Origin of the sequence: Sulfitobacter maritimus (assembly GCF_013346665.1) — a bacterium.
GTDB lineage: Bacteria > Pseudomonadota > Alphaproteobacteria > Rhodobacterales > Rhodobacteraceae > Sulfitobacter > Sulfitobacter maritimus.
In genome coordinates this window covers 1-110,580 of record NZ_JABVBB010000022.1, presented here as the reverse complement: position 1 = coordinate 110,580, position 110,580 = coordinate 1, and the positions used below count along the sequence as shown (strand labels likewise).

General features: G+C 60.4%; 118 protein-coding genes and 1 pseudogene (1 of these 119 only partly in view). 59 read left to right on the top strand and 60 right to left on the bottom strand.

The genetic code is table 11. The features are described from left to right. The 5 genes from HTT03_RS06755 to argH all read right to left on the bottom strand — a co-directional run. Positions 1 to 1,086, bottom strand: the start of a protein-coding gene (locus tag HTT03_RS06755; RefSeq protein ID WP_174859116.1) for a DUF4175 domain-containing protein. It extends 1,461 nt beyond the left edge of the window; only the first 1,086 of its 2,547 coding nucleotides appear in the window; its start codon is at positions 1,084 to 1,086; its stop codon lies beyond the left edge, outside the window. 35 nt (positions 1,087 to 1,121) lie between these two features. Then, complete coding sequence (lysA, locus tag HTT03_RS06750) at positions 1,122 to 2,387, bottom strand: diaminopimelate decarboxylase (protein WP_174859115.1); 1,266 nt, start codon at positions 2,385 to 2,387, stop codon at positions 1,122 to 1,124. A 28-nt stretch (positions 2,388 to 2,415) separates the two neighbouring features. Then, positions 2,416 to 2,733 carry a DUF2834 domain-containing protein gene (locus tag HTT03_RS06745; protein WP_174859114.1) on the bottom strand — a complete coding sequence of 106 codons (318 nt, stop codon included), beginning with the start codon at positions 2,731 to 2,733 and terminating at the stop codon, positions 2,416 to 2,418. Positions 2,734 to 2,874: 141 nt separating this feature from the next. Beyond that, positions 2,875 to 3,054, bottom strand: coding sequence for a hypothetical protein (locus HTT03_RS06740; RefSeq protein ID WP_174859113.1), 180 nt, complete (start codon positions 3,052 to 3,054; stop codon positions 2,875 to 2,877). Continuing rightward, positions 3,051 to 4,442, bottom strand: coding sequence for an argininosuccinate lyase (argH, locus tag HTT03_RS06735; protein WP_174859112.1), 1,392 nt, complete (start codon positions 4,440 to 4,442; stop codon positions 3,051 to 3,053). Before argH ends, HTT03_RS06740 begins: the two co-directional genes overlap by 4 nt. A 23-nt stretch (positions 4,443 to 4,465) precedes the next feature. Here argH and HTT03_RS06730 point away from each other — a divergent pair, with 23 nt between their 5' ends. After that, positions 4,466 to 5,035, top strand: coding sequence for a TlpA disulfide reductase family protein (locus HTT03_RS06730; RefSeq protein WP_174859111.1), 570 nt, complete (start codon positions 4,466 to 4,468; stop codon positions 5,033 to 5,035). Positions 5,036 to 5,159: 124 nt separating this feature from the next. On the opposite strand, the gene HTT03_RS06725 is transcribed toward HTT03_RS06730, so the two are convergent. Further along, positions 5,160 to 6,239, bottom strand: coding sequence for a Hint domain-containing protein (locus HTT03_RS06725; RefSeq protein WP_174859110.1), 1,080 nt, complete (start codon positions 6,237 to 6,239; stop codon positions 5,160 to 5,162). 207 nt (positions 6,240 to 6,446) lie between these two features. Between HTT03_RS06725 and HTT03_RS06720 the strand changes: the two genes are divergently transcribed. Continuing rightward, the gene (locus tag HTT03_RS06720) at positions 6,447 to 6,974 is read left to right on the top strand and encodes a winged helix DNA-binding protein (RefSeq protein ID WP_174859109.1); all 528 of its coding nucleotides are present in this window, start codon (positions 6,447 to 6,449) and stop codon (positions 6,972 to 6,974) included. Positions 6,975 to 7,054: 80 nt separating this feature from the next. On the opposite strand, the gene gap is transcribed toward HTT03_RS06720, so the two are convergent. Continuing rightward, positions 7,055 to 8,056 (bottom strand): type I glyceraldehyde-3-phosphate dehydrogenase, encoded by a 1,002-nt coding sequence (gene gap / locus HTT03_RS06715; protein ID WP_174859108.1) that lies wholly within the window; start codon positions 8,054 to 8,056, stop codon positions 7,055 to 7,057. A 222-nt stretch (positions 8,057 to 8,278) separates the two neighbouring features. Here gap and HTT03_RS06710 point away from each other — a divergent pair, with 222 nt between their 5' ends. Next, entirely contained in the window at positions 8,279 to 9,613 is a 1,335-nt protein-coding gene (locus tag HTT03_RS06710) for an aspartate aminotransferase family protein (protein WP_174859107.1), read from the top strand. Positions 9,614 to 9,621: 8 nt separating this feature from the next. Here HTT03_RS06710 and tolA read toward each other — a convergent pair whose 3' ends face one another. From tolA to HTT03_RS06685, 5 genes are read right to left on the bottom strand one after another with little or no spacing between them, the layout of a single operon-like run. After that, on the bottom strand, positions 9,622 to 10,590 hold the full coding sequence (gene tolA, locus HTT03_RS06705) for a cell envelope integrity protein TolA (protein ID WP_174859106.1): 969 nt from the start codon (positions 10,588 to 10,590) through the stop codon (positions 9,622 to 9,624). Next, the gene (locus tag HTT03_RS06700) at positions 10,587 to 10,976 is read right to left on the bottom strand and encodes an ExbD/TolR family protein (protein ID WP_174859105.1); all 390 of its coding nucleotides are present in this window, start codon (positions 10,974 to 10,976) and stop codon (positions 10,587 to 10,589) included. Before HTT03_RS06700 ends, tolA begins: the two co-directional genes overlap by 4 nt. A 2-nt stretch (positions 10,977 to 10,978) precedes the next feature. Then, positions 10,979 to 11,356, bottom strand: a complete 378-nt coding sequence (locus tag HTT03_RS06695) for a biopolymer transporter ExbD (RefSeq protein ID WP_174859104.1) — start codon at positions 11,354 to 11,356, stop codon at positions 10,979 to 10,981. Then, positions 11,349 to 12,002, bottom strand: coding sequence for a MotA/TolQ/ExbB proton channel family protein (locus tag HTT03_RS06690; protein WP_174859103.1), 654 nt, complete (start codon positions 12,000 to 12,002; stop codon positions 11,349 to 11,351). Before HTT03_RS06690 ends, HTT03_RS06695 begins: the two co-directional genes overlap by 8 nt. Beyond that, a complete protein-coding gene (locus tag HTT03_RS06685) occupies positions 12,002 to 12,445 on the bottom strand; it encodes a hypothetical protein (RefSeq protein WP_174859102.1) in 444 nt (147 codons plus the stop codon). The genes HTT03_RS06690 and HTT03_RS06685 overlap by 1 nt, the downstream gene beginning before the upstream one ends. 204 nt (positions 12,446 to 12,649) lie before the next feature. Here HTT03_RS06685 and HTT03_RS06680 point away from each other — a divergent pair, with 204 nt between their 5' ends. Continuing rightward, entirely contained in the window at positions 12,650 to 14,041 is a 1,392-nt protein-coding gene (locus tag HTT03_RS06680) for an MBL fold metallo-hydrolase (protein WP_174859101.1), read from the top strand. Positions 14,042 to 14,044: 3 nt separating this feature from the next. Next, positions 14,045 to 14,509: a protein tyrosine phosphatase family protein gene (locus tag HTT03_RS06675; RefSeq protein ID WP_174859100.1), complete on the top strand. Its 465-nt coding sequence runs from the start codon at positions 14,045 to 14,047 to the stop codon at positions 14,507 to 14,509. Between the two features lie 56 nt (positions 14,510 to 14,565). Here HTT03_RS06675 and HTT03_RS06670 read toward each other — a convergent pair whose 3' ends face one another. Further along, positions 14,566 to 14,871, bottom strand: a complete 306-nt coding sequence (locus HTT03_RS06670) for an ArsR/SmtB family transcription factor (protein ID WP_174859099.1) — start codon at positions 14,869 to 14,871, stop codon at positions 14,566 to 14,568. Between the two features lie 101 nt (positions 14,872 to 14,972). Here HTT03_RS06670 and HTT03_RS06665 point away from each other — a divergent pair, with 101 nt between their 5' ends. The 6 genes from HTT03_RS06665 (at position 14,973) to HTT03_RS06640 (ending at position 20,315) form a co-directional block, all read left to right on the top strand. Further along, a complete protein-coding gene (locus tag HTT03_RS06665) occupies positions 14,973 to 15,407 on the top strand; it encodes a YeeE/YedE family protein (protein WP_174859098.1) in 435 nt (144 codons plus the stop codon). Position 15,408: 1 nt separating this feature from the next. Next, positions 15,409 to 15,849, top strand: a complete 441-nt coding sequence (locus HTT03_RS06660; RefSeq protein WP_174859097.1) for a YeeE/YedE family protein — start codon at positions 15,409 to 15,411, stop codon at positions 15,847 to 15,849. Further along, on the top strand, positions 15,846 to 16,763 hold the full coding sequence (locus HTT03_RS06655) for an MBL fold metallo-hydrolase (protein WP_174859096.1): 918 nt from the start codon (positions 15,846 to 15,848) through the stop codon (positions 16,761 to 16,763). Before HTT03_RS06660 ends, HTT03_RS06655 begins: the two co-directional genes overlap by 4 nt. Before the next feature lie 53 nt (positions 16,764 to 16,816). Next, positions 16,817 to 18,592 carry a SulP family inorganic anion transporter gene (locus tag HTT03_RS06650; RefSeq protein WP_174859095.1) on the top strand — a complete coding sequence of 592 codons (1,776 nt, stop codon included), beginning with the start codon at positions 16,817 to 16,819 and terminating at the stop codon, positions 18,590 to 18,592. Between the two features lie 12 nt (positions 18,593 to 18,604). After that, positions 18,605 to 19,060 carry a CreA family protein gene (locus tag HTT03_RS06645; RefSeq protein WP_174859094.1) on the top strand — a complete coding sequence of 152 codons (456 nt, stop codon included), beginning with the start codon at positions 18,605 to 18,607 and terminating at the stop codon, positions 19,058 to 19,060. A 106-nt stretch (positions 19,061 to 19,166) separates the two neighbouring features. Continuing rightward, the gene (locus HTT03_RS06640) at positions 19,167 to 20,315 is read left to right on the top strand and encodes a lytic murein transglycosylase (RefSeq protein ID WP_174859093.1); all 1,149 of its coding nucleotides are present in this window, start codon (positions 19,167 to 19,169) and stop codon (positions 20,313 to 20,315) included. A 6-nt stretch (positions 20,316 to 20,321) separates the two neighbouring features. On the opposite strand, the gene HTT03_RS06635 is transcribed toward HTT03_RS06640, so the two are convergent. Then, a complete protein-coding gene (locus tag HTT03_RS06635) occupies positions 20,322 to 21,662 on the bottom strand; it encodes a FliI/YscN family ATPase (protein WP_174859092.1) in 1,341 nt (446 codons plus the stop codon). Positions 21,663 to 21,732: 70 nt separating this feature from the next. Between HTT03_RS06635 and flgB the strand changes: the two genes are divergently transcribed. Genes flgB through flhB form a run of 8 tightly spaced genes read left to right on the top strand, consistent with a single transcriptional unit; the run spans position 21,733 to position 27,961 of the window. After that, the gene (flgB, locus tag HTT03_RS06630) at positions 21,733 to 22,137 is read left to right on the top strand and encodes a flagellar basal body rod protein FlgB (RefSeq protein ID WP_174859091.1); all 405 of its coding nucleotides are present in this window, start codon (positions 21,733 to 21,735) and stop codon (positions 22,135 to 22,137) included. Positions 22,138 to 22,146: 9 nt separating this feature from the next. Next, a complete protein-coding gene (gene flgC / locus HTT03_RS06625) occupies positions 22,147 to 22,557 on the top strand; it encodes a flagellar basal body rod protein FlgC (protein WP_174859090.1) in 411 nt (136 codons plus the stop codon). Between the two features lie 7 nt (positions 22,558 to 22,564). Beyond that, positions 22,565 to 22,897 carry a flagellar hook-basal body complex protein FliE gene (gene fliE / locus HTT03_RS06620; protein WP_174859089.1) on the top strand — a complete coding sequence of 111 codons (333 nt, stop codon included), beginning with the start codon at positions 22,565 to 22,567 and terminating at the stop codon, positions 22,895 to 22,897. A 3-nt stretch (positions 22,898 to 22,900) separates the two neighbouring features. Next, positions 22,901 to 23,170 (top strand): flagellar biosynthesis protein FliQ, encoded by a 270-nt coding sequence (fliQ, locus tag HTT03_RS06615; protein ID WP_174859088.1) that lies wholly within the window; start codon positions 22,901 to 22,903, stop codon positions 23,168 to 23,170. Next, positions 23,167 to 24,000, top strand: a complete 834-nt coding sequence (locus HTT03_RS06610) for a transglycosylase SLT domain-containing protein (protein WP_174859087.1) — start codon at positions 23,167 to 23,169, stop codon at positions 23,998 to 24,000. Before fliQ ends, HTT03_RS06610 begins: the two co-directional genes overlap by 4 nt. Further along, positions 23,997 to 26,081, top strand: coding sequence for a flagellar biosynthesis protein FlhA (flhA, locus tag HTT03_RS06605; protein WP_246253377.1), 2,085 nt, complete (start codon positions 23,997 to 23,999; stop codon positions 26,079 to 26,081). Before HTT03_RS06610 ends, flhA begins: the two co-directional genes overlap by 4 nt. Positions 26,082 to 26,083: 2 nt before the next feature. Continuing rightward, complete coding sequence (locus HTT03_RS06600) at positions 26,084 to 26,839, top strand: flagellar biosynthetic protein FliR (RefSeq protein ID WP_174859086.1); 756 nt, start codon at positions 26,084 to 26,086, stop codon at positions 26,837 to 26,839. Positions 26,840 to 26,842: 3 nt separating this feature from the next. Next, positions 26,843 to 27,961, top strand: coding sequence for a flagellar biosynthesis protein FlhB (gene flhB / locus HTT03_RS06595; protein WP_174859085.1), 1,119 nt, complete (start codon positions 26,843 to 26,845; stop codon positions 27,959 to 27,961). Positions 27,962 to 27,971: 10 nt separating this feature from the next. Here flhB and HTT03_RS06590 read toward each other — a convergent pair whose 3' ends face one another. The 4 genes from HTT03_RS06590 to HTT03_RS06575 are packed head-to-tail and all read right to left on the bottom strand — an operon-like array spanning position 27,972 to position 30,466. Beyond that, positions 27,972 to 28,601, bottom strand: a complete 630-nt coding sequence (locus tag HTT03_RS06590; RefSeq protein ID WP_174859084.1) for a MotE family protein — start codon at positions 28,599 to 28,601, stop codon at positions 27,972 to 27,974. Next, a complete protein-coding gene (locus tag HTT03_RS06585) occupies positions 28,598 to 28,999 on the bottom strand; it encodes a flagellar motor switch protein (RefSeq protein ID WP_174859083.1) in 402 nt (133 codons plus the stop codon). Before HTT03_RS06585 ends, HTT03_RS06590 begins: the two co-directional genes overlap by 4 nt. Continuing rightward, entirely contained in the window at positions 28,980 to 29,933 is a 954-nt protein-coding gene (locus HTT03_RS06580; RefSeq protein ID WP_174859082.1) for a flagellar motor switch protein FliM, read from the bottom strand. Before HTT03_RS06580 ends, HTT03_RS06585 begins: the two co-directional genes overlap by 20 nt. Next, on the bottom strand, positions 29,930 to 30,466 hold the full coding sequence (locus HTT03_RS06575; protein ID WP_174859081.1) for a flagellar basal body-associated FliL family protein: 537 nt from the start codon (positions 30,464 to 30,466) through the stop codon (positions 29,930 to 29,932). The genes HTT03_RS06580 and HTT03_RS06575 overlap by 4 nt, the downstream gene beginning before the upstream one ends. A gap of 181 nt (positions 30,467 to 30,647) precedes the next feature. On the opposite strand from HTT03_RS06575, the gene fliF reads away from it, so the two are divergent. The 5 genes from fliF to HTT03_RS06550 are packed head-to-tail and all read left to right on the top strand — an operon-like array spanning position 30,648 to position 35,342. Beyond that, positions 30,648 to 32,348: a flagellar basal-body MS-ring/collar protein FliF gene (fliF, locus tag HTT03_RS06570; protein ID WP_174859080.1), complete on the top strand. Its 1,701-nt coding sequence runs from the start codon at positions 30,648 to 30,650 to the stop codon at positions 32,346 to 32,348. Beyond that, positions 32,345 to 33,013: a FliH/SctL family protein gene (locus tag HTT03_RS06565; RefSeq protein ID WP_174859079.1), complete on the top strand. Its 669-nt coding sequence runs from the start codon at positions 32,345 to 32,347 to the stop codon at positions 33,011 to 33,013. Before fliF ends, HTT03_RS06565 begins: the two co-directional genes overlap by 4 nt. Further along, complete coding sequence (locus HTT03_RS06560; protein WP_174859078.1) at positions 33,000 to 33,446, top strand: FliM/FliN family flagellar motor switch protein; 447 nt, start codon at positions 33,000 to 33,002, stop codon at positions 33,444 to 33,446. Before HTT03_RS06565 ends, HTT03_RS06560 begins: the two co-directional genes overlap by 14 nt. Then, entirely contained in the window at positions 33,433 to 34,272 is an 840-nt protein-coding gene (fliP, locus tag HTT03_RS06555) for a flagellar type III secretion system pore protein FliP (RefSeq protein WP_174859077.1), read from the top strand. The genes HTT03_RS06560 and fliP overlap by 14 nt, the downstream gene beginning before the upstream one ends. 23 nt (positions 34,273 to 34,295) lie before the next feature. Beyond that, entirely contained in the window at positions 34,296 to 35,342 is a 1,047-nt protein-coding gene (locus HTT03_RS06550) for a flagellar motor switch protein FliG (RefSeq protein ID WP_174859076.1), read from the top strand. Positions 35,343 to 35,351: 9 nt separating this feature from the next. Here the strand turns inward: HTT03_RS06550 and HTT03_RS06545 are convergent, their stop codons facing one another. From HTT03_RS06545 to HTT03_RS06485, 13 genes are all read right to left on the bottom strand, one after another. Further along, positions 35,352 to 36,179: a DUF1217 domain-containing protein gene (locus tag HTT03_RS06545; RefSeq protein ID WP_174859075.1), complete on the bottom strand. Its 828-nt coding sequence runs from the start codon at positions 36,177 to 36,179 to the stop codon at positions 35,352 to 35,354. Then, a complete protein-coding gene (locus HTT03_RS06540) occupies positions 36,176 to 36,601 on the bottom strand; it encodes a flagellar biosynthesis repressor FlbT (protein ID WP_174859074.1) in 426 nt (141 codons plus the stop codon). The genes HTT03_RS06545 and HTT03_RS06540 overlap by 4 nt, the downstream gene beginning before the upstream one ends. 1 nt (position 36,602) lies before the next feature. Then, complete coding sequence (flaF, locus tag HTT03_RS06535; protein ID WP_174859073.1) at positions 36,603 to 37,007, bottom strand: flagellar biosynthesis regulator FlaF; 405 nt, start codon at positions 37,005 to 37,007, stop codon at positions 36,603 to 36,605. Between the two features lie 107 nt (positions 37,008 to 37,114). Next, entirely contained in the window at positions 37,115 to 38,110 is a 996-nt protein-coding gene (locus tag HTT03_RS06530; RefSeq protein ID WP_174859072.1) for a flagellin, read from the bottom strand. Between the two features lie 119 nt (positions 38,111 to 38,229). Further along, the gene (locus tag HTT03_RS06525; protein ID WP_174859071.1) at positions 38,230 to 39,231 is read right to left on the bottom strand and encodes a flagellin; all 1,002 of its coding nucleotides are present in this window, start codon (positions 39,229 to 39,231) and stop codon (positions 38,230 to 38,232) included. Between the two features lie 120 nt (positions 39,232 to 39,351). Further along, positions 39,352 to 40,293 carry a flagellin N-terminal helical domain-containing protein gene (locus HTT03_RS06520; protein ID WP_174859070.1) on the bottom strand — a complete coding sequence of 314 codons (942 nt, stop codon included), beginning with the start codon at positions 40,291 to 40,293 and terminating at the stop codon, positions 39,352 to 39,354. A gap of 107 nt (positions 40,294 to 40,400) precedes the next feature. Beyond that, positions 40,401 to 40,778: a hypothetical protein gene (locus tag HTT03_RS06515; RefSeq protein WP_174859069.1), complete on the bottom strand. Its 378-nt coding sequence runs from the start codon at positions 40,776 to 40,778 to the stop codon at positions 40,401 to 40,403. Next, positions 40,775 to 41,077, bottom strand: coding sequence for a rod-binding protein (locus tag HTT03_RS18880; protein ID WP_343035718.1), 303 nt, complete (start codon positions 41,075 to 41,077; stop codon positions 40,775 to 40,777). Before HTT03_RS18880 ends, HTT03_RS06515 begins: the two co-directional genes overlap by 4 nt. A gap of 9 nt (positions 41,078 to 41,086) precedes the next feature. Next, complete coding sequence (locus tag HTT03_RS06505) at positions 41,087 to 42,187, bottom strand: flagellar basal body P-ring protein FlgI (protein WP_174859068.1); 1,101 nt, start codon at positions 42,185 to 42,187, stop codon at positions 41,087 to 41,089. Between the two features lie 14 nt (positions 42,188 to 42,201). Further along, the gene (locus tag HTT03_RS06500) at positions 42,202 to 43,263 is read right to left on the bottom strand and encodes a flagellin (RefSeq protein WP_174859067.1); all 1,062 of its coding nucleotides are present in this window, start codon (positions 43,261 to 43,263) and stop codon (positions 42,202 to 42,204) included. Positions 43,264 to 43,270: 7 nt separating this feature from the next. Next, positions 43,271 to 44,686, bottom strand: a complete 1,416-nt coding sequence (flgK, locus tag HTT03_RS06495) for a flagellar hook-associated protein FlgK (RefSeq protein ID WP_174859066.1) — start codon at positions 44,684 to 44,686, stop codon at positions 43,271 to 43,273. A 13-nt stretch (positions 44,687 to 44,699) separates the two neighbouring features. Then, positions 44,700 to 45,977 carry a flagellar hook protein FlgE gene (locus HTT03_RS06490; protein ID WP_174859065.1) on the bottom strand — a complete coding sequence of 426 codons (1,278 nt, stop codon included), beginning with the start codon at positions 45,975 to 45,977 and terminating at the stop codon, positions 44,700 to 44,702. A 98-nt stretch (positions 45,978 to 46,075) separates the two neighbouring features. After that, entirely contained in the window at positions 46,076 to 47,896 is a 1,821-nt protein-coding gene (locus HTT03_RS06485) for a hypothetical protein (protein WP_174859064.1), read from the bottom strand. Positions 47,897 to 47,956: 60 nt separating this feature from the next. On the opposite strand from HTT03_RS06485, the gene flgF reads away from it, so the two are divergent. From flgF to HTT03_RS06460, 5 genes are all read left to right on the top strand, one after another. Beyond that, positions 47,957 to 48,700 (top strand): flagellar basal-body rod protein FlgF, encoded by a 744-nt coding sequence (gene flgF, locus HTT03_RS06480; RefSeq protein ID WP_174859063.1) that lies wholly within the window; start codon positions 47,957 to 47,959, stop codon positions 48,698 to 48,700. A gap of 40 nt (positions 48,701 to 48,740) precedes the next feature. Further along, the gene (flgG, locus tag HTT03_RS06475) at positions 48,741 to 49,526 is read left to right on the top strand and encodes a flagellar basal-body rod protein FlgG (RefSeq protein WP_174859062.1); all 786 of its coding nucleotides are present in this window, start codon (positions 48,741 to 48,743) and stop codon (positions 49,524 to 49,526) included. Beyond that, positions 49,526 to 50,185, top strand: coding sequence for a flagellar basal body P-ring formation chaperone FlgA (flgA, locus tag HTT03_RS06470; protein ID WP_174859061.1), 660 nt, complete (start codon positions 49,526 to 49,528; stop codon positions 50,183 to 50,185). The genes flgG and flgA overlap by 1 nt, the downstream gene beginning before the upstream one ends. Next, entirely contained in the window at positions 50,182 to 50,952 is a 771-nt protein-coding gene (locus tag HTT03_RS06465) for a flagellar basal body L-ring protein FlgH (protein ID WP_174859060.1), read from the top strand. The genes flgA and HTT03_RS06465 overlap by 4 nt, the downstream gene beginning before the upstream one ends. Positions 50,953 to 51,032: 80 nt before the next feature. After that, entirely contained in the window at positions 51,033 to 51,614 is a 582-nt protein-coding gene (locus HTT03_RS06460) for a hypothetical protein (RefSeq protein ID WP_174859059.1), read from the top strand. Between the two features lie 22 nt (positions 51,615 to 51,636). On the opposite strand, the gene HTT03_RS06455 is transcribed toward HTT03_RS06460, so the two are convergent. The 6 genes from HTT03_RS06455 to HTT03_RS06430 all read right to left on the bottom strand — a co-directional run bounded on the left by HTT03_RS06455 (position 51,637) and on the right by HTT03_RS06430 (position 57,314). Next, on the bottom strand, positions 51,637 to 52,308 hold the full coding sequence (locus HTT03_RS06455; RefSeq protein ID WP_174859058.1) for a flagellar hook assembly protein FlgD: 672 nt from the start codon (positions 52,306 to 52,308) through the stop codon (positions 51,637 to 51,639). Between the two features lie 11 nt (positions 52,309 to 52,319). Next, on the bottom strand, positions 52,320 to 53,537 hold the full coding sequence (locus HTT03_RS06450; RefSeq protein WP_174859057.1) for a flagellar hook-length control protein FliK: 1,218 nt from the start codon (positions 53,535 to 53,537) through the stop codon (positions 52,320 to 52,322). Positions 53,538 to 53,683: 146 nt separating this feature from the next. Beyond that, a complete protein-coding gene (locus HTT03_RS06445) occupies positions 53,684 to 54,361 on the bottom strand; it encodes a hypothetical protein (RefSeq protein WP_174859056.1) in 678 nt (225 codons plus the stop codon). A gap of 216 nt (positions 54,362 to 54,577) precedes the next feature. Further along, positions 54,578 to 55,516, bottom strand: a complete 939-nt coding sequence (locus tag HTT03_RS06440) for a flagellar motor protein MotB (protein ID WP_174859055.1) — start codon at positions 55,514 to 55,516, stop codon at positions 54,578 to 54,580. 42 nt (positions 55,517 to 55,558) lie between these two features. Continuing rightward, on the bottom strand, positions 55,559 to 56,017 hold the full coding sequence (locus tag HTT03_RS06435) for a Ros/MucR family transcriptional regulator (RefSeq protein WP_174859054.1): 459 nt from the start codon (positions 56,015 to 56,017) through the stop codon (positions 55,559 to 55,561). Between the two features lie 187 nt (positions 56,018 to 56,204). After that, on the bottom strand, positions 56,205 to 57,314 hold the full coding sequence (locus tag HTT03_RS06430; protein WP_174859053.1) for a hypothetical protein: 1,110 nt from the start codon (positions 57,312 to 57,314) through the stop codon (positions 56,205 to 56,207). A 93-nt stretch (positions 57,315 to 57,407) separates the two neighbouring features. Here HTT03_RS06430 and motA point away from each other — a divergent pair, with 93 nt between their 5' ends. From motA to HTT03_RS06415, 3 genes are read left to right on the top strand one after another with little or no spacing between them, the layout of a single operon-like run. Then, positions 57,408 to 58,274 (top strand): flagellar motor stator protein MotA, encoded by an 867-nt coding sequence (gene motA, locus HTT03_RS06425; protein WP_174859052.1) that lies wholly within the window; start codon positions 57,408 to 57,410, stop codon positions 58,272 to 58,274. Then, the gene (locus tag HTT03_RS06420) at positions 58,274 to 58,528 is read left to right on the top strand and encodes a hypothetical protein (protein ID WP_174859051.1); all 255 of its coding nucleotides are present in this window, start codon (positions 58,274 to 58,276) and stop codon (positions 58,526 to 58,528) included. The genes motA and HTT03_RS06420 overlap by 1 nt, the downstream gene beginning before the upstream one ends. Next, positions 58,525 to 58,950, top strand: a complete 426-nt coding sequence (locus tag HTT03_RS06415) for a hypothetical protein (protein WP_174859050.1) — start codon at positions 58,525 to 58,527, stop codon at positions 58,948 to 58,950. Before HTT03_RS06420 ends, HTT03_RS06415 begins: the two co-directional genes overlap by 4 nt. A 21-nt stretch (positions 58,951 to 58,971) precedes the next feature. Here the strand turns inward: HTT03_RS06415 and HTT03_RS06410 are convergent, their stop codons facing one another. Continuing rightward, positions 58,972 to 59,898 carry an MYG1 family protein gene (locus HTT03_RS06410; protein WP_174859049.1) on the bottom strand — a complete coding sequence of 309 codons (927 nt, stop codon included), beginning with the start codon at positions 59,896 to 59,898 and terminating at the stop codon, positions 58,972 to 58,974. A gap of 609 nt (positions 59,899 to 60,507) precedes the next feature. Between HTT03_RS06410 and HTT03_RS06405 the strand changes: the two genes are divergently transcribed. Further along, on the top strand, positions 60,508 to 61,818 hold the full coding sequence (locus HTT03_RS06405) for an NAD(P)/FAD-dependent oxidoreductase (RefSeq protein ID WP_174859048.1): 1,311 nt from the start codon (positions 60,508 to 60,510) through the stop codon (positions 61,816 to 61,818). Positions 61,819 to 61,860: 42 nt separating this feature from the next. Here HTT03_RS06405 and pobA read toward each other — a convergent pair whose 3' ends face one another. Next, positions 61,861 to 63,030 carry a 4-hydroxybenzoate 3-monooxygenase gene (gene pobA, locus HTT03_RS06400; RefSeq protein ID WP_174859047.1) on the bottom strand — a complete coding sequence of 390 codons (1,170 nt, stop codon included), beginning with the start codon at positions 63,028 to 63,030 and terminating at the stop codon, positions 61,861 to 61,863. 138 nt (positions 63,031 to 63,168) lie between these two features. Then, positions 63,169 to 63,300, bottom strand: a complete 132-nt coding sequence (locus HTT03_RS18815; protein ID WP_281361042.1) for a hypothetical protein — start codon at positions 63,298 to 63,300, stop codon at positions 63,169 to 63,171. Positions 63,301 to 63,528: 228 nt separating this feature from the next. On the opposite strand from HTT03_RS18815, the gene HTT03_RS06395 reads away from it, so the two are divergent. From HTT03_RS06395 to HTT03_RS06385, 3 genes are read left to right on the top strand one after another with little or no spacing between them, the layout of a single operon-like run. After that, positions 63,529 to 64,035: a 2Fe-2S iron-sulfur cluster-binding protein gene (locus tag HTT03_RS06395; protein WP_343035716.1), complete on the top strand. Its 507-nt coding sequence runs from the start codon at positions 63,529 to 63,531 to the stop codon at positions 64,033 to 64,035. Beyond that, positions 64,032 to 65,021, top strand: coding sequence for an FAD binding domain-containing protein (locus HTT03_RS06390; RefSeq protein ID WP_174859045.1), 990 nt, complete (start codon positions 64,032 to 64,034; stop codon positions 65,019 to 65,021). The genes HTT03_RS06395 and HTT03_RS06390 overlap by 4 nt, the downstream gene beginning before the upstream one ends. Next, positions 65,018 to 67,207 carry a xanthine dehydrogenase family protein molybdopterin-binding subunit gene (locus HTT03_RS06385; RefSeq protein ID WP_174859044.1) on the top strand — a complete coding sequence of 730 codons (2,190 nt, stop codon included), beginning with the start codon at positions 65,018 to 65,020 and terminating at the stop codon, positions 67,205 to 67,207. The genes HTT03_RS06390 and HTT03_RS06385 overlap by 4 nt, the downstream gene beginning before the upstream one ends. Before the next feature lie 220 nt (positions 67,208 to 67,427). Here HTT03_RS06385 and lhpI read toward each other — a convergent pair whose 3' ends face one another. From lhpI to HTT03_RS06365, 4 genes are all read right to left on the bottom strand, one after another. Continuing rightward, positions 67,428 to 69,122, bottom strand: coding sequence for a cis-3-hydroxy-L-proline dehydratase (lhpI, locus tag HTT03_RS06380; RefSeq protein WP_174859043.1), 1,695 nt, complete (start codon positions 69,120 to 69,122; stop codon positions 67,428 to 67,430). Between the two features lie 16 nt (positions 69,123 to 69,138). Next, the gene (locus HTT03_RS06375; RefSeq protein WP_174859042.1) at positions 69,139 to 70,140 is read right to left on the bottom strand and encodes a 4-hydroxyproline epimerase; all 1,002 of its coding nucleotides are present in this window, start codon (positions 70,138 to 70,140) and stop codon (positions 69,139 to 69,141) included. Between the two features lie 8 nt (positions 70,141 to 70,148). Further along, positions 70,149 to 71,372: an NAD(P)/FAD-dependent oxidoreductase gene (locus tag HTT03_RS06370; RefSeq protein ID WP_174859041.1), complete on the bottom strand. Its 1,224-nt coding sequence runs from the start codon at positions 71,370 to 71,372 to the stop codon at positions 70,149 to 70,151. Positions 71,373 to 71,595: 223 nt separating this feature from the next. Further along, positions 71,596 to 73,113 (bottom strand): aldehyde dehydrogenase (NADP(+)), encoded by a 1,518-nt coding sequence (locus tag HTT03_RS06365; protein WP_174859040.1) that lies wholly within the window; start codon positions 73,111 to 73,113, stop codon positions 71,596 to 71,598. A gap of 105 nt (positions 73,114 to 73,218) precedes the next feature. Here HTT03_RS06365 and HTT03_RS06360 point away from each other — a divergent pair, with 105 nt between their 5' ends. Further along, on the top strand, positions 73,219 to 74,247 hold the full coding sequence (locus HTT03_RS06360; RefSeq protein ID WP_174859039.1) for an Ldh family oxidoreductase: 1,029 nt from the start codon (positions 73,219 to 73,221) through the stop codon (positions 74,245 to 74,247). A gap of 62 nt (positions 74,248 to 74,309) precedes the next feature. Here the strand turns inward: HTT03_RS06360 and HTT03_RS06355 are convergent, their stop codons facing one another. Both HTT03_RS06355 and HTT03_RS06345 read right to left on the bottom strand, forming a co-directional pair. After that, the gene (locus HTT03_RS06355; RefSeq protein ID WP_174859038.1) at positions 74,310 to 75,272 is read right to left on the bottom strand and encodes a dihydrodipicolinate synthase family protein; all 963 of its coding nucleotides are present in this window, start codon (positions 75,270 to 75,272) and stop codon (positions 74,310 to 74,312) included. 213 nt (positions 75,273 to 75,485) lie between these two features. Further along, positions 75,486 to 76,184, bottom strand: a complete 699-nt coding sequence (locus HTT03_RS06345) for a GntR family transcriptional regulator (protein WP_174859037.1) — start codon at positions 76,182 to 76,184, stop codon at positions 75,486 to 75,488. 137 nt (positions 76,185 to 76,321) lie between these two features. Between HTT03_RS06345 and HTT03_RS06340 the strand changes: the two genes are divergently transcribed. The 6 genes from HTT03_RS06340 (at position 76,322) to HTT03_RS06315 (ending at position 83,154) form a co-directional block, all read left to right on the top strand. Next, the gene (locus HTT03_RS06340) at positions 76,322 to 76,909 is read left to right on the top strand and encodes a TetR/AcrR family transcriptional regulator (protein ID WP_174859036.1); all 588 of its coding nucleotides are present in this window, start codon (positions 76,322 to 76,324) and stop codon (positions 76,907 to 76,909) included. Then, a complete protein-coding gene (locus HTT03_RS06335) occupies positions 76,896 to 78,044 on the top strand; it encodes an efflux RND transporter periplasmic adaptor subunit (RefSeq protein ID WP_174859035.1) in 1,149 nt (382 codons plus the stop codon). Before HTT03_RS06340 ends, HTT03_RS06335 begins: the two co-directional genes overlap by 14 nt. 33 nt (positions 78,045 to 78,077) lie before the next feature. Continuing rightward, a complete protein-coding gene (locus tag HTT03_RS06330) occupies positions 78,078 to 81,119 on the top strand; it encodes an efflux RND transporter permease subunit (RefSeq protein WP_174859034.1) in 3,042 nt (1,013 codons plus the stop codon). Positions 81,120 to 81,512: 393 nt separating this feature from the next. Continuing rightward, positions 81,513 to 81,932, top strand: coding sequence for a hypothetical protein (locus HTT03_RS06325; RefSeq protein WP_174859033.1), 420 nt, complete (start codon positions 81,513 to 81,515; stop codon positions 81,930 to 81,932). Continuing rightward, complete coding sequence (locus HTT03_RS06320; protein ID WP_174859032.1) at positions 81,929 to 82,459, top strand: plastocyanin/azurin family copper-binding protein; 531 nt, start codon at positions 81,929 to 81,931, stop codon at positions 82,457 to 82,459. The genes HTT03_RS06325 and HTT03_RS06320 overlap by 4 nt, the downstream gene beginning before the upstream one ends. Continuing rightward, entirely contained in the window at positions 82,456 to 83,154 is a 699-nt protein-coding gene (locus HTT03_RS06315) for an RNA polymerase sigma factor (protein WP_174859031.1), read from the top strand. Before HTT03_RS06320 ends, HTT03_RS06315 begins: the two co-directional genes overlap by 4 nt. Positions 83,155 to 83,300: 146 nt before the next feature. Here the strand turns inward: HTT03_RS06315 and HTT03_RS06310 are convergent, their stop codons facing one another. The 4 genes from HTT03_RS06310 to HTT03_RS06295 all read right to left on the bottom strand — a co-directional run bounded on the left by HTT03_RS06310 (position 83,301) and on the right by HTT03_RS06295 (position 87,928). Further along, on the bottom strand, positions 83,301 to 84,386 hold the full coding sequence (locus HTT03_RS06310; protein WP_174859030.1) for a mechanosensitive ion channel family protein: 1,086 nt from the start codon (positions 84,384 to 84,386) through the stop codon (positions 83,301 to 83,303). A gap of 3 nt (positions 84,387 to 84,389) precedes the next feature. Then, entirely contained in the window at positions 84,390 to 85,991 is a 1,602-nt protein-coding gene (locus tag HTT03_RS06305) for a sodium:solute symporter (RefSeq protein ID WP_174859029.1), read from the bottom strand. A gap of 60 nt (positions 85,992 to 86,051) precedes the next feature. After that, positions 86,052 to 86,819, bottom strand: a complete 768-nt coding sequence (locus tag HTT03_RS06300; protein WP_174859028.1) for a PRC-barrel domain-containing protein — start codon at positions 86,817 to 86,819, stop codon at positions 86,052 to 86,054. A 92-nt stretch (positions 86,820 to 86,911) separates the two neighbouring features. Continuing rightward, on the bottom strand, positions 86,912 to 87,928 hold the full coding sequence (locus tag HTT03_RS06295) for a sodium:calcium antiporter (RefSeq protein WP_174859027.1): 1,017 nt from the start codon (positions 87,926 to 87,928) through the stop codon (positions 86,912 to 86,914). A gap of 130 nt (positions 87,929 to 88,058) precedes the next feature. Here HTT03_RS06295 and HTT03_RS06290 point away from each other — a divergent pair, with 130 nt between their 5' ends. From HTT03_RS06290 to HTT03_RS06255, 8 genes are read left to right on the top strand one after another with little or no spacing between them, the layout of a single operon-like run. Next, a complete protein-coding gene (locus tag HTT03_RS06290; protein ID WP_174859026.1) occupies positions 88,059 to 88,748 on the top strand; it encodes a gluconate 2-dehydrogenase subunit 3 family protein in 690 nt (229 codons plus the stop codon). After that, positions 88,748 to 90,532 carry a GMC family oxidoreductase gene (locus HTT03_RS06285; RefSeq protein WP_174859199.1) on the top strand — a complete coding sequence of 595 codons (1,785 nt, stop codon included), beginning with the start codon at positions 88,748 to 88,750 and terminating at the stop codon, positions 90,530 to 90,532. The genes HTT03_RS06290 and HTT03_RS06285 overlap by 1 nt, the downstream gene beginning before the upstream one ends. Positions 90,533 to 90,554: 22 nt before the next feature. Beyond that, the gene (locus HTT03_RS06280; RefSeq protein WP_174859025.1) at positions 90,555 to 91,373 is read left to right on the top strand and encodes a c-type cytochrome; all 819 of its coding nucleotides are present in this window, start codon (positions 90,555 to 90,557) and stop codon (positions 91,371 to 91,373) included. Positions 91,374 to 91,382: 9 nt separating this feature from the next. Then, on the top strand, positions 91,383 to 91,883 hold the full coding sequence (locus HTT03_RS06275; protein ID WP_217482752.1) for a c-type cytochrome: 501 nt from the start codon (positions 91,383 to 91,385) through the stop codon (positions 91,881 to 91,883). After that, positions 91,880 to 92,821 (top strand): cytochrome c oxidase subunit II, encoded by a 942-nt coding sequence (coxB, locus tag HTT03_RS06270; RefSeq protein WP_174859024.1) that lies wholly within the window; start codon positions 91,880 to 91,882, stop codon positions 92,819 to 92,821. The genes HTT03_RS06275 and coxB overlap by 4 nt, the downstream gene beginning before the upstream one ends. After that, on the top strand, positions 92,818 to 95,355 hold the full coding sequence (gene ctaD / locus HTT03_RS06265; RefSeq protein ID WP_174859023.1) for a cytochrome c oxidase subunit I: 2,538 nt from the start codon (positions 92,818 to 92,820) through the stop codon (positions 95,353 to 95,355). The genes coxB and ctaD overlap by 4 nt, the downstream gene beginning before the upstream one ends. Then, positions 95,352 to 95,681, top strand: a complete 330-nt coding sequence (locus HTT03_RS06260; protein ID WP_174859022.1) for a hypothetical protein — start codon at positions 95,352 to 95,354, stop codon at positions 95,679 to 95,681. The genes ctaD and HTT03_RS06260 overlap by 4 nt, the downstream gene beginning before the upstream one ends. Before the next feature lie 16 nt (positions 95,682 to 95,697). Beyond that, positions 95,698 to 96,414 (top strand): cytochrome c oxidase assembly protein, encoded by a 717-nt coding sequence (locus HTT03_RS06255; RefSeq protein WP_174859021.1) that lies wholly within the window; start codon positions 95,698 to 95,700, stop codon positions 96,412 to 96,414. Positions 96,415 to 96,419: 5 nt separating this feature from the next. Here the strand turns inward: HTT03_RS06255 and HTT03_RS06250 are convergent, their stop codons facing one another. The 10 genes from HTT03_RS06250 to HTT03_RS06205 form a co-directional block, all read right to left on the bottom strand. After that, positions 96,420 to 97,061, bottom strand: coding sequence for a potassium channel family protein (locus HTT03_RS06250; RefSeq protein ID WP_174859020.1), 642 nt, complete (start codon positions 97,059 to 97,061; stop codon positions 96,420 to 96,422). A 10-nt stretch (positions 97,062 to 97,071) separates the two neighbouring features. After that, complete coding sequence (locus HTT03_RS06245) at positions 97,072 to 98,541, bottom strand: TrkH family potassium uptake protein (RefSeq protein ID WP_174859019.1); 1,470 nt, start codon at positions 98,539 to 98,541, stop codon at positions 97,072 to 97,074. Positions 98,542 to 98,577: 36 nt separating this feature from the next. After that, positions 98,578 to 99,273 carry a c-type cytochrome gene (locus tag HTT03_RS06240; protein WP_174859018.1) on the bottom strand — a complete coding sequence of 232 codons (696 nt, stop codon included), beginning with the start codon at positions 99,271 to 99,273 and terminating at the stop codon, positions 98,578 to 98,580. Positions 99,274 to 99,276: 3 nt separating this feature from the next. Continuing rightward, the gene (locus HTT03_RS06235) at positions 99,277 to 99,711 is read right to left on the bottom strand and encodes a c-type cytochrome (RefSeq protein ID WP_174859017.1); all 435 of its coding nucleotides are present in this window, start codon (positions 99,709 to 99,711) and stop codon (positions 99,277 to 99,279) included. Positions 99,712 to 99,714: 3 nt separating this feature from the next. Beyond that, complete coding sequence (locus tag HTT03_RS06230; RefSeq protein ID WP_174859016.1) at positions 99,715 to 101,319, bottom strand: flavin monoamine oxidase family protein; 1,605 nt, start codon at positions 101,317 to 101,319, stop codon at positions 99,715 to 99,717. 94 nt (positions 101,320 to 101,413) lie between these two features. Next, positions 101,414 to 102,376 carry a Gfo/Idh/MocA family protein gene (locus HTT03_RS06225; RefSeq protein ID WP_174859015.1) on the bottom strand — a complete coding sequence of 321 codons (963 nt, stop codon included), beginning with the start codon at positions 102,374 to 102,376 and terminating at the stop codon, positions 101,414 to 101,416. 29 nt (positions 102,377 to 102,405) lie between these two features. Continuing rightward, positions 102,406 to 103,122 carry a hypothetical protein gene (locus HTT03_RS06220; protein ID WP_174859014.1) on the bottom strand — a complete coding sequence of 239 codons (717 nt, stop codon included), beginning with the start codon at positions 103,120 to 103,122 and terminating at the stop codon, positions 102,406 to 102,408. A gap of 139 nt (positions 103,123 to 103,261) precedes the next feature. After that, positions 103,262 to 103,408, bottom strand: a complete 147-nt coding sequence (locus HTT03_RS06215) for a hypothetical protein (protein ID WP_174859013.1) — start codon at positions 103,406 to 103,408, stop codon at positions 103,262 to 103,264. 23 nt (positions 103,409 to 103,431) lie between these two features. After that, positions 103,432 to 104,619, bottom strand: coding sequence for a zinc-dependent alcohol dehydrogenase (locus HTT03_RS06210; RefSeq protein WP_174859012.1), 1,188 nt, complete (start codon positions 104,617 to 104,619; stop codon positions 103,432 to 103,434). Between the two features lie 10 nt (positions 104,620 to 104,629). Continuing rightward, on the bottom strand, positions 104,630 to 105,325 hold the full coding sequence (locus tag HTT03_RS06205) for an SRPBCC family protein (RefSeq protein ID WP_174859011.1): 696 nt from the start codon (positions 105,323 to 105,325) through the stop codon (positions 104,630 to 104,632). 270 nt (positions 105,326 to 105,595) lie between these two features. Here HTT03_RS06205 and HTT03_RS06200 point away from each other — a divergent pair. From HTT03_RS06200 to HTT03_RS06170, 8 genes and pseudogenes are all read left to right on the top strand, one after another. Then, positions 105,596 to 106,137 (top strand): annotated as a pseudogene (locus tag HTT03_RS06200) (transposase); the annotation flags it as partial. A gap of 63 nt (positions 106,138 to 106,200) precedes the next feature. Further along, a complete protein-coding gene (locus HTT03_RS06195; RefSeq protein WP_174859010.1) occupies positions 106,201 to 106,968 on the top strand; it encodes an IS110 family transposase in 768 nt (255 codons plus the stop codon). A 49-nt stretch (positions 106,969 to 107,017) separates the two neighbouring features. Then, positions 107,018 to 107,596, top strand: a complete 579-nt coding sequence (locus tag HTT03_RS18560) for a restriction endonuclease subunit S (RefSeq protein ID WP_217482751.1) — start codon at positions 107,018 to 107,020, stop codon at positions 107,594 to 107,596. Further along, complete coding sequence (locus tag HTT03_RS18555; RefSeq protein WP_217482750.1) at positions 107,514 to 108,389, top strand: restriction endonuclease subunit S; 876 nt, start codon at positions 107,514 to 107,516, stop codon at positions 108,387 to 108,389. The genes HTT03_RS18560 and HTT03_RS18555 overlap by 83 nt, the downstream gene beginning before the upstream one ends. A gap of 2 nt (positions 108,390 to 108,391) precedes the next feature. Beyond that, positions 108,392 to 108,601, top strand: a complete 210-nt coding sequence (locus tag HTT03_RS06185; protein WP_174859009.1) for a restriction endonuclease subunit S domain-containing protein — start codon at positions 108,392 to 108,394, stop codon at positions 108,599 to 108,601. Beyond that, the gene (locus HTT03_RS06180; protein ID WP_174859008.1) at positions 108,594 to 109,115 is read left to right on the top strand and encodes a DUF6998 domain-containing protein; all 522 of its coding nucleotides are present in this window, start codon (positions 108,594 to 108,596) and stop codon (positions 109,113 to 109,115) included. The genes HTT03_RS06185 and HTT03_RS06180 overlap by 8 nt, the downstream gene beginning before the upstream one ends. Then, positions 109,112 to 109,498, top strand: coding sequence for a hypothetical protein (locus HTT03_RS06175; protein ID WP_174859007.1), 387 nt, complete (start codon positions 109,112 to 109,114; stop codon positions 109,496 to 109,498). The genes HTT03_RS06180 and HTT03_RS06175 overlap by 4 nt, the downstream gene beginning before the upstream one ends. Further along, positions 109,413 to 110,542 (top strand): IS3 family transposase gene (locus HTT03_RS06170; protein ID WP_174858008.1). Its coding sequence is split into 2 segments (ribosomal slippage): positions 109,413 to 109,656 and positions 109,656 to 110,542, totalling 1,131 coding nucleotides; the frame shifts between segments, so codons are not numbered across the junction. Before HTT03_RS06175 ends, HTT03_RS06170 begins: the two co-directional genes overlap by 86 nt. Positions 110,543 to 110,580: the final 38 nt, after the last annotated feature.

Sequence of the window (110,580 nt, the reverse complement as noted above, 5' to 3'; positions counted from 1 at the left end):
GTCGAACTGCTGCCGCCCCCCAGCAATGGGCATCGGCAGCGGCACGACGATCTCGGCCCGCTGCTCGGGATCGACGGTCAAGCCATAGCGCCGGTCCACCGCAGCCAGATCAAGGCTGATCCGCGCTTCTCCGGCCTCGACCCCGTAATCATCCCGCGCCTGAAACGGCAAGCTCATCTCGCCCAAGGCCGTGACCTCTGGCGGTCCCATGCGCGTCACCTGTGGTGCTGCGTCTGGCAGCATCGTCACCTGCCACGCCCGCGCCCCCGGCCCCTCAATCGCAATCCGCCCGCTTTGGCGCAGCGTGAAATCCTGCGCCGGGTCCGACGCGTCTTCCGTTTCACGGCCCGAAACAGTCTCTGCCACCGACAACGCGCCCAATTCGCCATAAAGGCGCAGGGTAATCAGCGTTCCGGCTGGCAGCGACAGCGGTCCCGGCTCAAGGTCATTCAGATAAAGCGTCGGTTTGCCGGTATGGCGCGGCGGTTCTGCCCAGCCTTCCCAGACCGGGCCAGAGGCCAGCGCCGCGCCCGTCCCGCCGGGGGTCAGCGACACCTCCCCCAACCGCCAGACCGAGCCGAAAACCAAGGCCACGACAAAGGCCAACAACGCCACATAGCGCAGCGCATAAGGATCGGCCTTGGCCACCCGCAGATCGCCCTTGACCGGCTGCGCCTGTGCCGCCCGTTCTGCCATGCGCTTTTGATGGGCCTGCCACACGGCGGCAGAGGCCGCGTCGCCCGCGCCAATCGCCTGATCGTCCAGAAGCGCGCGGATCGGCCGCCCCGGCAGGCTGGCGTCCAACCGCGCCAAAGCCACCTGCTGCGATGGCACACGAAAGCGCCGCACCGCAAAGATCACCGTGCCAAGAAACGACAGACCAACCAGCGTCAGCACCGCCCAAAGCGGCGTGCCAGTGAGGCGCTCTTGCACCCCCATCATTAGCAGCGCCAACACCGCCAGACAAAGCGTCAGCATCGGCCAGAACGCCTGCACCAAGGTCTCTGCCAACATCCCCGCCCAGGTCAGCCGCAGCGGCCAACGCAACGCGCGCAGCCCTTCTGTCCTGTCAGTGGATGTCCGCATAGGTCACGCTCCTGCGCTCCAGCGGCGGGGTGCCGTCAGAGCCATTCAGGGATGGTATCGCGGTTTATCATTTCGTCAAAGCTCGGCCTTGGGCGGATAACCGCGAATTGATCGCCATTAACCAAAACTTCAGGGATCAGGGGCCGCGAATTATACTCGCTGCTCATCACCGCGCCATAGGCCCCGGCCGAGCGGAACGCCACCAGATCGCCGGACCCAAGCGCTGGCATCATGCGCTGTTTGGCAAACGTATCGCCCGACTCGCAGACCGGCCCGACAATATCCACCGGGCGCGGCTCGCCCCCCGGTGCAGGCTCATTCAGCGGCACGATGTCATGCCACGCATCATACATCGCGGGCCGGATCAGATCGTTCATCGCGGCATCAAGGATCAGGAAATCACGCCCTTCGCCGGATTTGAGATAGATCACCTCGCTCACCAAAACGCCTGCGTTGCCAGCAATCAGACGCCCCGGCTCAATCTCGACCTCGCAATCCAGATGCCCCAACACGCGTTGGACCATCGCGCCGTAGTCGGTGGGCAGTGGCGGTGCGGTATTGGAGCGTTCATAAGGAATGCCCAGACCGCCGCCCAAGTCCAACCGCCGGATGTTGTGCCCATCGGCGCGTAGCACCTCGGTCAGTTCCGCCACTTTGGTATAGGCCTGCTCAAAGGGGGCAAGATCGGTCAATTGGCTACCGATATGCACGTCGATGCCGACGATTTCCAACCCCGGCAGCTTAGCCGCCATGGCATAGACCTCGCGGGCGCGGGCGATGGGGATGCCGAACTTGTTCTCGCTCTTGCCGGTGGCGATCTTTGCATGGGTCTTGGCGTCCACATCCGGGTTCACACGGATGGTGATTGGTGCGACTTTGCCCAGCTCCCGCGCGACTTGATCGAGCAGGATCATCTCCGGTTCGCTTTCGACATTGAACTGCCGAATGCCCCCCGTCAGTGCCAGTTCCATCTCCGCGCGGGTCTTGCCCACGCCTGAGAAAACGATCTTGTCGCCCGGCACCCCGGCTGCTTTGGCCCGGCGGTATTCCCCGCCCGAGACGACATCCATCCCCGCCCCGGCCTGCGCCAGCGTGCGCAACACGGCTTGGTTAGAATTGGCCTTCATCGCGTAGCAGACCAGATGATCCATCCCCGAAAGCGCGTCATCAAACAGGTGGAAATGCCGCAGCAGCGTGGCCGTGGAATAGACATAGACCGGCGTGCCGACAGCGGCGGCGATCTCGGCCAAGCTTACATCCTCGGCGTGCAAGACACCGTCTTTATAGAGAAAATGATCCATCTGCGCGTCGCCCTATGTCGTCCCGGCTCTATTTGATTGGCGCTGTCCGCAGGAACAGATAGAGCGGCAGGCCACAGCTCACCCCAATACAGAACGTGGCGGGAATGGCAATCAGCGCGCGGAAATTGCGGCGCACGGCGACTTCAGCAATGATCCAAATGGTGAGCGTGACGGCAGCGATGGTCAGATCCCAGACCAGCCCGCTGGCGGCGGCATTGGCATGCCACGCATCGACCATGGTGCTCAGGCTCCAGCCCTCTGCGTTGAACCACGTGACGAAGTAATACATCGGATGGATCGCGCCCCAGAGTGCAAGGGCGAGGTAGAGCATCCGGAGCGGCGACATCTCAGAATGTCTTGGCCACGCCGACGGTGGCGTAGCCCGAAAGGCTAATACCCGGCGCAGGTGCCGGGGGCCTGTCCTGTTGCGGCGCCGGGGGCGTGCAAGCCGCCAGCACCAAAAGGCTCAGAAGGACCGCCGTGCCTCTCAACCGCCTATTCCCAAGGCGACTGAAAAGGGACCGCGTGCCACGCCAAGCGTCGTGCCAACTGCAACGCCAGAAGAGGACATGGTGACGCTCGTGCTGGCGGTGGGCCGCACTGGCTCGCCATCCGCTCCGCAGGCGGCGAGGGTCAGCAGAGAGAGGATCGCGAGGCTGCGTTTCACTTCAGGATTTCCTTCCAACGCGTGACTTGAGCACGCACCTGCGCAGGGGCGGTGCCGCCGTAAGACATGCGCGAGTTTACCGAATTATCGACGCCAAGCACATCGAAAACGTCCTTAGTGATCTCGCCATGGACCGACTGCATCTGCTTCAGCGTGAGGTCGGGCAGATCGCAACCCTGCTTCTCGGCCATGGCAACCAATGTGCCGGTCACGTGATGCGCGTCGCGGAAGGGCAGGTTCGGCACGCGTACCAGCCAATCGGCCAGATCGGTGGCGGTGGAGAAACCGGAGCCTGCCGCAGCGGCGAGGTTCTCACGTTCGGCGGTCATGTCGCCTACCATCCCGGTCATCGCGGCCAGCGCGAGCATCAGGTTGTCGGCAGCGTCAAAGACCTGTTCTTTGTCTTCCTGCATGTCCTTGGAATAGGCCAGCGGCAAGCCCTTCATCACCATCATCAGCGCGGTGTTCGCGCCAAAAATGCGGCCCACTTTGGCGCGGATCAGCTCGGCGGCATCGGGGTTTTTCTTTTGCGGCATGATCGAGGAGCCGGTCGAGAAACGGTCCGACAGCGCCACGAAGCGGAACTGCGCCGACGACCAGATCACCAGTTCTTCGGCGAAGCGCGACAGGTGCATCGCGCAGATGCTGGCCGCCGACATGAATTCCAACGCGAAGTCGCGGTCGCTCACGGCGTCGAGGGAATTCGCGGCGGGGCGGTCAAAGCCGAGCGCCTCTGCCGTCATCTCGCGGTCAATTGGGAAGGAGGTGCCAGCAAGTGCCGCCGCGCCCAGGGGACATTCGTTCATCCGTTTGCGCGCATCGCGGAAGCGCGACAGGTCGCGGCCAAACATCTCGACATAGGCCATCATGTGATGGCCCCATGTCACGGGCTGGGCGGTTTGCAGATGAGTGAACCCGGGCATCACCCAATCGGCTCCCGCTTCAGCCTGAGACAAAAGCGCGCGGATCAGCGCTTGCAGACCCTCATCAGCGGCGTCCAACTGGTCGCGCACCCAGAGTTTGAAATCCGTAGCGACTTGGTCATTGCGGCTTCGACCCGTGTGTAGGCGGCCTGCGGGCTCACCGATCAGCTCTTTCAGCCGCGCTTCGACGTTCATGTGGATGTCTTCCAGCGCAGCGGAGAACTCGAACCGGCCCTCTTCGATCTCTGACAAGATTGTGAGAAGCCCTTCCCGTATGGCTTCAGCATCGCTATCAGTCAGGATGCCTGTGGCTGCCAGCATGGCGGCATGGGCACGCGACCCTTTGATGTCTTGCGCGGCCATCCGTTTGTCGAACCCGATCGAGGCGTTAATCGCCTCCATGATCGCGTCCGGTCCGGCGGCAAAACGGCCACCCCACATCTTGTTCGAGGTCGTGTCGGTCATGTTGAATACCCTTGGAGGGACGTATGAAAAATCTCGTGCTCGGCTTCGTTTATACGCTGCTTGTCGCAGGTGCAAACCCCGCCCTTGCCGGAACGGCTGACATTGCCGGGCTGCGCGACGGGGACATGAAGAAACTCGTGATCCACGATGCACCCCAAGCCACCTCTGATGCGACATTTGAGCGTGAGGACGACAGCACGCCGATGACGCTGGCGGACTTTGAGGGCAAATATGTGCTGGTCAACTTCTGGGCCACGTGGTGCGCGCCCTGCCGCAAGGAAATGCCGCAGTTGAACGCGTTGCAAAAGGAATTTGGCGGCGATGACTTTCAGGTGCTGACCATCGCGACGGGGCGCAACTCGCCCGAGGGGATCAAGCGGTTCTTTGCAGAAGCGGGCGTCGACAGCCTGCCGCGTCACCAAGACCCAAAGCAAAAGCTGGCCAGCCAGATGGGCATCTTTGGCCTGCCCATTACCGTGCTGCTGGACCGGGAAGGCCGCGAGATTGCACGGTTGCAGGGGGATGCGGAATGGGATTCTGAAAGTGCGCGGGCGATTGTGGCTGCACTGATTGGGGATCAGGCCGAAGGGTAAGCTCCCCCCACCTGAATGTCCCGCTTGGCCGAAAGCCGGGCAGCGTCATGCTGTAAGCATGCCTGCGGCGTGGCCCGCTCGCGGGTCTGCGCCGCCGATCGTGGTCGGTAGCGGCGGTGATGACTTATGCGGCGTGCTGCAAAATCGCCGCTTCGGACGCCGACAAGTTCCGCCGCGCAAAGCTGCCATAGCTGTGGGGGTCAATCGCCAGATCGGGATAGGCTCGCAATAGCCGCAGCCGGTCTGGCTCGGCCAGCGCATCCAACGGGGCGGAGGCAGGATGGAAGCTCTCTGTCTCCACCCCATTGGCCCAGATCACCTGATGGCGGTCCATCATGACATGGATATAGGTCATCCCGCGCAAGCCCATATCCACCGTCACCGTGCTGTGGTTGACCAGATCTTTGGCCGATACCAAAACCTCATCCGTGCAGAACAATTCCCGCGCCTTGGCCCCGCCCAGCAGAATGCGATGCTCGGGCGAGACGACAAGACCGCTATCGGGAATCATATGACCCAAGGCCCCCGCCCGGAACCGCACCGGACGCAGGTGCGGCAGGGCATGGAACCGCGCGCCGGACATATGACGACGACCGATCCAATCAATCGGTTGCGCCCCATTGTCTTTGGTCTGGAGGAAATCGCCTTCGCGCAGGTCTTCGATCAGGGCAAGGCCGCGCGGCGTGCGCAGGCGGGTGCCGGGGGTAAAACAGATCACCCCCGCCTCTGCTCCCGGCTGCGCCGCACCAGCCATAGGCCACTGGCCCAGCGTATGGCGTACCACCCAAAGGTCGGTATTGCGCGGCGGCATTTCGTCGATGAACATCAGATACGGCTGACGCCCCTGGCCTGCGTCAATCACTGTCACGGTATAGGAGCAGGCCCCGTCCGTGACGAGAAAGCTGTTCTTCATTAAGGGTATATCATCACGCGCGGCGCGGACCTTGGGGGACAGATGGCCAGCCTCTTCCAAGGTTGCGCCAATCAAGCGATCCACCATACGTGCCGCGCGTTTGCGCAGTTCTGCGGCCTCGTCTGCCTGGTCCAGCCGCAACACGTCGGTCGGGCCATCCACGCGGATGACATCGCCGCGCCACGCCCAAGCTGACCCCACCTCAAGCGCCAAGAGCGGCGCGGCCTCAAGACCGTCGATCTCTGTTTGCGACCAGCTTATGACAAACGTGCCTCGAAAGCCCGTTTTCATTTTTGCTCTGCCTGCCTTACGTTTTTTATTACCATAAACCTAGCAGCGCACAGGGCATCGCGGAAGACAGGCAGAGCGCGTGTTTTCAATCTGTTGCAATTTGATTTTGCTCCCGGATTAAGAGGATTTGCACCGTGCGGACCCGCGACGCTTGTAAAACGCCAGCGTCTTGGTAACGTTGTTGCATCAAACTGCCGGAGGCTGCCCATGTCCGACCCCGACACCCCCCGCCCGTCCCGGCGCATCGTCTCGTCCCGTCACTTGGCCGAGGGCGAAGGATGGGAGGCGTCCGAACTCGAATACGGGATGATCATCGCCTATAACGCTTTTACCCGCTGGATGTCGCGCTGCATGGCGGCGGCGGGGAATGGCGATCTGACGCCGCTGGAAATCTTGGTGTTGCACAACGCCAATCACCGTGGTCGGGAAAAGCGGCTGACCGACATTTGTTTTCTGCTCAACATCGAAGACACGCATACGGTGAACTATGCGCTGCGCAAATTGGTAAAGGCCGAACTGCTGTCGGCTGAAAAGCGCGGCAAGGAGGTGTTCTATCGCACGTCAGAGGCCGGGGCCGAGCTTTGCGACGCCTACCGCGCGATCCGGCAGGCGTGTTTTTTAGACGGGCTGCCGCGCACCGATATCTCAGGCGAGGAACTGCGCCGGATTGCAGCGCAGCTTAGGGCGATGTCGGGGCAGTATGATCAGGCGAGCCGCGCGGCGGCGTCGCTGTAAGGACGACGGTCGGATCGCTTGCGCGATCCGACCGAAGGGGGCGCGGGCCCCGCTCTCTAAAAGGCTGAAGCCAGAGCGGGTTAGAGAAGCGCCGCCATGGCGCGGGCCGTGTCGTTCATTCGGTTTGAGAAGCCCCATTCATTGTCATACCAACTGACCACGCGGATCATTCCGCCATCTGTCACGCGAGTCTGATCGGGCGCAAAGATCGATGAATGAGGATCGTGGTTGAAATCACTGGAAACCAGCGGCGCGGATTCGGTTGCCAACACGCCTTTCAGCGCACCTTGCGCCGCCTTTGCAATCGCACCATTCACCGCTTCGGCTGTCGCAGGTTTGGCGGGCATGATGCACAGATCCACCAGCGAGACATTGGCAGTCGGCACGCGCACGGCAGACCCTTCGAGACGGCCTTTGAGATGCGGAATCACCTGAGAAATCGCAGCAGCAGCACCGGTGGAAGTCGGCACCATGGAAAGTGCCGCAGCCCGGCCCCGGTAAGGGTCGCGGTGGGGGCTGTCATGGGTGGGCTGGTCGCCGGTATAGGCGTGGATCGTGGTCATATAGCCGGTCTCGATCCCGAAGGTATCGTCAAGCACCTTGGCCACCGGCGCGAGGCAGTTGGTGGTGCAGGAGGCATTGGAAACGATCACATCCTCAGCGGTCAGCTCTTGATGGTTAACCCCATAGACCACAGTGCGGTCGACACCCTTGCCGGGGGCGGAAATGAGCACGCGTTTGCTGCCGTTCTCAAGATGTTTGGCCGCCGCATCGCGGGCGGTGAAAAAGCCGGTGCATTCATAGACGATATCAACGTCATCCCAAGGCAGTTTGGCCGGGTCGCGCTCGGCGGTCATACGGATTTTCTGCCCGGCAATGTGCAGCCTGTCGTCTTTTAGCTCGGCGTCCACCGTCAGACGGCCATGGACGGAATCGTATTTCAGAAGATGCAGCAGGTTCTCCGCGTCGGCGAGGTCGTTGATCGCAACGACTTCGAGACCGTCAAAGCCGTTCTCCACCAGAGCGCGTAATACGCAGCGACCGATGCGGCCGAAGCCGTTGATGGCGATTTTCGTGGTCATTGTATCCTCCGACGGCCCGGTCAACGGGCAGCTTGGTTAGCGCTAACATATGGGTGCAACATAGGGTGATTTAATGAGAAATCAACCGCTGATATGGGGGCTATGCGCTAAGTGGGGCTATGGTGGGCGCGGATTGCGCAGTTCTGCTGAACGCTGATGATTACGCTGGCGGTTCGTGTGAAGGGCGGTAAATTGGGACGACTTTAAAGATCGGATTCTTCGATGAGCCATGTACTGCACCGTAACCTGCGCGCCACGCAGCCTGTCATCGTCAAAGGTGAGGGAAATTACCTTATTGATGACAAGGGGATGCGCTATCTTGATGCTTGCGGGGGCGCGGCTGTGTCGAGCCTTGGCCATGACAATGCCGCCGTGCGTCAGGCGATTGCCGCGCAGCTGGACAAGCTTGCCTTTGCACACACGGGCCTGTTCACCAATCCACCTGCCGAGGATTTGGCCGATTATCTGATTGCCCATGCTCCTGAGGGAACAGGCGAAGGCCGGGTCATGTATCTGGGCAGCGGGTCGGAAGCGATGGAGGCGGCGCTGAAGCTGGCGCGGCAGTATCATCTGGAACGGGGCGATGCGGCGCGGGCAAAGATCATCGCGCGCAAGCCGAGCTATCACGGCAATACGCTCGGTGCGCTGGCGGTGGGCGGCCATGCGGGGCGGCGGGCGCCCTTTGCGCCGATGTTGATGGATGTAGAGCATATCGATGCGGCCTATGCGTATCGTCTCCAGCACGCGGGGGAGAGCGAGGCAGATTTTGCGCAGCGATTGGCGGAGCAGTTGGAGGCGCGGATCTTGGCGCTTGGGCCAGAGACTGTCGCGGCCTTTGTGGCAGAGCCGGTTGTCGGTGCGTCGCTCGGCTCGCAACCTGCGCCCGAAGGCTATTTCAAGCGGGTGCGCGAGATCTGTGACCGCCACGGCGTCTTGCTGATCGCGGATGAAGTCATGTGCGGCATGGGCCGGACGGGGAGCCTGTTTGCTCTGGAACAAGAGGGCATCTGTGCAGACATTACCACGATGGCCAAGGGGCTGGGCGCGGGCTATCAGCCGATCGCGGCGGTGATGGCCCGCGAGCGCGTGATTGATGCGATCTTGGCAGGCAGTGGCAGCCTGTGGAACGGCCATACCTATATGTCGCACGCCGTGGCCACGGCGGGAGCGCTCGCGGTTTTGCAAGAGGTTGAGCGGCGGGATCTGCTGGGCGCCGTGCGGGAGCGCGGGGCGCAACTGGAGGCAGCATTGCAGGCACGGTTTGGCCAGCACCCCCATGTCGGTGACATTCGTGGACGCGGGCTCTTTTGGTCGATTGAGTTGGTGGCCGAACGGGACGGGAAGACGCCTTTTGACGTGTCGCGCAATGTTGCAGGCAAGGTTCAGCGGGCGGCTATGCAGGCGGGGATGATCTGCTATCCGTCGCAGGGCTGCGCCGATGGCACGGCAGGGGATCATGTGTTGTTGGCCCCGGCCTTCACCTCAACCCCGCAGGAGATTGACCAGATCGTGCAGATGCTGGGTGACGCGGTCGACAAGGTCATCTCAGAAGGCTGACCCCTGCCCTAGCGCCCCTTGATACGGATCGAAAAAGAGCGCTGCGCCCCGGCGGGCGGGCGCGGGAAAGGTGCGGCTTTGCGGATCAAAGCCAAGGCCGCTTGATCAAGCGCCGAGGAGCCGGAACTGCGGGCCACGCTGGCCCGCGCAAGCTGGCCAGTGTTGCCCACGGAAAAAGCAATGACGGCAGTGCCGCGCGAGCGCACGCGGGGTTTGCCCGCGCGGGCGATGCGGGCCATGACCTGACCGGGGTAGTTGCTGGCCGCTGCATTGCCCGAGGGCGCGGCGGCTTGTTTCCGAGCGCCGGATTGGGTGGCATTGCCCGCCCGCGTGGCGGCTTGCGCGCCTTGGGTGTTGTTGCGCTTGGCGTTGCCACGGGCGGTTTGTTTTGGTTTTGGCTTGGGCGCAGGCTTGGGTTTGGCTTTTTGAGCCGCTTCGGCAGCGCGCACCGGATCGCGACGTTGGGGGCGTTGCGACAGGCGCGGTGCGGGGGTGTCCTCGGGCTCGGCCGTGAGCGTCTCGCTGGGCGGGGCGCTGGCGGTCTCTGTCGGGGCTGGTTGTGGCGTGACGGGGGGCAGGACGGGCGTTTCGCTTGCAGTCACGGCGGGGGGTGCGGCGACGATGGCCTCTGCCTTTGGCGCGGCGGCGATGATCTCTGCCTTTGGCGCGGCGGTTGGCGCGGGCTGCGTGGATTGCAGGGGTTCGACCGGTTGGGCCGGGGCGAGCGGCGCGGGTGCTTCGGCTTTCAGCGCCGTGGTCTCTGCCGGGGGCGTTGGCGTGATCTCCTCCACCGGCTGGGCGGTGAGCGTACCGGCGGACATATCCTCAAACCGGGTGCCAAGCTGTGCGGCGGCAGGCGCGCCCCCGCCTGCGATCTTGGCGCTGTTGTCGGGCTGTAGCCACTGGGACGCGCCCAGAACCACCCCGGCGGCAAGGCCGAGCGAGAGCAGTTTCACAAGGTTCGAGCCGGGGATCATTGCAGCGCCCTTTGCGTGACCAGCAACACCCGCCCTGCCCCGGCAGCACGCAACTCGCGGGTCAGCCGGACGAGCGTCTTCGCAGGCAGCGCCCGGTCCGGCAGCAGGCGCACGGCGGCGCGAGAGTCTTCGTCCAGTGATGCCAAGAAATCGACAGCGCTGGCGATGTCCTGTGCAGCATGAGTCAGACGTCCGTCTGGATGCACGACCAAAGCATCGGGCGGCGCACGGCCTTCGAGGTCTTGGGTCTCGATCAACTTAAGGTCAGGGTCAAGCGGCTGCGCGAGGGTGCCTGCGACCATGAAAAACACGAGCATCAGAAAGACGATGTTGATCAGCGCAATGGTCGGTTCGCGTTGCGCTTTGCGTTTGGCGAGCGGGCGCATCCTTAGCTCTCCAGAACCGTGACGCGCAGCGCAGGGAAAGCGCGCAGGGCGATGAGCAGGTCGGCCAGCCGCTGGCTTTCGACAGCGTCGGCGAGCGAGATCAGCAAGGGGGTGCCGTCTTTGGCTTCGGCCAAGGCGCTGTCGGTCAGATTGGTCAGCGCCAGCGCCTCGCCGTTCAACCGCAGGCTGTTGGCGCCCAACTGCATAAAATAGGGTTTCGTATCCGCTGTCGCGCCCGCACCAGAGGTCGCCGCCGTGAGTTCAATCTCGCTGAACTTGGAGAAGGTCGAGGTCAGCATAAAAAACAACAGCAAAAGGAAAATCACGTCGATTAGTGAGGTCATCGACAGGCGGTTGCGCCGGCGGCGTGGCCTAGCCATGGGCAGCCTCGGCCCGTGGCGCGGCGGGGGTTTGGCCGGGGTGCAGCACGGTCAGGATGGCTTTGTCTGCGATGACCCGTTCGTTTTCCATGCGCTGTTCCAGCCAACTCAGCACCAGCGCGGTGGGCATCGCGACGACCAGCCCCACGGCGGTGGTCAGCAGCGCCACCCAAATGCCGCCCGCAAGGATCGACGGATCGACCTGGGAACCTGCGTCTTGCAGCGCGCGAAAGGCTTCGATCATGCCCAGAACGGTGCCGAAAAGGCCAAGCAGCGGGGCGAGTTGTGCGACGGAATCGAGCAGGCGGAAGCCGCGTTCAAGCTTGGCAAACCGCAATTCGGCCTCGGCTTGCAGACGGGCCTGTCCGGCATCGGGGGTGGTCATCGCCATGCGGACCACTGGAACAAGGTAGCTTTTGGAGCGGCGCAACGCGGCCTCTGCCTGTGGCTTGTCGCCTTGCTCCCATGCGGTGACAGCCTGCGACAGCGCCTTGTGGCGGCCCACGGCGGCGGCGCGGAATTGCCATGTTTTGTAGAGCGCAACCGCAAGGGTCAGGACTGCCACGACCATCAGGATGACGACGACCGGTCCCCCGGTTTGAGCGATATCGCGCAGAGGGGCGAGCAGATCGGTCAGTTGATCCATTAGCCCAGCACCTCAATCTCGGTGCGGGATGTCAGGCTCAAATCGCTTTCGCAGATGCCAGCGTCAACCCCCTCGCCCGCGCAGGTCTGTGCGCCGTTAAAGAGGATGCGGCCCAAGTTCTCACAGGTGGTTTGCGGCACAACGAATTGGCGCACGCGGGGGCGGCCCACAGGGAGCGTGCCGAAATCGAACAGGGTCAGCCGGTCAACAGTGCCGTTTTGGTCGAAAAGCACGGTTTCATAGACTGCCTTTTCCAACGGCGTGTCGAGCGTGTTGGTGATCAGAAAGGTGAGTGTGCAGTTCGCGTCCGTCGTTTCGGCAGCGTTCAACTCGACCTGAAGCCCTGCGGGGGCGGGCGTTTCATCAACCGCAGCTTCGGCAAAAGCGCCTTGGGCAAGCAGGACGGGCAAAGCCACAAGGGCGGCGAGACGAGAATGCGACATTGGTGGCTCCCTGAGCGTTTCGAAAGGCGGGGCGCGGGAATGGTAGGTGCGCTCCGTATGAAATCTATGGCGGGTGCCTAACAAAAGGAAAAGCACTTCGCAATCCCGACCTTATTAGTCAGGTAAAAGAAAATGCGCTTTGCGGCGGCGCAATGCCGGAACTCCCACGCCATCCCTATTGTTTCCCCGGCAAAGGAGGACGACATGACCCTGCGATTTGAACAAATCCTCGCCGATGGCGTGGCCGAATGCTCCTATCTGCTCGGAGACGACGCCACCCATACCTGCGCTGTTGTCGATCCGCGCCCGGATGTGGGCATCTATATCGAAACCGCCCGGCGCTTTGGTATGGCGATCACCCATGTGTTTGAGACCCATATCCACGCTGACTTCTTGAGCGGCGCGCGGGAATTGGTGGACCGTTTGGGTAGTCAGGCTAAACTTTACGTCTCGACCGAGGGCAGGGCGGAGTATGGGTTTGACCACGAAGCCGTGCGCGATGGGGATGAGTTTACCTTTGGCGGGATGCGAATGAAGGCGCGCTTCACCCCCGGTCACACGCCGGAACACATGTCTTATATGCTCTATGACGGCGACAAGGACACGCCCTGGGGTGTTCTGTCGGGCGATGCGTTTTTCGTCGACAGCGTGGGGCGGCCTGATCTGTTGGGCGATGATGAGACCGAAGAGTTGACCGAAAAGTTGTTCCACACCGTGCGTGATGTGTTCATGGCGCTGCCGGATGATGTGATCATTTACCCCTGCCATGGCGCGGGGTCGGCCTGTGGGCCAAATATCGGCGACCGGATGTCTTCAACCATCGGTTATGAACGGCGATTTAACAGCTATGCCAAGATCGAAGACCTCGATGAATTTAAGGACACCATGCTGAACGACGCGCCGCCGGTGCCCTCGCATTACCCGCGTATGAAAAAGGTGAATGCAAAGGGGCCGGAGGTGCTGCGCAACCTGCCACGCATTCCGCCGATGACAGTGGATGCCTTTGCCAAGGTGGCCGAGGACGGCGCGCAATTGTTGGACCTGCGCGATATGATGGGGTTTGGCGGCGGCCATATCAGCGGCAGCCTGAACATCGGCCTGCGGCCCGAATTGTCGGTCTGGGCGGGCTGGTTGTTGGACCCGGAACGGCCCCTCTATCTTGTGACAGAGTCGGACGCAGAGGTAGATGACGCGCTGCGCCTGCTCTGGCGGACGGGGTTCACGAAGTTTGGCGGCTACCTTGCCGGCGGCATCGGCGCTTGGCGTGAGGCCGGGCGCGGTTTGGCGCAGATCCCGCAGATGTCAGTGCATGACCTGAAGGACGCGAAAGACGTCACGCCGCTGGATGTGCGCAAACCGGATGAATGGGAGAGCGGCCATATCCCCGGCGCGACCCATGCGTTTTTGGGCGCGTTGCGCGACGAGCTGGATACCCTCGACAAATCTGCGCCCTACGCCACCTATTGTGCGAGCGGGTTTCGCGCCAGCATCGCGGCGAGCCTTCTGCGGGCCCATGGCTTCACTGACATTCGCAGCGTGCCGGGCAGTTGGAAGGCTTGGACTGCCGCTGGCTATCCCGCCCAAAAAGGAGAGTAACCCATGACAGACGATACGCAAAAGATCGCGACGATTGACCCTAACCACACGGTCGCCCTGTTCACCCCGGATACCGAGGCGCTGAAACAGACAGCCTCAGCGGGGGTGAAATCTGTGGTGAACTTTCAGGCCGAGGGCGAGAAAGGCGCGCTCAGCCCGGACGAAGAACGGCAACAGGCAGAGCGTTTGGGGCTGAACTATCTTCATCACCCGGTGACCGCTGACAGTCTGAACGCAGCTTTGGTTGATGATTTCCGTCGCGCGTTGGACGACCTGCCGCAACCGGTCTTTCTGCACTGTGCCTCGGGCAAACGTGCGGGCGCGATGACGCTGATGGCGCTGGCTGCGGACAAAGGATGGGACGGTGAGACCGCGCTGCAGGAAGGCAAAGCACGCGGCATTGATCTGACACAAGAGAAGATCGGCCAGTTCGTCAAATCCTATGCGGATGACAAGGCGAACGTCTGAAGGAGCGCTGCGAATGGCCCACCTCTGGCGCGTCCGGATATACCGGACGTGCTTTTTCAGGGCCGAGCGCAGTAGAGACCGTGCAGCGTTTCCAGCACAGCGGCGGCCTCATGGCCCTTTATGCTGTAAAAGATCGTCTGTCCGGCGCGGCGGCCTTCGACCATGCCGGCCTCTTTCAGCTTTTTTAACTGCTGCGACATGGTGGATTGCGACACCCCGCAGACTTCGGCCAAGTCCCCTACTGATCTTTCCCCGTCCAACAAACGGCAAAGGATCTGCAAACGCGCTTCTGAGGCCAGCATGGTCATCAATGCGGCAGCGGCTGCGATATCGCCTTCAAGAAAGTCGTCTGCGTTTTTCATATTACGTCCATTGAATATTACGCACCTTGAATATATAGTTTCAGACAGAGGCATACAAGGCCCGCTCGAAACATGCCACGGGCGCATCATGGAGATGAGAAATGGAAACCGAATTTACCCCTTGGCTGTCGCTCGGCGGCGGCATGATGATCGGGGCGTCGGCAGTGTTGCTGATGGCCACCAACGGACGCATCGCGGGCATCAGCGGCCTGACGGCCAAAATCTTTACCCGCAGCAGTGACACTGAGGCACGCGGTGTCTCGGCCCTTTTCGTGCTCGGGTTACTCTTGGCCGCGCCGTTGTGGTTGCTGGTGTCAGGCGGATGGCCAGAGCAATGGGTGCCGTCTAGCCCGGCCTTGATGGCCCTTGCGGGTCTGCTCGTCGGCTTTGGCGCGAGCTATGGCAATGGCTGCACCTCGGGCCATGGGGTCTGCGGGATCAGCCGTGGCTCGGCGCGGTCCATCGTGGCAACTGTGACCTTTATGGTGACGGCCTTTGCCACGGTTTTCGTCATGCGTCATTTGATCGGAGCTTGATATGAAACAGCTTTTTGCACTCCTCTCTGGCCTGATCTTTGGGCTTGGTCTGATTGTCTCAGGCATGGCAAACCCGGCGAAGGTCCTCAACTTTCTTGACGTCTTTGGCACTTGGGATCCAAGTCTTGCCTTTGTCATGGGCGGCGCCATTGCTGTGACTGCGCCCGGCTTTGCGCTGCTGTTCCGCAACCGGCAGACGCCACTTTTTGACAGCAAGTTCCGGGTGCCGACCCGCACCGATCTAGAGCCGAAGCTGCTGACCGGTGCAGCCATCTTTGGCATTGGCTGGGGGTTGGGCGGTTTCTGCCCCGGCCCCGCGCTGACCTCATTGCCTGTTGCGGCGACCGGCACGCTGATCTTCGTCCCTTTCATGCTCATCGGCATGTGGGCCGCGCGTCATACGCCTGACATCACCCCAAACGCGAAAGGAGCCGCATCATGAGCGATCCGCTGAACTCTCCCATTGTCCGTCATTCCCCGTCCACCGGCGCGGGCAGTCCTGATGTCTGGGGCATTTACGAGCCGGACACCGGGTCGATCCAATATGTCTGCGCCGATCCTGCCACCAAGCAGGCTGCGCTGATTGATGTGGTCTGGAACTTTGACCCTAAAAACTACCGCTTCTCGACCGAAAGCATGGATCAGGTGCTGGCTTTGGTGGAGGATAACGGGCTGACTGTGCAATGGGTGCTGGACACACACCCCCACGCGGATCACGTCATGGCCTCGGCCCATCTAAAAGAGCGGACAGGCGCGCCCAATGCGATCGGCGCCTTGGTGCCGCAGATCGCCAAGATTTGGGCCGATCTTTACAATCTGCCCAATGCGTTCGATCCGGATCGGGATTTCGACCACCTGTTTGAAGAAGGCGAGGTCTTTAAGATTGGAGAGTTGGACGTCAAAGTGATGCTGTCGCCCGGCCACACGTTGGGCTCGATTTCCTATGTTTGTGGCGATGCGGCCTTTGTGCATGACACGTTGATGCAACCAGATGCAGGCACGTCGCGCTCGGACTTTCCCGGCGGCAAGACGACGGAGCTTTGGGATTCGATCCAAGACATTCTCGCCCTGCCCGGCAACACGCGCCTTTATATCGGCCACGACTACGGCACCAAAGAGCGCAAAGAGCCGATGTGGGAAGCCACTGTTGATGAGCACAGGGCGAACAACATTCACGTGAAGGATGGCACCCAGCGCGAGGACTTTATCGAGCGCCGCCAGACCCGCGATGCGACGTTATCACTCCCGAACCGAATCCTTGCAGCCTTGCAGATCAACCTGCGCGGCGGGCGCTTGCCTGCGGCAGAGGATGACGGCCATCACTATCTGAAGCTGCCGGTTAACCGGTTCGATTGAGCTTGACCGGGCGGCCCTTCGGGGCTGCCCAATTTGTTAGACGGACACCCCACATGACCCTGCCCCCGCTTGCGCAATACCTGCCGATCCTTGACTGGGGACGGCGCTATGACCGTGGCCAGTTCACTGGCGACATGGTCGCGGCGGTGATCGTGACGATCATGCTGATCCCACAGTCGCTGGCCTATGCGCTGTTGGCAGGGATGCCACCTGAGGCCGGGATTTATGCATCCATCGCGCCCATTGTGCTCTATGCGATTTTTGGCACCAGTCGGGCGCTGGCGGTGGGGCCGGTTGCGGTAGTGTCATTGATGACGGCGGCTGCGGTGGGCAATATCGCCGAGAGCGGCACGGCAGGCTATGTGACGGCGGCGCTGACACTGGCGTTCCTGTCGGGCGCGATGTTGCTGGCTCTGGGGCTCTTCCGGTTGGGGTTCTTGGCGAACTTCCTGTCGCATCCGGTCATTGCAGGCTTCATCACCGCATCCGGTATTCTGATCGCCGCGAGCCAGCTGCGGCACATACTGGGGATCGAGGCGGAGGGGCATACGCTGCCGCAGATCATCGCTAGCCTTTGGGAGCATCTGGGGGAGGTTAATCTGATCACCGTCCTGCTGGGCGTTTCTGCGACAGGCTTTTTGTTTTGGGTGCGGGGTGGGTCGAAACCTTTGTTAAGGCGTATCGGGCTGGGGCCGCGGATGGCGGATATCGGAGCCAAGATGGGGCCGGTGTTGGCGATTGTTGGCACGACGCTGGCAGTCTGGGCCTTCGATCTCGGCGCAAAGGGCGTCGCGATTGTAGGCGAAGTGCCACAAAGCCTGCCGCCGCTGACCCTGCCCTCCTTCTCCCCCGACCTGCTGTCGCAGCTTTTCGTGCCTGCTTTGCTGATCTCGATCATCGGCTTTGTCGAAAGCATCTCGGTCGCGCAGACCTTGGCGGCCAAGAAACGGCAGCGGATTGACCCGGATCAGGAGTTGATCGGGTTGGGCAGCGCCAACCTTGGCGCGGCCTTTACCGGGGGTTTCCCGGTCACCGGGGGGTTTTCACGCTCGGTGGTGAACTTTGATGCGGGCGCAGAGACACCGGCTGCGGGTGCTTTTACCGCTGTGGGGCTGGCGCTTGCTGCGCTGTTTCTGACGCCGCTGATCTACTTCCTGCCCAAGGCAACATTGGCCGCCACGATCATTGTCGCGGTGTTGAGCCTTGTCGATTTCTCCATCCTCAAACGCGCTTGGGCGTTCAGCCATGCGGATTTCGCTGCCGTGAGCGTGACGATCCTCCTCACGCTGATCTTTGGTGTCGAAGCGGGGGTGAGTGCGGGGGTGATTACCTCCATCCTTGTGCATCTTTACAAAACCTCGCGCCCGCATATGGCGGTTGTGGGCCGGGTGCCGGGGACCGAGCATTTCCGCAATGTGCTGCGCCATGAGGTCGAGACCCAGCCACATGTGCTGTCGCTGCGGGTGGATGAGAGCCTCTATTTCCCCAACGCCCGCTTTTTGGAAGATCAGCTGGGCCGTTTCGCTGCCGAAAAACCAGAGCTGACGGATGTCGTGCTGATGTTCCCGGCGGTGAATGAGATCGACCTTTCTGCGCTGGAGTCGCTGGAAGCGATTAATACGCGGCTGAAGGATGCCGACATTCGTCTGCATCTGAGCGAGGTCAAAGGTCCGGTTATGGACCGTCTGCAACGCAGTCATTTCCTTGATGAGCTAACAGGCGAGGTGTTCCTGAGCCAGCACGCGGCGGTTTGCGCTTTGGCGAAGGAGGATGATGCGGCTGGCAATATCGTAAGCAAGACCGGAACCGCCCCGCCCCCGGCGCGTTAGGCTGACATGAAGATGAAACGCACCCTCACCGCCCTCGCCACCAGTCTGATCGCCACCACATCCGCTGCCGAGCAAGTCGGCAACGTCGATGTTGATTGGCTGGGCAATGATATCGTTGTCGAAGCCGTGGCTGATCCCAAGGTTAAGGGCGTGACCTGTCACCTAGCCTATTTCGAGCGCGGATTGATTGATCGGTTCCAAAAGGGCAACTGGTTTGAAGACCCGTCGAACTCCTCTATCTCTTGCCGTCAAACCGGACCGATAGAGATCGGCGATATTGAGATGGACGACGAAGGCGAGAATGTCTTTAGCGAGCGCCGCTCGATCATCTTCAAAACGCTGCGGGTGAAGCGAATTTTCGATCGAAAGAACAATACCTTGATCTATATCAGCCACAGCCAGCGGGTGCAGGACGGTTCGGCGAAAATGTCGATGTCTACCGTGCCGCTTTATACCCCCGGACAATAACGCCCAATCTTCGGCAAAGCCTCGCCATCACTGCAAAGTCGCCTTGCCGGGCGGTGGGCCTGCGATATGCTGCGAAAAACGCAACGACGTAGCACAGGCAGGTTTCATGAGACATTCACGCAGAACATTCGCATTCGGACTTGCAGCGCTCGGGCTGACTTCGGCCTGCTCGACAGGTGGCGGTGTGCTGGGGTCTGCCGCCGCTGCGGGATTGGCAGACGATTTGCGGCCCGTGCCAAACGCGGGCTATGACGCATGGGTTGCGGCGTTTAAATCACGCGCAGCAGCACAGGGCATTTCTGCCAACACGCTTGCGCAAGGTTTTCGCGGAGCCGGGTATTTGCCCGGCGTTGTCAGACGCGACCGAAATCAGACAGAATTCAAACGCTCGCTCGAAGACTATCTTGCCATTGCGGCGTCTGATGAGCGAGTCTCCAAGGGCCGCGCGGCTTTTGCGCGACACCGCAGCACGCTCACCGCGATTGAGGCGCGCTATGGCGTGGCGGCAGAGATCGTCGCGGCGGTCTGGGGGCTTGAAAGTTTCTTTGGCGAGCGGCGTGGGAATGTGCCGGTGGTCTCGGCCACCTCGACACTGGCCTATGACGGGCGGCGCGGGGCGTTCTTTGAAAAGCAGTTAGTTGCGGCGCTGAAGATTTTGCAAAACGGCGATGTGAGCGCGGGCGGCTTGACCGGCTCTTGGGCCGGGGCAATGGGGCATACGCAGTTTATCCCGACGTCTTACCAAGCCTTCGCGGTTGATTTTAACGGTGACGGACGGCGCGACATTTGGTCGGATGATCCGACTGACGCGCTGGCGTCCACAGCCGCCTATCTGGCACGCAATGGCTGGCAGAAGGGGCTGAAATGGGGCGGCGAGTTGGGCGATATGCCGGCCAGTGCGGGGTCGATCCTGCAGCCGCAACCGGGCGGGCCGAAGTTCGTCGTGACCCGCAATTTCAACGCGTTAAAGCGCTACAACAACTCCGACAGCTATGCGATTGGCGTAGGCCATCTGGCGGATCGGATCGCCGGAGGCGGCCCGCTGCGTGGCAGCTTCCCGCCCGATGCCAATGGGCTGACCAAGGACGACCGGATGGAGTTGCAGCGTCGCCTGACCGCGCGCGGTTTTGACACCGACGGCGCCGATGGGGTGATCGGGCCGAATAGCCGTAAGGCAATCAGCGCCTATCAGCAGAGCGTCGGCCTGCCCGCAACGGGTGAGCCTTCGATTGACCTGCTGCGCCGCCTGCGCTGACCGGGCTTAGCCGGGGCTGATCCCGGCGCGGTCCAACATGCCCGCGATCTCTGCAAATGCGGTCGCGGGTGGGGTGTGGTCGGACTTGCGCTGGCCGAGGAACGTCTCGCAGGGGCCAGCAAAGGCGATGGCGCGGTCCAACTCAGGGTTGCTGCCGCTGCGGTAGGCGCCGATCCGGATCAATTCTTCCATGTCGGCATGCGCCGCGAGCGCCTTATGGGCCGCCGTGAGCAGCGTATATTCGACATCACTGTGACAATCCGGCAACGTCCGCGAGACGCTGGCGAGCAGGTCAATCGCCGGGTAGCGCCCCTTTTCTGCGATGCGGCGGTCGAGCACGATGTGTCCGTCGGTGATGCCGCGTACGGCGTCTGCGATGGGGTCGTTCATGTCGTCCCCGTCCACCAGCACCGTGAAGATCGCGGTGATGTCGCCCTTGCCCACCGGGCCGGGCCCCGCGCGTTCCAGCATTTGCGGCAGTTCGGAAAAGACGGTAGGTGGGTAGCCCTTAGCGGTGGGCGGTTCGCGTGACGCAAGGCCGATCTCCCTCTGCGCCATGGCAAAGCGGGTGACGCTGTCCATCAACAGCAGCACATGCTGGCCCTGATCACGGAAATGCTCCGCTACAGCCATGGCCGTCCATGCAGCTTGGCGGCGGGTGAGCGGTGGCTCATCCCCGGTGGCGACGACGAGAACGGCCTTCTCCATGCCTTCGGGGCCGAGGTCTGACGCGATGAAGTCCTGCACCTCGCGGCCCCGTTCACCGACAAGCGCCATAACCACCACATCACACTCTGTATAGCGTGCCAGCATGGCCATCAGCGTGGACTTCCCCACGCCGGAGCCTGCAAAGATGCCGAGGCGCTGGCCTTGGCAGAGCGGGGTGAAAACGTCCAACGCCCGCACATGAGTCGCGAGTTTCGGGCCGATGCGTTTGCGATCGAAAGCGCCCGGGGGACTTGCCCGCAGGGGGCGCGGCTGGGTGCCTTCAGCGAGATGCCCCTTGCCGTCGAGCGGCGCGGCAGAGGCACTGATCACACGGCCCTTCCAGCTTTCGTCGGGGCGGATCACATCACGGCCAATCGCGACCTCAACCCGGTCGCCCGCCGCCACCCCGCGCCATGAGCCGAAAGGGAGCAGTTCGGTGCCTTGCGTCCCGATCCCCACCACCTCGGCATGGACCGGCCCGTCGGAGCCATGCACGATGCACCGCTCGCCGATGCCCAGCACCCGCTCCAGCCCCACGGCGGTCAGCGTGATGCCAGTGATCGCACGCACTTCGCCGGTGATCTCAGCCTCCCCCGCCTCGCGGGCAAAGCTTGTCAGCTCGGAAAAGAGTGTCTGCATGGATAAATTTCCTCTAGGAGCGCCGGGTAATATTTACTATACAAGGATTAAACAGGCTATAGGCAAAAAAATGAACTTGTCTAATCTTTCTATTCTTGGACTCGCTTCGGACCGGATGCAATGGCTCTCGGCCCGGCAAAAGGTGACTTCTGAAAACATCGCCAATGCCGCCACGCCAAACTACAAAGCGCGGGATGTGTCGTCTTTTGAGACCATGCTGAACGGCGAGTTGTCGCGTGGCACGGGGCTTGTCACCACCCATGACAAACACCTCACCGGCGTCGCCAATGTCACCCCCGGTGTGCGCACGATGGATGACCGCACGGCAGCCAATGCCACGCTCGACGGCAATACGGTGAACCTCGAAGAGCAGTCGGTGCGGGCGAGTGAGATCAGCGATCAATACAGATTGGCAGCGCAGCTTTACCGCAAAAGCTATGACATGCTGACCATGGCCGTCACCGGAAACAGGTAAGGACACCGCATGGACACGCTTCAATCTATCGCAAAAATCGCCGCCAGTGGCATGACCGCGCAGACCGCCCGCTTGCGGGTGATCTCGGAAAACGTCGCCAATGCTGAGTCGACCGGCACCACGCCCGGTGCCGACCCCTTCCGCCGTAAGACGATCAGCTTTTCCGAATTGATCGACCGTAACAGCGGCGGGTCGCTGGTCGAAGTGGACAACATTGGCCGCGACCAGTCGCCGTTCCGGCGCGACTATGACCCGGCGCATCCGGCCGCGGATGAGACCGGCTATGTCAAACGGCCCAATGTCGATCCGATCATCGAAATGGCCAATATGCGCGAAGCTTCGCGTAACTATGAGGCCAATATGAACATGTTCGAAGCAGGCCGCCGGATGCGCAGCCAGATGCTCGATCTGCTGAAGTGAGGCTGACATGAGCGATCCTGCATCCTTGATCTCTACCGCCGCCGTCCGAGGGGCTTACCGCACCTCGCAATCTCTGACCGGCCCCAAGACCGAAGGCATCGCTGAAGAGGCCGGGGCGAGCGTCAATAGCTTCACCAGCATGGTGCAGCAGGCGTCTGAAAGCGCACTGGAAACCGTACGCGGCGGCGAGGCCGTGGCTCAGGCCGGGCTGCGGGGTGAGGCGGATACGCAGCAGGTTGTGGAAGCCATGCTGGCGATGGAATCCACCGTGAAAGTGGCCGTGTCGGTGCGCGACAAATTCGTCGAGGCTTATCAGGAAATCTTGCGGATGCCGATCTAGGCCATGACCGAAACCCAGACCTATGACATCATCTCTGCAACCGTCTGGGCCGTGCTTTTGGCCTCGGGGCCGGTGCTGGGGGTGGCGCTGGCGATTGGTCTGGTGATCGCGTTTTTCCAAGCATTGACGCAAATTCAAGAAATGACGCTGACCTTCGTGCCCAAGATCGTGATGATTTTTGTCACCCTGCTGGCCGCGACGCCGTTCATGTATGCCACGTTGAAGAACCTGTCGGACACGGTCTTCGATCTCGTGCAGAGCGGTGGGCTGTGAGGGCGCTTTGGCATATCGCCCGCGCGGCGCTTTTGGGGGCCGTGCTCGCCTCCCCTGCCCTCGCCCAGGGCTGGGGGTCATTCTATGAGCCATCGCAGAAGAATGCGGTGACCAAGACCGCCCGGACGCTCGCAGTCAAGGGCGGGCCGGAGGGGGTCTGCATTCGCGAAATCCTCGCCGCGCAAACGCGTCATGGCATCCCTGACAACCTGCTGCTGGCCATCGGGCTGCAAGAGGCTGGGACGCGCCGAAACGGACATTTCACCGTCTGGCCCTATGCGGTCAATGCGGCGGGCGAAGGACGACTGTTCGATAACCGCAACGCCGCGCTGAATTGGGTCGCCGAGAGGCAGGCAAGTGGCATCCGCTCCATCGATGTGGGCTGTATGCAGATCAACATGCGCTGGCATCCCGATGCCTTTGACAGCGTGACCGAGGGCTTTGACCCGCGTGTGAATGTCGATTACGCGGCACGGTTTCTTAAGCGGCTGCACCGCCGCACAGGCAGTTGGATGCAAGCGGCGGGGTCGTATCATTCCTTTGAGCCTGAGTTCCGCGACACCTACCTCGACCGTCTGCAAAAGAACATCTCGGCCGCCAATGCGCGGCTGCCGGAGTTTCAGGCGTTGGCGAGTGCCAGCCCCGCCGCGCCACGCCCGCGTAAGCCTGCCACGCGGCCCGAAGGCGGCTATGACCGGCTGGCGGCTCGGGCCACATGGGGTGCACAGATTGGCGGGGCGGAGAACGCCCGTCGGTCGCTCTATTCCGCCCATGAGATGCAGCCGGTGCTGCCGCAGTTCACCACCGTCCACGCGGAGGATGCGGGATGAGCACGAAACCGAACTCCATGATGCCGCAATGGAGCATGTTTGGCGCCAATAAGGACGTGAGCTTTGCCGTCGGCATGGCGCTTGTGCTAGCCGTTCTATTTCTGCCGCTGCCGCCGATCTTGCTCGACTTCGGTCTGGCGCTGTCGCTGTCGCTGTCGGTGCTGATCTTTATGGTGGCGCTTTGGATTCCGTCGCCGTTGCAGTTCAACTCTTTCCCGACGTTGCTGCTGGTCACCACCATGCTGCGGCTGTCGCTCAACGTCGCCTCGACCCGGCTGATCCTCAGCGAAGGCCATGCGGGGATGCATGCGGCGGGCGACGTGATTCAAGGCTTCTCCAAGTTCATCGTGGCGGGGAACTTCGTCATCGGTGTGGTGATCTTTGCGATCCTTGTCATCATCAACTTCGTCGTGATTACAAAGGGGTCGACCCGTATCGCCGAGGTTGCCGCGCGTTTCTCGCTGGATGCGATGCCGGGCAAGCAGATGGCGATCGACGCCGACATGGGCGCGGGGCTGATCGACGAGGACGAAGCACGCCGCCGCCGCAAAGAACTGGAAGACGAAAGCGCGTTTTTCGGGGCCATGGACGGTGCCTCGAAATTCGTGCGCGGCGATGCGGTGGCGGGGCTGATCATTACGCTGATCAACGTAATCGGCGGCATCCTCATTGGCGTGGTACAGCGCGGGATGGGCGTGGGCGATGCGTTCGACGTCTTTACCTCGCTCACCATTGGCGACGGGCTCGTCAGCCAGATCCCGGCGCTGGTGGTGTCGCTGGCCGCCGGTCTGATCGTAACCAAGGGCGGCACACGAGGTGCGGCGAATGAGGCGGTCTTTGACCAGTTGTCGAACTTCCCCAAGGCGCTCTACATGGCGGCGATGCTGCTCTTTGGCATCGGCCTGTTGCCGGGCTTCCCGTTCTTCGTCTTCGCTCTATTGGCCGCCGCGATGGTGGGCTTGGGCGTGGTGATCCAACGCGGCGCGGCTGAGGCGGCTGAGGCCAAGGCCCGCGCTGACGCGGCAGAGCAGCAAAAGCAGGACCAGCCCGAGACCGAGAGCAACCCCATGCATCTTGATGAGTTGCGTCTGGTGCTGGGCGAAGGGCTGGTGGCGCTGGCCAACCGCCCCGACGCGGTGCTGCCAAGCAAGATCAAATCCCTGCGCAAACATTTCGCTGAAGAGTTCGGCTTCCCCATGCCCTCGGTGCGGATCAAGGACGATGTCAGCCTGCCGATCAACAGCTATGCCTTCCAAATCCACGGCGTTGACGTGGCCAAGGGCGACATCCGCGCCAATCAGATGATGGTGATCAACCCCGAAGGCGCCCCGCTGCAACTGCCGGGTGAGGCGACGCGCGAGCCGACCTTTGGCCTCGACGCGCTGTGGGTCGACAGCAAGGTCGCCGATCAGGCCGAGGCGCAGGGCTATACGGTGGTCGACCCGGAAAGCGTCATCACCACACATCTGACCGAAGTGGTCAAAGAGAACATGTCCGAACTGCTCACCTATGGTGCGGCGAAAGAGGCGATTGATGGGTTGGACCGGAACTATCAGAAACTGGTAACCGACCTCCCCGTTCCCTCCCCCGCGATCCTTGTGCAGCAGGTCTTGCAGGAGTTGCTGCTGGAGCGTGTGTCGATCCGCAACCTGCCGTTGATCGTTGAGGCGATGGCCGAGGCGACGCGCCAGACCAGCAAGCCCGCACTGGTGCTGGAAAACGTGCGCCGCCGCTTGTCGAGCCAGATTTGCCAAGGGCTGGCCGATGAACAGGGATTCGTGCCTGTCATCACCCTGTCGCCGTCATGGGAGGCGGAATTTATTGAGGCGGTCAAGATCGTGGGCGAAGACCGCACCTTTGTTATGTCACCCAAACGGGTGCAGGAATTCGTTTTGCAAGCCCGCCAGCAAATTCAACGCTTTGCCACTGAGGATTCCTGGCCCGCGTTGATGGTGAACCCCGAAGCGCGGTCCTATGTGCGCTCTATGTTGGAGCGGGTCAGCCCGATGACACCGGTGATCTCCAACGCTGAAATTCACCGCAAGGTGTCCTTGCGGACCGTCGCCACCATTGGCGCTTAGGCATGGACCTTTCCGCCTTCCTAACAGATGCGCTGATGGGGTATTTCGTCGTCTTCGCAAGGATCGGCAGCGCGCTTTTGTTCATGCCGGGCTTTGGCGAAACCTCTGTGCCCATGCGGCATCGGTTGTTCTTTGGCCTGATCCTGAGCGCCGCACTTTATCCGGCAACGGGGCTCGGGCCGGTGTCAGAAGACCGCCCCGGTGCTCTTTTGCTGATCTTTGGTGCAGAGATTACCGTGGGGCTGTGGATCGGGCTGGTCTCGCGCACCTTGCTGTCGGCGCTGCAATTCGCGGGCTATCAGATGGCGCTGATGTCAGGGCTGGCGAATGCGCTGGCACCCAGCATCGGCGCGTTCGAAGGGGCGACCACCATGGCGGCGATGTTGCTGGCGGCTGCCACGGCGTTGATCTTCATCACCGATTTGCACCACCTTATTATCGAGTCCTTGCTGATGTCCTATCAGGTCTTTGTGCCGGGGACGTTTATGCTGTCGGACCTCACCGATCAATTCGCCCGCGCGGCGCAGGTGAGCCTCTATCTTGGCCTGTCGATCGCAGCACCCTTCTATGTTGCCGGGCTAGTGCTCAATGTCGGCATGGGGTTGGCGAACCGGATGATGGCGAGCCTTCAGGTCTTCTTTATCGCGCAGCCCTTGCTGATCGCTGCCGGGCTGGCCTTGATGGTGTTGGCGGTTCCGACCATGATGCGCGGGTTTTTGGAGCCTTTCGCGCAGTGGCTCACCACCTACGGATTCTGAGCCATGTCGGAAGAAGACAAGAGCAGTAAGACCGAAGAGCCGACGGAGAAAAAGCTCCGCGACGCGCGCAAGAAAGGTGACGTGCCTCAATCGCGCGAGACCGGGACCGCGATGGTGGTGTTTTCCCTGCTGATGGTGCTGGTTTTCGTGCTGCCAAGTTCAATTGGCCAGATCGTCGACGCCCTGCAGCGCCCCCTGACAACGGCGGGCTTTACCGCGATTGGCACTGGCAGCACCGGGGTGGTCGAGGCTGGGCAGGTGCTTAAAGGTCTGGGCTTCACCTTGGGGCTGGCCATGTTGCCGGTGGTTGGCATCATGGTACTGGCCGCGCTTTTCGGTGTGTTGATCCAAGGCGAGACTGTGGTGTCCGCCGAGCGGATCAAGCCCAAACCGTCCAAACTCAACCCGCTTTCGGGGTTCAAACGGTTGTTCTCTGCCGAAGCTTTCGTGGAGTTTGGAAAGAACACAGCCAAGGTGCTGATTATCGGCTTCCTTACCGTTTGGGTGGTGCGCGATATCGCGCAATCTTTGGGCCAGACACAGGCCTTCGTGCCAGAGACCCTGCTGCCCGAAGCGCTCGACAAAGTGCGCTGGATTTTTCTGGTCACCACCGTGATCCTCGTCCCCATCGCCATTGCAGACATCATCTGGAAGCGTGCGCAGTGGAAGAAGAAGCAGATGATGAGCCTCAAGGAAATCCGCGATGAGCATAAAGACAGCGAGGGCGATCCGCAGATCAAAGGCCGCCGCGCCGAACTGCGCCGCGCCCGCGCCCGCCAGCGCATCGCACAGGCGATCCCCAACGCCAGCGTGATCCTGACCAACCCGACCCATTACGCCGTGGCGCTGAAATATGAACAGGGGGTGGATGACGTGCCGGTTTGCGTGGCGAAAGGGGCCGATGTCATGGCGCATCGCATCCGCGAATTGGCCAAAGAACATGACATCCCGATGATCGAAAACCGCCCCCTTGCGCGGGCGCTACACGCCGCGGTGGAGGTCGATGAACGCATCCCGATGGAACACTGGCAAGCGGTTGCCGAGATCATCGGCTTCGTTATGGACCTGCGCCGCAACGTGCGCCGCAAACCGCCCGCGGGCTCATCGGTGCGCGAGGACTAACCGCCTTGCCCTAGCGCAGTTTGAGCCCTTCGAGATTGCGGTCGGCGGGGAGTTTGGAACGCTCCAGCAGGATTTTGGTGATCAACCGCGCTCGGACAAGGCTGAACGACCCCATGATCTGCGCGGCATCACGCTCCGGCATCGCTCCGATCACCTGCACGGCGGTCTCAACATCGATCTCATCCATGATGCCCGCCGCGACTTGGGGCTTCATATTGCGGTAAAGCTCGACCAGTTTGGTCATGTCTTGGTTGTTGGCCTCGTCAATGACCTTAAGCTGAGCGCCGATCTCATCGCGGAGCGCTGCCAGCCGGGTCTGCTCAGCTTTCAAACTTTGCTCGGCCAGCGCCAGTTTCGCTTCCCGGTCTGCGATGGTGGCGCGTTGCTCTTTCAGCAAGGCCCGTTCTTCGGCGATGGCTTCGGCGATCAGGTGGCTCGGCTCGCACATCCCGCTTTCGCCCGGCGCGCTCGCGTCATAGCTGGGGGGCGCGGGGGCTGCGGCCAGCTCGACTGGCACCGGCGGCGTTTCCGCCGGGGTTTCGGCAATCGCCGTCATTGGCATGAATTCGACCGTGAGCTTCAACACCCCGGCAACCCCTAACCCCATCAGGGCGAGTTTCGGCAAAGAGATGCGGCTCATTCCTTGCGCTCCTTTGTGATGTCGAAAAAGGTGCGGACCAGTTCGGATTTGCCCTGCACCGCCGTTTGCCCACGCACGGGTGCGCGATTTTTCAATCGCGCCGCGCGTTTCTGGGCGGGGCTTTCGCCATCAATCGTGGGTTCCGGGCCGCGGGCTGTCGGCTGGGCAGGTTGCTTTTGCACGGGCGGCTCAGGACGTCGCACCTGAACACTTAGATCGCGCAGTTCTTCTACCGATTTAGTGGATTGATCAACTGCATTGCTAAAGGCGCCAACCATCGGCTCCATATCCTTGAGCGAAGCCATCAGATTGCGCACCCGGCGGTCAAGGACAAAAGCATAGACCAGCGTACCGATGAGCAGCACGATGATGATGATATCAATCAGGGCTGACGTCATCGGCGATCTCCTCCTCGGTTTCCTGTGGTAACAGGGATTGAATGACCCGCAGCGCCAAGGCGCCGTTGCTACGCTGACCAAAGGCTGCTTGAAACATTGGCTGTGCGTTGACCATGCCGACCACCGGGGTATCGACGGTCATGCCCAGATCGATGACCTGTCCGGGCTGCCATTCCAAGACGTCGCGCAGTGGGATTTTCATTTCTTGCAGGACCCCGGTGATGGTCACCGTGGTGCTGGAAATCTGGGTGTTCATATCCTTGCGGGCGTTGCTGTCGGTCGGGGAGCGCCCGCCGAGGAAGGGCTGCGCGAGCTTAGCGCTTACCTCGTCAAGGTTGCCGTAGGGTAGGATGAAAGTCATATGCCCGCTGCGGTCTTCAAAGGCCATGTGCAGCCGGACCGCGACCGTGGCGGTGCGCGGCGCGGCCAGCATGACAGAGCGCGGGTTGGATTCGAGCGACGCGATGTTGAAGCTCACCGGGCTGACGTCGCTGAGACATTTGCTGAGCCCCTTGAGCGACAGTTCTGCCAGCCGCCGCCCCAGTTTTTGCTCAATCGCGGTCAGGCCGCGCGGTTTCCACTCATTGGGCTGCGCACGGCGACCGCCCAGCATGATCTCCAAGACCGAGAACAACAAATCAGGCTCGACCACGCAGGCAATCTGGCTGTTCCAATTGTCCGCATCGGCAATGGCGAAAAGCGATGGTGCCTGCGTCGCCTCCATCGCGTCCTCATAGGGGAGGTAATCCAGCGACTGCAATTCGATCTCGGGCGCGACGGTGCAATAGGACTTCAGATCGGGCACCATCGCCAGCAACAGCCGGTCAAGAACGATCTCAAGCGTGGGCAAGCGCTGAAAGCTCTCCCGCGCCTGCCGGATCATGGTTTCTTCCAGCTTTACAGCATCACTTTGAAGGGAGGTTGTCGTGCTCATTGCACCACCATATCCGCAATCAATATTTCCCTCGGTGCGTCTGTATGGGCTACCGCGCGGGCGCGGCGCAGCAGTTCGGTTTTCAGCATCGCCAATCCATAGCTGCCGCTTAGATCGTTGACATGTAGCTGACGGAGGAAGTCTTGAAAACTGTCGCGCAGATAGATTTCCCGCGCCACCAAACGGTCCGCCCCTTCGAGGGTATCGTCATAGACCATCAGCATATTCAGCTTAAGAAACCGGCTGGTTTTACCGCCCTGTGGCCCAGTGTCGGTGACGTTCACGATGATTTCAGGGAAGGGCATCACCGGCAGCTTGGCCTTTTTTACCTTATCTCCCTCGCCCGGCGCGTCGGCCTTACCGTCTTTGCCCTTGTCGGCTTCGGCGTATTTTTGAGCGTCCTCGGAGGCCGCATCACCGCCCAAGCCCACCATTTGCATCATCACCGATGGCCCGATGGCCAGCGCAGCACCGCCGATGGCGGCAACGGCGCACAAAAGAGCAATGGCAAGGATAGCGACAGTCTTTTTCATAAATTCAGTCTTACTCAGATCCCGCGTCCTGCGCTAGACACAAGAACAAATACATCCCTATTCAAGCTTTATTGCAACAGAAACCTGTTTATTTCCAACGTCGAGCAAGTATAAATCGATATATACTTGCACAGCCCCCCCGGACGGGGAATGCTGGGTCCAGTCAACCAAGTGAGGCCACGTGAATCAGATCGTCGAAAACCTCAAGGATTTGGGTCCGAAACGTCTGGCAATGTTGGGCGGTATCGGCATCGCGATCATCGCTGCGATCCTGATCGGGGCGCGGACGATCTTTGCGCCGACCTATGTGCCGGTCTACAGCCAGCTTAGCCCCGGCACGGCATCGCAAATGATGCAGACCTTGGAGCAGGCCGGGCTGACGGTGGACCTGTCGCGCAATGGTGATACGATTTCTGTAGCCGAAGAGGACATCGCCCGTGCCCGCATGGCCCTGGCCGATGCGGGTCTGCCGGGCGAAGGCGTGCCGGGTTGGGAGATTTTCGATAATATGTCGGGCATGGGGATGAACTCCTTCATGCAAAAGGTGAACCGGCTGCGCGCGCTTGAGGGCGAATTGGCCCGGTCGATCCAGACCATCAGCGGCATCAAGGCCGCGCGGGTGCATCTGGTCCTGCCCGAACGCGCCGCCTTCTCGCGCAGCCAGCCCGAGGCCAGCGGCTCAGTCATTGTCCGCGCACAGGCCAATGCCAGCATCACCCGTCGTCAGGCGCAGGCGATACAGGCGCTGGTGGCCTCTGCCGTCGCCGATCTTGACGCGCAGAATGTGACCGTGCTGTCAGGCAGCGGCGAGACGATCTTGGCCAAGGACGATGGCGGCAGTTCTGACTATTCACTGCAAGGCCAGCGCAGCATGATCGAAGAGCAACTGGCGCAAAAGGTTGAATCGATCCTTAACGCCCGCGTCGGCCCCGGCAACACCCGCGTGCGGGTCAGCGTCGATCTGACCACCGAGCGCGAAGTTCGCGTCTCGCGCAGCTTTGACCCAGCCCAACAGGTCGCCCGTTCGATCGAAACCCGGACCCGCAATTCGAATGAGACCGACCCCGCCAATGGCACCGTGGATGTGGGCAACAACATCCCCGATGAACTGCGCGATGATGCAGGCGGCGGTGGCGTAGGCCAGTCAACCCGCAGCGAGAACGACGAGATCATCAACTACGAGATCGGCTCGGTCCAAAGCGAGTTGGTGCGAGAGCCCGGCGATATTGAGCGCATTTCTGTGGCCGTGCTGGTCAATGGCAGCTACGGCACCCTGCCCGACGGCTCGGAAGGCTATATCGAACGCAGCGAAGAAGAGATGCAGCGTCTGACGCAATTGGTCAGCACCGCGATTGGCTTTGACGAAAGCCGCGGCGATCAGGTGCAGGTGGACAGCCTGCAATTCCTTGATTTCGATTCCGAGTTCAGCAACCCATCGAGCCGCGGTCTTGGGGCGGTGCTGGCGGATAACGCAATGACGATCCTGCGCTCGCTCTTTGGATTGGCGCTGGTGGCAATCATCATGCTGTTCGGCGCGCGCCCACTGCGCATGGTGTTGGATACCGTCGCGCCGCAGCCCGCCCTTGCTGGCGCGGGGGCCGATGCCGCATTGCTGGATGGGCCGGACAGCCCGCAGACCAAGACGCTTTCGGACCAAAGCAGCCCGCAGCAACAAAACCGCCTGCCCACCCCGGCAGAGCCACAGACGGGCTCCGTCTTGGCCCCGCTGGACGAGGCGCCGCGCGACATGGTGCATTTGGCCTCGGTCGATGGGGAGGTGCAACACAGCCAAATCCGCACCGTCGCCGAACTGGCGCAGAACGACCCCGACGGGGCGTTGCGGGTCTTTGGTGAATGGCTCTCTGAGGAGTACAGCGCATGATTTCCACCCTGAAACTGCGTAACTTCGACGAGGACGCCAACCCCTCTGCCAAGCAGTCCGACCCGGATCAGCCTACCGCCGAAGAGATCGAGGCAAAGATCAAAAAGGCGCATAAGCAAGGCCATATCGAAGGCTACCTTGCCGGGGCCGACGCAGGCCGTGCTGAAATGCACAAACAGATGCAGGGCGAACATGCGCAGATGGCCGAAAAGCTCGCGCAAGAACTGGCCCGACTGGCGACCGCGATGCAGGGGCACACCGATGCGCTTGTCGCGCAGGTCGTGGGCTTTACCCTGCAAACCTGTGAAATCGTGTTGCCCGAGGTGATTGAGCGGCTGTCGACGGAACGGGTGAAGAAAACCGTAACCCAGTCTTTGAAAATGGCCATCGGCTCAAGCCGGATCAAAGTGCGGCTGTCGCCCCAGACCTTGGCGCAGATTGGCCGGGAGCTGCAAAGCCGCGCGGCCTATTACAAATGCGACGATGTGCTTGATGTGCAGGCCGACCCGGCCATTGCTGACGGGGATGCTCGGATGGAATGGGACCACGGCTCACTCGACTACGGATTCAAGAAAATTTGCGACCGCCTGCTTGCCGAACTGCGCGAGACACACAGGCGGGCGGTAGACGCTCAAAAGGAGAAGGACGGACATGGACAAGCCTGATCTGCAATCCCCCAAGGATACGGACGCCAGCATCGATAAGGCTGACAACACCCCGGCTGAACAGCCCCGTGCGGATGCTTTGGGCAATACAGAAGCCCCAGGCGGTGCCGAGGCGGATGTCTTTCCGCAGCTTGATACCGAGGATTCCCGTAACGCGCTGGCGCCGCGAGGCGAAGCTGGCAGCACCGGCATCAATGCCATGCTGAACGTAGGTCTTGATGTGCAGATCGTGCTGGGCCAAGCCCGTATGCCGATCTCGCGCCTGTTGGAACTGACTCGCGGCTCGATCGTGGAGTTGAACCGCAAGATCGGCGCGCCGGTTGACCTAATGGTCTCTGACCGTCTGGTGGCGCGTGGTGATCTGGTCAAGGTGGGCGAAGACCGTTTGGGCGTCTCGCTAACCCAGATCGTTAAGGACTATGCGCCTGACTGACCGCCCCTCCCCGCGCCCTGCTGCGCTTGGCCGACTGAGCCTTACCCTGCTGGTGTTTCTCGCCAGCAGCGGCATGGCTATGGCGCAAGACGGTGGCTTTCTCGGCACGCTGTCGGATGTGATCGGAGACGCGGCACCGGGCAGCGATGATAACGCGAACTTGTCCGGGCGCATCGTCCAGTTCATCGCGCTGATCACGGTGCTGAGCATCGCGCCGGGGTTGTTGGTGGTGATGACCAGCTTCACCCGCTTTGTTATCGTCCTGTCGATGCTGCGCTCGGCGCTTGGGTTGAACCAGACACCGCCCAATATCGTGCTGACCTCACTGGCGTTGTTTATGACCTTTTTCGTCATGCAGCCGGTGTTTGAGGACGCCTATGAGGGCGGGGTCGTGCCGCTCTTGAACAACGCGATTGCCGAAGAGCAGGCGCTGGAGCGCATCGCGACCCCCTTCCGCAGCTTCATGTTTGTTAACACCCGTCCAGAGGACTATGCCCTGTTCCTGCGCGTCACAGCGCCTGAGAGTGAGGATGGCACCGCTCCGGCCATGCCCGCCTCTGCTGAGGAGGCCAGCTTTCGCCATTTGGTCCCGGCCTTTATGATCTCGGAACTGCGCCGTGCCTTTACCATCGGGTTTCTGATCTACCTGCCCTTCGTGGCGATCGACCTGATCATCGCCTCGGTGCTGATGAGCGCCGGCATGATGATGCTGCCCCCGGTGCTGATCTCCCTGCCGTTCAAGGTGATCTTCTTTGTATTGATTGATGGCTGGTACATGCTGGCCGGATCGCTGATCGAAAGCTACGTGCCGCTGGCCGGTGGCTGACCAGCGCGTGAAAGGAATTCGTAATGTCTTTGTCCTCCTCCAAAAGCCGCCGCGCCAAGTTCGATGCGGCTGACCTGACCGGACCGACCAAAGCGGCCATCACCTTTCTCTGCCTGGGTGAGCAGGAAGGCTCGGAGCTTATGAAAAAGCTGGGCCACGACCAGATTGAGCGCATCACCAGCGCCATGAGCCGTCTGGGACCGATCCCCTCTGAGGTGGTGGAGATGGTCTTGGGCGAGTTCACGCAAAAGGTCATCAGTGGCAGCGGGTCGGTTGTTGGATCCTTGTCCGCTGCAGAGTCGATGCTGCGCAAATTCATGCCCGAGGATGAAGTCACCAGCATCCTAGAAGGGCTAAAGACGACCGAGCGCGAAAGCACCATGTGGCGCGGTTTCGCGGCGCTGGACGAGACTGTCATCGCGAATTACCTCAAGGGCGAGCACGAGCAGACCGCAGCGGCGATCTTGAACAATGTGGAAACCTCCGTTGCTGCAAAAGTGCTGCCCCTGCTTGGTCCGGAGCGGATGCGCGATATTGCAGAGCGTATGATCGCGATGGAGCCGGTGCCGCTGCATATGATGCAGCAGATTGAGGAAACGCTGAAGCAAGACATCCTGTCCAACACCATGCACACGAGCTCGGTAGAGACCCATCAGCGTATGGCGGATGTGTTCAACCAGTTGGACGGTCAGGCCTTTGAAGAGCTTTCCTCAGAGCTCGACAAACGCATTCCCGACGCCTTCCAAGCGATCAAACAGCGGATGTTTGTCTTTGATGACCTCTTCCGCCTGCCGATGCAAGATTTGGCGCAGGTGATGCGAGGGCTTGATGGGGCAACGCTGCCGCTGGCGATGCGCGGCGCCAAGAAAGAGCAGCGCGATCATCTGATGGAATGTTTGCCGCAGCGGTCGCGTCAGATGCTGATGGATGAAATGGCGGCCACTGGCCCGGTGCGGGGCCGCGATGTGCGTGCAGCGCAGGCGGCGATGGTGGAATATGCCAAGAGCCTTGCCGACGAAGGCGTCATTGAACTGCCCTCATCGTCAGACGAAGACGAGTTTATTGAATAGTGACGGGTCTCAGCGGTAGGCGCTATAGCCGCCGCCTGAGATCGTGGGGATGTTGATGGTGGCAGTGGCGAAACTGCCCCCCTGCCCGATCGACACAGCGCCCTGCATCAATTGCAGCACCGTGTTGGACTGTGACGCGACGCCTTCCACCGCGTCATGGATCGCGGCGAAGCGCGAGACGAGCTTGTCGACTTCAGCCGGGTCTTTCAGTTTCTCAATGTCGTATTTCTGCTCAAACAGTGCGATCTGACGGTCGAGGTCGACCTGAACCGCTTCGTCAGGTACGCCGAGCGCTCGGCGCATAAACTTTCCCATCTCAGCGTCTTTGAGCACATCCAGCCAACTGTCGATATTCTCGGCTTTGGCCTTGAACTCGAGCGCAATGCCCGCGCCGCTGTTGTCTTCGGCGGCAGAGTTCAACACGACACGTTCCTTGAACCGCTCGACAACTTCGGCCTGCCAATCGGGTTTGTCGAAGTTGTCGCTGCTGCCACCACCGGGATCAAAACCAAGAGCCTGATACAGCTCGCGAATGCGCGGGTCAGATAGGCGGTTCACAAGCGCCGAACTGTCGGTGATGTCGCTTTCGAACACCTTGCGCATCATCGCCTTGCCAAAGATCTGATCTTCCAGATCAAAGGCGCGCATGACGAAGGTGAAAACCTCGGTATCGGCGATCAGCTCCTTGGGGGAGGTGATCGAACCGATCCGTTCTTCAAAGGCTTCGATTTGCCGGGCGTTCAGAGCATTTTTGCCCGCGAGATCAATCTGCTTGTCACGCGTTGCGTCAAACAGCTTGACCGCCACCTGAGTGCTCATGCCGCCCAGCGAGATCATGCGTGCGCGGCCTCTTGCCCCGCGGCGGGCGGAACCGGACGCAGTTGCATCAGTTCGGTCTCGTATTTGAGCACCGCGCGCAGTTCGCTCATCGCTTTGTAGAAATCCGACATGGAGACGAAATTCGCCGCTTCCATGATCCGTGCGCGCATATCTGCGCCAAAGCAACAAGCCAGATCGGCCAAGCCCTGCTGGATCATCGGCAGGATTTGATCGCGTGTATCGGGGCGGATCAGCGCCGTTTGCACCAAGAAATAGACCTTGGAGACAGGCGTAGATTCAGCGTCCGGCTTCAGCAGATCGGATTCGCGCACGATGTCGGCGCGGTTCTCGACCGTCAGCGCTTGGCGGCGGTCGCCGTTGCGGATGACGCAGCCGTTCACGACCACACGTTCACGGGGGCGGAGGGTAAGTTTCAGCATCTTACACCTCCTGCATCTGTGGTGCCGTCTGCCCGGCCAAACCTGCGGCAATGTTGCCATTGATCTCAACGAGACCCGCCAGACGCCCCTCACCTGCCATCAGCGCGGTGCTGTGACGGTCCACCCAAAGCGCGATGGAGATCAGCGACGCTTTCAGCCCATCGGGCATCTTGTTTTCCGGCTCGGACAGGTCAAAGCGCAGGGCCGACCAGAACCGTTGATTTTCGTAGATCGCGTCGCGCAGCCCGGAGGCGAGGATGTTCAACCGCTCGCTCTTATCGTCTGTCGCATCAAAGCCTTGGCCCTTTTCGGCAAGGTCATGTGTGACACGGCTCAGGATGCGGCGCTCGATCTGCCGCGGGGTTTCGCTTTCGCGGATTGTTCGTTTGTATGCTGCCAGCCCCATAGGAATTCTTCCTTGTTTTTCTAAATATTGCTGCCTGCCAACCGCAAGTTCTGAGGCGGTTGGAACGGGGCCAAAGCGTTAGGCTCTGGCCCCAAAAACACTATCCCTTAACGGAACAGGCTCAGGATGTTCTGCGGTGCCTGATTGGCGATCGACAGTGACTGCGATGCCAGCTGTTGTTGAACCTGAAGCGCCTGAAGACGGGCTGCTTCTTCTTCCATGTTCGCGTCAACCATAGCGCCCACACCGGCGTCGAGGTTGTCGGAGAGCTTGGTCAGGAAGTCTTGCTGGTTTTCGATGGATTTTTCCGCCAGGCCGAGACTTGTGGTTGCATTAACGGCATCCGCTACGATCGTGTCAGCCGACGCAAGAGCGCCTTTGAGAAAGGCTGGGCCGGTCGCTAGGGCGGCAGTCGTGCCATCGTCTGCGTCATGATTCCCAACTGCATAGGCGGCAAAATTCGTCGCGAGAGCATCGAATTTCTCGTACATATCGTGAAGATTGACCGAATTTACATCAATGGATGTTGTACTGAAGGACCCCGAACGCGTAACCCCGGTGACAACTTCACGCGATGTTGTAGCGTCATCGGATATTACTCCCGTCCCTGAATAGCTTAGGGCGCCGGTCTGAGTATCCAGTACAACCGTCACATCTGCGGGCGTAGCCGCGTTGTCTTTCTTAGCCGTCCCTGCCGCATTGACCAAATCGTCACCATTAAAAGTAGATTGCGAGATGGTGGTCGCCATTTCGGCCACGAGGTTAGTCAACTCGTCCTGAATTTTGTCGAAACCGCTCTCGCTATTCTGAGCAAATGCGACTTTTTCTCGAAACTCAGTCGCCAACGCGCTGAACTGCTCCGCACCGACGCGCGCCGTAGCTATAGAGTTTTTAGTAAGCGTAAGGCTTTCGTTGACCGCTTTGGTCATGCCGCTATCGCCCTTCATGGTCTCAGAAATCGCGAAATAAGACGCGTTATCTTTGCCGGAAGAGACCTTCAGACCCGTGGAAATGCGGTCCTGTGTCTGATTGAGGCTTGAGTTGACGTTCCGCAAAGTCGACAGCGCGTTCATCGCAGAGGTGTTCGTGTTGATAGAAGACATATTATATCCAATACTATTCTAGCAGTGCTATCTGTCGTCTTTCTGACAACGGCGGAGCTCTCGCCCCGCAGGCTTCAACTGCTACCCGGCGCCGTTCAGCGCCGAGTAGTTATCTAACTTCAGCGGAACAGGCTCAGAATGTTCTGCGGTGCCTGATTGGCGATTGACAGGGACTGCGATGCAAGCTGCTGCTGAACCTGAAGCGCCTGAAGACGGGCGGCTTCTTCTTCCATGTTTGCGTCAACCATGGCGCCCACACCGGCGTCGAGGTTGTCCGCAAGCTTTGTCAGAAAGTTCTGCTGGTTCTCAATCGATTTTTCAGCAAGACCCAACTTCGTCTCTTCGCTGACCAAATGAGCAACGTTCTTATCAGCTGTCGTCAAAGCCGCCTCAAGGAATGCTGCGCCGCCAGTTCCAGCATTTGTGGCAAAAGTCTCGGCGATCGCATCAAATTCCATCATGGCTGAGTAGAGATCCGCGCCATCAACCTTAATAGAAGTCGTGGAAAAGCTCCCTGACGATCGTGACACACCGGTAATCACTTCGCGGGAAACGTTTTCTTTACCGTAAGTTGGAGTTCCGGCGAAAGCGCCGTCAGTCCCAGCACGACCGGTGCCAATTGCTTTCTCATGATATGTAATGGTCCCTGCGTCGTCCATTGCAGCATAGACTTCGTCAGTAGTGGGATCCGCAGCTTGGTAACCTGCACCACCAGCGTTGATAAGATCGTCGCCATTGAACGTCGCTTGGGAAAGCGTGGTTTTCATTTCGGAGACGAGGTTTTTAAGCTCATCCTCGATCTTACCAAAATCGTCTTGGTTGTTTTGAGCGAAAGCAATTTTCTCACGGAAGTCTGTTGCCAGATCACTAAACTGTTCCGCACCGACGCGCGCTGTCGCCACAGAATTTTTGGTGAGAGTGAGGCTTTCGTTGACCGCTTTGGTCATACCGCTATCGCCCTTCATGGTTTCAGAAATCGCGAAATAAGACGCGTTGTCTTTACCAGACGAGACTTTCAGACCAGTGGAAATACGGTCCTGTGTTTGATTGAGGCTTGAGTTGACGTTCCGCAAGGTCGCCAGCGCGTTCATCGCAGATGTGTTTGTGTTGATAGAAGACATAATAAATCCAGTACTATTCTAGCAGTGCTATCTGTCGTCTTTCTGACAACGGCGGGGCTCTTTCCCCCGCAGACTTTAACTGCTACCCGGCACCGTTCAGCACCGAGTAGATATTTAACTTTAGCGGAACAGGCTTAGGATGTTCTGCGGTGCCTGATTGGCGATCGACAGTGACTGCGATGCCAGCTGCTGCTGAACCTGAAGCGCCTGAAGACGGGCGGCTTCTTCTTCCATGTTTGCGTCAACCATGGCGCCCACACCTGCATCAAGGTTATCAGCGAGCTTGGTCAAAAAGCCTTGCTGGTTCTCGATGGATTTTTCTGCGAGGCCGAGGCTGGTTTCCGCGGTAAGAATGTTGCCAACTTCTTTTTCAGCAAGCTTCAGCACGTTTTGGAGATACAAATCACCCTTGGTAGTGCCGGGGGAACCTGTGGAATCCGTCGTCACTGCAGCATTCGTAGCAAAATCAGTCGCGATTTTATCGAAAACGTCGACACGTCCGGTCAAATCCACGGAGTCGAATGAAATCGAGGTAGTTGCGAAACCGCTGCTCCGCGTCACCCCAGTGACAACATCACGCGTTGCGGTTGTCTCAACATCACCAGTCATCACCCCCTCGTCCGTGATTGTGGCATTGGCTGTCGCAGTATCGGCGGCGTTGACCAGGTCGTCGCCGTTGAAGGTCGACTGAGAAACCGTGGTCTTCATGTCGGCGACGAGCTTCGTCAGTTCTTCGGCAACCTTATCGAAATCGTCTTGGTTGTTTTGAGCAAACGCGAGCTTTTCAAGAAATTGGTTCGCAAGTTCACCGACTTGTTCGGTGCCAACACGCGCGGTAGCGATGGAGTTTTTTGTGAGCGTAAGGCTTTCGTTAACAGCCTTCGTCATACCGCTATCACCCTTCATCGTCTCCGAAATGGCAAAGTAAGACGCATTGTCTTTGCCCGAAGAAACTTTAAGGCCCGTCGAAATCCGGTCTTGCGTTTGGTTTAGGTTCGAATTGACATTCCGCAGCGTCGACAACGCATTCATCGCTGATGTGTTTGTGTTGATCGAAGACATACTCTTACTCCAGACTATTCTAGTTCGTTATGTCGTCGTTCTGACAACTGCGGGGCGAACCCGCTTGATTACGTTTTTACGCGAAAAACTGGCAACATTGAGGCAATTCAGAAACTTTTGTCCACCGTTGTCATCACTGTTGCGCGGTTGTCACGTTTAGCACCGCTTCGGCCGTAAATACCTGCAATGCTGTGCTTTTCCCGGATTTGGGAAACTTCTTTAATCATCTCTGCGGTGGCTTGGCGGGCCAGTTGCAGGTGGTGATGATCACGCGCGATCAGGTCTTTTAGATCGCGTAACTTGTCTTTGCTTACCGCTTCGGGGTTCTCGCTAAGCTGGTGTTCAAGCTCGGCGGCGATTCGGGCTTTCTCGCTGGCGAAACCGACCAGTTGATCGAAAGAGCCGCCCTCAACTGCCGCAATCTCGCGGCGCAGCAGATTGCCGAGCGCGTCGACAGTTGCGAGGGCTTTACGCGGATCGCTCATTTCGCAGCTCCCGATTGATAGCGGGCCATGGCGGTTTCAATGCTGCGCGCGATTCCGGTGCTGTTTTGCTCAGCGATGCTTTCGCCAATCGCGTTGGACAGAAAGCTGCGCCATGTTTCTTCTGCATGGCCCCCGCCAAAACTGCCGACATCAACGGTGGAGAGCATTTCATCGACCATCTGACCGAGGAACATCGCCTCAAATTCCTTGGCCGATTCCGCCGTCACCGGGTCGGCTGTGCGCGGTGCGGAAGTGATTTTGGCGACGTTGGCCGGAGTGGGAAGGGATGCAAATTCCACGATCAGCCCTCAGATGATTTCAAGGTCGGCGTGCAAAGCACCCGCGGCCTTGATGGATTGCAGGATCGAAATGGTTTCCGTCGCGCCGACGCCGATGGCGTTAAGCCCATCGACCAGCCGTTGCAGGCTCACCGATCCGTCGATCACGGCGAATTGGGCATCGCGCTCTTCGACCTCGACCGACGTGTTGGGCACGACCACGGTGGTCCCGCCAATCGACAGGGTCTCGGGCTGGCTGACGTTGAAATCATCGCGGACGGTCACGGTCAGGCCACCTTGACTGACAGCGACTTGGTCAATGCGGACATTCGCGCCGATAACGATGGTGCCGGAACGTGCGTCGATCACCACTTTGGCCACCTGATCTGGCTGCACCTGAAGCGGCTCGATCAGGGCCATGGTCTCCATCAGGGACTCTTTGCCGAACGGGGTGACGGAAATAGTGCGCGAGTCCAGTGCAGTGGCGACGGGGCCAACAGCTTGGTTGATGGCACGCTCGACCCGTTGGGCGGTGACGAAATCGGGGTTGCGCAGGGCCAGTTTGATGGTGCTCAGCTCGTTGAACTCGAAGGCGACCTCGCGCTCCACGATGGCGCCATTGTCGATCCGGGCGCCTGTTGGCACGCCTTCGACGATGGAGGCGTTCAGCCCCTGAGCGGCAAATCCAGCGACGGCAATCGGGCCTTGGGCGACGGCGTAGATCTCACCATCCGCGGCGGTCAGCGGGGTCACGATCAAAGTGCCGCCGCGCAGCGAGGAGGCATCGCCGAGCGAGGAGACGACCACGTCAATGGTGCTGCCCATCCGCGCAAAGGGCGGCAAGGAGGCGGTGACCATGACCGCAGCCGTGTTGGCGGTGCGCATCTGATCTTCGGTCAGATTGCCAATGCCAAGCCGCTCCAACATGCCCTCAATCGCGCGTTCGGTAAAAGGCGCGTTGCGCAGGCTGTCGCCGGTACCGTTGAGGCCCACAACAAGCCCGTAGCCCACCAATTGGTTCGCCCGCACGCCCTCAACCGTCACGATGTCCTTGATCCGCACCTGTGCGCTGGCCGGAGCGGCCAAAGCCAATGTGAGGCTGATCAGAAGGAATTTGAACATGGTTTTCATGGTCGGCGGTCCGGTCAGAGGTAATTGAGGAAAGACAGGCGCGACAGACGCGCGGTGACGGCAAAGCTGGAGTCGAGTTGGTTCTGCAATTGGGTCAGCCGGGTGGCGGCGTCATATTGGTCCGCCCCTTCGAGTTTCAGCGTTTCTTGGTCCAGAAACTGCCCGCGGCTTTGCTGCGCTGCGAGCGTGTCTTGCAACTGCGCGCGTTTCAGGCCGGTGACGGTCTCAAGATCAACGAGCCCTTCCAGCCCCGCGCCGATGGCGCTGCGTGCCTCACTGAGCCAAGCCTCACGGGCCTCTGTATCCATGATGTCGCCCGCGTCCACCGCGCTCAGCATCGCCAGCCCGCGCATCAAATCGCGTATCGCCGGGTCGTTGGCCTGCACGCCTTGGGTCAGGGTTTGTGTCTCTGAGGTGCGCGAGGTCAGCGGCGGACTGCCGGAGGGCGCGCCGTTGTAGAACGTCTGCTCGAAATTGTGGCCTGCGAAGCCGGCGTTGTCGTCAAAGCCGGCTTTCAACCTGCTGATCGCGGTCTGCACGTCCGCGATTGTCTGCGGGGTGCCGCCGATCATGTGGTCAACCGACTCTGCAGGGGATTCACCGGTTCTGGGGTTGACCTCATCCCAAGCTTGCAGCGGGTTCACATCACTGCGGGTGCCGGCCATGAGGTAGCCTGAACTGTCCCCCACCGCTGCGCGCTGAATCACCGTATCAAGGGCCGAACGCGCCGCCAGTGTAAGATAGCTTGACGATGGCCCGCCAGAGACCGTCGCCGTCAACGCCTGTTCCATCACCGCCTGCCCCGCATCACGGATCGCGCCGAGCGAAGTTTCCACCGCCAGAAAACGGCGGTCGAGCAGCGTGTTGGAGGTGATAAAACCGTCATTGCGCGCGACCTGCATGCGGATCGCAATCGCGTCAGAGGATTTATGGCCCAGATCATCATAGGGCCGCGCCTTGAGCCCGGTGCTCAACTCCTGAGACACTTGTGTCAGTTCCGAGGTCAACCGGCTGGTGGTTTCACGTTGCCGCAGGCTGTGCAACGCGGTGGAGACGGTACGAGAGATATCGCTCATCTGATCCTCACACGCTGCTTAATAGGGTATCGAGCATATTCGTCAGGCTGTTGAGCACCTGCGAATTTGCCCCGTAGGATTGTTCGATTTCCATCAACTTTTGCAGTTCGGTGTCGATGTTAACCCCTTCGACACCGCTGCGGTTGTCCTCGAAGGTGACAAGTCGGATGCGGGCGGTCTCGGCCTGCGAGTCGGCTGTGACACGGACCATGTTTTGATGGCCCACCATATCGGCCGCGAAATCACCGATTGTTGCATTGGCGTTCAGCCCGCTGGCTGGGGCAAAGGCGAAGCCGGAGTCGAAGACGTCGATGAACGCGTTAATCTGAGTCGAATCGCCGGGCTCTCGGCTCACGGTTGCCGCAGCACCGTCCCGCAGGCGCGACAGCATTCCACCGCGCTCGGGGTCGACGCTGGCGTTCAGCGCAAGACGCCCCGCCAGACCATCGGCCTGCGCCGGGTCAAAGGCAGCGCCCGCATCAGTAAACAGCCCCGCATCGCCCGGGCCGCGCGACATATCGGCGGCTTCAAAACTCTGCACCAACCCGCGGGCCAGTTCATCCAGTTGCAGTTTCATCTGCGGCAAATCGCGGGAGATGATCTGGCTCAGACCCGCCAGCCGCCCGCTGTCCGACCCGCGTGCTCCGGTGGCTCCGGGGGTGATATTGATCGTGCCTGCAAATAGCGCACCGCTATCAGGATCTGCGGTCAGTTGCACAGCATCATCGCCATTGACCAATTCAGTGCCGCCGGTGGTGTGTAGGGTCAACGAACCGTCCGTTTCCCAGCGGCTGGTGAAGTCCATCTGCGCGCCCAAGGCGTCCAGACGGCGGTTCATTTCGTCCTTCAAGCTGTTGACCGCGCCCGCGTCTGGCCCTGCAACGCGGAGCTTTTCGTTCAGCTTGGCGATGTCGGCCAGGGCGCTGTTGGTTTCTTTCACGCTCGTCAGATAGCTCTCACCCGCCTGCACCCGGCTGTCTTCGATTGAATTCGCGGCGTTGTTGAGGCTCTGCACCAAGGTTTTCGCGCGAGAGAGGAGGTCGTTCTGCGCGGCGGGATCTGCGGGATTGTTCGACAACAGGTCCAGCCCAGCCTGAAACTCGGCAAGGCGGGCAGCGGGGGAGATTTCGTCATTGGGGTTGCCCAAGGTGAGCAGATAGCCGCCCAGCACCTCATTTGCGACCTGAGCCTGCCCCATTTCGGCGGCGGCGTTGCGGGTCAATCCCGCGAGCCGTTCGTCCATCTGCCGCACCATGCGCAGTTCAACACCGCTGCCCTGCCCGCCGGTGCTGACCTGAGCGCCATCGCGCCGCGCATAGCCTTCGGTCTGGGCGTGGGCGATGTTGCCCGCGACCAGATTGGCCCGCCCTTCGGTGGCGCTGAGCCCACTGCGGGCGACGTTAAAGGCAGAGGAGATGCTCATTCAGGCACCTGTTTTAGCGTTTGATACGCAGGGTTTCGTCCAGCATCTCATCGCTGGTGGTGATGATCTTCGCGCTTGAAGAATAGGCCCGTTGGGTCTGGATCAGATCGGTCAGTTCCTGCGCGATATCGACATTGGCCCCTTCCAGAGAACCGCTGTTGATACTGCCCAGACCGTTAGACATCGGCCCGCCAAGGCTCACCGCCCCGGAGGCGCGGGTGGCCACATAGGCGTTGCCATCGACCGAGCGCATCTGATCGGGGTTTGCGACATTCGCGAGTGGCACTTGGAACAAGGCGCGGCGCTGGCCATTGTCAAAGACACCAAAGAGCACGCCGGTATCGCTCATCTCTGCCCGCTCAAGACTGCCTGTTTCAGTGCCGTCGTCGGTGAATTGCGGCGGGGTATAGTCGCCCGCAAATTGGGTCATGCCCTGAAAGGTCCCAGGTGCGCCGAAGTTGATTTCCAATGTCTGCGGCGTGGCACCGTTGTTGATCGGCAGGGTGACGATCCCAGTTGCCGGATCGATGGGCAAAGGGTTTGCAATGTCTGGCGTGTAGGAGGCCGGACTGCCCGCGCCGACGCCGCTGTCGGTAAAGTTGACCGTCGCTGTCCCATAGTCGTGGCCACTCGCGTCACGGATGTTCACCGACCATTCATTGGCGGTCGCACTGGGCTGCCACGACAGGGTCACTTGATCCGAACCGCCCAAGGGGTTCACATAGCGCAGCGTCGATTCAAATGGCGCGCCGGGTGTCGCCTGTCCGGTCTCTTGCGAAGGGATATTGCCCGAGACATCGACCCGCGAGCTTGGCGTGCCTTGCACCTGATAGCTGGCGATATTGACCGTGCTCAGATCGGTATAGCTGGTGCTGCTTACACTGCCGGTGGCCCCAGTGGCGTCTGTGGGGTAGCCGCTGAGGTAATAGCCGGCTGAATTGCGCAGGTTGCCGTCTTGGTCAGGCGTGAAAGAGCCTGCGCGGGTCAGGTAGTAATTTGCTTCAACCGGATCATTCGGATTACGCGATACGACAAAGAACCCGTCGCCCTGCACAGCAAAATCAGTCGAACGACCCGTCCCCATGATATTGCCGTTGGCAGAGATATCCGCGCGCACATCGCTGAGCACACCCGCCTGTGTCGAACCGGTGTTCTGAGTCACAAACTCCGAGAACGTCCGCCGATAGCCCACTGTGTTGGCGTTGGCGATGTTGCTCGAAATGTTCTGCACTCGGGAGGAGTTGGCCTGCAACCCGCTGACCCCGATCTGAAGGGCGCCTGTAATGCTCATGACGTGGTCCTGCTCGCTATTATTATTCTTGCGTTATACATGAATAGGGGCAACTTGCATGCATAAATCAAGAATAAAATCTATGTTTGATAATTTTATCACTCGCTTTCCTTTACGTCGGTGACATTGGTCACCGCGTCCAGAATGCGATCTGCACTGCGCATACTCAGGCGCATCATCTCTTGACCTGGTGGCCCTGTCTCTGCTTCCCCGCCTAATGTGGCGGCAATCTCGGTCCAGCCCGGCAGTTCGGTCAGCGTTGGAAAGGCCGAAGCCGCCCGCGCCACGGTTTCCCTGTCGCCCGTTTCATAGGCAGCAAGGGTCAGACGCGTCGCATCGGCAAAGCTGAATTGGTCGGGATGGGTCTGCCACATCTCTAAGAAAGCCAGCCGCGCGGCCACCCATTTGCCAGTTTCATAAAGGGCAACAGCCCGGCTGCGCCGCAGCCCCATGTCTTGCGCCTTGACCCGCAGCGTGGCGAGTTCGTCAGACCGACCGGCCTGCGCCAGGGCGTCGATCAACAGAGCTTCGGCCTCGGCATTGATCCCCTGCGCATTGGCAAAACCGCTGAGCAAATCCACCGCCGCATCCGCCTGCCCCCCGGCCAACAGGGCGCGGGCTTCCTTGGTCCGCAGATCCGCGATCAGGTCCGGGTCTGCCGCTGCCACACCCGAACGCCCGCCCGCTTCGGCAAGCTCCCGCAACGCACGGAACTCCCGCGCGGCAAGCGCTGTCATTCCAGTGTCGAGCAGCCGTTGCGGGACCGCCATGGCATGCGCAGCAAACCCCGCATCAAAGCGCCACCGGTGCGCGATCCGGGCATGGCCCTCAAGAAAAGCCGACAGGTCGATCTCACCAGCCGCACCAGCGCTGTAAAAACTGCCATAGACCGCCTGCGCCCGCGCGCGGAGTGCTTCTGCCTCGTTGTCAGACGCGTCTCGGAGCAGATGCCCCAAGGCCCAAAGCGCGGCTTCAAGGTCTCCGGCTTCTTCGGCGAGTGACGCCAGAAGCATGACACCCTCACGCGCCGCGTCATCCCCGCTCCACAGCCACCGCGCAGATTTGAGCAGCGCCACGGCATCCGCCAGCGGCAGACTGTCCGTCTCGCGCCCCATGCGCACCAGCGCCAGCCGCGCACGGTGGGCATAGACATCACGGCCCTGTGCGGCTTCGGCATAGCCGTCAAAGGCCATCAGATAGTCGCCCGAAAGCTCCGAAGCCCGCGCCAGAAGGTAGCGATAGGCTGGCCCATCGCGCAGGGCCGCATGGCTGGCAAAACGCTCAGCCAACGCCCGCCCGGCCTCCCAGTCCTCCGCCGCTAGCGCAGCTTCCAGCAGGTCTGGCAAAAGCGCGGCTTCGATCGCGGGAGACAGCGCCTTAAGGCTTGCAATAATATCGGGCAGCAAACGCGCGGCCTCATCCGTCGCGCCAAGGCGGGCAAAGGCTGCGGCACGCAGGGCCTGCCCCTGCCCCCAACCAACCGAGCGCGACACGGCCTGTCCGAGCCCGCCCGCAGAGTTCTGTTGATCCAACAGCGCCAACGCAAGGTCCAGCGTCCGGTACCGCCGCTGCGCGGCCGGGGTCAGACTTTCCGGGTCCAGCGCCGCAAGATAGCCGCCGGCCTCCCTGCGCAACATCCATGCGAGGTGCAGTTCGGCCATATCCAATAGGAGGTTTGCGTTCAGTGTCTTACCAGCCTCAGCCTCGTCTGCCGCGCTGAGCTGAATCATCTGTTCAGAAAGGTCCTGCCGCGCGGTGAGGAAATCGCGCTGCCCTTGTTCGACCAGACGCAACGGCGCGAAAATAGGGGTCTCCTGCGCCATCACTGGTGCTGCAATCACTAAGGAAAGACCAAGAACAATGTTGTGCAAATGCGTCATCTCAATGGATAGATGCACTTTATTCTTGTAAAAATCCATTAATTATTTCACAGTGACCTTGAAAAAGTCACTTCATCCTTGCAACCCTTGAGGTGCGCCATGACAGAATCCACTCATATCAGCATGTCGCTGGCGACCTCGTTGCAGCGCCAGTTGGACATCACCGCAAACAACATCGCGAATGCCAGCACTGCCGGTTACAAGGGCGAGCATGTGGTGTTTGAAAGCTTGTTGCAGGACACCAGCATGTCCGCTGACGATCAGTCGGCTTTTGTCAGTGACACCGGTTCATATATCGACACACGCCCCGGCGCTCTGTCCCAGACTGGCAACCCGCTGGACGTGGCGCTGCATGGCGGAGGGTGGTTTAGCTATCAGACGCCAGAGGGCCAGCAGGCCTATGGCCGCGACGGCAGTTTTGTCATTGATACGCAGGGCAATCTGACGCTCCTGTCCGGTGCGAAATTGCTGGACGCCGGCGGTGCGCCGATCCAACTGCCAACCCAAGGATTGGGCGAGATCAACATTTCTGAGGACGGCACGATTTCCGGCAGCGAGACCGGCCCACTGCGCAAAATCGGCGTCTTCGATATCCCTGAAATTCAAAGCTACAAACGCCTTGGTGGGGGCATGTTGATTGCCCCCGAAGGCTCGGCCAAACCCGGCCCGGCTGAAGGCACCGCCGTGCGCCAAGGCGCGCTGGAGCTCAGCAACGTGAACCCGGTGCGCGAGATGACCCGGCTGATCGACGTGCAGCGCGCCTATGAGCGCACCAATTCCCTGATGGGCAATGCGGACGACCTGCGCCGCGACTCGCTTAAACGCATCATGCAGGCAGTCTGACCCCAAAAGGGGGCATCCGTAGAACGGAAGGAACGAACCAATGAAGGCACTCAGCATCGCCGCAACCGGCATGATGGCGCAGCAGACCAATGTCGATGTGATCTCCAACAACATCGCCAACGCCAATACGACGGGCTTCAAGGCCAGCCGCGCCGCCTTTCAGGATTTGATCTACCAATCTATGCAACGTGAAGGGGCGCTGACCTCTGAGGCGGGATCGACACGGCCTGTGGGCATCGACATCGGCATGGGGGTGCAGACCGCTGGGACCGTACGGCTCAACACCCAAGGCGGCATGGTTGCTACCGAGAACCAGTTGAACGTGGCCATTGACGGGCGCGGCTATTTCTCGGTCCTGATGCCCGATGGCAATCAGGCTTTCACCCGCGACGGCTCTTTCCAACTGTCGGCAGAAGGCGAGATCGTCACCATGCAGGGCTACCGCGTCGATCCCGGCCTTGTCGTGCCACCAAACACCACTTCGGTAGAGATCAACGAGCAAGGCGTTGTCATGGCCTATGTTGAGAATGACCCGATCCCGGTGGAACTGGGCCAGTTCAGCCTGACCACCTTTGTCAACGAGCCGGGGATGCGTCCCGTAGGCAATAACTTCTTGCTTGCCACCGAAGCCTCTGGCGAGGCCCAGGTCGTCACCCCCGGCTCCCCGGGCACCGGGCTGTTGCGTCAGGGCTATCTGGAAGCGTCGAACGTGAATGTCATTCAACAGATCACCGATCTGATCTCGGCGCAGCGCGCCTATGAGATGAACTCCAAATCGATCGAAACCGCAGACCAGATGCTGTCGGCGGCGAACCAGATCCGCTAATGAAACGGCTCGGCGCGATCCTTCTTGGCGTGATGCTACTTGCAGAGCCATCTTTGGCGGCCCCTGTCGGCGTGCTTGTCGAAGAACGCGCCCGCTCGGATTACGCCGACAGCCTGCCGCCCGAGGGCGAGTTTGAAGTCACGGTTAAGGACGCGCCGAAGGGCGAGGTCGTCACGCTGGCAGAGTTCTGGATGGATCCGCGCAGTGGCAAGTTTCTGGCCAATGCCGTGCTTGAGACCGGCGACGTGCAGCGCATTGGGGGGCTGGCGCTGATCACCCTGCCGGTGCCTGTGCCGACCCGACGGCTGTTGCCCGATGATATCATCACGGAAGACGATCTGACCGTCATGCGCCTGCCCGTGGGCCGCGTGGGCGCCTATGTCGAGACCGAGATCGATGAGGTCATCGGCAAACAGGTGCGCCGGGTGCTCACGCCGGGGCGCCCCATTCAGACGCAGTCGATCATTCATCCGCTGGTCATCAGCCGGGGCGACCGGGTAGAGATCAGCTTCAGCGATGGTCTGCTCGACTTACGCTCTCCCGGTCGTGCGCTCAGCGACGCGCATGAGGGGCAGGAAGTCCGTATCGTGAACCTTATCAGCAACAAGACGGTCACCGGCATCGCCACCGGCGAAGGGACCGTGGAGATCGTGCAATGACAGCCGTTTTTACCCGCCCCGGTGTTCTGGCCTTGGGAGCGTCCCTTTTCCTCGCAGGCTGTGCCGCCAACCCCCATTTTGACCGCGATCCCCAGCCCTCCCCGCTTGTAGTGGACAGTCAAACGATCCCCGAGGTTGCCCGCGTTCAGGTGCCAATGCCCGCCGCCGCGATGGAGCCGCCCCGCAGCGGCAGTGCGCGGGCCTCACTCTTTTCGGCCAAACATGAGGCGCTGTTTTCCGACCAACGCGCCGATGACATTGGCGATATCGTGACAGTTGTCATTTCCATCGACGACCGCGCCCAATTGCGCAATACCACCGACCGCGAGCGCGAAGGCGCAAGTTCGATCGGTTTCCCGACCTTCTTTGGCTATGGCGCGAAAATTGCCGCAATTCTGCCCGGAATCAGTGCCGCCGACCTGCCCAGTGGCGACGTGGTCGAGATCGGCTCGTCCTCGGAAGCGAGCGGTTCTGGCGCGATTTCACGCAACGAGCGGATCGAGTTAAAAGTCGCTGCACTGGTGATCGACAAGCTGCCCAATGGCACGCTGGTGGTCGCGGGACGTCAAGAAATCATGGTGAATCAAGAGCTGCGCGAGCTGCGCATGGCCGGGATCGTGCGCCCTGCCGACATCCGCGATGACAACACGATTTCCTATGACAAGATCGCAGAGGCCCGCATCGCCTACGGTGGCCGCGGCACGCTTTCGCGCGCTCAGGAGCGCAGCTATGGCGAAGACGCGATGGATGTGATCCTGCCCTATTAATTCGCGACTTGGTCACAATGTGAGACCATTGCCGTCGCAATCGACCGTTAAACCTGACGAAAGCTCAGGAAAGGTCGAACATGAAAAAGGCAGCAATCGCATTCGTAGCACTCCCCCTGCTCTGCATGGGTGCGGGCTATGGGGCTGGTCTGGCTCTGGCCCCTGCCCCAGCACCTGAGGATTTGGCAGAAAAGTCCCCCCCAGAAGCCGATAAGGCGCAATCAGACAAGGCCGCGCATGGTCCCGAGGATGGCGCCGCCAGCAAAGATGCTGTGGCAGAGGAGCACGCCGCCCAAGATGCTCCCCCCGCTGAGTTGGACCGCTACATGCTGGCGCAGGACCGCAAGATCGTCCGCGTGGGCCAGATGACGATCCCGGTCGAAAAGACAAACAGCATCTCTTACGTGGTCGCGGATTTCGCGCTCAAACTTGAATCCTTGGAATTGGCCGAACGCTACCGCCGTGTCGAAGATGCCACCCGGTTGCGCGATTCACTTTTGCAGGCGATGAACCTCGCGGCTGAAAGCGCCGTGCTACGCGGGGTGGCGATCGACAGCGACGCCCTCTCGCAGCTTTTGCGTGATCTCATCAGTCGCGATCATAGCGGCATTGACGACGTGCTGTTTGTGTCGCTCTACAAGCAAGACGTGGCGCGTCTTTAAGCTAAGGCAGCCACTCGGCCCCTTACAGAACCGAGCGAATGGTCTGAGACAGCACCGCTTCGCCGTTATCAAGCACCAGTTCCGCGCCATTCGCGGTAAAGTTCACCCGCCCGACTTCGGCGCGGGTCAGCGGCGTGACGCGGACCTCATTACCAGCCGAATCCGTGGCCGACATCTCCACCCGGAAGGTATCAGGCGGCACCGGTAGCCCCTGCATGTCGCGCCGGTCCCAGTCTACATCAATGACCTCGCCCGAGACAGTTGAGCTGCCGGGCAATTCGCGCAGCAGATTGCCGTCTTGCGAATAGATGCGGATGTTCACATTTTCGGCGCCCGGCGCCACTTCGTAGCTGAGCGGAAATTCGGTCTCCGTCATGCGGACTTGGCTAGACGGCACCAAAACATCCCGCCCGATCAACTGCATATCAGACATCGCCCCAACCGAGGCCAACATCGAACTGATCTGTTCAAGGTTTGAATTGGTCGCGATGCTCTGCTCGACCTGCGTCAACTGGGCAAGCTGTGAGACGAACTGCGTTGAATCGACCGGCTTTAGCGGGTCTTGGTTCGAAATCTGTGCCGTGAGCAGGGTCAGGAAACTGTTGTAGCTTTCTTGCAGCTCGCCCGCCGAGGTGGCCGCCGCACCGGTGTTGCTGCTGGTCGCCAAAGAGTTTGAAATCATTCCATCAATCATGGTCTCGCCTTTCAGGTGAGGATGTCCAACTGGCCGGGGCCGCTGGCGTTGCGTGGGGCCGGAGGGGCGCTGGCGTCGCTGTCAGACAGGTTCTCCGACTGGCCTGCCCCTTCTGCATTGCTATGCGATGCGGCCTGCGGCTCGCGCCCGTCTTGGCGGCCGCGCTCGCCAAAGGTCTGGAAATCCAGATCCGAACTGTCGGCGCTGATGCCGCGGGCATTGAGCGCATCAAGCAGTTGTTCGCGGTCATGGCGCAGCATTTGCAGTACCGATGCGCTTTCGGTGGTCATGGCAATCTGCATACGCCCGCCTTCGCCACGAACGACTTCGATCTCAATGTCGCCCATGCCATAGGGCGACAGAGAAAAGCGCATCCTGTTGTCGGTGGCCTCAAAGCTGCGGATCTGCTGAGCGACATGGTGACGAAGCTGTTCTTCGGGCGCGGCTGTGGGGTTCGGCGCAGACGGTGTTGTCGCAGCCGGAGGCGGCGGCGAGAGCCGAACAGGCTCACCCGCAGGCCCGCTCTGGGACGCTGTCGTGGCCTCGCGCAGCACCGCATCAGCACCGTTGCCCGGAACCGCCGTTTGCAGCACCTTCACCGCCTCGGCGAATTGCTCTGACACGGCGCTGCGGGGGGCCGCACTGTTCAGGATCGCATCTGCTTCCACAGTGGACGATGCGGCCCCGTCGTGGCGGAGACTTACGCTTGCTCCGCCCCCTCCCCCGGACGCGGGCGTTACAGCCGAGCCTGCACCCGTCTGAAGCCCCTGTGGCACAGCGGATTTCGTAGCAGAAAGACCCGCCGCGATAACAATCTGTGCGCCCGGTGTCGGAGCCGTAGAGGCATCGGAGGGTTGCGCGGCAGCGGTCGTCATATTGCGACCCACCATCGGGACCCCGGCTGAGGCAACGCTGAGCTGCCCGGCACCAGACACCACGCGCAACGCGCCGTTGATTTTGTCTTGCACGGCCGCTTCAACCTCGGGGTCCGCTAGTTGCGCCACCGCTGACAGGTCTCCAACCGTCTCGACCGGTCCTTCGCCGAGCGCCTTGGCAAAACTGGCCAATGCGCTTTTCGGGGTCACCGGGGCTGAGCCCTCATGCAATCCGGCTATCGTGTCGTCCAAAAGCGCCATCAAATCTTCAGCAGTCTCAGGCGTGGGGGGCGCGTCGGTCTCGGCTTGCGCGTCCGCTACAGCCTCCGCCTGCGGCGTCAGGCCTTTGGGCATGGCCGGCCCTGCTTCTCCCCCTTGCACGAGGGCGGCAAAGCCTTCTGCCGCGCCGGGTTCGCTCGGGGGTGCCGCTAGCGCTGTCGGGGTCGCTGTACTGGTGGTTGAGATCTGCGCTATCATCTGGCGTCCCCCGCCTGAGCGGCTTAGGAAATTCTGACGTTGCCGCGTTGTCCCTCATGAACGGGTTCGGCAGGGCAGCCGTTGACCAGCGCCTTAAGCGCAAGCGTCCATTGGTTGAGCGTCAGATGTGTTGCACCGCCCGTCAAAGCCTGAAGCGAAGGCTGGGTTACGCCGCAGTCAGAAGAGAATACCGGCATACTGTCCACCGGGCGGCCCCAATATTGCGCCAGAACCGCGTTCAGCCCGGCGCGAAAGGCCGCTGGCTCAAGCCCCAAACGGAGCAGATCATCCGCCTCGGCGGCATGGTAATAGGCCTGCCCAAGGCTGTGCAGCACGCTGTCTTCGTCCATCAGTGGGAACAAGCCACGCCCGATAATGCCGATCAGCACTTCACCGACCAAGGCACCAGCCGCCTGCGAGATGTTCTGGAAATTGTCGCTTTTGCGAATGACGACGAGCGACCCGAAAGGCACATCGGCGTCGAGTTCTTCGGCAAGGATATCGCCGAGACAGATACCGGGGATCGGTTCGATACAATCTGGCATTGCAACCGGATGACCGGTCCAATCCTGCATTTCAAAGACCGAGGCCTGCACCGGGATCAAGGCCCGGATCAGCATGTTAAAGTGACGGCCATCGGCCGATGAATCTTTGTGGCAGGCACCCTTCCAGATGCCACCGATTAGTGAATTTACCTGCATTTCCGCCTCGTTCAGGACATTCTGTCCATGGTTTATCCAGGCTATTTTTAATAGTTTTTGGGTGCCTGGTGCTCGATTATTGCTTTAGGTCTAGATCGCAAGACCTTGACCGTCAACAATTTTACGCGGCGGTACTACTTTTTAACGCACTCGCGGCAAGGTTGTCGCATTTTTCGCACAGGCCAAATCGGCTCTGATCGTCTTGGAAATAAGGGATCAGCCAGCCTGATAAACGAGTCGAATCGAAATGCGGCGATTCTCAGGGGCGAGCGGGTCAATCGTGTTAATTGGTTGCGTGTCGGCCACGCCCGAGACCCGCAGGAACCGCGCCCCGGCGATGCCCGCATCCATTAATGTGCGGCGCGTCGCGTTGGCGCGGTCGGCAGACAACTCCCAGTTGCCATAGCCAGTACTCGCGCCAAAAGCGGCGGCGTCAGTATGACCCACAATCTCCACCGGCTGGTTCTGCTCGGCAATGACATCGCCAATGGCCAAGAGCAATTCGCGGGTCTTCTCAGAGATGTCCGCACTGCCGCGCTCAAAGAGGGACTGCTCGTCTTGATCAAGCACCTGTACCGTCAGCGCCCCGTCGGACTTCTCCAGCCGCACATTACGCGCCAAGTCGCTGAGTTCAGCATCCGACGTGATGCGCTCGGCAATGTCCTCGGCCATGCGGTCGATCTCAGACTGGCGGCGCTCGGCTTCTTGTGCCGCGGCGACAGTGGCGGGGTCTGCCGTCTGGTCGGCTTGGGCTGGGTCGGTGGTATCGGCATATTCAACGACCACCGCAGGCGCTTTGTCTCGCAAGCGGCTGTCGAACACCATCATCGGATTGTCGCGCCCGAACGTCGGCTTTTGCACGTTGCCGGTATTGTCCACTGCTCCAGTCATCACCCCCGCCGCCATCAAAGGCCGCAGGTCTGCCGCGGCATCCGAAGATGAGCCGCCGTCAGATACCGTAGGAGTGAAGTAATTAGCCAGCCCGCGCAGCTTTTCTTCGTCCGAAGCCGCGAGGATCCACAACAGCAGGAAAAACGCCATCATCGCGGTCATAAAGTCGGCATAGGCCACCTTCCAACCGCCACCGTGGTGGGCGTGGCCGCCCTCCGCGTCATAGCGCTTGATGATGATCATCGCGTTCTTTTTATCGGCCATAACAGAGCCTCCCGGCGTGTCGCAATCGGGCGCTGGCCCGGATTAGGAAAGCTCTGCGTTGCGGTCAGACTTGTCGCGGGTGTATTTACCCAGACCGGCGCGTTTGGCGTATTCTGCCTTGCGCTTGGAGTAGCTCGGCGCGACCAGCGGTGCATCGGCAGGCAGGTTGAACATGACGCGGTATTCCGCCTCGGTCAGCCCATGCTCTGCACCAATGTGGCGCTTGAGCATCTTGAACCCTTTGCCGCAGCACAGACAAAAGATTGTATCCTCGGTCATGGTCTGCTCAACCGCCGCTGCGGGGATCGCCCGCGCTTTGGGGGCCACAGCCAAGCCAGGGATCACGGTTTCTGACTGCGTCTGAGCCGGTGCGGTGGCCCGCAGACGGTCAACCAAGGTTAAAATGTCATCAATCGTGACATCGCTTCGACTTGCAAAGCCTGATACGATGGTAGCAATGGCGGTGTCGCTTAAGGTCTGCTTGTGGGTGACATTAGGCATGAAGAAACTTCCTTCGTTAAGTTAATCTTGCCTTCTGCAAGGTCCACAAAAGCCCAGTGAAGGGCTTCAAACTCTATGGTGCAAAGATAGATTTTTCTTTGCTGTTTATTCTTACCACGATTCGAACTGTGTTTGGAACCCGCCCAAGCATTGACAAGCACTTTTTCGCCACTTTCGCAAAAGCAGGTCATGGCTCCATTTGCGCGACAGTTTCAAAAACTGCTGGCGTTGCGGTCACGCGGGGGGCGGGATCATTGCCGGTGGTCTGCGCGATAATCGTGCTGAACAGCCCGGTGATGCCCAGACCCGCGACCGCGATCAGCGGGATATGCAGACTCTTCCACAAGCTCTTGCGCGGTGTCGCGGCCTGCGGCGCCAGCGCCGAGGGGTCAAGCAACTCCGGCTCGGGGCGCTCCGGCACTTCGATTGCAGCGCCAAACTCGACAAAAATACCACGCGGCATGACCGCCACTTTGACGTGACGACGCTGACAACTGTCGCTGAACCCAGCCGGGAACAGTTCCGCAGGAATGTCGATGACCATGTTATCCTTGGGCCGCCAGTCCGACGCAAGCGTATTGCGCGGAATATAGACCGAGGCAAAGTCGTCTCGAAACGCAATATCGCGGGCCAATGTGGGCACCATCGGCAACGGCTGATCGGCATCGCTGGCGATCCGCATCCGCCCACCCGTCAGCCACATTTGCAGGCTTACGTAATAACATTCGCCAGAGGTGACCTCAGCAGACGGCACATAGCCCTCCGGCGGACCTGAGCGCAGCTTGCGGCGCTTCCGCCCATTGCGCGACCCCAGGGGAAAAATCTTGTCGGTGGTAACGCGCGGCCCTTCGTCAAACGCAAAACGCGGGCGCATCAACTCGTCAAAATCCAGCCCCTCTTCCTGCGCGAAGTTATAGTTGATGAGGTAATCTGCGGCAGTTTCTTCGAGAGTCTTGCTGTCTTGGATTGCCTTCAGCAAGGCGTTCTCTTCGGAAAAGAGCAGGCGGCGCGTTGGATGACCTTCGACTTCGGGGCTTACGGCAAAGCTGCCGACGGGGCGGTCAAGAATATCGGCAACCCGATCAAAAACCGCGCTTTCCTCGTCATTGTGAAAGACAACGAACTCGCAAAGCCCCGCTGCATCCATACAAAGCAGCAGGCGCATCTCTTCGGGCCAGCCCTGCACCAACTGCGCAAGCTCAGTCGGATCGACGAAATAGGCGAAGGCATCAGGCTCTGCCGAACCCGGTCCATTTTCGCTCAACTCTTCTTTGACAGAAAAACCACTATTCATCATGAAAACCCAAGTTCTTTCCTACATAATACTTGTCTAACCGCTACCACTCAAGGATAAAGTAAGAATAGTTTTGTTTTGGAGGCGTGTGCATCAATGACACTCTTGCTTGGTCTAGTAATGGTCTTTGGTCTGGTCTTTGGCGGCTTCATGCTGTCAGGCGGGAACATGGATATCGTTCTGCATGCCTTGCCTTACGAAGGCATGATGATCGGCGGCGCCTCTCTCGGTGCCTTCGTCATTGCGAACTCGTTCACTGTGGTAAAATCGTCACTTGCCGGGGTGGTGCGGGTCATAAAAGGGCCGCGCTGGAAAGCGGAAGACTACAATGACATGCTCGATCTCATGTTCGAACTCGCCCGTCTGTATAAGACCAAGGGCATCGTCGCGATGGACGAGCATATTGAGAACCCCGAAAGCAGCGCGATCTTTCAGCGCTACCCCAAGCTGATGAAGGATCACTTCATCACCGACCTCATCGCGGACAGTTTCCGCATGATGTCCATGCAATTCGATGACCGCTTCCAGATGGAAGACGTCATCAACCGCAAGATCAAAAAGCACCACCATGAATCCTTGGTCTCGGCCAGCGCGATCCAAAGCATGGCCGACGGATTGCCCGCGATCGGCATCGTCGCGGCGGTTTTGGGTGTGATCAAAACAATGTCCTCCATCGACAAACCGCCAGAGATCCTAGGCGCGATGATCGGCGGCGCTTTGGTCGGCACCTTCCTCGGGGTGTTCTTGGCCTATTGCATGGTGCAGCCCATCGCAGGTCGTCTGGAGCAGATCGAAGAAGAAGACAGCGCGATCTACACGGTTATCCGTGACGTGATCGTAGCAATCGTCGCGGGCCACCCGCCGAGCATCTGCATCGAATTGGGCCGTGGCAATATTCCAACGACCAAACAGCCCGGTTTTTCCGCGGTGGAAGCATCGCAGCGTGAACTGCCCTCTGTCTGATGCGCCTGCAACTCATCATATCGCTCCTGCTGGCCCTCCTCTCTGGGCCAGCATTGACAGCGCCGGCGGCGAAAGATGACGCTGAAGATACAAAGAAGGCTCAACCGGCAGAGCCCGCCCTGCCCGCCTCGATGCAACTACATGGGGTCATCGGGCATGTGCCGCCTATGAAGGGCCTGCCGCTGCTCGACCCTGAGATCCTCGCCCGGATGCGCGAACGGCTCATTGTCCAGTCTCAAGGGGCTGACAAGTGAAACCCAAACGCGGCGACGGTCTGGCGGTGCTATCGCGCCTAAAGCGCTACGAGATGGAAAACGTGGCGCAAGAGATGGCCGAGGTGAACCGCGCCCTGTCCGAAATCGAAAACGAGCGTCACGCCCTGATGACACAGCTAAATGACCGCGGCGACCCAGACGCAGTAGAGGCCACCCGCGTTGTCTCGGCCTTTATTCGCAATGTGTCCGAAACCATTCACCGCAAAGAGGTTGAAGCTGAACGCCTGCGGGCCGATAGCGCGGGCATCCATGACCAGCTCAATGGTCTTTTTGCCGAAGCCAAACGCATTGACCTGATCCGCCGCCGTCGTGCCGATGCCCGGCGCCAAGCGATTGATGCCGCCGAAACCGCAGCGCAGGCCGAAGGTTTCCTGTCTATCTGGCTCGAAGATCAGAGATAGCCGCCGAGCCACATCGGTTCACTAAACGGCGCTAATCGCCTCAGCCACAGCTATGTCCGCCATCTGCAAAATCGCCTCGCGGCTCTGCGCCACTGCGATGAAACGCGCATTGTGACAGAAAGTCGCCCCCGTCACACCACTTGCCTCTTCCAAGGCAGCATCCGTCAATCCGGCCCACGCCTCTGGCAGGTCCGCGCGCGCCTCAAAACTATCGCCACTTTTGCGGATCGTGGTCAGCGCCCAATCGGTACCGCGCGGGTGGACCACGAACAGCAAATGATCGGCCCCGGCCTTTTCCACAGCAGCGCGAAAGGGCATACCTTGGGGCAAGTCCAAAACGCGGCCATCACCTGCTGCCGCGATGGCTTGCAGCACCACTGCCTCCGCCCGACGTTTGGCCGCTTTGCCACGCACCGCAGCCTCTACAAAGGCCCGCGCCACTGGCAAGGCGGCCATAAACGCTGCGTCATCTGCCTGCGGATCGCGTGCGTCAAAAGCGGGTTTCAACGATTCCAGCAACACCGGCAACGTCAGCCCTGCAAGAGGTCCGGCAACAGAAGGCTCGAGCGCGCCGTTGTCGAGCAGATCTATTGGCAGCACAAAGCCGCTGTCGATACTAGCGTGTATCTCCTCAACATCACCCTCAGGCACATCCAAGCTGCGCAAATAGTCCTTGCCAAAATGCCGCCAGATCAACCCAAAGGAACTATAGGGTTGGCCATCGTCGCGTAGAGGGTTGGGTCGCTGGTGGTGATCGAAAATCCCCGCTGCGGCATCATAGTCTCGTCCAACGTCGTAAATGATCTTGCCCTCACCCGGACTGGTCCAGGCGACATCGCGCGAGCGCAGCAACGTGGCCTTGGGAAACAACTGCGTCAGAATGACCGAGGACAGCAGCTCATCCGCGTGAAAGCCTCCGGAATGGGTGATAAGATGGGTAACGCTCATGGGCCGGGCCTCGCTGGGGCTGAACTGGGCCTAGATATAAAATGACGACCCAAGGGCAGTTACCGTGAGGTCACGCCAAGGTTCAAGCAATGAACGGCACAGCCCCATAGCGAACGGCATATTCAAGGCAAATAGAAATTCTAATGCCTTTATGCGCAACTACTGCTGACCTGAACATGCTGACAACCAGCGTCATGCGCGTGGTGAGGACGCGCAGAGGTATTTGAGAAAGGATGAAGAGTGAAAAGCGCGCTCTGTGAACGGATTACGGGCCGTTAGTAACCCTGCCTTCACCTTTCACGGCCGGTTCCGCAGTCTGCAACGTGCGAACAGACAAAGACCCTTTACCTTCTTCATCCTTTTTCAAATACCGCTGCACAACAGTTCCACAAACAGGCGGTTAGCATTCTGGAACGCAACGTTTTGCCGAAGGCGTCTGAGGACGTCAGCGACGATGACGCGAAAGCAGTTGTGCGATCTATGCAGCCAGCTTGCGCGTGCTTGATTGACAGCCCGGCTCGCGGTGATATGTAATTTGATCAAATCCAACGACACGCCGATTCACGTGACCACGGCGAACTCATTTCACCAGCAACCGGAGTACACCTGATGTCTCGGCCCAGCCACCCCTACGCCGGCGACGGCAGCCATACCACCAGCTATTACGCGGCGTCGGCTAATCCGGCGCCAGAGCGTCCGACCCTGCAGGGCGATCAGGAGATCGACATCTGCATCGTAGGCGCGGGCTATAGCGGTTTGTCGACCGGTCTGCATCTGGCTGAAAAGGGCTATAAAGTCGCCATTATGGAAGGCGCGCGGGTCGGCTGGGGAGCTTCGGGGCGCAATGGCGGGCAGATCGTCAACGGGCTGAACGCCAGTCTGCAAACGATCAAACGCCGCTATGGCCAAGATACAGCGACCTTTGTGGCCGGATTGGTGCAGGAGGGTGGCGAGATCATTCGCGAGCGGGTTCGGACCTATGATATCAAATGTGATCTGAAGGATAAAAACATCTTCACCGGCCTGACCGCAGCACATATGCGCGAGTTGGAAGAGCGGATGAAGCTTTGGGAAAGCTACGGCATCAAGAACCAAGAGATGCTAGATAAGGTGCAACTGCGCGCCCATGTGAACTCTGACCTCTATGCTGGGGGGATGATCGACCATTCCGGTGGCCATATGCATCCGCTGAACCTCGCCCTCGGTGAGGCGGCTGCTTTCGAGCAAAACGGCGGTACTATCTATGAGATGTCGCCGGTGACGAGCGTGGACCACAGCGCCGCGCGACCTGTCGTGAAAACCGATCAAGGGTCGATGACCTGCAAGACGCTGGTGCTCTGTGGCAATGCCTATCTGGGTCATGTTGTCCCCGAACTTGCGCCGCGGGTCATGCCTGTCTCGACCCAGGTCATGGCCACCGAGCCACTGGGCGAAGACCTCGCGCATGAGTTGCTGCCCACGGACGCCTGTGTTGAGGATATTCGGTATATTCTCGATTACTACCGCCTGTCGGGTGACAAACGCATGTTGTTCGGCGGTGGCACTGTCTATGGCGGCGCCGACCCGCGCGACATCGAGGCCAAGCTGCGGCGCAATATGGATAAGGTCTTTCCGCAGTTAAAAGGCATTAAGATCACACATGCATGGAGTGGCAATTTTGCCCTTTCCTTTAGCCGCGTGCCGCAGATGGGGCGGATCGGGGATAACACTTATTTCGCGCATGGCTACAGCGGCCATGGTGTGACGGGGTCGCATACCTTCGGGCGTATTCTTTCTGAGGCGATTGACGGTGACCTCACCCGCTTTGACGTCTTCGCCGATGTCCCTTGGTACCCTTTCCCCGGTGGGCGGATGCTGCGTGTGCCATATTCGGTGGCGGGCTCTTGGTGGTATGGCCTGCGTGACCGGCTGGGCATCTGAGGTCTTAGCGGGCGGCACTCTTAGATGAGGCTGCCCGCGCCGCTAGTAGGGCAATCCGACGTAATTCTGCGCCATTGCTAACTGCGCGGCTTTGTTTGAGCGGAGAAAATCCAGCTCGGCCAATTGCATCTTTAGATCAAATTCCGATTGGTCCGGATAGCGGTGCAGCAGCGATGAAAACCACCACGAGAACCGCTCAACCTTCCACACCCGGCGCAGTGCCTTGGCTGAATAGCTGTCGATACCCGCCTCAGTTCCTTCTAGATAGAACGCTTTGAGCCCCTGGAACAGATAGTGCACGTCTGAGGCTGCGGTGTTCAGCCCCTTGGCACCGGTGGGTGGCACGATATGCGCGGCATCCCCGCAAAGAAACAACCGCCCCCACCGCATCGGTTCGGTTACGAATGAGCGCAGCGGCGCGATGCTCTTTTCGATTGAGGGGCCGGTGACCAGCTTCTCGGCCATATCCGTGGGGATGCGGCGTTTAAGCTCCTCCCAAAAAGCCGCATCTGTCCAATCTGCTGGGCTCTCGCTGAGCGAACATTGGATGTAGTAGCGGCTCAGATGGTCGCTGCGCATCGAGCATAGGGCAAAGCCGCGTTTTGAGTTCGCATAGATCAACTCGTCATGCACGGGGGGCGTTTCGCTTAAGACACCCAGCCAGCCAAATGGATAGATCTTTTCATACTCGCGCCGCACTGTCAGGGGGATCGCCTGACGGCTGACACCATGGAAACCATCGCAGCCCGCGATGAAATCGCAGTCGATCCGATGCGCCTGCCCATCGACCTCATAGGTCACATGCGGGTTATCGCAATCGGCCCGATGGATTTGGACGTGTTCCACGTTAAACACGATCTGCCCGCCGGCCTTTTCGCGCGCGGTATAGAGGTCGCGTGTCACCTCTGTCTGGCCGTAGACCACAACCGACGCCTGTGCCAACTGCTTAAAGTCGATCCGAAAATCTTCTTCCCCATATGAGATCAGCGCCCCATCATGCACGTGACCTTCGGCGTGAAGCCGGTCAGCGCAGCCTGCCTCTTCCAGCATACGGACGAGGCCTTGTTCCAACACGCCCGCGCGGATGCGGGCCAAGACATAGTCTTTGGTCTGCCGTTCTAGCACGATGCTTTCGACGCCAATGGTGCCGAGCAACTGTGCCAACAACAGGCCGGATGGCCCTCCGCCAATAATTGCCACTTGGGTTTTCATCCGCGCCCTCCCCTATTCGTGGGGAGCATCACATAGGCACGCGCGTCAGGGCAACGCTAGACAGGGAAAAACATCGGACATTGGCGATAGCCCCAAAATCCGCAAGCTTACCGAATCCGCCGAAGCGAACCCGTCCTTTCAACGGTCCTTTTTATCGACCTGCTTCTGCGGGTTCTTAGAGTCGAATTCCTCGGGCCGATGTGCCGCGCCCTCGTGATCGTCTTGGGGCATTGTGCCGCTCGCGGTGGGGCGGGCGCTTTTCCTTGGCATGTTCTGGTTCATTGGGCATGGGGGGTGTTTCCTTTCACGGATGGGCTTTGCTGGCTCACGCTTGGCCTATTGGTGCAAACGCAAGGCGTCTGTGGGATGTTCCTGCAAGCGGCCCGAACGGGATTTCGGACCAAAATAACTTGCTGTGCGCCTTCCCCGTTTTACCTCTCAATCCAATGACCAAGCTGGATGTCGCGTCCGGCGCTTATTTGGCGGGAAGGATTCAACGTGAAAACGGAACTGACCATTAACGGCACACAACACAAGCTGGAGCTTGATCCGAGGACAACCTTGCTCGACGCGCTGCGCCATCATCTGGGGCTGACTGGCAGCAAGAAAGGCTGCGATCATGGGCAATGCGGGGCCTGCACGGTCATGGTGAACGGGCGGCGGATCAATTCCTGCCTGACGTTGGCCTGTATGCACGACGGGGATGAAATCACCACCATCGAAGGCATCGGCCAGCCGGACAATCTAAGCCCACTGCAACAGGCCTTCATTTCTCAGGACGGCTTTCAATGTGGCTATTGCACGCCCGGACAAATCTGCTCTGCCACCGCGATGCTGGAAGAGATCGCAGAAGGTTGGCCGAGCCATGCCACAGAAGACATCAACGACAGACCATCGCTGACCGTTGACGAGATCGCGGAGCGGATGAGCGGCAACCTCTGCCGTTGTGCCGCCTACCCCAATATCGTCGAGGCGATCCGCAAAACAGCGGAGGAAAGCGCATGAGACCTTTCGATTATTCCCGCGCCAGTAGCACGGCTGACGCCGCCCAGCAAGCCGCAGGTGGCGGCACCTTTATCGCCGGTGGCACCAACCTGCTGGACCTGATGAAGCTTGAGGTTATGGCCCCCGACAAGCTGATCGATATCAACCGGCTCGACCTGTCGCAGATCGAAGAGACCTCCGACGGTGGGCTGCGCATCGGGGCGTTGGTGAGCAATAGCGATCTGGCCAATGACACCCGCGTGCGTCGCGATTGGCCAGTGCTGAGCCGTGCGCTTTTGGCCGGGGCCAGCGGTCAGCTACGCAACAAGGCGACCACCGGCGGCAACCTGCTGCAACGCACGCGCTGTCTGTATTTCTACGACCGCGCCACGCCCTGCAACAAACGCGACCCCGGCAGTGGCTGTGCGGCGCGGGAGGGGTTTAACCGCATCCTCGCCGTGCTTGGCACATCGGAACACTGCATCGCCACGCATCCCAGCGATATGGCGGTGGCCATGCGGGTGCTGGACGCTGAGGTGGAGACGTTGAAGCAAGACGGTGAAACCCGCCGCTTGACGCTGGACGCGCTCTATCTGCTGCCCGGCGATCACCCCGAGCGGGAGACCGTTTTGGAACCCGGCGAGTTGATCACGGCGGTCGTCCTCCCCGCCCCCATCAAAGACGCGCAGCAGACCTACCGCAAGGTGCGAGACCGGGCGTCTTACGCCTTCGCTCTGGTGTCCGTGGCGGGGATCGTGGGCCTCAAAGACGGGCGCATCAGCCATGCCGATCTGGCGTTCGGGGGGCTTGCCCCCAAACCTTGGCGCAATGCTGAGGTTGAGGAACTGCTGATCGGTGAGACCCCTTCCGAGACCTTGTTCGACAAGGCCGCTGATATCCTTTTGGCCGAAGCACAAGGCTATGGCGCGAATGACTTCAAAATCCCCCTCGCCCGCAGGACGCTGGTGTCGGTGCTTAACGAATTGACCAAGGAGGCAAGCGCATGACCGAGGTTTTCAAGATGGATGCCCCGGCAACGGATCGGCGGCTTGATGACATGGTGCAAGGTCTTGTCGGCGCACCGCTTGACCGGCCAGAAGGGCCGCTTAAAGTGACCGGCCAGGCGACCTATGCCAACGAATGGCAGGTTGAGAACATGGCGCATGGTGTGATGGTCCGCGCACCGGGGCCGAGCGGCCGTGTCGTTCTGTCCAACCGCGATGACGTCGCCGCCATGCCCGGCGTGCTGGCGGTGATCCAAGACGAACGCCTGCTGCGGAACCCGGCGCAGGGCAAAGCGAACGAAGCCCCGGTGCAGGGACCGCATCACGCGGCCTATATGGGCCAGTTGATCGCGGTCGTGGTGGCCGAAACTTTCGAGCAGGCACGCCACGCGGCGCAGTCGGTTAAAGTCACGCTTGAGAATGCCGAGGTCGTGGCCGTCACTTCCGACACCGCCGCCGTTGAGCCGCAGGAGAGCAAAACCCTCGACCAAGGCGATCTTGAAACCGCAATGCGCGAGGCGGCGCATACGGTGGACGCGACCTATACCACCCCGTCCCATTCCAGCACACCGATGGAGCCCCATGCCTCTATCGCCACATGGGAGGGCGAGGATCTGATCCTGCGCGGCAGCTATCAGATGCTAAAATACAACCGTAATGAACTGGCGGATTCCTTGGGGATTCATCCAGACCGGGTGCGGATGCTTGCGCCCTATGTTGGGGGTGGCTTTGGCTCCAAGCTTGGGATCGCGCCCGAAGCTGTGGCGGCCGCCATCGCGGCCAGAGAGGTCGGACGCCCGGTGTCGGTCGCTTTGCACCGACAGCAGGTCTATGAGGCGACCATGCGGCGTTCGGATACACGCCAACGCATCAGGCTTGCCGCCGATGCGGAGGGCCGCTTGATCGGTCTGGGCCATGACGCGCTGGTGTCCAACCTCCCCGGAGAGACCTTTGCCGAGCCGGTCTTGCAGGCGTCGCATTTCCTTTATGCCGGGGCGAACCGGAAGATGTCGATGGATTTGGCACGGGTGCATCGGCTCTGCTGCGGGTCGGTCCGTGCGCCGGGCGAAGCCGTGGGCGTCACCGTGTTCGAAAGCGCGATGGACGAATTGGCGCAACAGATCGGCATGGACCCGGTGGAACTGCGCCGTCGTAACATCCCCGACAAAGACCCCGAAAGCGGCAAGCCCTTCTCCTCGCGCCGGTTTGAGGACGCGTTGGACAGCGGAGCCAAAATCTTCGGCTGGGCCGACCGTCCCGGTGTCAAAGAACGCCGCGAGGGGGAATGGCTGATCGGCTACGGCATGGCCTCAGCGGCGCGGGTGAATGTGCTGATGGAATCCCAAGCGCGGGTGACGTTGACGCCGCAAGGCACGGCACGGGTCGAGACGGATATGACCGATATCGGCACCGGCACCTATGCGATCCTCGGCCAGATCGCCGGTGACATGCTGGGCCTGCCACGCGATGCGGTTGAGGTCGTCTTGGGCGATACCTCCCTGCCGCCCGCTGCGGGTTCTGGCGGATCGTGGGGCGCTTCCTCCAGCGGCACATCGGTCTACCTCGCCTGCCAAGCAATCCGACAGCAGTTGGCCGAGCGGTTGGAGGTGAGCGAGAATGACCTGACCTTGAAGGACGGGCGCGCGACCTTTGACAACCAGACGCGCGGCCTTGCAGACATCCTTCAGAACGATGAAATCGTAAAGCTGGGTCATGTCGAAGCAGGCGAAACCTCCGAGGCCGTGCGTCAGGCCACATTCGGTGCTTATTTCGCCGAAGTTGCCGTCCACGCCGCCACAGGGGAGACCCGCGTGCGACGGATGCATGGCACCTTTGCTGCGGGCCGCATCTTGAACGCTAAAACAGCCCGGTCGCAATGTCTGGGCGGCATGACCTTTGGCATCGGCATGGCGCTGACCGAAGAACTGGCCTTTGATCCCCGCGACGGTCATGTGGCGAACCACAACTTGGCCGAATACCATATCCCGGTGAACGCCGATGTGCCGCAACTAACGGTCGAACTGCTTGAAGAACGGGACGACTGGGCCAACCCTATGCAGGCCAAGGGGATTGGTGAGTTGGGCATCTGCGGGGCTGGAGCCGCGATTTTGAACGCGATCTACAATGCCACCGGCGTGCGAGTGCGCGATTACCCTGCGACCCTGGATAAAGTCATCGCCGGGATGTGACGGGAACTTGCCGCGCCCGGACCTGCCCTGTGAGGGCGGTCTTGGGCGCGCCTACTTCGCTCGCAATCGTCGTCTCTAGCACGTCAGGTTTTGCGTCCCGCGATAGGGAGACCGCAGATTCAACGTGGCTTTGCCTAAGTCTCGTGCAGCGAATTCTTAGCTGGCCCCTTCATGTCAATGGGACCACGGAGCGCAGACGGTCCTGCAGCCCTACCCCCATTCAAGGCCGCGAAGTTTCTTCAGCCAGCCATGCAGGCAAATCCCCCGCTGCCTGCCCGGTCACAGCGGCCTCCACGCAGTCTGCAATGCTGCCAAACCGCACCGCACGGCCGGATAGGCCGGGCGCGTAATGGGCGTATTTGCCGGAGTTGGTCATCAGCACCTTTGCCGCGGGCGGAAAGACCGGCTCCGAGATCGAACACCAGCAAATGTCAGGCACGACCCGCACCCCTGATGCCTCAAGCCGCGCCACTGTGCCGTCTGCGCGGGCAGCTTTCAGTGTATCGCGCCCGAGCGTCACAATAACCGCCGTATCAGGATGACACCGCCGCCCGGCCAGAGCGGCATCCAAGGCGCGACATTCAGCGTGCGAAAAATGCGGACTGCCAAAGGCGATGAGATCAACCTTTGCCACCCCAGCGTTGAACTGCCGCCAGACACGGGCCAGATCGTCAGGCGTGATGCGCAGCGTGTCGGCCTCTGCCACAGGCGCGAGATCGGTTTCAGGGGTGATCCCGGCCACATGTAACATCGGCGCAGCGGAGGTGGTGCCAAAGGCGGCGCAAAGCCCTTTCAGATCGTCCTCGCTCGGCGCGGTATTCTCCAACCCGTGCAGCACCGGTATCCGGTCGGGGGCTGCCTGTCCTGCGAGCCAACCCAGCATCGGCCAGATCGCCTCGTCATATTGCGCGGGGAGGACCACCTCGATCACCCGGCGCGGGGCACGGTGGGCGTCAAGGTAAACCCCCGACAGCGGTGCCCGTCCAGTCAGCGCAACGCACAGGTCAAAGAAATCAGGATGTTTCACCGTGCGTGCGCCAAGCACGCTATTGGCATAGATCACCGCGTTGGATTCAGACCAGGCGATGACCTCACCACGCTTGGGCGGCGCAGGCAGTTGGTAGGGCGCGCAGGTGAAACTGGGCTCTGCCCCCATGGTGACATAAGCATCGGCCAAACGGCTCGCTGGCAGACCGAAGTCAGGCGGCACGCCCTGTGCGCGCCAGTTGCCGTGATCGACCGAGATCGCGTTCATCGTGGTCGGCACCCGCACCTGCGACCCCATGTCGGCCATGGTCTGGGCAAGAACCAGGTTGGCGGGGCTCGCGTAGATGCACCCGTCGATATGCACGCGCGTCACGTCGACCAGCCTCTCGGCCCCCTGCCCGCCCGCCATGGTGCAAATGATCTCCATCGCCAGTTGCACTGCCGGTCCTTCGGCGCCATCAAGCATGGCCTGATCCTCGGCGGTGAGATGCAACTCGCGGGCGGGCCTATCGGAAAGGGGCAAGTCCCAGGCATCGGTGCTGATCATCTTTGGCATGATCCGTGCGCTGCGCGCCTTGGCAAGCCGGTCGTAGTCCTTTGCCCCAAGCCGCAGCACCGCCAGCGGCTTGTCAAACATCTCGCCCGCGATCAAAGCCCCCAAGGTTAGGATGTCCTCAGCCTCACGAAAAACCAAGGCGGCAGGGGCATGACCGTTCAGCGCCAGTTCCAGCAAGACGCCACTGCCGGTACAAGAGCCGCGGCTGGTGGGCATCAGCACGACCTTCCCCGCCAGCGACTGACCGCAGAGCGGGTGATGCGCGTCAATGACCTTGCCACTGGCCGGATCGACACCGCCCCAAAAGCTCACCCCTTCGGGCGAGGCCAGCACAGGGCCATGCGCTTCAGCAGGGACGATGATCTGCGCCATGGGCGGCCCTTTTCAGTCAGGTGACGACAAAACCATGGGCAAAGGGGTCACGCTCATCAATGAAGATCGTATTGAAGCCCGTCACCCGCGCCCAACCGGCGATAGAGGGGATGATCGCAGGCTTGCCCGCCACCTCTGCTGCCGCTTCGACGCGGCCTTTGAACATCGAGCCGATGATGGATTCATGGACGAAGTCGGCGCCGACCTCCAGCTTCCCCTTGGCCGCAAGTTGCGCCATCCGTGCCGAGGTGCCGGTGCCGCAGGGCGAACGGTCAATCGCCTTATCGCCATAGAACACTGCGTTGCGGGCATGAGCTTCGGGAGCTTGCGCGGCACCGGTCCAGAGGATGTGGCTCAGCCCATTGATTGCGGGGTGGTCGGGGTGAATGAACTCGTATTTCGCGTTGAGTGCGGCGCGGAGTTTCGGGCTCAGCCCAACCAGCTCTGAAACCGAGAAATCTGCCATATCGCGGAAGGTCTTCTGCGGCTCGACAATGGCATAGAAGTTCCCACCATAGGCCACGTCGACGACCACTTCGCCCAAACCTTCGACCTCCGCTGTCATCCCTTCGGCATGAAGGAAGGCCGGCACATTGGTCAGGCGCACTTCTTCAACGAAACGTCCCTCTTGGCGGTAGGTCACATCGACCCGCCCGGCGGGGGTCTCTAACCGCAACTGGCCGGGGGTGGCGGGGGTAACCAGCCCGTTTTCCAGCGCGATGGTGACGGTGCCGATGGTGCCATGGCCGCACATCGGCAGGCAGCCCGAAGTCTCGATAAACAGCACCGCAATGTCGCAGTCATCGCGCGTTGGAGGATAGAGGATCGCGCCAGACATCTGGTCATGGCCACGCGGCTCAAACATCAGACCGGTGCGGATCCAATCGTATTCGGCCAGAAAATGCGCCCGTTTCTCCAGCATATTGGCCCCTTTCAACAGGGGCGCGCCGCCGGTGACGAGCCGCACCGGGTTGCCGCAGGTATGGCCATCGATACAGGGAAATGTGTGTTGCGTCATGTCAGCCTCTAAAAGCGCGCAGGGGAGAAGGGGGTGAGGTCGATGCCGGGGTCTTGGCCGGTCATCAAATCAGCGATAATGGCGGCGGTGCCCGCGGATTGGGTCAGGCCCAGATGCCCATGCCCAAAGGCGCAGATGATATCGGGACGGCCCGGCAATGCGCCGATAGCAGGCAGGCTGTCAGGCAGCGAGGGGCGGAAGCCCATCCACTGTGTGCCGCCCGAAGTGTCGAGCCCCGGCAGGAAACGTTTGGCCTTTTTCAGCATCGCATCGGCGCGGGCAAAGTTCGGCGGCAAGTCGAGCCCGCCCAGTTCCACCGCGCCGCCAATGCGCAGGCCGTTGCCGATCTTACTGATGACGAACCCATGGCCGCCGAAAGTGACTTGGCGGTGCAGGTCAAAGGCACTTACGGGCAGCGTGGTATTATAGCCCCGCTCGGTCTCCAACGGAATTTTCACGCCCGCGGTCCTCGCCAGATGGTGCGAATGTGCGCCCGCGGCCAGCACCACACGCCCCGGTATCATGCCCGTTGAGGTCTCAACCCCGCCTGCGACCAGACGGTCAGCGCGGGCGATGATGATCTCACCACCTCCTGCGCGGAAGCGTTCGGCCATCGCCAGCACATAGTCGCGTGGGTCGGATATGGACTGCCATTCAGGTGTGAAGGTCGCATGGGTGAACGTAGGCGCAAGGCCGGGTTGATAGGCCGCGATCTCATCGCCCTTCAAATGCGTAAACGCGATCCCCGCCTCTTCCCGCGCCTGCCAGCCGGGCAAGGACGCACGGAACTCGGCCTCACTTTCATAGACCTGCAACTGCCCGTCATGGCGCAACATATGGGTCAGGCCATTTTGCGCGAGATGCGGATCAAGTGCGGCCTGCGATAGCTTCATCAGCGCGGTCTGTGCCACGGTTGAGGCGCGGACCTGTGCAGGCCAACTGGCTTTCCAAAAGCGCCACATCCACGGCGCGATGCGGGCAGCATAACGCGGCGGCACCGTCAACGGCCCCAAGGGATCAAGGAGCCACTTCGGCGCCTGCCGGATCATGCGTGGCGAGGCGAGCGGCAAAATCTCAGAAAAGGCAAAAGCGCCCGCATTGCCCGCCGACGCCCCTGCCGCTGGACCTTCGCGGTCGATCACCTGCACGGCCAGCCCGCGCGCCTGAAGCGCCAGCGCGATGGACAGCCCCACCACACCTGCGCCGACCACCGTGACCGGAGACTGCTGCATCAGCGGAAACCCGAAGAAAGATGGTGGGCTATGGCTGGTGCCTGAAGGCTTAACAAATGCATAGACATCCCCTTTTGGCCCCTTTTCCCCGGTCCTGAACCCGGCTCCAGTTTGGGGGAAAAGAACAGCGGATCGTGATAGAATACAATGAGAATTCGCCGCATCTGCGGCGGTGTTGAGCAGGTAGAGCCGAGCGCGCAGCCCGGCTCTACCTCAGATCGCTTTACTTGCTTGCGTCTTCTGGCAGCAATGCCTCTGGCAGGTTCTGATAGGCCACAGGCCGCAGGAAACGCCGGATCGACAGGGTGCCAACGCTTGTCGCGCCGAAGTTGGTGCTGGCCGGGTAAGGCCCGCCGTGGACCATCGAATCCACCACCTCAACGCCTGTCGGGAACCCATTGGCCAGCAAACGCCCTGCCTTGCGCTCTAGCACTGGCAACAACGTCTGCGCAGCCTCAAGATCCGCGTCGTCCATGTGCAAGGTGATGGTCAACTGCCCATCAAGCTCAACCGCCAGCGCGCGCATCTCGTCGACCGAAGCCACACGCACCACCAATCCTAGCGGGCCAAAGACCTCTTCATGCAGCGCCGGGTTGGCTTTGAATTCCGCCCCGGTTGTCTCGAACAAGGCCGGTGCGGCGGTGCGGCCTGTGCTGTCTGCCACATGCACCTGGCGCAGGCTCGGATCGGCTTTGAACTTGTCGCGGCCAGAGCAATAGGCCTGCGCGATGCCATCTGTCAGCATGACCTGTTCGGCCACGTCCTTGAGCGCCGTGGCGGCGCTTTGTACGAAACTGTCGGCACTTGCGCCATCGATCACCACCGCGATGCCGGGATTGGTGCAGAACTGCCCCGCCCCCATGGTCAGCGACGCGGCCCAGCCTTTGCCCAGCTCCTCGGCGCGGGCTTCCATTGCGGCGGGCAGCATGAACATCGGGTTGACCGAGCCCAATTCGCCAAAGAAAGGGATCGGCTCTGGCCGTGCCGCGCAGAGGTCAAAGAGCGCCCGGCCCCCGGCGAGAGACCCCGTGAAGCCCACGGCTTTGATCAGCGGGTGTTGCACCACGGCCTGTCCGACAGCGCGGTTGCCGCCTTGGATCAGCGAAAACACTCCGCGCGGCATGCCGCAGCTTTTAACCGCTGCATGGATCGCTTCGGCGACGATCTCTCCGGTGCCGGGATGGGCGGAGTGACCTTTGACCACCACCGGGCAACCTGCCGCCAGCGCCGCTGCCGTATCGCCCCCTGCAACGGAAAAGGCGAGCGGGAAGTTCGACGCGCCAAAGACGGCCACAGGGCCGATGGGGCGTTGCACCATCGTGATCGCCGGACGTGGGGCGGGCTGACGCTCGGGCATCGCCGCATCGAAACGGCGGTCGAGGTAATCACCCTTTTCGATATGCGCAGCAAACAGGCGAAGCTGCCCCACGGTCCGGCCCCGCTCCCCTTCAAGCCGCGCTTCCGGCAGGCCGCTTTCCTGACTGCCGATCTCGGTGATCTCTGCTCCGCGGGCGTCGATCTCATCCGCGATGGTGTTAAGGAATTTCGCCCGCGTCGCGCGGCTGGAATAGCCATAGTCCCAAAAGGCCGCCTCTGCCGCTTCACAGGCTTGATCCACCAGATCGACGGTGCCGACCGAGAACTCATGCGCCGGGCCGTGCGCAGGGCTGGAGTTAAAGCGGTCGTCTGTAGCGATCCAGTCGCCAGCGATCAGATGTTTGCCGTGGGGGGTGAAGGCCATAGGGAATCCTTTCGTGTGAGAGTGCGGCATGGTGCCAGCTTGCGTCCTTGGGTCATTGGATACAGTATGTATGCAAAATTACAACCCAAGCTGACGAGGAACCAGATGGCAGATACAACATTCACCCATGAAGAACTTCAAGACATTGTCAGGCGTATTTTCGAGACTGGCGGCCTCACCCCATTGCATGCGGGAGCGCTGGCTCGGGTGATCGTGGCGGGCGAAGGTGACGCCTGCAAATCGCACGGCATTTACCGGATCGAAGGCTGCCTGCGCACCATCAAGGCGGGCAAAGTGGTGCCTGACGCGGTGCCGCAAGTGACCTCTGACGACAGCGCCATCGTGCGGGTCAACGCGGGCAGCGGGTTCTCCAACGCGGCGTTCGAGGCGGGCGCGCCTGTGCTGGCCGAGCGCTGCCGTGCCACTGGGATCGCGGCGATGGTGATCAACGATTGCACCCATTTCGCCGCGCTCTGGCCCGAGATCGAAACCCTGACCGACATGGGGCTGGCGGCAATGGCCATGTGTCCTAGCTATGCCAGCGTTGCGCCGTCTGGCGGGACCGAGCCGCTAATGGGGACCAACCCCTTTGCCTTTGGCTGGCCACGCGGGGACGCTAACCCGTACGTCTTTGACTTCGCCACCAGCGTTGCAGCGCGGGGCGAGATTGAATTGCACCGCCGCGCTGGCACCCTCCTGCCCGAAGGCTGGGCGATTGCACCCGATGGGACCCCAACCACCGATCCCGAAGCCGCGCTTGCCGGGGCGATGTTGCCCTTCGGCAGCCATAAGGGCTCGGCCATATCAACGATGATCGAACTGCTGGCAGCGGTGATGATCGGCGACCTGACCAGCCCAGAGGCCCGCGACGCGCTTGGCACGCTCAGCCTCGCGCCTGCCCATGGCGAGTTAATCATCGCCTTTGATCCCGCCCGTTTCGCCGCTGGTCGCCCCGGTGATCCGATGGCCCGCGCCGAACAGCTTTTCGAAGCGATCCTCGGCCAAGGCGCAAGACTGCCCTCGCAACGCCGCTTTAAGGCCCGCGCCGAGACCCGCGCAGAGGGTATTCCGCTCACCACGGCGGAAAAGGAAAGCCTTGACCGGCTGCTGGCCCAAGGGCTCGAAGCGGTCTGACAAAGAAAAGGCCCACCGCATCAGCGGTGGGCCGGTCCGACGGGGAGACGTCGAAGGGTCAATCAGGCCGCGTATTTGGCCACCGCGCCGCCCTGCTTGGACCAATCCGCGTACCAGCTGCGGAACAGCTTGTACTGCGCTTCGGCATAGCCGCGCTGGCTGTCGGAGAGCGCATCGGTTTCGTTAAAATGCAGCCCATATTCCGCATGGCCTTCCAGCACCATCAGATGCTTATAATAGAGCACCAGATCCGGCCCCTCATCGAAGGAGGACAGAACCCCAAGCGCCGCGTCAAGCTCTTGCGCCCGCTGGCGTGCTTCCGCATCACCCGCTGCTGCTGCTTGGCTCAAGGCCACGAGATGCAGCACTTCGCGCGGCAGCACATTGCCGATCCCGGTGATCGCGCCCGTGGCCCCGCAATTGACGAAACCGTAGTACACGGTCGTGTCCACGCCGATCATCAATGTGATGTCGTCGTCTTGGCTGGTGATGTTCTCCGCCGCGTAGCGCAGATCTTCCGCGCCGCCGAATTCCTTGAACCCGACAAGGTTCGAATGTTCCGCGCGCAGGGCAAAGAACAGATCCGCGCGGGTGGCAAAGCCGTAATAGGGGCTGTTGTAGATCACCGCAGGCAGGTCAGGCGCGGCGGACAGTACCGTTTTAAAATGGTCTTTCTGAGCCGCCACCGAAGAGCCGCGCGACAGGATGCGCGGGATCAGCATCAGCCCCTTTGCGCCAACCTTTTGCGCATGTGCTGCGTGTTCGGCCGCCAGTTTGGTGTTCACCGCGCCGGTGCCGACAACGACCGGCACGCCTGCTTCAACCAGACGCTCAACGCCTTCCATTCGCTCCGCATCGGTCAAAAGCGGCCAATCGCCCATCGAGCCGCAATAAACCACCGCGCTCATCCCGTCGGAGATAAGCTTTTTGCCCATACGCACCAGCGCGTCAAAGTCAGGCTTACGGTCGGCGGTGCAGGGGGTCATCAAGGCTGGAATACAGCCGGAAAAGATCGTCGAGGTCATAGGGTGCTCCATCATAGAAACCGAACGCAGCAGGAGTTTGTGCTTCGGCGTTGAGCTTATCTTACTCATTGTATTTTACTTGTCGACAAAAAAATAAGCCGTGAAAATTCCCACCGCCCTCAACGACCAAGAGCACGCCCTGCGCTTGCGAGTCCAACTCAGACCTCTCTGAGCCACCGCCGGGTTGCACCCTCATGGGCCGTTAGGCAATGCTTAAAGGTCGATATGCTGGCGTCGATCCTGCGCGATAAGCGCCTGTATCTGGTGAACAATCTGGTCCGCATGGGTCTTGGCCAGCGCATCCGCCTTCTCAACGTCGCGAGCTTCTAGCGTCGCGATAAGGTGCTCATGTTCCTCAACATATTCGCGCGGCAGTTGGTCATCGAAGGACTGATAGTACAACCGCAGCAACCGCCGCCCTTCGTCTAATAGCCGCAGGCAAAGCGACTCGTAGTAAGGGTTCCGGCCAGCCCGCGCCACTTCTGCGTGGAACTCGCGGTTGGTGGCAATCATCGCCAAGGCGTCCTGCGCCTCCACCGCTGCTGCGAAATCCTGCTGCCGCAGCCGGATCGCCGCCAGATCCGCTTGCGTGTGAAACTGTGCGGCCAGCCGTGTGGTGACGCGGTACATCAAGGTCATCGCGTCAAAGAAGGTGTGAAGGTTAATAAAGTCGATGTTGGACACGACGGTCGAGCGATTGGGCAAGGTCGTCACCAGCCCTTCACTCGCCAGCCGCACCAAAGCCTCCCGGATCGGCGTGCGCGACATGGACAGCCGCTCAGACAGACGAATTTCGTCGATCGGACTGCCGGGCGCCAAGGTCAGATCAAGGATATCATCGCGCAAGACCGAATAGACATATTGCGCCCCAGAGCCCCGCTTGCGCTCTGATGATTTTGCTTTGCTGCTCATGTGAAACCCTTGGGAACTAGACCCTCAAGATCTATCCGCTGGGCGGCGAAACTACAATGTTGCCCCATGCGCAAGACAGCGTGCTGGCCCGCGCCAGATAACACGCACTTGACCCAAACAGTGTGGCGACCTAAGAGATGCCAGAATCTAAACCGACCAGACGGTACAGTGTGAAAAACGTCAAGCCATCAGCCGGGTCTCAAAACGCGTCCCTGAGAATACTTGAGGCCGCGCGCGCAATTGCGGCGCGTGACGGGGCGGGGAAGATAACAATTGATGCGGTGGCCCGTGAATCCGGGCTCAGCAAAGGCGGCGTGCTTTACAACTTTCCAAGCAAGAAAGCGCTGCTCTCTGGGTTGTTGGATCAAATGCTGACCTCCCATCGCGCGTTAAGTGAAACACTGCCCCATGACCTGCCCTCGCGTATCTTGCGGGGGCAGTTGGAAACGATGCTTCAGATGCAGAAAGCCGATGTGGACCTGGCCATGGCGATCCTCGCAGCGGCGGCATCAGACCCCCAGTTGCTCGATCCGCTGCGTGCCGAGCTATCGGATCAGATAGACCTCATCCTTTCAGAGACACAGGACCCTGCAACCGCGATGATCGTTGTCCTTGCTCTGCAAGGTCTGCGGTTCCAAGACTTACTAAAACTGCCAGACGGTGGCGCACAGGTACGAGAACGCGTGGTCGAGCGGCTAAGGACAATGATTGATGAACTTGAATAAAACGAACCGACGCTGGAAACGACTGGCGACTGCAACCGCGCTTGCCACCGCGATGACCCTTGCCGCAGGCGTTTTGCCGGGGCCGTTGGGCGGCCTTTGGGCGCAGACGGACACCTCCGCCGCACCGGAGAACGCGGCAGACGCGAACAGCGCGCAATTCAGCCAGCCCGTGACTGTCGAAGTGACCGAAGTGGTCAGCCGCAGGGTCACCCAGTCCCGGTCCATGGCGGGGCGTGTCAAACCCCTCCGGACTGTCGATATTGCCTTTCAGGTGCCAGGGCAGATCATTTCTATTCAGGTGAAGCCGGGCTCGAAGGTGGCAAAGGGCGATTTGATTGCCCAGCTAGACCAGACCGATTTCGAATTGGCAGTCGACCGGGCGCAGGCGTCTTACGACCTGGCCAATTCGGAAATGAAGCGGGCGACGAGCCTTGCCGAACGGGGGGTTGCTGCGGACGCACGGCTCGACGCGGCACGCGCGCAGTTCGCACAGGCCGATGTGTCACGCCGCGAGGCCAAGCGGCGCTATGACCAGACCCAGATTATCGCGCCTTTCGACGCGATCGTCGCGCGAACCTTTGTTGAGGAATACGTCAACGTGACCTCTGCCGCGCCCGTGGCGCGCTTGCAGGACGTTAGCGAGATGCGGGTTTTGACCTCCATGTCCGAAGAACTCGCCGCCGTCGGGCGCTCGACGCCTGACGCCTTTGAAATTGTCGCGTCCTTTCCTGCGGTGCCGGGCTATACCGCGCCGCTCGTCCTGCGGTCTTTCGCGACGGACGCTGACCCAACCGCGCAGACCTATGACGTGGAGTTTGCGATTTCGGGCGAGGTCGACCCGCGCATCCTACCCGGAATGACAGCGGATGTGCGCATCTCAACCACCTCTGTCGATAACCCGGAACTCTCCGTCATTATCCCCGTCTCGGCGGTGGATACGACAAGCCGAACTGATCCGTCTGCATGGGTCTATGATGAGGCGTCAGGAAAAGTCACACGCAGAACGATCCGACTTGGCCTGCCCGTTGGCGACAACTTTATCGTTCTGGACGGTCTTGAGGCGGGCGAACTGGTCGTTTCTGGCGGCTGGTGGCGGTTGAGCGACAATCAGACTGTGACAGCCTCGGGGCGTTGATCCCGTAATATTTAGCGGGACTTGGATAGACCTATGGCAATCAGCATCTCACGCGCGAGCATCAAACGTCCTGTCGCGGTTTGGCTCGCGATTATCTTCTGCCTGTTGGGCGGCTACTGGGGTTTGAATACGGTCGGTCGGCTCGAAGACCCCAATTTCACCCTAAAAACGGCACTGGTCTTTGTGCCCTACCCCGGCGCGACTGCGGTCGAGGTCGAGGAGGAAGTGTCCGATGTTGTTGAGAACGCGCTTCAGCAGATGAAGCAACTCGACCGGGTGGAATCCAAGTCCATGCCCGGTATGGCGCAGATCACCGTCGAAATTGAGATGACCTATGGCCCGGATGAAATTCCGCAGGTCTGGGACGAGATGCGCAGACGGATCAGAGACGTGCAGGGCAAGCTCCCCGCCGGCGCACGCCCGCCGATCATTAATGACGATTTTGGCGATGTCTACGGCATGTTCTACGCCGTCACGACAGAGGGGCTCAGCCCTACCGAACAGCGTGATTTGGCCAAGACCTTGCGGCTTGGGCTGGTCACCGTCGATGGGGTGGCCAAGGTGGAGGTCCAAGGGCTTACCGAGGAGGTGATCGACATCTCCGTGTCATCGTCGCGCCTCACGGAACTGGGCCTGCCGCCAAACCAGATTTTGGGCATTCTTGCGGACGAAAACCAAGTTTTCACCAATGGCGAAATCACCGAAGGGCCAGCGCGGATCGGCCTGTCGGTGCCTCCGGGCTATGTCAGTCCAGAGGGGATTGAAGAACTGCGCATCGGGCTTGCAGGACAGGTGGGGCAGATCGCCATCTCCGACATCGCCCGCGTCACGCGCGAAGAAGCCGAACAGCCCAGCCAGATCATCCGGCAGAACGGTGTAAGCGCCTTTACCCTTGGTGTGTCCGCCCTCACGGATCGCAACGTGGTCGAGGTCGGAGACGCGGTCTCGGCCCGGCTGGAGGGGTTGAAAGCGCAACTGCCTGTCGGGGTGGAGGTCATCCCGGTCTACGAGCAACATCGCGTTGTCGATCAAGCGGTGTCGAGCTTTCTCGTCAGCCTCGCGCAGTCTGTGGGCATCGTTGTTGCAGCCTTGATGCTCACCATGGGCTGGCGCGCCGGTCTGGTGGTGGGCGCGACCCTGGGTCTGACGGTTTTCTCAACGCTGTTTTTCATGTCCGCTTTCGGCATCGCGATGGAACGCATCAGCCTTGGCGCTTTGATCATTGCCATGGGGATGCTGGTCGACAATGCCATCGTCATCACCGAAGGCATGGTCATCGGCATGGCACGCGGCAAGAGCGCGGAAGACGCCGCTGCAGAAACCGAAACGGCCACCTCTGTCCCTCTGCTGGGGGCCACGGTCATTGGGATCATGGCGTTTTCCGGCATCGGCTTGTCGCCGGATGCGACCGGTGAATTCCTGTTCTCGCTTTTTGCGGTGATCGCGATCTCTTTGCTGCTCAGCTGGGCGCTTGCTGTCTCGGTCACGCCCTATTTGGGGCGGTTGTTGCTCAAAGCGCCGAAAAACGCGTCAGACGACCCCTACGGTGGGGCGCTTTACGGTGCCTACCGCGGGTTCCTTTGGCTGGCGCTGCGGATGCGGGTGCTTGTCGTGGTGGCGATCTTGGGGATCACGGTCTGGTCCGTCATGGCCTTTGGGCAGGTCAAACAGGCGTTCTTTCCCGCGTCGAACACGCCGCTTTTCTACGTCCAAGTCCAGATGCCGCAAGGCACCGATATCAACGTCACAGACGCCGAGATGGCGCGGCTTGAAAAGATCCTTCTGGCCGAGGAAAACGTGACCGGTCTGACCACACTGGTCGGGCGCGGCGCGAGCCGTTTCATGCTGACCTATAACCCAGAGCAGGCGGACTCCAGCTATGGGCAACTCATTGTTCGGGTGGACGATGCCGAAGTGATCCCTTCCATCGCGGACCGGCTTAACGGGGTTCTGCCAGCGCAGTTCCCACACGCGCTCGTTCGGGTTGAGCAGATCGTTTTCGGCCCTCCCTCGGGGGCTGATGTCGCAGTGCGGTTCTCGGGGCCTGATCCGGTGGTCCTGCGACAGCTTGCGGATGAGGCGATGGAGGTCTACGCGCAAGCAGGCACCATCACCAACCCGCGTACAGACTGGCGCCAGCGGGAAATCCTTGTCGAACCCGTGGTCGACGAATCCCGGATGCGGCTGGCCGGTACAACGCGAAGCGCAATTGCAGATACCGTGAAATATGGCACCTCGGGTCTGCAGGTCGGTGATCTGCGGGAAGATGACGAAGTCATACCGATCCGGCTGCGCCTGCCTGAAGCCGAGCGTGATGGGGTTGACCGATTGCGCGACCTGTCCGTCTGGTCTGACGGGGCTGGTGCCTATGTTCCGATTACCAATTTGGTTGAGCGGTTTGAGACCCGTCTGGTCGAAGCGCTGATCCACAGGCGAAACCGGGAGCGGACGATCTCTGTCCTTGGCGGCGCGCGCGATGACCTGACCGCGGATGAGGCCTTCCGCAGTGTGCGGTCGCAGGTCGAGGCGATCACACTGCCCGACGGTTATGCGATGGAATGGGGCGGTGAGTTTGAAAGCGCAAAAGACGCGCAAGCAAGTCTTGGCAAACAGCTGCCGCTTGGTTTCCTCGTGATGCTGACAATCTCGATCTTGATGTTCAACAAAATCCGTCAGCCCCTGATACTTTGGCTTGTTGTGCCGATGTCTGTCACGGGCATGGTTCTGGGGCTCTTGTTCACTGGGTTGCCGTTCACCTTTACCGCGCTGCTGGGCTTCCTCTCGCTCTCCGGTATGCTGATGAAAAACGCGATCGTTCTGGTGGAGGAAATCGACCAGCAACGCGCGGACGGTGTGCCGGATTACAAGGCCATCGTGGACGGTTCGGTCAGCCGTTTGCGGCCTGTGGTCCTTGCCGCTGGCACGACAATCTTTGGGATGATCCCCCTTCTGCCGGATGCGTTTTTCGCATCTATGGCGGTGACGATCATGGGCGGGCTGGCCTATGCGTCAGTGCTCACCCTGCTTGCCGTTCCGGTGCTTTATGCGCTCTTGTTTCGCATTCGGGCGAAATAGGGTTTAGCGGTTGAAGGGCGGGTAGGTTTGCGCGATCTGAGCACGGACGCGGGCTATGGCCTTACATGATCCGTGCTCATTTCGCCAACCTTCCGCGCCTGCGGCTTAATCGTGGCCAAAGGGAGAGCTCCTGCAGCTTAATCGTAGTCAAAGGGAGGGCTCCTGCCCTCTTTTGCGCGCTTAAAGCCTTACCAACCCCCGATTGCGCTGCTGCCCTACCCCGTGAGGCCGATGCGCAACATCGCAAATCCCGCGCCACTGCATCACAACCACCCGATGCACCAAAGGCGATCGGCCCAAAACTCAAATTCGCGGGAACCTTTCTCTGTAAGCTGCATCTAAGGATCTGAGCGCCGCCAAAAGGCGCTGTTCATGACACCGAAAGGAAATGAGATGTTAAGATCCTTATTGCTCCCTGCAGCCCTGACCGCCATGTCCGCCAGCCTCGCCTTTGCCCACGACACCGAGGCTGTCAAACAATCACCTCCGAATGAGCCCTATGTACAGGTCAGCGACGTCCTGCCTCTGCCTGAGTTCCTGCCCGGTCTCGGCACACTCTTCGTGGACCCAGAAACATTGCCCGCCGGACCATTCCTGGCCTATGATCACGATGGCCGCCTCTCTGCGACAGTCTATATGACACCGCTCGACGCGCTTGCCGAGGGAACGGCGTATAATGACCTGCACCTTGGGATGCATGAGGTCACTTCGGTCGATGTTTACTACAATGCTGGTCATCCAGGTGTGGAGGTGCCGCATGCGCATGTTGTGCTCTATCACGATGAAGAGGCCAAAGGGCGGTTGGCGCAATGACCTATCTGCGCCGACAGCTGCTGCAAATGGGGGGTGGCGCCTTGGTCACCCTTATGCAGCCTGCGATCCTTTGTGCCGCACCGTTAAGGGAGGTTGAAATGCGCGGGACTGGCCGAGGTGAGCAGGTTTGGTTCCGCCCTCATGGCCTTGCGGTCGCACGCGGCACGACGGTTCGGTTTATCAACCGTGATCGGGGCAACAGCCACACCGCCACGGCCTATCACCCCGATAATTTTGACCGCGCCCGCCGAATACCGAAGACCGCCACGGCATGGGATAGCGACTTCCTGCTGCCTAACGATAGTTATGAGGTCGTGTTGTCGGAGCCGGGCGTCTACGACTATTTTTGCATCCCGCATGAAATGGCCGGTATGGTCGGGCGCATCGTCGTTGGAACGCCCAGAGACCCCGGTTGGGAAGGACCGAGCCGCGACACCAGTGATGTAAGCGAAGCGGTCTTGGGTGCGCTGCCCTCCGTCGAAGATATCTTGAACCAAGGACAGATCAGCCGGGAGGATGCGATGTGACTGCTCAGCCGGGATATAAGACCGTTGCTACGCCAGAGCCAACCACAGCAGAAGCAGAGCTTGTGACCCGTGCCAAACTTGGTGAGGAAGCCGCCATCCGTGAGTTGATCCGGCGCATGAACCCGCGCCTATTCCGGATCGCGCGAGGCATTGTGTTTACCGATGCAGATGCGGAAGAGGTCGTGCAGGAAAGCTATCTCAAAGCCTTCACCCATTTGGACACCTTCCGAGCCGAGGCGCGTTTTTCGACGTGGATCATTCGCATCGCGATCAACACCGCGCGGATGAGACTGCGCTCCGCCCGACCGCAAGAGGAATATGATACCGTGACCGAACCCAGAAACGCGACCGAGTCCGTCCTCGCCTTTCCGGGGCAAGAGACCAACATGCCCGAAGCCGCGCTTGGACGCACACAGATCCGCGCTCTTTTGGAAAGCACGGTCGCACAACTGCCGTCTGATCTGCGACTGCCCTTTCTGATGCGAGAGGCCGAGAACATGAGCGTACGCGCCATCGCCCGCCATCTGTCGCTCAATCCGATCACTGTAAAAACGCGGCTGTTTCGTGCGCGACGCCGACTACGCACGACGCTCGAAGAACGTATCCACGGCGGGTTCGATGCGATTTTCCCGTTCGATGGCGCCCGCTGCGCAGGCATGGCAGATCGAGTGGTGGCGGGTCTTAATCGGTCTTAAGAAGGTGACGGGCAACCATGCAGCGTCTTGGGGGCAAAAAGTCGCTTTTCAACATCATGCCAGTGGGCATTCGACAGCGCGGGTGTTTTTAGATAAAACGAGGGTACTCTGGCTTTCGACGCACGCAGTAAGAACCTCCGCTCCCCTCAACCACTGCTGCGGACCTCCATATTCCCGCGCAGACGCGGCAGCGCTTGAGGATGCTCTTTTTGCAGCCAGTCGATCATTTTCTCACGGATCTCACAGCGCAGATCCCATGCCTGCGGAGAGGTCCGGGCACTAACCAGACCGCGCACCGCAATACTGTCTTTCTCGGTCTCAGAGACCTGAAGGTTGACCACCTGCCCGTCCCAAAGGGGCGAAGCTTTGGCCAATTCCTCAAGCTTGGTGCGCATCTTGTCGATTGGCACCGTATAATCGAGATACCAAAACACCGTGCCGATGATCGACGCGCTTTCGCGGGTCCAATTCTGGAACGGTTTCTCTATGAAATAGGACAGCGGCACCACCATCCGCCGCCAATCCCACAGACGCACGACGACATAGGTGGCGAAAATCTCTTCGATCCAGCCCCATTCATCCTCGACGATTACGACGTCTTCGAGCCTGATCGGCTGGGTGATGGCGATCTGTAGCCCCGCGATCAGGTTGGTCAGCACCGGACGCGCCGCGAGCCCAACGACCAGACCTGCCGCCCCGGCCGAGGCAAACAGCCCCGCGCCGTATTTCTGCACGCTTTCAAAGGTCAACAAGACCCCCGCTGCCGTGAAGATACCCAATATGATGGTCACGGTTCGGCGCAACACCCGCGCTTGGGTCACGAATTTTCGCGCCGAGAGGTTGTCTTCGACATCCAGCCGATGCCGACGCACGGACCGTTCTGCGAAATGATTGGTCAGAAGGATCAGCGTCCAACCGACAAGAATAATCAGTAGGACGAGAAACAGATGCGCCGCGCCGTCTTGCCAGCCGTAGAGCCGCACATTCGGCAAGACCCAAGCCAGCGCCGCGACCACGGCGGCAAGGCGCAGCGGCCTGCGCGCGCGACGCAGGAGGGACCGCCCGGTGATGTTCTTTTCCGAGATTACGCGGTCGAGAATGCGGTATCCGATCCAATGGACCGCCAGCCCCGCCGCGCAGGCCAGAAGCACTGCAAGCAAGGGACTGACGAACTCCGGCGCGGCATCAAGTCGCGCTAAAACATCCGATGCTATTCGGTCCAGCGTCTCCATGGTTCAGGCCCACCAAACCACCATCGCCAAGGTGGCCACGACAAGCAGTCCGGCCCAAAGGGTGCGGTCCTGCCAAAGCGGTTTCTCCCACTGGGTGAAGATCTCCTTGGCCTCTTCGCCCTGCCACACAAGGTCTTCGATATTCTCTTTTTCCTTCGGCGAGGTGGCGTAGGAAATACCGAAATGCAGGATGATCCCGATGGTCATCATGATCGACGACATCACTGTATAGTGAATTTCCGGCAGCCCCATATAGACCCAGTAATTCGTCACTTCCTTCAGGACGAAAAGCGGAATGCCGATGATCAGGCCGAACATGATCGTCCAGAACGCGCCATTGCCGTTCAACCGCTTGAACATCAGGCCAAGGATATAGACCACCACGATGGTTGGCACGATATAGGACAGCGAGGATTGGAAATAGCTGAACAAGCTTTCAAACCCGGCAATCATTGGCGCATAGATCGCGCCAAAAACCATGACGGCCGCAGTGACCAGCTTGCCCATCCAAACCTGACGGTCCTCACTCACGTTGAATATCGGTTCGGCAAAGTCTTTCACTACCAAGGTTGAAGCGGAGTTCAACGCGGAGTCGAGCGAGGACATGATCGCCGCGATCAGCGCCGCCATGATCAACCCGCGCACGCCGATGGGCATCAGCTCGAACGCCAGCGTGGGAAAGGCAAGGTCAGGTGTTTCAAGGTCGGGGTAGAGCTTGAGCGCGATCACCCCCGGCAGGACCATCAGAAAGATGTTCGGCAGCTTCAGAAAACCGGCGAAAATGGCACCGATCTGCCCTTCCTTCAGGTCCTTTGCGCCTAATGTTCTCTGAACGACGAACTGGTTGATCGTCCAATAGTAAAAGCCCAGCAGGATAACGCCCAACAGCCCCGTCCACGGTAGGAAATCATCATCCGCCGGCAGGATCATATGGGTCATCTCTTCGGGCGTGCCGGTGAACAGTTCTTTCCAGCCGCCGATCTCATCAAGCCCAATCCAGAACAGGGCCGCGGCCCCGATGATGAGCAAGATCGCCTGCACCGTGTCGGTGACAACCACCGCCGAAAGCCCGCCCAGAATGGTGTAGATGCCCGCGACCAAGGCCAGCATCGCAACGGCGGTCCAAAGGTTCAGATAGCCGGTGACGTTCGAAATCACCAAGCCGCCCGCATAAAGCGCCCCGGCGGTGTCGATGAACATGATGGCGAGGATGGTGAAAAGCGAAAACGCCCGGCGTGAACGAACGTCATAGCGTTCTTCCAAAAAGCCCGGCACGGTCGAGATTTTCGCCCGCAGGTAGGACGGCAGAATGAAGATCGCGAATAGGATCAAGACCAGCGCGGCGGTCCATTCATAGTTGAAAATCACGACGCCATTCGCATAGGCCCCGCCCATCAACCCCACAAAGCTGGAGCCGGACATGTTGGAGGCGAAAAGCGAGAAACCGATCAGATACCAAGGCAGTGACCGACCGGCGAGGAAGTAATCCTCGGACCCGCCGGATTGTTTGCGCGAAACGTAAATGCCATGGGCGACGACACCGATAAAATAAGCCACCACAATCGCATAGTCGATCAGGTGTAGATCAAATTTCGCGCTCTCCATCATGCTCTCCTAAAATATTCTTTGCGCCTAATTCCGAGATTGGCCCGCACGGCCAGTGGCTCAGTCTTCCTCTTCCCAAGGTTCCATTTCCTGCAATTCCTTCTCGGTCGCAGAGACATAGGCCCGCAGGTCGTCCCCGCCCAAACGGCGCATTTCGATCATATCCAGCGGCACGGCGACCTGTGTTTCGCCCAAGCCAAGGAAGCCGCCGATGTCGAGGATCACCATTTTGATCTGGCCATCTTCGCTAAAGGTGACCTGCGAAATCTCACCAATCCAGTTGTCGTTCTGGCCAAAGGCCGCGAGCCCGAAGAATTCTTCGGAATCCAGATCGCTCAATTTAACGATCTCGATCTTTTCGCCGCCTTCGCGCATATCGGCGGCGCGCAGACGCACGTCGTCTTCGTTGTATTCCGGGGCGGCCTTCAGGTCTTCTTTCTGCCCGGTATAGAGCAGGAAGAACTCGTTCTCTTCATCCGCGTCCGGCAGGAAACGCAAGTCGTCGAGAGACAGCACCCGCGTGGCCCCCTTGCCCAGAAACCCGCCCGCATCGACGATGATGCCGCGCAATGTCCCATCGCGGCTGATGACCACTTCGGAGATTTGCCCGGCCATGGTCCAGCCTTCCATGGGCTCTTTCAATTCTTCGAGGTCGATCTCGCCCATCGGCTCATCCTTTGCGGGCAAGAACAGCTTGTGACCATTCAGGCTCGACAAGGCGATCATCGTGTCTTGGGGAATGAACATCGGTGTTTCAGTCTCGGATCGCAGTGCCGTGGCGGCGAGGCTGCCAATCAGCGTAATTGCTAGAAGCGGCGCGTTTCTCATGACTGTCTCCTGCTGAAAATTCGGTCGGGCAAAGCCGGTAGCATCACAGGAGTAACGGGATTTTGATGAGATGGTTCCCTTGTTATTTGAATTTACAAAACCTGCACCGCAAGCGCGCCTGCGTAGATCACCAAGAGACCAATACTCTCCCAACCGATCCCTTTGCGCTGCCGGAATATCAGCCCGAGGATCAGAATCGCCGTCATCATCATTGCCACGGTAAGCCAGAACAGGTCATCCGCAGTGATCGCGTGATAGAGCGAGCCGTTGCGATAGCCGATATCCGACAAGGTGAGAAACAGCGTGTCGAACGTATTACCGCCGATGATCCCGCCCACGGCCAATTGCAGCGCCCCGCGCCGTACCGCGACCAATGTGGTGACAAGCTCTGGCAGAGACGTAAGCACCGCCGTCATCGTCGCACCCACCACGGTATCGGAAAGGTTAAACCGGTCCGAGATTTCCGCCGCAATCCGTGCCACGGCGAAACCGGAGAGGCCCATCAACACCAGCAAGATCAGAAACGGCACGACCAAAGCGCCGACGGGTTTTGCGGCCTCTTCGTCATCTTCAGGCTCATCCGCGCGGGTGTCAGGGGTGGATACCGGGTGCCACATCGGCTCTTCGCGCAATCGGGCCGTCGCGCGCATCCCGTAGGCGTAAAGCGCAAACAGCGCGATGCTGGCCGGATGGATGCCCAAAAAGGCAACTTCCGGCGCGGTGAAGGCCATCAGCGGCACTGTCAGCAGCAGCAGCAAAAGCCCCGCCTGAAAGACATTCGCCAGATCGGCTGCCGCATGTTCCAGATTGGCGCGTCGATAGATCATATCGGCCAAGGCCAGAAACGCTGTCTGCGCCGCGATGCCACCGATGCCATTCGAAAAGGCCAATGACGCCCGCCCATCCAACGCCGAGGTCAGTGAAACGACCGTGCCGGACATGGAGGTCGCCGCCCCCAGCAGCGCCGCGCCGACCAGTGCCTCGCCCCAGCCGGTGCGGTCCGCAATCTGGTCGCTCAGCCCCGTCATACGGTAGCCGGTCACAAGAATGATGAGCCCGGCAAGACCGCCAAGCGCGAAAAGGATCGGGGTAGAAAGGCTTGCAAACATGATCAGCCAACGCGCGGCCGGCTTAATACGTTCACGCAAGCAGGCCAAAAGATTTAAAAAGTTCCGGAACCACACAGGAAGTTTACCGTTGGGGTGATGATAGACCTATTTTCAAGCGGAGCCTTATTTCATGGCAAAGCTCTATTCTCGACGAGCTATTTTAGCCCAAATCGCACTTGGTGCCGGTGTTGCAGGTGCCGGACTTCCCGTCTCCCACGCCTTTGCTGCCCAAGACGATAGGCCGTGGTCCTTCTTTACCGATGCCGAAGCCCAGTGGATCGCCGCCGTCGCAGATGTGTTCATCCCGCAGGACGACTTCCCGTCCGCCTCGCAAGCAGGTGTCGTGGATTTCATCGATTTTCAGATGGCCACAGCTTACGGCGCAGGCGAAGGTCTGTACCTTGACCCGCCCTTCCCCTCCGGTGCCGTCCCAGAACAGGGCTATCAGCTTAAGTTCACCCCCGCACAGCTTTTGCGGCAGGGGATCGAGCAGGCAGGTCAGTTGGGTGACATCGCCACTATGGACGCCACGGCGCGGGCGGATCACGTTGAGCAGATGTCAGAACGCGACGATATCGTCGGCACGTTGATCGCGGAACTGTGGAAGCTGACGAAACAGGGGTATTTCGCCGATCCAATCTACTTGGGCAATCACGACTACGCGGGTTGGCGCATGGTCGGCTTTCCGGGTGCGCACGCCTACTATACCGAGCGTGTTGACGCAGACAAACGCTCTGTCACGCCGCCCCCGCGCGGCATCGCCCATGACAGAGGCGGTACGCCCTACCCGCCCCGTGCGATTGGCGGAGGGTCTGATTGATGGCGCCAAGAAAGCTCCCCAAGACCGATGTTTTGATCATTGGCGGCGGCTGGACGGGCCTGACCGCTGCCTATGAGTTGACCCATGCCGGACAACGCTGCGTGGTGCTGGAACGCGGCAAGAAACGGCACACGGCAACCTCCTTTGGCGCGCCCGAGGAACATGACGAGTTAAAATACGCCCATCGGTATTCGCATATGATGGACGTCAAGAAAGAGACCCTCACCATCCGCAACAACCGGGACCAGCAGGCGCTGCCGATGCGGCGATTGGGGTCGTTTCTCCCCGGCTCTGGCCTTGGAGGTGCGGGCATTCATTGGAACGGGCAAATCTGGCGGCCTCTGCCCTCAGACCTGCAAATGCGCAGCCATTACGAAGACCGCTATGGCAAAGATTTTATCGGCCCAGAGCTTAGCGTGCAGGACTGGGGCGTGACCTATGAAGAGCTTGAACCGCATCTCGATTTTTTTGAGCGCATTTGTGGCGCTGCCGGTTTTGCGGGCAACCTTGGCGGTGAAGCCCGCGCCGGTGGTAATGTCTTTGAAGGGCCGCGTAGCGCGGATTACCCCAACCCGCCGATGCGCCAGCCAATATCCAACACGCTCTTTGGCGAAGCCGCCGCGCGCATGGGTCTGAACCCATTCCCCATGCCCTCCGCCAATGTGACGAAAGCCTATGAAAACCCCTATGGAGCGCAGCTACACCCTTGCACCTATTGCGGTTTTTGCGAGCGTTTTGGCTGCGGCTATTACGCCAAGGCCGACCCGATCATCTGTGTCTATGACCAGATCAAAGACCATGAGAACTTTGAAATCCGCTTCGATGCCCAAGTGCTGCGGATCGAGAAGAGCGAAGACGGCAAGACCGCCACAGGCGCGATCTATCTGGATGCGAACGGCGAGGAAGTGTTCCAGCCCGCTGACACGATCTGCATGAACGCCTATGCTCTCTGGAACGTGCATCTGATGCTCGTTTCCGGCTTGGGCAAACCTTATGATCCCGAAACCCGCACCGGCGTAGTGGGCCGCAACTACAGCTATCAGACCGTCGCCGGGGTTGATGCCTTTTTCGACAAGAGCGTGGAGACAGACCCCTATATGGGCGCGGGTGCGCTTGGCGTGGTAATCGACGATTACAATGGCGACAATTTCGATCATAGCGATCTGGGCTTCGTCGGCGGCGGCTATATCGCCTGCAAGCAGTACCATGGCCGCCCCATCGGCTATCAACCGGTCCCCGAAGGCACGCCGAAATGGGGCGCGGAATGGAAGCAAGCGGTGCGCGAGAACTACAACCACCATGCTGATCTGGTGGTGCATGGCTCCTCGGTCTCGACGCCTGAGAACTACCTCGACCTCGACCCCACATGGACCGACAGCTTTGGCCGCCCGCTGCTGCGGATGACCTTTGACTTCCCCGAAAACGACCGCAAGATGTCGGACTACGTCATGCAACGCGCGATGGATGTCGCGCGGGAGATGGACAATGTGACCTCCGTCAGCGGCACCAATAATGCCGCAGTCGATAAGCACTATGACATCGTCCCCTATCAAACCACCCATAACGTCGGCGGTGCGGTCATTGGCACGGACCCTGAGACCAGCGTGGTCAACCGCTATGGCCAGATGTGGGACCATCACAACGTCTTCGTCTTTGGCGCATGTCTCTTCCCGCAAAACCTTGGCTACAACCCGACCGGGCCGCTGATGGGCCTCGCCTATTGGACGCTGGAACATATGAAACGCGACTACCTGCCCAACCCCGCCCCCTTGATGGACGCCTAAGACAGATCGAAAGGACCGACCCATGACATTCCGCACCGTTCTGACGACCTGTAGCGCACTCGCCGTACTTGGCATTTCTGCCGGCTTCATCCGGGCGCAGAACTACGAAGCCGCGCCGGGGATTCCCGCGATGGAGCAGCGCCTGCAAGACGATGTTCTGCGTTTCAATGCGACGGTGAACACCGAAGTCGACGACGATGTGCTAGAGCTTGGGCGGCTCGTCGCAATGGGCGGATCTGAGGCGGGCGACAGCGGCATGGCCTGTATCACGTGCCACGGCGGCGATGGCACCGGCGACGGGTCGGGCGCCTTCCCAAGGCTTGCAGGGCAAGCCGGCTGGTACACCTACAAACAGTTGAAAGACTACGCCTCTGGTGATCGGCAGAACCGCGTGATGTCAGGCATCGCCAAGAAACTGACCGAGGAAGAGATGGAAGCGGTCGCTGCCTATTACGCCACGATTTCAGCCCCCTATACGCCGCCCTTGGGCGATGTGGATGGGATGACCCTGCAATGGGGCGGGCAATTGGGCGCGGTGGGTTCTGCCGAACGCGGCGTGCCGGCCTGCGTGAACTGTCACGGCCCAAGTGGCCTCGGCAATCCGCCCTCTGTCCCCTATCTCGCCGGGCAATATGCCAGCTACATGGAACACCAATTGCAGATGTGGAAGGAAGGCAAACGCGACAATGATGTGGACAATGTCATGTCCGCCATCGCCAAGAAGATGACCCAGCATGACATCGAAGCCGTCAGCGCCTATTACAACCGCGTCCGCCCAACTCAACCGCTGCCCCCTGAAACCTCCCCGCTGTTGGAGCCTTCAACGGCGCCGACGCAGTGAGCTGACGGGATGCGCCTTTTCACCGTCATATCGGTTGTGCTGCTCTCAGCCCTGGCGATGGTCTGGTCGGCCCTGCCGCCGCAGAGCAGCCTTGCTGCCGCCGTGGCCGAGCCGGTTCGAGAGGCCTCACAGCAGGTCTCGGATTGGTACCGGATCAATATCCGGCAAGGGTTGGTGGAAAAGACGCCTGACTATGAAGCAGCCGCGCGCCGGTTTCTCGATGCCGACCCGCAGCGTGGGGTTGATTTGATCAGATCGAACGGTTGCGGTGCCTGCCACCGCGTGCCGGGTCTGCGCGATGCGCAGGGCACCGTTGGCCCCGATCTGCATGGTTTCGCGCGGCAGTCCTATGTCGCGGGCGTGCTGCCCAACCGCCCCGGTGATCTGACCCGCTGGCTGATGAACCCACCGGCCCATAGCCCTGCGACCGCGATGCCGAACCTCGGCCTTAAACGCGAGGAAGCGCGGGACATTGCGGCCTATCTGCTCGGATCGGAGGCGCGGGAATGAGTGATCCGGCAAAGTCCACTCTTGGCGAATATGGCGTGCAATCGGCGCTGTCGCCGGAAGGCGTCGGTGCCAGCGCGATCAACGGGCTGACCATCGGCATGACCGTGGCTTTCGGGGTGCTTTTCGTCCTGCTCTTGATCTTTATCTGGGCGGTGGTGTCGGGCAAGCTCGCCCCGCGCCATTGGTGGATATGGACCGGCGGGATCGCTTTGCCGCTGGTCTCGGTGCTGATCCTCATGGGCTTTTCCACCGTCATCCTGCAACGCATCACCTCGGAAGACCCCGAAGCGCTGGTTATTGAGGTGACCGGCAAGCAGTTCTGGTGGGACGTGGTCTATGACCCCGAAGGCTGGGCCATGCGCGGCGCCAATGAGATCGTCATTCCCAAAGACCGCCCCGTCACATTTCGTCTGAAATCCAGCGATGTGATCCATTCCTTCTGGGTGCCAAAGCTTACCGGCAAGATGGACATGATCCCAGGCCGGGTGAACAGCTTGCCTGTCATGGCCACCGAGACCGGGCGCTTTCGCGGGCAGTGTGCTGAGTTTTGCGGGCTGTCGCACCCTAAAATGGCCTTTGAGGTGGTTGTGCTGGAGCCCGAAGAGTTTGATGCTTGGATAGAGCGCAGCAGCGGCGAAGCCCGTGACGCGGTCACCACGGAACTGACACGCGGGCGCGAAGTCTTCGTCGAAGCCGGCTGCCCCGCCTGTCACACCATTCGCGGCGTGGCGGAAACCGGAACGCTTGGACCTGACCTGACCCGCGTCGGTGGGCGCGGTAGCCTTGCGGCAGGGATGTACCGCATGAACCAAGGCACGCTAGCAGGTTGGATCGCAGACCCGACCGCGATGAAACCGGGCGCCAAAATGCCTTCTTACAACCATCTGCCGGGGCCGGACCTGCGCGCGCTCTCGGCCTATCTGGCGAGCCTTAAATGACTGATCGTACCGCATATGTCGTGGATCTGCCCGAGGATCAGAGCTACTCCGGCAGTGCCAAGGGCGAGCCGGACAAGGGGTTCGAGCGGATCTGGGACGCCCCGCCGGGCATCCGCTATCTGTCCTCGGTCAGCCACCGGGTTGTGGGCAAGCGTTTCCTCGTCACCGGCTTCATCTTTTTCCTGATCGCTGGCTTCCTTGCGCTGCTGGTCCGCACGCAGCTTATCGTGCCGGACAATACCTTCCTCGACTCTGAGACCTATAATCAGGTCTTCACCATGCATGGCACGATCATGATGTTCCTTTTTGCGATCCCCATGCTGGAAGGGTTCGCGGTGCATCTTATTCCGCTTATGGTCGGCGCGCGCGATCTGGTGTTTCCGCGATTGGGGGCTTTTGGCTACTACTGCTATCTCTTCGGCGGCATCATCGTGCTGTCGTCCTTTATCTTTGATGCGGCACCCGCTGGCGGCTGGTTCATGTATGTCCCGCTCTCGACCAGCGCCTATACGCAAGACCTTTCGGCGGATTTCTGGCTCATCGGGATCACCTTTGCCGAGATCGCCTCCGTCACCGCCGCGGTCGAGATCATCGCCGCCATCCTTTGCACCCGCGCGCCGGGGATGAGCCTGACCAAGATGCCGATCTTCATGTGGTATCTGTTGGTAACCGCCTTCATGATCGCCGTGGGCTTTCCGCCGCTGATCATCGGCTCGATCCTTTTAGAGGCGGAACGGCTGCTCGGCCTGCCCTTCTTTGACATCGCGCTCGGCGGCGACCCATTGCTCTGGCAGCACCTGTTCTGGCTCTTTGGCCACCCGGAGGTCTATATCATCTTCCTGCCCGCTGCCGGGATGGTGGCGACGATGCTGCCGACCTTTGTGGGCAAGCCGCTCTTTGGCTATGGTTTCGCCGTGGCGGCAGTGGTGACAATGGGATTCCTCAGCTTCGGGCTCTGGGCCCACCATATGTTTGCCACGGGTCTGCCTGTGATGTCACTGACGCTATTTTCGGCAGCCTCGACCATGGTGGCGATCCCCACGGGCGTGCAGATTTTCTGCTTCCTTGCCACGCTGGCACAGGGCAGGCCGCGTATGGATGTGCCGATGCTCTTTATCTTGGGCTTTCTGTTCATCTTTGTCATCGGGGGCTTCACCGGCGTGATGATCGCTGCTGTACCCTTCAACCTTCAAGCCCATGACAGCTACTTTATCGTCGCGCATCTGCACTATGTCCTGATCGGCGGATTTATCTTTCCGATGTTCGGCGCGCTCTACTATTGGATGCCGCAATTTACCGGGCGCATGATGTCCGAGACCATCGGGCGGTGGGTGTTCTGGCTGATGTTTATCGGCTTTAACATCGCCTTTTTCATGATGCATCTGACCGGCCTGCGCGGGATGCCCCGGCGCATTGCCAGCTACCCCGAAGGGCTGGGCTGGGACCGGCTCAACATGCTGTCCTCGATCGGGTCTTACATTTTGGCCGCCGGGGTGATGCTTTTCGTCTTTGACTTCTTCTGGCACCAACGTCACGGGCTGCGGGCGCGACGCAATCCTTGGGGCGCTGGCACGCTGGAATGGCTCTATACGCCGATCCCGCCGGGGTTTAACTTTCATGCCATCCCTGAAGTCCGCTCGCGCGAGCCGCTGTGGGATCAACCTGAACTGTTGGACCGTCCGGCACCGCAGGTCGAGGGTGCCTTGCGACCCTGCACCGACCACCGGCGCGAGACCATGGGCAATGATCCAATCACCGGCGCGCCGATGCAGATCGTGCGGCTGCCGCATCCCACATGGACGCCGCTGATCTCGGCCTTTGGCTTGGCGCTTGGCTTTGCCGCGACGCTGGCTTCGGCCTATTGGCTGGTGGCAGTCGGCTTTGCCATCGCACTCATTGGCATTACCGCGTGGATTTGGGAACCGTCGGACAGCGGCGTGCGCCGGGACAGCGGTTTGCGCGGATTGCGCCTGCCGGTCAATGTCGTCGATCCGCGCAGCCATCTGCATATCGCGGTGGTGGGAACGATGCTGATCTCTTTCGCGCTCTTTGCCTCGCTGCTTTTTGCCGGGCTGTACCTGTGGAATACGCAGCCCCATTGGGCCGAAACGACCCCTGCCGCTGATCCGCTGATGGCAGGTCTGGCAGCGCTCGCCGCTTTGAGTCTGCTGCTGTTCAGCTGGGCCAGTCGGCGGGCAGCCTTTGGGGCCAAGGTCACGCCGGTGATCGCGGTTGATCTCGGGCTTGCGGTGGGCGCCATTGGCTTGGGCGCGTTGCTGTTCCTGTCGATCCAGCCGGTCGATCCCTATGCTTCGGCTTATGCCGCCGTGGGCTGGGCGCTGTTTGCATTTGTAGCGGGATATCTTGCCGTGGTGCTTTACTGGTCGCTGATCAACGCGCTGCGCAAGGCCGTGGGCGCGGTCAAGCCGGGTCAGATGCTGCCCAACCTGCTGATCGCTACATTCGCCAAGGTCGTGGCCATTATGGGCGGCATGACAGCGGCGGCCTATCTGCTGGCAGGAGGCGCGATATGAGAGGTTTGACCAAAGGTATCGCGAAACCTGTCCTGCTTTGGGCGCTGCATTTCACGCTGATCTACGCGCTGATCTCCGCCGCCTGTGCGCCGCGTGCGCTTTTGGGGCAGAACCATCTGCTGATCACCGCCGTGGTGCTGACCCTTGTCATGGCCATAGCGCAAATTTTCTGGATGTGGGGTGCCGCGCATACCGGACGACGGTCGGACCTGAACCGAGATGAAGCCGCCCTCCTGCGCGCGGGATGGTGGACCGGGCTGATCTCGCTCATTGCTACGCTCGCCAATCTTACCCCCGTGCTGATCCTGCCCGGCTGCCACGGATAGAGAGAGAGGACCCATCATGCAACAGGACGCCTATACGCCATTCTGCGGCACACCGCCCCTCCCCGGTGAGCTTTTGACCCGCTGGACCTTGGACCCCTTTTTGCTAGTCGGGCTGGTGGTATTCGCGGCCCTGCTCTGGTGGCAAGCCGAGCGGCGGGGCCAAGCGCTCACGGGCGCGGCGCTGGTGGCGGTCCTGTTCATCTCTCCGCTCTGCGCGGCCTCGATGGCGCTGTTCTCGGCGCGGGTGGGGCAGCATATCCTGCTTACGCTCATCGCCGCGCCGCTGATCGCGGCGGCACTGCCGAAGCTGCGACTGCCGCTCTGGCCCCTTGCGCTGCTCTTTGCCCTGCTGTTTTGGGGATGGCACAGCCCGGCGCCCTATGCGGCGACCTTGCAGTCTGACCTTGTCTATTGGGCGATGCATCTGTCGCTGACAGGCTGCGCGATTGCGCTGTTCATGGGGTTCCGGGGTGCCGGGGCGCAGGCGGCAGTGCCTGCGGTCTTCAGCGCGGCACAGTTGACCGCCTTTGCAGTGACCCTGACCCTTGCGCCCACCGCGTGGCATGGCTGGCACGAGCTGACCGCCCTGCCCTACGGGCTTTCCGCCTTGGCCGATCAGCAACTTGCCGGCGCACTCATGTGGGTCGCGGGTGGCGGGCTTTTTATGGTGTTAGTTGCGCTTCAGGTGCGGCAACTGTTGCGGCAGGATACGCTGGCGCAGAGCGCAGGCTGAGCGGGTCAGTCTGCTGCGAAGGCTTCGGCTAGGTCTTCCTGCATCTCTCGCGGCAGCACCACGATCAGCACGTCGCCCTCTTGCAGGGTGACATCCGGCCCGGGCAACTGCTCTTCCCCGTCGCGGATCAGCGCCACAAGACGGCCTTGGCCCGGCAGGTCCATCCGCTCCCCAGCCAAGCGGTCAGGCACGGTGACGCGGGTCAGCAGCAGCTCGCCCTGTAGCAGCGGCTCTTGCATCGCATCGTCATCGCCTGTCAGCATGTCGACGATATCTTCGGCGACCTTCGCATGTGGGTTGATCACGTCATCCAGTCCAAGTTCGCAACAAACCCGCAGCAGCCCGTTCGACGTAATCTGCGGGATCACGCGGCCATAGCCGATGGACCGGCCAATGAGCGCCGCCAGAATATTGATCTCGGAGGCATTGGTCACGGCGATGCAAACGTCATCTTCGTCGCGGAACGCCTCGCGCAGGACATCTGGGTTGCTGCCGTCACCTTCTATCATGCCGCAGTCGATACGTTCCGCCGCCTGTTCCAGCAACTCGCGCGACTTGTCGATCAACACGACCTCGCGGTCGGTCTCGATCAGTTCTTCCGCAATGGCGATGCCAAAGCTCGACGCGCCGATGATGACGATACGCATGGGTAATCTCCTAACTTGGTCGGGTCCAACTGCGCGGCAGCAAAAGCGCCAGCACCGCGATGAATTCCAGCCGTCCCAGCCACATGGCAAAGGCGACGGACAGCTTCAGATCCGCCGGCATGTCCGCCCCGACCGCGCCCGTCGACAGGCCCACGGTCGAGAGAGCAGAAATCGTGTCGAACAAGGCGGGCAAAGGGGGATAGCCGTGAGCCACGAAATGAAACCACAACAGACCCGCAAAGCTGAAATAAATCAGCACGAGCGCCAAGAGAGACACGACCGCTTCAGTCGAAACGGGCTGGCCATTGTGGCGCAGGGGCGCGATGGCATGTTCGGTCAGCCGCACATGCTGCACCGCATGGACCACCGCGCCGATGCAGACATGCAAGCGGCTGAGCTTCAGCCCGCCCGCCGTCGATCCGGCATCACCGCCCCAGAGCATCGCTAGCAGCAGGATCAGCAATGCGGGACCGGCGTCATAGACCGGCCCCGTGGAAAATCCTGCCGTTGTGAGCCCTGAGATCAAGTTCAGTGCATGGGCGTAGAGGGTTAGGTCCCGGTCTTGCGATGTCGTGAGCACGGCGGCGAGATAGACGACCAAGGCCACGGCAATCGCCACCAGCACACGCTGCGCCGACCCGAGCCTCCACGCTTCGCGGTGGCGTCCTTGGCCGACATAGACAAAGACCAACAGCGATATCGCCCCTAAGACGCAGGACAGGATGACCATGCCCTGCCCCAGGGGCGAGTAGCTCGCGAGACTGTCAGCGCGGGGCGAAAACCCGGCGGTCGAGATCGCGGCGAGGGTCAGCACCAGTGCCTCCCGCCAATCGGGGATCACGAGCATGGTCAGTAGGACCATCACTATAGTCAGCGCGCTATAGACAGTTAGAAGCTGACGCGCCTGGTCTCGGGTTGAGGAAATACGATCCCCCTGTTGGATATCGACCCGTCCCAAACGCCGTGCGGGGCGACCACGCGGCAGCAGCAGAGCGAGCACCGCCGTGGCGATCACCAAACCGCCGCACCACTGCATCCAACCGCGCAGGACATGGCCCGCGAAGGGCCAGCTTTCCGCCTCCCGCGCGACAGTAAGCCCGGTGGTGGTGATGCCGCTCACCGCCTCGAAGAACGCATCGATCGGCGGCATTCCAAGGGCGACGAAGGCGGGCATCGTTAGGAGCGCTGCAATGAGGAAAACTAAGGCTACGGTCATCATTGCCTCAAGCCCGCGCAAATCATCGGGCAAGGGGTGAGACCGTACCGCGAAATACACCGCCCCCGACAGGGCCACCGGGGTGAGCAGGACCAGCGCCAGCAGAAAATCCCCCTCCGCCAAGGCCCAAGCGCCGGGCGGCAGGCAAAGCGCGCCGAAGATCGGGGCGTGCTTGCCAAGGGTCAGCGCGATCACACGCAGCCGCGCGACTGTCATCACGGTCGAAGCCCCCGACCGGAAGAAGGAGGCCGGGCGAATAGCCATCAGCTTGGAGCCGTCAGTATCCGTGGTGGTGCAGGTCTACTGCGCATCAGGCGGTGTCTGTTGGTAGTAGAGCGCGACGGCACGGATTTCCTCTTCGCTCAGCGATTTGGCGATGTCTTCCATGACGTTGAGCGGCCCGTTAGCCCGGTCGCCGTTCCGCCAAGCCACAAGTTGATCCGCGATATACTGCGCCGATTGCCCCGCCAAACGCGGGATCGCCGCGCCGCTGGTGTCGCTGCCACCGTGGCACTGGTTGCACGCCGGAACGCTATCGTTGCCGGAGGCCGCAAGCGCGCCGCCTTGCTGCACTATTTCGGTCGGCGCATCATGGTCGAACTTGGACAGTTTCGGCGCGACGGAGGCGTAGTAATTCGCGACCGCCAAACGCTCCTTTTCGGTAAGCTGTGTGGCGATGGGTACCATGATTGCCGAAATTCGTTCGCCTGCCATGAAGGCCTGTAGCTGCTCTTCGATATAGTCGGCAGGCAACCCAGCAAGACCCGGCATTTCGCCCAAGCCCGCGCCCGCATCATCCAGCCCGTGGCAGGCCATGCACTTCATGCCGACACCACCCTGCCGCGCGCCACCAGAGGCAACGGTGCGGCCCAACGCGGTATCCGGCGCGCGGTCAACGCCCTCATCATCGGCGTCGTCAAATAGCGGTGGCGGGGACTGCGCCGCAGCGGCACAGGCGAGGAAAGTGGCAAAGGGAACAAGAATGGAAAGTCGCATGGTCTACCCCTCCTCCAGATCGGCGAACTCGGCCCGCATGCGCTTGACCTCTTCGGCGGTGACATCGCCCTCGTAGTCATTGCCCATGTTGGTCTGGATATAGGAGACCACGGCGGCGACCTGTTCATCATCGAACCAATCAGCGAAGGAAGGCATTGCCCCATTCCCTTCAAGGATCAGGTTCACCGGATAGCGCTTGTGTCCAAGCCGTGGGTTGTCGGCCAAAGCGGGGTATTTCCCGGCCCCATAGGCCCCTTCGCCCTCCGGCCCATGACAGCCCGAACAAGCGCGGCGGTAAAGCTCGGACCCGTCGCTATCGGTAAACTTCTCGGTGGTGGAGCCTAGGTCACGCCGTCCGGCATCGACCTGTGAATTCTCCTCCTGCGCAAAGCTCGGTGTGGCGAGCGTTATAAGCAGGGGAAAGATCAGATAACGCATGGTTCAACCCTCCTTCACCGCGCGGTCATGGACCTGTCGCACCGCATCCAGCGCCGACAGCAGCGACCCTTCCTGCCAGCCCGGCAGATAGCTGATATGCTCCCCCGCGCAGACAAAACGGTTATCCATCGTCGCCGCGATCTCATAGTCGCGGCCCCGGTCGTCCCAGTCGGAGTAGCAGCCCAGCATCCACGGCACCCGGTGCCAGCTCAGGACCACGCCATTGCTGAATTCGTCCCGGTATTGTGGGTGAATTTGGGCGCCCTGCTCCAGCACGGTCTCCAACCGTTCCTTCGGGGACATGGAATTGAAGGCGTATGCATGAGGCCCATAGACATAGGCGCCCAGCAGTACCCCCGGCCCGTTGGAATGCATCTCAGCCGAAGGGTAACTGATTTCGGCAATCGGCAGGTCGGTCAGGGTTATGCCCCCGTAGATCTGCTCGTCTCGCTCCCAAAAGCGGCGCTTCATCTCCAGCCCGGCCTTCACTGCCTCATGATAATGCAGTGCCCGCATGACGCGGCGCATATCGGCAGAGACGTCGACATCAAGCTGGCTGAGCACCGTGAAGGGGATGGTGCAGATGCAGTAATCCGCCGTTTCCACACCGCCCTCGCCCTCGCCATCGGCGCTGGAATACTCCACCTCCACGCCACTTTCAGTCTGTTTGATGCGGTCAACCTTGGCGTTGTAGGTGATCGTATCTTCGACCTCGCGGGCGAAGGCATGGGCGATCTCCTCCATACCGCCGACGGGCTGGAACATCGGCGCGTGGTGGCGGTAGGTCGTGTGGTTGCGCATCTTCTCCCAGAAGCGGGATTTCAGTAGGTCCTCCAGCGCAATCGGCTCGGACGGTTCCGGCGCGGCGTTATAAAGCCCGCCACCCGGTGCGCCATTCTCAGGATAGCCGCGGTATTCAGCGGTATCGAGGCTGGCCTCATAGCTGTAATCATTGTTCAGGATGCCGAAGGATTTCAGGGATTCCAAAAGGATTTCGGTATCTTCCTTGGTCAGCGCACTATCGAGCCGCCCTTTATCTACCGATTTAGCCAACAGTTCTGTGATGTGGCCGACGTAATCCGCCCAAGCATGGCCATAGCGAATTGGCTTCCCGTCGAATGCCGTTTGCGAATGGAGATAGGCGTTCTGATTTTCCTGAACGAAAACTTCGAGCGGCACGTTCAACCGGTGGCAATAGTCCAAAAGCGCCAGATGGTGATGCGGAATGCGCCAGGGGCCGATGTTGATGTATTGCCCTTTGGAGAATTCGACTTTCTGCTTATAGCCGCCCAACTCTTCAAACTCATCGCCGCCCTTGAGGGTCCAACAACGGCCCCCGGAGCGTTTTTGATACTCTAGGATGCTGACTTCATAGCCCGCGTTGCGCAACTCCAGCGCGGCACACATGCCGGCAAGACCCGCCCCCAGCACGACCACTTTGCGGCCCTGCGGCGCGCCGGAAAGCTCAATCGGGCCTTTGTAAGGGCTTTGTCGGGCATGTCCGAGTGAGGACATGGCATGCAACATGGTGGAGGAACCAGCGGCCAGACCGATCATTTTCAATAGATCGCGCCGTGAGGGGGGCCGGACGTTGGAGGGGTGGGACATATAGACCGCTCCTATTTCAGGTATATTTTTTGACCAATTAGGGAAGCAACGCATGCCATAGGGCATTGTTCCAGCGGAGGTGGAAAAATCACGGTCAGCCGCACTTGAGCTTCATCTGATCGAGCAGAATATTGACCCGCGCGGCCTCTTGCGGCGGCACGAGACCTGTCGCATCTTTGCCTTCCAAGGCATCCAAGAACGGCTCCACCCCCTTGCCCGCATCAAGCGGGGGAAGCTGGATGGTCTCAACCGGCTGCTCTTGGCCGCGCAGGCCGAGTTCCAGCACGCCCGCCCACAGCCGCGCCCAACCGACATCGCCGACGATATCCAATTCAAGCCGCATCTCACTGTCGGTCCAACCCGCCTCGACCACGCCGGTGGCGGGGTGTGACGCGAAATTAATCACAGCCGCGCCGTGATCATCTACGGGCCAGCCAAGCGCATTGCCCGTGATCGCCTGCCCCGAGTTGATCGGGCCGACAAGCCATTGCAGCAGATCAATGACATGCACCGCCTCATCGACAAAGCCGCCATAGCAGGCGAGTTCAGGGTTGGTCATCCAACTGTCGAGATCGAGCCAATCCGCATAGCCACCGTCATGAGAAAAACGGCCACGCGCCTCGATCACTTTGCCCAATGCACCGTCGTTGATACGGTCGCGCAGATGGTTCAGCGCTTCGGTCCTGCGCAGGAAATACCCCGTCGCCAAGATCAACCCCTTCTCAGTGGCCAAGTCAGCGCAGCGTCGGGCCGCCTCGGCGCTGCCCGCCATGGGCTTTTTGACTAAGACCGGCAGACCGGCGGTCAGCGCGGCGGTGATGTCGTCCTCATGAAACGCCGTTTCGCTGCAAATGATCGCGCCTTGGACATTTAGAGCGGCAAGGTCGGACAACTGGGCAGGCTCTGCATCAAGCTGCGCGCAGAGAGCCTTTTCGCGCGCAACATCCCGATCAAAGACCGCCGCGATACGCCAGCCGCGTTGTTCGATATGCGTCAGATGGTCGGACAGATGCACATGCGCCCCGCCGAGCAGGACCAAGTTTTTATCAGATGACATTGGCTTCACTCCTCTCACTCATCCGCGCATCAGTCGCCCAACAGAAACCGCGATAGCGTGATCTCGACGGCAAAGATCGTGTCGCCGCCTTCGGTGTGGTTTACATAGCTGAGCAAAGAGGCATCGAGGGGCGCGTTGCCCTCGTCGAGGTCGTAATTCGCCCCGATTTCATAGCCCGTGTAATCCGGAATATCGTCCTGCTCGACGAAGGCATAGGCGTCGAGCCGGTCGTTAAATGTGTATCCGGCTTCAAGCTTGTAGACCCAATCGCCCCTTTCCGGTTCGACCCCAAGATCGACGGTGGCCCGCCACGGATCGCTGACGCTATAGTCGAACCTGCCATGCAATTCACCGCGCACATCGCCGGTCTCATCGCGTAGAAAGCGGGTGTAATAGGCATCATAGGCCAACTTGTCCGTAAGATCGCCGCGGTGGCCGAGCGTCAGCTCGAACTGGGCATCATCTCGCGGATCGTCCAGCGACAGGGCAAGGGCGTGGAAGTAGGCCGGACCATAGGCTATTTCCGCGAATGCTTCGAATTCCGCGCTTTCGGCAGACCCCGGGCCATCGTTGAGACGGTAGTAGAATTTTGGAGAGATGCCGACCTCGACGCTCCATTCCGAAGCCGAGGTATTCTGGGCCATCACACGCGGGGCCGTGGTGGTTTGCTCTGCCGTTTGGGCAAAGACCCCGCCGGGGGCCAGCAGGCAAATGATTGATATCGCTTTATGAAACTGTCTTGGCATCCTTTTCTGCCTTTCTTGAATGTGGTTTCGTCAAAGGGGGTCTAATCCGCCCCCGCTGTGGTATCGTCGCAGTAATCGCGCCGAACAAATGCCGCGCGATACGAAAAAGCAGCGCGAATGGCTCGCGCTGCTTTCCGGTTCATTTCTCTTTCTTCACCACCTTCTGGGGGTTCTTCGGATCGAACTCCTCAGGGCTGTGCGCCGCGCCCTCATGGTCATCCTGCGCATTATGGCGCTCGCGATGGGGCGGGCGTTTTTCCTTGGCGTGATCTGGCTCGTTTGGCATGACACTCTCCTTTCGGGTTTCACCTATGCTGCGTCCTGCATTCCGGGCTTCAGAACCACTTTGGTCCAGTCGTTCTGCTCGAAACGGAAGTTGTGATAGCCCTTGGCGGCTTGCTCTAGCGGCAGGCGGTGGCTGATCATAAAGCGGGTGTCGATCTCGCCCTCGGCGATACGGTGCAACAACTCCTTAGTATAGCGCTGCACATGGGTCTGGCCGGTGCGGATTTGCAGGCCTTTCTCCATCATCGCGCCCAAAGGGAACTTATCGAGGAAACCGCCGTAAACGCCCGGAACAGAGACGCGGCCACCCTTGCGGCAGGCCATGATCGCTTCGCGCAGCACATGGCCCCCATCGGCGCCGACGCCGACGGCCTGTTTGACGTTGTCCATCATCGTATCGGGGGCGAAACCGTGGCTTTCCATGCCGACGGCATCAATCACGGCATCAGGGCCGTGGCCGCCTGACATCTCCATCAGCGCCTCCAACACATGAGTTTGAGTATAGTCGATCACCTTTGCCCCCATCTGCCGCGCGAGGTTCAGGCGGTTTGGGTAATGGTCGATCGCGATGACCTGTGCCGCGCCCATCTTCAGCGCGCTTTGAACGGCGAAAAGCCCTACCGGCCCGCAGCCCCAAACGGCGACGGTATCGCCTTCTTCGATGTCGGCGTTTTCGGCAGCCATCCAGCCGGTCGGCAAGATGTCCGACAGGAAGAGCACGTCGTCATCGTCGAACCCTTCGGGAATGACAATCGGCCCCACATCGGAGAATGGCACACGGACATATTCCGCCTGCCCGCCGGGATAGCCGCCGGTCAGATGTGAATAACCAAACAGCCCGCCGACCGCGTGACCGAACTGCTTTTCGGTCAAATCCTGTTTGTCCGCCGGGTTGGAGTTGTCGCAGGCGGAATACTGGGTTTTCTTGCAGTGAAAGCAGGAGCCGCAGGAAATGGTGAAGGGCACCACCACCCGCTGGTCTTTCTTGAGCGTACTTTTCGAACCTGTCTCGACCACTCGGCCCATGAACTCATGGCCCAGAATATCGCCCGCCAAAACGCCGGGGATCACGCCGTCATATAGGTGCAGGTCAGAACCACAAATCGCGGTCGAGGTGACCTCGATGATGGCGTCGCGGGGGTTGACGATTTCCGGGTCCGGGACTGTATCGACCCGCACGTCGTGCTTGCCTTGCCATGTCAGTGCGCGCATGTCTTTCTCCTCACTTGTCCGATTTACGATTGGCGGAGGTGGCGATTTCGCCCGTCTCCATCAGCATCTTGAACCGTTTCAGATCCCGCCGGCCCTGTAGCGCGGGTTCGGCCTGAAACAGCTTGGCGATCCAGCGCCCCAATTCCCCTGCAGGCGGGTTATAGGCGATAATCGCCTCCACCTCGGTACCCCGGTTGCCCGGCGCGTCGCGGAAAGAGACTTTACCTTCCGTATCGATCTGCGAGCTATCAAGCGCGCGCCATGCGATCTCTTCTCCAGGTTTGTCGCTGACCACCTCGGTCTCAACCCGCAGATCCGTGCCCGCGGGGCCCGCGATCATCCAGCGGAACTGATCCTTGGCAGCGTCGATTGGTTCGACTGCCTTCACGTTCTCCATGAATTCCGAGAGCTTCGTGAAGTCGCGCCAGTGGCGGTAAAGCTCGTCACGCGGGCGGTCGATAGTCACCGTACGGCCTACGACGGCGTAATCTCCGAACCGTGCCTGTTTTGCACTGCGGCCAGGCGCGGAGTCCGCAGGCCGATGGCTCAACCGGTCCCGGTCTCGCCGCGCAGCATAGAGCGCATAGGCAGAAGCCCCCGCAAGCGCCCCGATGCCGAGCCCCCAGAAAAGCGAGCTTTGCCTTTCTGTCAGCGCATCGCGGGCACCTTCGGCGCCGGTGCGATGATCGTAAGAATGGTATGTCATCGTGAAACCTCCTGTAGCTGAAAACTGGCAGACGAGTGTTTCAACTCGAACGCGAGGGTCGCGGCCGGTGTTCCGAGAAAGCTGCTCCCTGACGATGCGATGGCGGAAATCGACCGACCAGGCGGAGGGGTGATCGCGCCCGGCATTGGAACCTTTCGCAAAATCGCTCATGGTTCTTTTGCGATCTGGTCCAACGGAATGGTAATCCCCCCGGTTCTTAAGGTGAAGCGGAAGTAGAATTTTCTCGGCAGGATGAACGAAGAGATTCCGATGAAGAAGCCACGATTCACTGAGGCCCAGATCATGGGCGTGCTGCGGCAGATGGAGGGCGGTGTGCCCGCCGCCGAGCTGTGCCGCGAACACGGGATGAGCAGCGCCACGCTGTACAATTGGCGGGCGAAATATGGCGGAATGGACGCCAGCCTCATCAGCGAGATGAAGGCGACGGCCGAGGAGAACCGCCGCCTGAAGCGCATGTTTGCCGATGTCAGCATGCAAAACGATCTGCTGAAGGAGGCGCTTGGAAAAAAATGAAGCGTCCAGCTCAACGCCGAGAGTTGGCCGTGAAAGCGGTGGCGATGAAGGCGTCAGCATCGCGTTCGACCATTGTCCTCGGACCAATGGCGGAAATGGTCTCACCGTGCCGGGCATTTGATGTCAGTGAGACGTGTTATCGGTACAACCCGAAGCTGGACGATGAGAACGAGCAGGTCGCAGACCTGCTGCTTAGGCTGACGAAGGCGAAGAAGATCTGGGGCTTCGGCCTGTGCTTTCTCTACCTGCGCGATGTCCAGGGCCACGGCTGGAACCACATGGCGAAATCCGAGGGATAGCTCTCGTGTTACTCTATCGCTTTCATCAGCATGGAGAAGAAGATGAAGCATTTTGTGGGACTCGACTTTTCTATGAAAGAAACGGCCGTTTGCGTTGTGGACGATTCCGGGCAACGTGTTTGGGAAGGCAGTGTGCCCAGTTCGGCCGACGCAATAGCAACGATCATGCGTGAGAAGGCCCCGGACCTGGTGCGGGCAGGTATGGAGACAGGTCCTCAAGCTGTCTGGCTTTGGCATGCCCTGCGGGAGAAAGAGATCGCAGTCGATTGTATTCACGCACGGCGTGCTGCTGCCGCATTAGAGCTGCAAGCCAACAAAACGGATCGCAACGATGCCTTCGGGCTTGCGCGTTTGGTGCACAGTGGCTGGTATGAACCGGTGGCGATCAAGTCCTTTGACCGTTACCGAATGCGTGCCGTTCTGGCGGCGCGGGAGCGTATCGTGCGCATGTGCACTATGATGATCAACCAGATCCGAGGCTTGGCCAAGACTTTCAGATTACAGTTGGCAGCGGGCAAAGGGCAAGTCTTCGAGCAGTCGGTCCGTCGGGCATTGCCAGACGATGCCGTTTTGCGCGATCTGTTTGAAAGCCTTCTGTCGGTGCCGTCCGGTCTCAAAGACCAGCGCCGGGCATTTGACCGCCAACTCGCGCGCTTCGCACAAGAAGATGAGGCCTGCCAGATTGTCTCAAGGGCCCCCGGTGTCGGCAGTCTTACGGCGATCGCCTTCGTGACAGCTGTGTCCTACTTCAACTGGCGACCGCGCTTGATGTCGATCTTTGGACCTGGCTATGCGCTGAAAATTAGTTGAAAGAGACGCCTCGGACGAGTCGGCGTCAGATCTCCTTGAGCGAGCTCAATTGGCCAAAGCACAGCAAATGCTTGGACGCCGACTCCGCCGAGATAGCAAACCGGAGCTGTCTCCCTCAAACGGCGAAGCATTTTCGCCGGGGCATTGGGTCTGGGCGCATCTCCATGATTTTGCTCTGGTGCTCGGTGGCAAAAGGCTCCCTACGGGATCGTCTCTTGTCACTGAGGACACCGGAAAAATCTACATCCGTGTTACCGATATGAAGGCCGGCACGATATTGCGAGATAAGCTCAAATACGTTCCTGCGCCAGATCAAAATAAGATCTTAAAGTATACGATCGATAGAGAAGACTTATATATAACAATCGCTGGCACCATAGGAGAAGTCGGTAAGGTTCCGGATTTCTGCCATGGGCAAAACTTGACCGAAAACGCTGCAAAAATCGTTTTCAGAGAGATTAACGGTGACTTCTTACTCCTGGCGTTGAGTTCGGCTGATGTGCAACTCCAGTTCACCGAAAAAACGAAGCAAATGGCAACCGAAGTTGGCACTAAAGCGAATTTCTGGTGCGCGTGTCCCCATCCCACCTCTCGCCGAGCAGCACCGGATCGTCTCCAAGGTCAATGAGCTCATGGCGCTCTGTGATCGGCTGGAGGAGGTCCACAAGGCGCGGGAGGAGACGCGCGACAAGCTAACCGCCGCCAGCCTCGCCCGCCTGACCGCCCCCGAGACCACGGCAGAGGACGTCCCCGCCCCCGCCGCCTTCGCCCTTGAGGCCCTCCCCGCCCTCACCACGCGTCCCGACCAGATCAAGCCTCTCCGCCAAACCATCCTCAACCTCGCCGTTCGTGGGAGGCTGGTGGAACAAGACCCGGCGGATGAACCGGCCTCTGCATCTCTGGTAAGCTTAGCAGAGGCCAGAGAGGCCGACGCAAGCCGGAAATTCAAACGAGCGCGCGGCTTACCACGGGTGTCCGATGCCGAGGCTTCAGAGTTGCCGACTGGTTGGGAGAGCGTGCGCCTATCGGACATTGCCATTTCTATGCGTTACGGAACCTCGACCAAGTGCGGGGCCGACGCCTCTCTCGTCCCGGTTCTCCGGATTCCGAACGTGTCATCAGGTTATGTGACCTCGGACGACATGAAATTTGGTCCCTTGAGCGAGAGAGAGCATGAAGACCTCGCTTTGGCCTCCGGTGATCTGTTGATGATCCATTCGAACGGGAGCCTTGGTATTGTTGGACGTTCTGCCGTGGTTCCCACCGAAGCAAATGGCATGGCATTCGCCGGATATTTGGTGAGGCTGCGCACCGCCATCGAACACGTGAACACCACCTACGTGTGGATGGCGATGAACTCGCAGCCGATCAGGGATCAGATCGAGAAACCGATCAGATCGGCAGTGGGGCTGAAAATGTAAATTTGACTGAGTTTGGAAATTTGTCGTTGTGGCTGCCACCGCTCGTCGAACAACACCGCATCGTGGCCAAAGTCGAGGCCCTCATGGCCCTCTGCAACCGGCTGGAGGCCGCCCTGACCACCGCCGACACCACCCGCACCCGCGTCCTCGAAGCGCTCCTCCAAGAGGCCTTGGAACCGCCAACGCAGTGCTGGATGCCGCGGAATGAGTGAAGAGGTTAATTGGGGTCATGTCGCAGATCTCCTCGACGACCTCTATGCCGCAGCCGATGGCTTAGAGCGCGTCTTCCCCGGCCGGAAATTTACGCTCGATGGCCATCTCGTCGGTAGCATCGATGAAGTCGCAGCGGCCTACATCTTCGATTTGGATCTCAATCCGGCCTCGACCATGAGACACGATGCGCGATCCCCTTGCGGGCGGAATGTAGAAATCAAACTGACCCAAGGCCGCAGTGTCGCAATCCGCCACGAACCTGAACACTTAATCGCTCTGCGTCGCCCTATAGGCGGCCCGATCCAGGTTGTCTTCAACAGTCCCGGTGTTTTGGCATGGACAGCTGCGGGCAGGATGCAGAAGAAACGGACAAAGGCCGATCTCGTTGTCGCGGCTATCGCAGATTTCCCGAGATGTAGCTCCAGATGGGCGTCTGCCCGAAGTCAGGGAACCACCCGTATGACCGAAAACCAGAGTCGAGAGCGTTCAGTCAGAGCTGGAGCACCGGCATGAAAACCCTTCTGCCAGAAGGAAAACGTATCCGTATTCGCTCCTTCTATGGGTTCGGCCCGGAAGATGATGGTTACGTCGGATGGACCCAGGAGAACGCACGGGACGCCTATCTACGCAAGCTCAACGACGGTGATCTCATCATGACCTACGGGGCCAGCACGGCGGAAACCGAGAATTCTCTCCGCTCCTACGTTTTGGGCTTCTTGGAAGTCGACGCGACCCCAATCCGCGACTTGGACCTGTCGCAGTTTGATGCCGCTCCTTTGATAGCATTTACTGCAACAAAGGAGATGAACTATGGGACTGAAACGGACGGACGAATTCCGCCAGGATGCGGTGCGTATCGCACTGACGAGTGGGCTGACGCGCAAGCAGGTGGCTGACGATCTGGGTGTTGGCATGTCGACGCTTAACAAATGGATCACCGCGCACCGAGGCACAGACGTGGTGTCGAAAGAGGATTTGAGCCTCGCCCAAGAGAATGAGCGACTTCGGCGCGAGAACCGTCTTCTCAAGGAGGAGAGGGAAATCCTAAAAAAGGCCACCCAGTTCTTTGCGGGCCTAAAGCAATGAGATTTAGGTTTGTCGAGGAACACCGGAGCCACTTCCCCGTGAACCGCTTGTGTCACGTTGTCGGTGTCAGTTCGCGCGGTTTGCGAGCATTCCGAAGCCGTCCTGCCAGCCGCAGACAGCGGTCTGATCTGGTCACCTTGGCGCACATCAAAGAACAATCCCGTCTCAGCCTGGGCAGCTATGGCAGGCCGCGCATGACAGAAGAACTGAAGGAGATCGGCCTGAATATCGGTCACCGCCGTGTGGGTCGTTTGATGCGCCAGAACGGCATATCCGTGGTGCGAACCCGTAAACACAAGGTGACGACAGACAGTGATCACAAGTTCAATATTGCGCCAAACCTGCTGGACCGGGATTTTATGGCTGACCAACCGAACCAGAAATGGGCCGGTGACATCAGCTATGTCTGGACGCGTGAGGGATGGCTGTATTTGGCTGTCATCCTCGACCTGCATTCAAGGCGCGTGATCGGCTGGGCGGTCAGCAACCGTATGAAACGAGACTTGGCAATACGGGCTTTGAAGATGGCAATTGCGTTCAGGGCACCGCCCAAGAGCTGCATCCACCATACGGATCGCGGGTCGCAATATTGTTCGCACGACTACCAGAAACTTCTGCGCCAGCAAGGCTTCAAGGTGTCGATGTCTGGCAAGGGCAATTGTTACGACAATGCTGTCGTCGAGACCTTCTTCAAAACCATCAAAGCTGAACTCATTTGGCGCAGGTCATGGGAAACACGGCGGCAAGCTGAGATGGCGATCTTTGAATACATCAACGGCTTCTACAACCCACGGCGACGCCACTCAGCACTGGGCTGGAAAAGCCCCGTCGCCTTCGAACGGAAAGTGGCTTAAACGAGCACTTGGGGCGGCACGAAAGCGGGACAGGTCCA

Bases quoted from the DNA above. Each gene is read 5' to 3' on its own strand.
- HTT03_RS06440 (WP_174859055.1), bottom strand. From the start codon at position 55,516: ATGGCCGATAAAAAGAACGCGATGATCATCATCAAGCGCTATGACGCG.
- HTT03_RS06720 (WP_174859109.1), top strand. From the start codon at position 6,447: ATGTCCGACCCCGACACCCCCCGCCCGTCCCGGCGCATCGTCTCGTCC.
- HTT03_RS06710 (WP_174859107.1), top strand. From the start codon at position 8,279: ATGAGCCATGTACTGCACCGTAACCTGCGCGCCACGCAGCCTGTCATC.
- HTT03_RS06560 (WP_174859078.1), top strand. From the start codon at position 33,000: ATGGACAAGCCTGATCTGCAATCCCCCAAGGATACGGACGCCAGCATC.
- flaF (WP_174859073.1), bottom strand. From the start codon at position 37,007: ATGGGGCTGGCAGCATACAAACGAACAATCCGCGAAAGCGAAACCCCG.
- HTT03_RS06460 (WP_174859059.1), top strand. From the start codon at position 51,033: ATGAAAAAGGCAGCAATCGCATTCGTAGCACTCCCCCTGCTCTGCATG.
- HTT03_RS06590 (WP_174859084.1), bottom strand. From the start codon at position 28,601: ATGAGCCGCATCTCTTTGCCGAAACTCGCCCTGATGGGGTTAGGGGTT.
- HTT03_RS06420 (WP_174859051.1), top strand. From the start codon at position 58,274: ATGCGCCTGCAACTCATCATATCGCTCCTGCTGGCCCTCCTCTCTGGG.
- HTT03_RS06525 (WP_174859071.1), bottom strand. From the start codon at position 39,231: ATGTCTTCTATCAACACAAACACATCTGCGATGAACGCGCTGGCGACC.
- HTT03_RS06290 (WP_174859026.1), top strand. From the start codon at position 88,059: ATGGCAAAGCTCTATTCTCGACGAGCTATTTTAGCCCAAATCGCACTT.
- HTT03_RS06410 (WP_174859049.1), bottom strand. From the start codon at position 59,898: ATGAGCGTTACCCATCTTATCACCCATTCCGGAGGCTTTCACGCGGAT.
- flgB (WP_174859091.1), top strand. From the start codon at position 21,733: ATGAACTTGTCTAATCTTTCTATTCTTGGACTCGCTTCGGACCGGATG.
- HTT03_RS06260 (WP_174859022.1), top strand. From the start codon at position 95,352: ATGAGAGGTTTGACCAAAGGTATCGCGAAACCTGTCCTGCTTTGGGCG.
- HTT03_RS06550 (WP_174859076.1), top strand. From the start codon at position 34,296: ATGTCTTTGTCCTCCTCCAAAAGCCGCCGCGCCAAGTTCGATGCGGCT.
- HTT03_RS06500 (WP_174859067.1), bottom strand. From the start codon at position 43,263: ATGAGCGATATCTCTCGTACCGTCTCCACCGCGTTGCACAGCCTGCGG.
- HTT03_RS06430 (WP_174859053.1), bottom strand. From the start codon at position 57,314: ATGATGAATAGTGGTTTTTCTGTCAAAGAAGAGTTGAGCGAAAATGGA.
- HTT03_RS06435 (WP_174859054.1), bottom strand. From the start codon at position 56,017: ATGCCTAATGTCACCCACAAGCAGACCTTAAGCGACACCGCCATTGCT.
- flgF (WP_174859063.1), top strand. From the start codon at position 47,957: ATGACAGAATCCACTCATATCAGCATGTCGCTGGCGACCTCGTTGCAG.
- HTT03_RS06245 (WP_174859019.1), bottom strand. From the start codon at position 98,541: ATGGCTATTCGCCCGGCCTCCTTCTTCCGGTCGGGGGCTTCGACCGTG.
- HTT03_RS06325 (WP_174859033.1), top strand. From the start codon at position 81,513: ATGTTAAGATCCTTATTGCTCCCTGCAGCCCTGACCGCCATGTCCGCC.
- HTT03_RS06235 (WP_174859017.1), bottom strand. From the start codon at position 99,711: ATGCGTTATCTGATCTTTCCCCTGCTTATAACGCTCGCCACACCGAGC.
- HTT03_RS06385 (WP_174859044.1), top strand. From the start codon at position 65,018: ATGACCGAGGTTTTCAAGATGGATGCCCCGGCAACGGATCGGCGGCTT.
- tolA (WP_174859106.1), bottom strand. From the start codon at position 10,590: ATGATCCCCGGCTCGAACCTTGTGAAACTGCTCTCGCTCGGCCTTGCC.
- fliQ (WP_174859088.1), top strand. From the start codon at position 22,901: ATGACCGAAACCCAGACCTATGACATCATCTCTGCAACCGTCTGGGCC.
- HTT03_RS06340 (WP_174859036.1), top strand. From the start codon at position 76,322: ATGCCAGAATCTAAACCGACCAGACGGTACAGTGTGAAAAACGTCAAG.
- HTT03_RS06280 (WP_174859025.1), top strand. From the start codon at position 90,555: ATGACATTCCGCACCGTTCTGACGACCTGTAGCGCACTCGCCGTACTT.
- HTT03_RS06490 (WP_174859065.1), bottom strand. From the start codon at position 45,977: ATGAGCATTACAGGCGCCCTTCAGATCGGGGTCAGCGGGTTGCAGGCC.
- HTT03_RS06520 (WP_174859070.1), bottom strand. From the start codon at position 40,293: ATGTCTTCGATCAACACAAACACATCAGCGATGAATGCGTTGTCGACG.
- HTT03_RS06485 (WP_174859064.1), bottom strand. From the start codon at position 47,896: ATGGATTTTTACAAGAATAAAGTGCATCTATCCATTGAGATGACGCAT.
- HTT03_RS06210 (WP_174859012.1), bottom strand. From the start codon at position 104,619: ATGCGCGCACTGACATGGCAAGGCAAGCACGACGTGCGGGTCGATACA.
- HTT03_RS06355 (WP_174859038.1), bottom strand. From the start codon at position 75,272: ATGACCTCGACGATCTTTTCCGGCTGTATTCCAGCCTTGATGACCCCC.
- HTT03_RS06545 (WP_174859075.1), bottom strand. From the start codon at position 36,179: ATGATCTCGCTGGGCGGCATGAGCACTCAGGTGGCGGTCAAGCTGTTT.
- HTT03_RS06330 (WP_174859034.1), top strand. From the start codon at position 78,078: ATGGCAATCAGCATCTCACGCGCGAGCATCAAACGTCCTGTCGCGGTT.
- HTT03_RS06255 (WP_174859021.1), top strand. From the start codon at position 95,698: ATGCAACAGGACGCCTATACGCCATTCTGCGGCACACCGCCCCTCCCC.
- HTT03_RS06295 (WP_174859027.1), bottom strand. From the start codon at position 87,928: ATGTTTGCAAGCCTTTCTACCCCGATCCTTTTCGCGCTTGGCGGTCTT.
- fliP (WP_174859077.1), top strand. From the start codon at position 33,433: ATGCGCCTGACTGACCGCCCCTCCCCGCGCCCTGCTGCGCTTGGCCGA.
- HTT03_RS06575 (WP_174859081.1), bottom strand. From the start codon at position 30,466: ATGAAAAAGACTGTCGCTATCCTTGCCATTGCTCTTTTGTGCGCCGTT.
- gap (WP_174859108.1), bottom strand. From the start codon at position 8,056: ATGACCACGAAAATCGCCATCAACGGCTTCGGCCGCATCGGTCGCTGC.
- HTT03_RS06660 (WP_174859097.1), top strand. From the start codon at position 15,409: ATGAAACAGCTTTTTGCACTCCTCTCTGGCCTGATCTTTGGGCTTGGT.
- fliE (WP_174859089.1), top strand. From the start codon at position 22,565: ATGAGCGATCCTGCATCCTTGATCTCTACCGCCGCCGTCCGAGGGGCT.
- flhB (WP_174859085.1), top strand. From the start codon at position 26,843: ATGTCGGAAGAAGACAAGAGCAGTAAGACCGAAGAGCCGACGGAGAAA.
- motA (WP_174859052.1), top strand. From the start codon at position 57,408: ATGACACTCTTGCTTGGTCTAGTAATGGTCTTTGGTCTGGTCTTTGGC.
- HTT03_RS06300 (WP_174859028.1), bottom strand. From the start codon at position 86,819: ATGAGAAACGCGCCGCTTCTAGCAATTACGCTGATTGGCAGCCTCGCC.
- HTT03_RS06375 (WP_174859042.1), bottom strand. From the start codon at position 70,140: ATGACGCAACACACATTTCCCTGTATCGATGGCCATACCTGCGGCAAC.
- HTT03_RS06240 (WP_174859018.1), bottom strand. From the start codon at position 99,273: ATGCGACTTTCCATTCTTGTTCCCTTTGCCACTTTCCTCGCCTGTGCC.
- HTT03_RS06180 (WP_174859008.1), top strand. From the start codon at position 108,594: ATGAGTGAAGAGGTTAATTGGGGTCATGTCGCAGATCTCCTCGACGAC.
- HTT03_RS06685 (WP_174859102.1), bottom strand. From the start codon at position 12,445: ATGTCGCATTCTCGTCTCGCCGCCCTTGTGGCTTTGCCCGTCCTGCTT.
- HTT03_RS06700 (WP_174859105.1), bottom strand. From the start codon at position 10,976: ATGCGCCCGCTCGCCAAACGCAAAGCGCAACGCGAACCGACCATTGCG.
- HTT03_RS06450 (WP_174859057.1), bottom strand. From the start codon at position 53,537: ATGCCCAAAGGCCTGACGCCGCAGGCGGAGGCTGTAGCGGACGCGCAA.
- HTT03_RS06675 (WP_174859100.1), top strand. From the start codon at position 14,045: ATGACAGACGATACGCAAAAGATCGCGACGATTGACCCTAACCACACG.
- HTT03_RS06640 (WP_174859093.1), top strand. From the start codon at position 19,167: ATGAGACATTCACGCAGAACATTCGCATTCGGACTTGCAGCGCTCGGG.
- HTT03_RS06635 (WP_174859092.1), bottom strand. From the start codon at position 21,662: ATGCAGACACTCTTTTCCGAGCTGACAAGCTTTGCCCGCGAGGCGGGG.
- HTT03_RS06665 (WP_174859098.1), top strand. From the start codon at position 14,973: ATGGAAACCGAATTTACCCCTTGGCTGTCGCTCGGCGGCGGCATGATG.
- argH (WP_174859112.1), bottom strand. From the start codon at position 4,442: ATGACCGACACGACCTCGAACAAGATGTGGGGTGGCCGTTTTGCCGCC.
- HTT03_RS06360 (WP_174859039.1), top strand. From the start codon at position 73,219: ATGGCAGATACAACATTCACCCATGAAGAACTTCAAGACATTGTCAGG.
- HTT03_RS06730 (WP_174859111.1), top strand. From the start codon at position 4,466: ATGAAAAATCTCGTGCTCGGCTTCGTTTATACGCTGCTTGTCGCAGGT.
- HTT03_RS06585 (WP_174859083.1), bottom strand. From the start codon at position 28,999: ATGACGTCAGCCCTGATTGATATCATCATCATCGTGCTGCTCATCGGT.
- HTT03_RS06455 (WP_174859058.1), bottom strand. From the start codon at position 52,308: ATGATTGATGGAATGATTTCAAACTCTTTGGCGACCAGCAGCAACACC.
- HTT03_RS06690 (WP_174859103.1), bottom strand. From the start codon at position 12,002: ATGGATCAACTGACCGATCTGCTCGCCCCTCTGCGCGATATCGCTCAA.
- flgK (WP_174859066.1), bottom strand. From the start codon at position 44,686: ATGAGCATCTCCTCTGCCTTTAACGTCGCCCGCAGTGGGCTCAGCGCC.
- HTT03_RS06305 (WP_174859029.1), bottom strand. From the start codon at position 85,991: ATGGAGAGCGCGAAATTTGATCTACACCTGATCGACTATGCGATTGTG.
- HTT03_RS06275 (WP_217482752.1), top strand. From the start codon at position 91,383: ATGCGCCTTTTCACCGTCATATCGGTTGTGCTGCTCTCAGCCCTGGCG.
- HTT03_RS06445 (WP_174859056.1), bottom strand. From the start codon at position 54,361: ATGCAGGTAAATTCACTAATCGGTGGCATCTGGAAGGGTGCCTGCCAC.
- HTT03_RS06310 (WP_174859030.1), bottom strand. From the start codon at position 84,386: ATGGAGACGCTGGACCGAATAGCATCGGATGTTTTAGCGCGACTTGAT.
- HTT03_RS06650 (WP_174859095.1), top strand. From the start codon at position 16,817: ATGACCCTGCCCCCGCTTGCGCAATACCTGCCGATCCTTGACTGGGGA.
- flhA (WP_246253377.1), top strand. From the start codon at position 23,997: ATGAGCACGAAACCGAACTCCATGATGCCGCAATGGAGCATGTTTGGC.
- lysA (WP_174859115.1), bottom strand. From the start codon at position 2,387: ATGGATCATTTTCTCTATAAAGACGGTGTCTTGCACGCCGAGGATGTA.
- HTT03_RS06695 (WP_174859104.1), bottom strand. From the start codon at position 11,356: ATGGCTAGGCCACGCCGCCGGCGCAACCGCCTGTCGATGACCTCACTA.
- HTT03_RS06725 (WP_174859110.1), bottom strand. From the start codon at position 6,239: ATGAAAACGGGCTTTCGAGGCACGTTTGTCATAAGCTGGTCGCAAACA.
- HTT03_RS06285 (WP_174859199.1), top strand. From the start codon at position 88,748: ATGGCGCCAAGAAAGCTCCCCAAGACCGATGTTTTGATCATTGGCGGC.
- HTT03_RS06225 (WP_174859015.1), bottom strand. From the start codon at position 102,376: ATGTCATCTGATAAAAACTTGGTCCTGCTCGGCGGGGCGCATGTGCAT.
- HTT03_RS06345 (WP_174859037.1), bottom strand. From the start codon at position 76,184: ATGAGCAGCAAAGCAAAATCATCAGAGCGCAAGCGGGGCTCTGGGGCG.
- HTT03_RS06205 (WP_174859011.1), bottom strand. From the start codon at position 105,325: ATGACATACCATTCTTACGATCATCGCACCGGCGCCGAAGGTGCCCGC.
- HTT03_RS06390 (WP_174859045.1), top strand. From the start codon at position 64,032: ATGAGACCTTTCGATTATTCCCGCGCCAGTAGCACGGCTGACGCCGCC.
- HTT03_RS06530 (WP_174859072.1), bottom strand. From the start codon at position 38,110: ATGTCTTCTATCAACACGAACACCTCTGCGATGAACGCGCTGTCGACT.
- coxB (WP_174859024.1), top strand. From the start codon at position 91,880: ATGAGTGATCCGGCAAAGTCCACTCTTGGCGAATATGGCGTGCAATCG.
- HTT03_RS06680 (WP_174859101.1), top strand. From the start codon at position 12,650: ATGACCCTGCGATTTGAACAAATCCTCGCCGATGGCGTGGCCGAATGC.
- HTT03_RS06335 (WP_174859035.1), top strand. From the start codon at position 76,896: ATGAACTTGAATAAAACGAACCGACGCTGGAAACGACTGGCGACTGCA.
- flgA (WP_174859061.1), top strand. From the start codon at position 49,526: ATGAAACGGCTCGGCGCGATCCTTCTTGGCGTGATGCTACTTGCAGAG.
- HTT03_RS06175 (WP_174859007.1), top strand. From the start codon at position 109,112: ATGAAAACCCTTCTGCCAGAAGGAAAACGTATCCGTATTCGCTCCTTC.
- HTT03_RS06565 (WP_174859079.1), top strand. From the start codon at position 32,345: ATGATTTCCACCCTGAAACTGCGTAACTTCGACGAGGACGCCAACCCC.
- HTT03_RS06370 (WP_174859041.1), bottom strand. From the start codon at position 71,372: ATGCAGCAGTCTCCGGTCACGGTGGTCGGCGCAGGTGTGGTGGGGCTG.
- HTT03_RS06220 (WP_174859014.1), bottom strand. From the start codon at position 103,122: ATGCCAAGACAGTTTCATAAAGCGATATCAATCATTTGCCTGCTGGCC.
- HTT03_RS06405 (WP_174859048.1), top strand. From the start codon at position 60,508: ATGTCTCGGCCCAGCCACCCCTACGCCGGCGACGGCAGCCATACCACC.
- HTT03_RS06465 (WP_174859060.1), top strand. From the start codon at position 50,182: ATGACAGCCGTTTTTACCCGCCCCGGTGTTCTGGCCTTGGGAGCGTCC.
- HTT03_RS06230 (WP_174859016.1), bottom strand. From the start codon at position 101,319: ATGTCCCACCCCTCCAACGTCCGGCCCCCCTCACGGCGCGATCTATTG.
- lhpI (WP_174859043.1), bottom strand. From the start codon at position 69,122: ATGGCGCAGATCATCGTCCCTGCTGAAGCGCATGGCCCTGTGCTGGCC.
- HTT03_RS06515 (WP_174859069.1), bottom strand. From the start codon at position 40,778: ATGAGCGATCCGCGTAAAGCCCTCGCAACTGTCGACGCGCTCGGCAAT.
- HTT03_RS06745 (WP_174859114.1), bottom strand. From the start codon at position 2,733: ATGTCGCCGCTCCGGATGCTCTACCTCGCCCTTGCACTCTGGGGCGCG.
- HTT03_RS06320 (WP_174859032.1), top strand. From the start codon at position 81,929: ATGACCTATCTGCGCCGACAGCTGCTGCAAATGGGGGGTGGCGCCTTG.
- HTT03_RS06655 (WP_174859096.1), top strand. From the start codon at position 15,846: ATGAGCGATCCGCTGAACTCTCCCATTGTCCGTCATTCCCCGTCCACC.
- HTT03_RS06580 (WP_174859082.1), bottom strand. From the start codon at position 29,933: ATGAGCACGACAACCTCCCTTCAAAGTGATGCTGTAAAGCTGGAAGAA.
- HTT03_RS06250 (WP_174859020.1), bottom strand. From the start codon at position 97,061: ATGCGTATCGTCATCATCGGCGCGTCGAGCTTTGGCATCGCCATTGCG.
- HTT03_RS06600 (WP_174859086.1), top strand. From the start codon at position 26,084: ATGGACCTTTCCGCCTTCCTAACAGATGCGCTGATGGGGTATTTCGTC.
- HTT03_RS06670 (WP_174859099.1), bottom strand. From the start codon at position 14,871: ATGAAAAACGCAGACGACTTTCTTGAAGGCGATATCGCAGCCGCTGCC.
- HTT03_RS06505 (WP_174859068.1), bottom strand. From the start codon at position 42,187: ATGAAAACCATGTTCAAATTCCTTCTGATCAGCCTCACATTGGCTTTG.
- flgG (WP_174859062.1), top strand. From the start codon at position 48,741: ATGAAGGCACTCAGCATCGCCGCAACCGGCATGATGGCGCAGCAGACC.
- HTT03_RS06215 (WP_174859013.1), bottom strand. From the start codon at position 103,408: ATGCCAAACGAGCCAGATCACGCCAAGGAAAAACGCCCGCCCCATCGC.
- HTT03_RS06365 (WP_174859040.1), bottom strand. From the start codon at position 73,113: ATGGCCTTCACCCCCCACGGCAAACATCTGATCGCTGGCGACTGGATC.
- flgC (WP_174859090.1), top strand. From the start codon at position 22,147: ATGGACACGCTTCAATCTATCGCAAAAATCGCCGCCAGTGGCATGACC.
- pobA (WP_174859047.1), bottom strand. From the start codon at position 63,030: ATGAAAACCCAAGTGGCAATTATTGGCGGAGGGCCATCCGGCCTGTTG.
- HTT03_RS06195 (WP_174859010.1), top strand. From the start codon at position 106,201: ATGAAGCATTTTGTGGGACTCGACTTTTCTATGAAAGAAACGGCCGTT.
- HTT03_RS18815 (WP_281361042.1), bottom strand. From the start codon at position 63,300: ATGCCAAGGAAAAGCGCCCGCCCCACCGCGAGCGGCACAATGCCCCAA.
- HTT03_RS06540 (WP_174859074.1), bottom strand. From the start codon at position 36,601: ATGCTGAAACTTACCCTCCGCCCCCGTGAACGTGTGGTCGTGAACGGC.
- ctaD (WP_174859023.1), top strand. From the start codon at position 92,818: ATGACTGATCGTACCGCATATGTCGTGGATCTGCCCGAGGATCAGAGC.
- HTT03_RS06645 (WP_174859094.1), top strand. From the start codon at position 18,605: ATGAAACGCACCCTCACCGCCCTCGCCACCAGTCTGATCGCCACCACA.